The sequence below is a fragment of the Paenibacillus radicis (ex Xue et al. 2023) genome (assembly GCF_024722015.1).
Taxonomy (GTDB): Bacteria; Bacillota; Bacilli; order Paenibacillales; family NBRC-103111; genus Paenibacillus_S.
In genome coordinates this window covers 115,343-230,685 of sequence record NZ_JANQBD010000005.1, presented here as the reverse complement: position 1 = coordinate 230,685, position 115,343 = coordinate 115,343, and the positions used below count along the sequence as shown (strand labels likewise).

81 protein-coding genes (2 of these 81 running past the window's edge) are annotated in these 115,343 nt (G+C 46.2%); 13 read left to right on the top strand and 68 right to left on the bottom strand.

Translation table 11 applies throughout. From position 1 onward, the window contains the following. The 6 genes in view from NV381_RS08975 to NV381_RS08950 are tightly spaced (at most 31 nt apart) and all read right to left on the bottom strand, a layout consistent with a single transcriptional unit that may run on beyond the window. Positions 1 to 294: the 5' portion of a YhcH/YjgK/YiaL family protein gene (locus tag NV381_RS08975; RefSeq protein WP_258212935.1), read on the bottom strand. 174 nt of this gene lie to the left of the window's left edge; 294 of the gene's 468 nt are visible here — the first part of the coding sequence; it begins with the start codon at positions 292 to 294; the stop codon falls past the left edge of the window. A 25-nt stretch (positions 295 to 319) separates the two neighbouring features. Continuing rightward, positions 320 to 1,084, bottom strand: a complete 765-nt coding sequence (locus NV381_RS08970) for a sulfite exporter TauE/SafE family protein (protein WP_258212934.1) — start codon at positions 1,082 to 1,084, stop codon at positions 320 to 322. A gap of 20 nt (positions 1,085 to 1,104) precedes the next feature. Beyond that, the gene (locus tag NV381_RS08965; protein ID WP_258212933.1) at positions 1,105 to 2,007 is read right to left on the bottom strand and encodes a nitrilase-related carbon-nitrogen hydrolase; all 903 of its coding nucleotides are present in this window, start codon (positions 2,005 to 2,007) and stop codon (positions 1,105 to 1,107) included. A 1-nt stretch (position 2,008) separates the two neighbouring features. Continuing rightward, a complete protein-coding gene (locus NV381_RS08960) occupies positions 2,009 to 2,788 on the bottom strand; it encodes an amino acid ABC transporter ATP-binding protein (protein WP_258212932.1) in 780 nt (259 codons plus the stop codon). Between the two features lie 10 nt (positions 2,789 to 2,798). Next, the gene (locus NV381_RS08955; RefSeq protein ID WP_258212931.1) at positions 2,799 to 3,449 is read right to left on the bottom strand and encodes an amino acid ABC transporter permease; all 651 of its coding nucleotides are present in this window, start codon (positions 3,447 to 3,449) and stop codon (positions 2,799 to 2,801) included. Positions 3,450 to 3,480: 31 nt separating this feature from the next. Continuing rightward, entirely contained in the window at positions 3,481 to 4,359 is an 879-nt protein-coding gene (locus tag NV381_RS08950; protein ID WP_258212930.1) for a substrate-binding periplasmic protein, read from the bottom strand. A gap of 272 nt (positions 4,360 to 4,631) precedes the next feature. Here NV381_RS08950 and NV381_RS08945 point away from each other — a divergent pair, with 272 nt between their 5' ends. Beyond that, positions 4,632 to 6,221, top strand: coding sequence for a PucR family transcriptional regulator (locus tag NV381_RS08945; RefSeq protein ID WP_258212929.1), 1,590 nt, complete (start codon positions 4,632 to 4,634; stop codon positions 6,219 to 6,221). On the opposite strand, the gene NV381_RS08940 is transcribed toward NV381_RS08945, so the two are convergent. Further along, positions 6,216 to 6,830, bottom strand: a complete 615-nt coding sequence (locus NV381_RS08940; RefSeq protein WP_258212928.1) for a fumarylacetoacetate hydrolase family protein — start codon at positions 6,828 to 6,830, stop codon at positions 6,216 to 6,218. The genes NV381_RS08945 and NV381_RS08940 overlap by 6 nt on opposite strands. A 214-nt stretch (positions 6,831 to 7,044) precedes the next feature. On the opposite strand from NV381_RS08940, the gene NV381_RS08935 reads away from it, so the two are divergent. After that, positions 7,045 to 7,653, top strand: a complete 609-nt coding sequence (locus NV381_RS08935; protein WP_258212927.1) for a copper amine oxidase N-terminal domain-containing protein — start codon at positions 7,045 to 7,047, stop codon at positions 7,651 to 7,653. A 128-nt stretch (positions 7,654 to 7,781) separates the two neighbouring features. Beyond that, on the top strand, positions 7,782 to 8,438 hold the full coding sequence (gene sleB, locus NV381_RS08930; RefSeq protein WP_258212926.1) for a spore cortex-lytic enzyme: 657 nt from the start codon (positions 7,782 to 7,784) through the stop codon (positions 8,436 to 8,438). A gap of 128 nt (positions 8,439 to 8,566) precedes the next feature. Here sleB and NV381_RS08925 read toward each other — a convergent pair whose 3' ends face one another. The 9 genes from NV381_RS08925 to NV381_RS08885 form a co-directional block, all read right to left on the bottom strand. Further along, the gene (locus NV381_RS08925; RefSeq protein ID WP_258212925.1) at positions 8,567 to 10,477 is read right to left on the bottom strand and encodes a histidine kinase; all 1,911 of its coding nucleotides are present in this window, start codon (positions 10,475 to 10,477) and stop codon (positions 8,567 to 8,569) included. A 49-nt stretch (positions 10,478 to 10,526) separates the two neighbouring features. Continuing rightward, complete coding sequence (locus tag NV381_RS08920) at positions 10,527 to 11,189, bottom strand: response regulator (RefSeq protein WP_258212924.1); 663 nt, start codon at positions 11,187 to 11,189, stop codon at positions 10,527 to 10,529. A 409-nt stretch (positions 11,190 to 11,598) separates the two neighbouring features. Then, positions 11,599 to 15,474 carry a glycoside hydrolase family 44 protein gene (locus NV381_RS08915; protein WP_258212923.1) on the bottom strand — a complete coding sequence of 1,292 codons (3,876 nt, stop codon included), beginning with the start codon at positions 15,472 to 15,474 and terminating at the stop codon, positions 11,599 to 11,601. 139 nt (positions 15,475 to 15,613) lie between these two features. Further along, positions 15,614 to 16,372 (bottom strand): SDR family oxidoreductase, encoded by a 759-nt coding sequence (locus NV381_RS08910; protein WP_258212922.1) that lies wholly within the window; start codon positions 16,370 to 16,372, stop codon positions 15,614 to 15,616. A gap of 295 nt (positions 16,373 to 16,667) precedes the next feature. Then, complete coding sequence (locus NV381_RS08905; RefSeq protein ID WP_258212921.1) at positions 16,668 to 16,817, bottom strand: hypothetical protein; 150 nt, start codon at positions 16,815 to 16,817, stop codon at positions 16,668 to 16,670. Positions 16,818 to 16,822: 5 nt separating this feature from the next. Further along, a complete protein-coding gene (locus NV381_RS08900) occupies positions 16,823 to 17,119 on the bottom strand; it encodes a ferredoxin family protein (RefSeq protein ID WP_258212920.1) in 297 nt (98 codons plus the stop codon). Next, positions 17,119 to 18,414: an FAD-dependent oxidoreductase gene (locus tag NV381_RS08895; RefSeq protein WP_258212919.1), complete on the bottom strand. Its 1,296-nt coding sequence runs from the start codon at positions 18,412 to 18,414 to the stop codon at positions 17,119 to 17,121. Before NV381_RS08895 ends, NV381_RS08900 begins: the two co-directional genes overlap by 1 nt. After that, complete coding sequence (locus tag NV381_RS08890) at positions 18,407 to 19,432, bottom strand: electron transfer flavoprotein subunit alpha/FixB family protein (RefSeq protein WP_258212918.1); 1,026 nt, start codon at positions 19,430 to 19,432, stop codon at positions 18,407 to 18,409. The genes NV381_RS08895 and NV381_RS08890 overlap by 8 nt, the downstream gene beginning before the upstream one ends. Then, complete coding sequence (locus tag NV381_RS08885; RefSeq protein WP_258212917.1) at positions 19,429 to 20,259, bottom strand: electron transfer flavoprotein subunit beta/FixA family protein; 831 nt, start codon at positions 20,257 to 20,259, stop codon at positions 19,429 to 19,431. Before NV381_RS08885 ends, NV381_RS08890 begins: the two co-directional genes overlap by 4 nt. A gap of 235 nt (positions 20,260 to 20,494) precedes the next feature. On the opposite strand from NV381_RS08885, the gene NV381_RS08880 reads away from it, so the two are divergent. Further along, a complete protein-coding gene (locus NV381_RS08880) occupies positions 20,495 to 21,538 on the top strand; it encodes a Leu/Phe/Val dehydrogenase (RefSeq protein ID WP_258212916.1) in 1,044 nt (347 codons plus the stop codon). 174 nt (positions 21,539 to 21,712) lie between these two features. Here NV381_RS08880 and bcp read toward each other — a convergent pair whose 3' ends face one another. Both bcp and NV381_RS08870 read right to left on the bottom strand, forming a co-directional pair. Next, entirely contained in the window at positions 21,713 to 22,189 is a 477-nt protein-coding gene (gene bcp / locus NV381_RS08875; protein WP_258212915.1) for a thioredoxin-dependent thiol peroxidase, read from the bottom strand. 151 nt (positions 22,190 to 22,340) lie between these two features. Next, the gene (locus NV381_RS08870) at positions 22,341 to 23,381 is read right to left on the bottom strand and encodes a phosphotransferase enzyme family protein (RefSeq protein WP_258212914.1); all 1,041 of its coding nucleotides are present in this window, start codon (positions 23,379 to 23,381) and stop codon (positions 22,341 to 22,343) included. 560 nt (positions 23,382 to 23,941) lie between these two features. Between NV381_RS08870 and NV381_RS08865 the strand changes: the two genes are divergently transcribed. Next, positions 23,942 to 26,530 carry a LuxR C-terminal-related transcriptional regulator gene (locus NV381_RS08865; protein ID WP_258212913.1) on the top strand — a complete coding sequence of 863 codons (2,589 nt, stop codon included), beginning with the start codon at positions 23,942 to 23,944 and terminating at the stop codon, positions 26,528 to 26,530. A gap of 40 nt (positions 26,531 to 26,570) precedes the next feature. Here NV381_RS08865 and NV381_RS08860 read toward each other — a convergent pair whose 3' ends face one another. From NV381_RS08860 to garR, 12 genes are all read right to left on the bottom strand, one after another. Further along, positions 26,571 to 27,332, bottom strand: a complete 762-nt coding sequence (locus NV381_RS08860) for a class I SAM-dependent methyltransferase (RefSeq protein ID WP_258212912.1) — start codon at positions 27,330 to 27,332, stop codon at positions 26,571 to 26,573. After that, positions 27,319 to 27,801 (bottom strand): NUDIX hydrolase, encoded by a 483-nt coding sequence (locus tag NV381_RS08855; protein ID WP_258212911.1) that lies wholly within the window; start codon positions 27,799 to 27,801, stop codon positions 27,319 to 27,321. The genes NV381_RS08860 and NV381_RS08855 overlap by 14 nt, the downstream gene beginning before the upstream one ends. Before the next feature lie 45 nt (positions 27,802 to 27,846). After that, a complete protein-coding gene (locus NV381_RS08850) occupies positions 27,847 to 29,667 on the bottom strand; it encodes an ABC transporter ATP-binding protein (RefSeq protein ID WP_258213011.1) in 1,821 nt (606 codons plus the stop codon). 46 nt (positions 29,668 to 29,713) lie between these two features. Beyond that, complete coding sequence (locus NV381_RS08845) at positions 29,714 to 31,447, bottom strand: ABC transporter ATP-binding protein (protein WP_258212910.1); 1,734 nt, start codon at positions 31,445 to 31,447, stop codon at positions 29,714 to 29,716. Positions 31,448 to 31,694: 247 nt separating this feature from the next. Next, positions 31,695 to 33,284, bottom strand: a complete 1,590-nt coding sequence (locus tag NV381_RS08840) for a copper amine oxidase N-terminal domain-containing protein (protein WP_258212909.1) — start codon at positions 33,282 to 33,284, stop codon at positions 31,695 to 31,697. Between the two features lie 56 nt (positions 33,285 to 33,340). Further along, a complete protein-coding gene (locus NV381_RS08835) occupies positions 33,341 to 33,928 on the bottom strand; it encodes a YdeI/OmpD-associated family protein (protein WP_258212908.1) in 588 nt (195 codons plus the stop codon). A 28-nt stretch (positions 33,929 to 33,956) separates the two neighbouring features. Beyond that, a complete protein-coding gene (locus NV381_RS08830; RefSeq protein WP_258212907.1) occupies positions 33,957 to 35,879 on the bottom strand; it encodes a hypothetical protein in 1,923 nt (640 codons plus the stop codon). 768 nt (positions 35,880 to 36,647) lie between these two features. Next, the gene (locus NV381_RS08825) at positions 36,648 to 38,687 is read right to left on the bottom strand and encodes an alpha-amylase family protein (RefSeq protein ID WP_258212906.1); all 2,040 of its coding nucleotides are present in this window, start codon (positions 38,685 to 38,687) and stop codon (positions 36,648 to 36,650) included. Between the two features lie 268 nt (positions 38,688 to 38,955). Beyond that, complete coding sequence (locus NV381_RS08820) at positions 38,956 to 40,026, bottom strand: Gfo/Idh/MocA family protein (RefSeq protein WP_258212905.1); 1,071 nt, start codon at positions 40,024 to 40,026, stop codon at positions 38,956 to 38,958. Between the two features lie 44 nt (positions 40,027 to 40,070). Beyond that, on the bottom strand, positions 40,071 to 41,087 hold the full coding sequence (locus NV381_RS08815; RefSeq protein ID WP_258212904.1) for an aldo/keto reductase: 1,017 nt from the start codon (positions 41,085 to 41,087) through the stop codon (positions 40,071 to 40,073). 151 nt (positions 41,088 to 41,238) lie between these two features. Then, positions 41,239 to 42,675, bottom strand: coding sequence for a four-carbon acid sugar kinase family protein (locus tag NV381_RS08810; RefSeq protein ID WP_258212903.1), 1,437 nt, complete (start codon positions 42,673 to 42,675; stop codon positions 41,239 to 41,241). Between the two features lie 3 nt (positions 42,676 to 42,678). Continuing rightward, the gene (gene garR / locus NV381_RS08805; protein ID WP_258212902.1) at positions 42,679 to 43,578 is read right to left on the bottom strand and encodes a 2-hydroxy-3-oxopropionate reductase; all 900 of its coding nucleotides are present in this window, start codon (positions 43,576 to 43,578) and stop codon (positions 42,679 to 42,681) included. 208 nt (positions 43,579 to 43,786) lie between these two features. Here garR and NV381_RS08800 point away from each other — a divergent pair, with 208 nt between their 5' ends. After that, the gene (locus NV381_RS08800; RefSeq protein WP_258212901.1) at positions 43,787 to 44,431 is read left to right on the top strand and encodes a GntR family transcriptional regulator; all 645 of its coding nucleotides are present in this window, start codon (positions 43,787 to 43,789) and stop codon (positions 44,429 to 44,431) included. Positions 44,432 to 44,503: 72 nt separating this feature from the next. Here the strand turns inward: NV381_RS08800 and lspA are convergent, their stop codons facing one another. Both lspA and infC read right to left on the bottom strand, forming a co-directional pair. Further along, the gene (lspA, locus tag NV381_RS08795) at positions 44,504 to 44,962 is read right to left on the bottom strand and encodes a signal peptidase II (protein WP_258212900.1); all 459 of its coding nucleotides are present in this window, start codon (positions 44,960 to 44,962) and stop codon (positions 44,504 to 44,506) included. 312 nt (positions 44,963 to 45,274) lie between these two features. Next, positions 45,275 to 45,748, bottom strand: coding sequence for a translation initiation factor IF-3 (gene infC / locus NV381_RS08790; protein WP_258212899.1), 474 nt, complete (start codon positions 45,746 to 45,748; stop codon positions 45,275 to 45,277). A 77-nt stretch (positions 45,749 to 45,825) separates the two neighbouring features. On the opposite strand from infC, the gene NV381_RS08785 reads away from it, so the two are divergent. The 7 genes from NV381_RS08785 (at position 45,826) to NV381_RS08755 (ending at position 51,890) form a co-directional block, all read left to right on the top strand. Continuing rightward, the gene (locus tag NV381_RS08785) at positions 45,826 to 46,134 is read left to right on the top strand and encodes a hypothetical protein (protein ID WP_258212898.1); all 309 of its coding nucleotides are present in this window, start codon (positions 45,826 to 45,828) and stop codon (positions 46,132 to 46,134) included. Between the two features lie 50 nt (positions 46,135 to 46,184). Further along, positions 46,185 to 46,688 (top strand): GNAT family N-acetyltransferase, encoded by a 504-nt coding sequence (locus tag NV381_RS08780; RefSeq protein WP_258212897.1) that lies wholly within the window; start codon positions 46,185 to 46,187, stop codon positions 46,686 to 46,688. Positions 46,689 to 46,766: 78 nt separating this feature from the next. Continuing rightward, the gene (locus NV381_RS08775; protein ID WP_258212896.1) at positions 46,767 to 48,023 is read left to right on the top strand and encodes a PASTA domain-containing protein; all 1,257 of its coding nucleotides are present in this window, start codon (positions 46,767 to 46,769) and stop codon (positions 48,021 to 48,023) included. A gap of 200 nt (positions 48,024 to 48,223) precedes the next feature. Continuing rightward, positions 48,224 to 49,171, top strand: coding sequence for a metal ABC transporter solute-binding protein, Zn/Mn family (locus NV381_RS08770; protein WP_258212895.1), 948 nt, complete (start codon positions 48,224 to 48,226; stop codon positions 49,169 to 49,171). Positions 49,172 to 49,261: 90 nt separating this feature from the next. Then, positions 49,262 to 50,032, top strand: a complete 771-nt coding sequence (locus NV381_RS08765; protein ID WP_258212894.1) for a metal ABC transporter ATP-binding protein — start codon at positions 49,262 to 49,264, stop codon at positions 50,030 to 50,032. 5 nt (positions 50,033 to 50,037) lie between these two features. Continuing rightward, positions 50,038 to 51,009, top strand: a complete 972-nt coding sequence (locus NV381_RS08760; RefSeq protein ID WP_258212893.1) for a metal ABC transporter permease — start codon at positions 50,038 to 50,040, stop codon at positions 51,007 to 51,009. Next, entirely contained in the window at positions 51,006 to 51,890 is an 885-nt protein-coding gene (locus tag NV381_RS08755; protein ID WP_258212892.1) for a metal ABC transporter permease, read from the top strand. Before NV381_RS08760 ends, NV381_RS08755 begins: the two co-directional genes overlap by 4 nt. 100 nt (positions 51,891 to 51,990) lie before the next feature. Here NV381_RS08755 and NV381_RS08750 read toward each other — a convergent pair whose 3' ends face one another. The 36 genes from NV381_RS08750 to NV381_RS08575 form a co-directional block, all read right to left on the bottom strand. Continuing rightward, positions 51,991 to 53,844 (bottom strand): S-layer homology domain-containing protein, encoded by a 1,854-nt coding sequence (locus NV381_RS08750; protein WP_258212891.1) that lies wholly within the window; start codon positions 53,842 to 53,844, stop codon positions 51,991 to 51,993. An 82-nt stretch (positions 53,845 to 53,926) separates the two neighbouring features. Beyond that, positions 53,927 to 58,903, bottom strand: a complete 4,977-nt coding sequence (locus NV381_RS08745) for a pectinesterase family protein (protein WP_258212890.1) — start codon at positions 58,901 to 58,903, stop codon at positions 53,927 to 53,929. A 23-nt stretch (positions 58,904 to 58,926) separates the two neighbouring features. Further along, positions 58,927 to 61,368: a hypothetical protein gene (locus NV381_RS08740; protein WP_258212889.1), complete on the bottom strand. Its 2,442-nt coding sequence runs from the start codon at positions 61,366 to 61,368 to the stop codon at positions 58,927 to 58,929. Positions 61,369 to 61,922: 554 nt separating this feature from the next. Further along, positions 61,923 to 63,032 carry a Gfo/Idh/MocA family protein gene (locus NV381_RS08735; protein ID WP_258212888.1) on the bottom strand — a complete coding sequence of 370 codons (1,110 nt, stop codon included), beginning with the start codon at positions 63,030 to 63,032 and terminating at the stop codon, positions 61,923 to 61,925. A 30-nt stretch (positions 63,033 to 63,062) separates the two neighbouring features. Continuing rightward, positions 63,063 to 64,328, bottom strand: a complete 1,266-nt coding sequence (locus tag NV381_RS08730) for an extracellular solute-binding protein (protein WP_258212887.1) — start codon at positions 64,326 to 64,328, stop codon at positions 63,063 to 63,065. Positions 64,329 to 64,353: 25 nt separating this feature from the next. Then, the gene (locus NV381_RS08725) at positions 64,354 to 64,803 is read right to left on the bottom strand and encodes a MaoC/PaaZ C-terminal domain-containing protein (protein WP_258212886.1); all 450 of its coding nucleotides are present in this window, start codon (positions 64,801 to 64,803) and stop codon (positions 64,354 to 64,356) included. Next, positions 64,800 to 65,960: a CaiB/BaiF CoA transferase family protein gene (locus NV381_RS08720; protein WP_258212885.1), complete on the bottom strand. Its 1,161-nt coding sequence runs from the start codon at positions 65,958 to 65,960 to the stop codon at positions 64,800 to 64,802. The genes NV381_RS08725 and NV381_RS08720 overlap by 4 nt, the downstream gene beginning before the upstream one ends. Before the next feature lie 33 nt (positions 65,961 to 65,993). Next, on the bottom strand, positions 65,994 to 67,142 hold the full coding sequence (locus NV381_RS08715) for an ABC transporter substrate-binding protein (protein WP_258212884.1): 1,149 nt from the start codon (positions 67,140 to 67,142) through the stop codon (positions 65,994 to 65,996). A gap of 372 nt (positions 67,143 to 67,514) precedes the next feature. Next, entirely contained in the window at positions 67,515 to 71,402 is a 3,888-nt protein-coding gene (locus NV381_RS08710) for a hypothetical protein (protein WP_258212883.1), read from the bottom strand. A gap of 67 nt (positions 71,403 to 71,469) precedes the next feature. Then, positions 71,470 to 72,825, bottom strand: a complete 1,356-nt coding sequence (locus tag NV381_RS08705; protein ID WP_258212882.1) for a four-carbon acid sugar kinase family protein — start codon at positions 72,823 to 72,825, stop codon at positions 71,470 to 71,472. Between the two features lie 57 nt (positions 72,826 to 72,882). Then, a complete protein-coding gene (locus NV381_RS08700) occupies positions 72,883 to 74,136 on the bottom strand; it encodes a ribulose-bisphosphate carboxylase large subunit family protein (protein ID WP_258212881.1) in 1,254 nt (417 codons plus the stop codon). Positions 74,137 to 74,179: 43 nt separating this feature from the next. Then, positions 74,180 to 74,845, bottom strand: a complete 666-nt coding sequence (locus NV381_RS08695; protein WP_258212880.1) for an aspartate/glutamate racemase family protein — start codon at positions 74,843 to 74,845, stop codon at positions 74,180 to 74,182. A gap of 201 nt (positions 74,846 to 75,046) precedes the next feature. After that, complete coding sequence (locus tag NV381_RS08690; protein ID WP_258212879.1) at positions 75,047 to 77,047, bottom strand: alpha/beta hydrolase family protein; 2,001 nt, start codon at positions 77,045 to 77,047, stop codon at positions 75,047 to 75,049. A gap of 22 nt (positions 77,048 to 77,069) precedes the next feature. Beyond that, positions 77,070 to 78,371 carry a Gfo/Idh/MocA family oxidoreductase gene (locus NV381_RS08685; protein ID WP_258212878.1) on the bottom strand — a complete coding sequence of 434 codons (1,302 nt, stop codon included), beginning with the start codon at positions 78,369 to 78,371 and terminating at the stop codon, positions 77,070 to 77,072. A 234-nt stretch (positions 78,372 to 78,605) separates the two neighbouring features. Continuing rightward, positions 78,606 to 81,935, bottom strand: coding sequence for a hypothetical protein (locus tag NV381_RS08680; RefSeq protein ID WP_258212877.1), 3,330 nt, complete (start codon positions 81,933 to 81,935; stop codon positions 78,606 to 78,608). Between the two features lie 274 nt (positions 81,936 to 82,209). After that, positions 82,210 to 83,943: a glycoside hydrolase family 127 protein gene (locus NV381_RS08675; RefSeq protein ID WP_258212876.1), complete on the bottom strand. Its 1,734-nt coding sequence runs from the start codon at positions 83,941 to 83,943 to the stop codon at positions 82,210 to 82,212. A gap of 16 nt (positions 83,944 to 83,959) precedes the next feature. Next, a complete protein-coding gene (locus NV381_RS08670; RefSeq protein WP_258212875.1) occupies positions 83,960 to 84,853 on the bottom strand; it encodes an ABC transporter ATP-binding protein in 894 nt (297 codons plus the stop codon). A gap of 1 nt (position 84,854) precedes the next feature. Continuing rightward, entirely contained in the window at positions 84,855 to 87,758 is a 2,904-nt protein-coding gene (locus NV381_RS08665) for an ABC transporter permease (protein WP_258212874.1), read from the bottom strand. Between the two features lie 12 nt (positions 87,759 to 87,770). Beyond that, complete coding sequence (locus NV381_RS08660; RefSeq protein ID WP_258212873.1) at positions 87,771 to 88,814, bottom strand: efflux RND transporter periplasmic adaptor subunit; 1,044 nt, start codon at positions 88,812 to 88,814, stop codon at positions 87,771 to 87,773. Continuing rightward, complete coding sequence (locus tag NV381_RS08655) at positions 88,795 to 89,496, bottom strand: ABC transporter ATP-binding protein (protein WP_258212872.1); 702 nt, start codon at positions 89,494 to 89,496, stop codon at positions 88,795 to 88,797. Before NV381_RS08655 ends, NV381_RS08660 begins: the two co-directional genes overlap by 20 nt. A gap of 289 nt (positions 89,497 to 89,785) precedes the next feature. Further along, a complete protein-coding gene (locus tag NV381_RS08650; RefSeq protein WP_258212871.1) occupies positions 89,786 to 91,276 on the bottom strand; it encodes an S-layer homology domain-containing protein in 1,491 nt (496 codons plus the stop codon). Positions 91,277 to 91,321: 45 nt separating this feature from the next. Further along, positions 91,322 to 92,668: an ABC transporter substrate-binding protein gene (locus tag NV381_RS08645; RefSeq protein WP_258212870.1), complete on the bottom strand. Its 1,347-nt coding sequence runs from the start codon at positions 92,666 to 92,668 to the stop codon at positions 91,322 to 91,324. A gap of 30 nt (positions 92,669 to 92,698) precedes the next feature. Further along, positions 92,699 to 93,730, bottom strand: coding sequence for a hypothetical protein (locus NV381_RS08640; RefSeq protein WP_258212869.1), 1,032 nt, complete (start codon positions 93,728 to 93,730; stop codon positions 92,699 to 92,701). A 115-nt stretch (positions 93,731 to 93,845) separates the two neighbouring features. Then, on the bottom strand, positions 93,846 to 95,162 hold the full coding sequence (locus NV381_RS08635) for an ABC transporter substrate-binding protein (protein WP_258212868.1): 1,317 nt from the start codon (positions 95,160 to 95,162) through the stop codon (positions 93,846 to 93,848). 262 nt (positions 95,163 to 95,424) lie between these two features. Then, a complete protein-coding gene (locus NV381_RS08630; protein WP_258212867.1) occupies positions 95,425 to 96,114 on the bottom strand; it encodes a hypothetical protein in 690 nt (229 codons plus the stop codon). A gap of 27 nt (positions 96,115 to 96,141) precedes the next feature. Next, positions 96,142 to 96,882 carry a hypothetical protein gene (locus NV381_RS08625; RefSeq protein WP_258212866.1) on the bottom strand — a complete coding sequence of 247 codons (741 nt, stop codon included), beginning with the start codon at positions 96,880 to 96,882 and terminating at the stop codon, positions 96,142 to 96,144. Positions 96,883 to 96,920: 38 nt separating this feature from the next. Next, positions 96,921 to 97,646 (bottom strand): hypothetical protein, encoded by a 726-nt coding sequence (locus tag NV381_RS08620; RefSeq protein ID WP_258212865.1) that lies wholly within the window; start codon positions 97,644 to 97,646, stop codon positions 96,921 to 96,923. Between the two features lie 92 nt (positions 97,647 to 97,738). Beyond that, complete coding sequence (locus NV381_RS08615) at positions 97,739 to 98,695, bottom strand: carbohydrate ABC transporter permease (RefSeq protein WP_258212864.1); 957 nt, start codon at positions 98,693 to 98,695, stop codon at positions 97,739 to 97,741. A gap of 62 nt (positions 98,696 to 98,757) precedes the next feature. Further along, a complete protein-coding gene (locus tag NV381_RS08610; RefSeq protein ID WP_258213010.1) occupies positions 98,758 to 99,624 on the bottom strand; it encodes a carbohydrate ABC transporter permease in 867 nt (288 codons plus the stop codon). After that, the gene (locus tag NV381_RS08605) at positions 99,624 to 101,891 is read right to left on the bottom strand and encodes a DUF5696 domain-containing protein (RefSeq protein ID WP_258212863.1); all 2,268 of its coding nucleotides are present in this window, start codon (positions 101,889 to 101,891) and stop codon (positions 99,624 to 99,626) included. The genes NV381_RS08610 and NV381_RS08605 overlap by 1 nt, the downstream gene beginning before the upstream one ends. Then, positions 101,888 to 104,020 (bottom strand): YIP1 family protein, encoded by a 2,133-nt coding sequence (locus tag NV381_RS08600; protein WP_258212862.1) that lies wholly within the window; start codon positions 104,018 to 104,020, stop codon positions 101,888 to 101,890. Before NV381_RS08600 ends, NV381_RS08605 begins: the two co-directional genes overlap by 4 nt. Beyond that, positions 104,017 to 107,166: a glycosyl hydrolase gene (locus tag NV381_RS08595; protein WP_258212861.1), complete on the bottom strand. Its 3,150-nt coding sequence runs from the start codon at positions 107,164 to 107,166 to the stop codon at positions 104,017 to 104,019. The genes NV381_RS08600 and NV381_RS08595 overlap by 4 nt, the downstream gene beginning before the upstream one ends. 56 nt (positions 107,167 to 107,222) lie before the next feature. Beyond that, positions 107,223 to 109,268, bottom strand: coding sequence for a beta-galactosidase (locus tag NV381_RS08590; protein ID WP_258212860.1), 2,046 nt, complete (start codon positions 109,266 to 109,268; stop codon positions 107,223 to 107,225). Next, entirely contained in the window at positions 109,265 to 112,441 is a 3,177-nt protein-coding gene (locus NV381_RS08585; protein ID WP_258212859.1) for a glycoside hydrolase family 2 TIM barrel-domain containing protein, read from the bottom strand. Before NV381_RS08585 ends, NV381_RS08590 begins: the two co-directional genes overlap by 4 nt. Positions 112,442 to 112,466: 25 nt before the next feature. Further along, on the bottom strand, positions 112,467 to 114,590 hold the full coding sequence (locus tag NV381_RS08580) for a hypothetical protein (RefSeq protein WP_258212858.1): 2,124 nt from the start codon (positions 114,588 to 114,590) through the stop codon (positions 112,467 to 112,469). Continuing rightward, positions 114,539 to 115,343, bottom strand: partial view of a glycoside hydrolase family 2 protein gene (locus NV381_RS08575; protein WP_258212857.1) — the 3' portion only. It continues 2,279 nt past the right edge of the window; only the last 805 of its 3,084 coding nucleotides appear in the window; the start codon falls outside the window, past its right edge; its stop codon occupies positions 114,539 to 114,541. The genes NV381_RS08580 and NV381_RS08575 overlap by 52 nt, the downstream gene beginning before the upstream one ends.

The following is a 115,343-nucleotide window of genomic DNA, read 5'->3' as shown; positions in this document are numbered from 1 at the left end:
CACTACTTCCACTGGCCTATTGCTCTCGTTAGCCCTGGCGAAGCCTATTTTCTCCGTACCGGAAATCATATAGTGAATATCGATATATCGCTCATGATGCTCAGGTCGCATTTCCTCAAAAGGGAAGGTTTCCGCTGTCTTTACAATAAGATATATACCATCCTCACCAACCGGATATACACCATCATCCACTTGCTCAAAGGAAAGGGAACGGAGGTAGTCCAACACTTCAACGAGCTTCGTAGACAACAAGTATTGATCCGACTCCCATCTCTTGAAATCACCGATAAGCATAGGCGTTACTACTCCCCCAAGCCCCTTATATTTTAATAAGCATAAGCAGAGCCCCTACCATTGGAGTTACAATCATCGCACTCCGCAGTAGCAGCTGCGGCGCACGCTTGGTAAACTTCGCGCCAATATAGGAGCCGATCATTGTGCCTGCTACTACTTGAGCTAGTAAGACAAAATCCAAGTAACCCGCCTGAAAAAAACCGATGGAGCCAAACAGTGCTATAGGCAATATGACCACCATGGTAGTTCCGACCGCTTGGCGTAGGGGAAAGCCAAACCAAATGAGCAAGGCCAATTGAATAAAAGGCGTTGACCCGATTCCGAAAATTCCGGAGAGTGAGCCGGTAATCAGACCGGTCAAGCAAGCTTTTATCCAGAAGGAGGAATCGCCTGACACTTCCCCTCCCCCTACCGCAGCTTCACGGTTTGCAGGAAAGAGCCTGCTTGTGCGAAACCAAATGAGCAGTCCTGACAAAAACAGCATGCCGCTGGTTAACCATACAAGCTGCTCAGCGGCAATCATTTGGGCAACGAAGGTTCCCACATAAGCGCCGCCCGCTCCGAAAGCTCCGATAATGAGTCCGGAGCGCAGCTGCGCATTCCCTTCTTTAAAGTGACTGATGGTGCCTGACAACGTCGTGAACACCATAGCTGCTATAGAGGTACCCAATGCGGTATGCACCGGTATATGGAACACTGCCACTAAAATTCCGATTATAAATCCTGATCCTCCGGTTCCAGCAAAGCCCAGGATCATCCCCATGAGCAGCATCGTTGATAGAATGGCCACTTTCTCCAGCTTCTTTCTTGTTAGGTCGTTTGATATGCGTACTGCTGATAGAAGGACGTTCTCATATCGGTACGGTTGCGGTTATGCCCATTTTCACGGATGAATTTCAAATAATCAAGGTCAATGTCTCCGATCACAACCATTTCCACATTCGCTTCACCTTGGCTCACAATAGCATTGGCTGTACCAATCATTGGCTGTATGGGTGAATAAATCCCGCTTTTCCCTGTAAAAGTAAATCCATAAGGAATATGGTTCGGGAAAGGGATTGAGCCTACCAAATGGCTGTTGATCACATACACCTGGTTCTCGGATGCACGCGCTTGAGCAAATAAAATGTTACGGCTTTGCCCCCATTCATCCAAGCACGCAGTTGGAGCAAGAATGACATCCGCGCCCATCTGGCTTAAAATACGAGCAACTTCGGGAAATGAATTGTCATAACAAATCGCTATTCCGTATTTAACTCCGTTGATCTCAAAAATATCGAGTTTTTTCCCCGGTGTCGTCAATTCCTTGTTATACACCATTTCATAGGATGGGTGAATCTTGTTTTGCTCAAAGACAGCTCCGTCCGGTGCATACAGGAATGCCGTATTATAGTAGCAGCTATCCTCCACATGATACGAAAAGTGCGTCCCGGCCGCCAGCACAATTTGATACTCTTTGGCTAAGCTTCCGCATAATTGCTTTAGGTAGTTTGTATATTCTTTGCCAAACCATTCGAAAATTTTCGTAATATCTGCAGTATTTCTAATTTCAAAGTCATGCAGGGTTATAAGCTCGATGGCAAAAAATTCCGGAAGCAGCAGCACTTCCGCTCCTTGCTCTTTGGCAGATTGCACATGCCATCTTACATGAGCCTCGAAATCCTGGATAGACTTCAGTTTTCTGGCACGGTACTGGCTGCTTGCGACTTTCATCTTAGTTGACTCCTCTCAGTTCGACCGTATGATTAATATTACGAAGAAATTGATTCATTCTTGGATTGGTTGTACAAAACACTTCTTCAGGTTTCCCGCTTTTTGTAATTTTGCCATCCTCCATAAAAAGCACACGATCCGATACATTGCGGGCAAAATTCATCTCGTGAGTAACAACCACCATCGTCATACCCTCACCGGCAAGCTTAACCATAATATCCAGCACCTCATGGACAAGCTCAGGGTCCAGCGCCGATGTAGGCTCATCGAATAAGATTACCTTAGGTTCCATGGCTAACGCTCGGGCTATGGCAACGCGCTGCTGCTGGCCGCCGGACAGGTTAGTCGGATATTCATTAATTTTCTCCAGCAGACCGACTTTTGCCAGCAGCTTCTTAGCTTTGGCCTCTGCTTCCTGACGAGGCACTTTCTTAACGGTACACGGGCCTTCCGTCACATTTTGCAGCACCGTTTTGTTAGGCCATAAATTGAATTGCTGGAAAACCATACTCACCTCGGACCGGAGCCAGGTCAGCTTCATTTGTGATAAAAAGGTCAACCTTCCACGGGAGTTAGTTTTGTATCGAACTTGCTTCGCATTGACTGTAATTTCACCTGAGGAGGGTACCTCCAGCATGTTAAGGCAGCGGAGCAATGTGCTTTTTCCCGCTCCACTAGGTCCAATGATGGACACAACCTCCCCTTCACGTATATCGAGATTGATTTGGTCCAACACCGTTTTGTTATGGAACACTTTGCTCAGCTGACGGATTTTTATCATAGTAGCCCTCCTACTTTTTCACCATTCTTAGCTTTTTTTCAATGAAGTACTGAAACAGCATGATGCCGCTTGTCATGGTTAAATAAATCGCGCCGGCCACTCCGAGCGTTTCCGCCACACTATACGTACTATTGTAAGCTCTTTGGGCTGCCAGCATCAGATCCGGTACTGTAATAATCGATACTTGAGCCGATTCCTTCAGCATAATGACACAGTTGTTAATGTAAGGGGGCGTAACCAAACGGACGGATTGAGGAATCGTGACTCGAAACATCTTTTGCAAAGGATTCATCCCTACCGAATCAGCAGCTTCCAGCTGCCCTTTGTCTACCGACATCAGACCCGCCCGGATAATCTCCGACTTGAAGGAGGCTGAATTAATGGTCATTGCAGCTAACCCTGCCGTGAAAGCCGTCAATGTAAGTCCGAATGGCGTAGCATAATAAAGCCAGAACAAGGTTAACATAAGCGGCGTCCCCCGCAGCACCCATACATAGACGAATGCAACACCACGAACTGCACTAACACTAGAGAGTCTCATCAAAGCGATAAAGTACCCAAGCACAGTCGAACACAGGATAGCAAGTATGGATATTCGAAAAGTCGTCAGCGCCCCCTCCAGATAGAGGGTGAAATAATTGGATACAATACCCCAGTCCATATGGATCACTCATTTTCTGCAAAATTTTTCATTACTTCGGAAGCGGAGCTCCGACCCATTTTGTTGCCAATTTATCAATTGTTCCATCCTTCAGCTTTTCTTCAATAAGCGTATCAATAATGCCTTTCAATTCATCCTCGCCTTTTCTAATACCTACACCCATTGGTTTAATCGCTGTTACAGCACCCACAAGCTTCAATGCTTTATCACTCTTATCGTTCTTGATATAATCTTTCGCGGCGATATTACCCACTGCATAGGTATCGATTCTACCGGCTTTTAAATCCGTAAAGGCTTCCGCATTACCCGGATATTCCTTCAATTCTTTATAGCCGCCGATTTCCTTGATGACGGAATGGGTTCCAGATCCACCGATAACTCCAACTACAAGCCCGCCAAGCTTCGTGGCGTCTTCAACCTTGCTATTGTCCTGCAAAGTAGCAGCAATGGTGCCGTCTTTACCGTAAGGAACTGAGAAATCAATGATTTTCTTTCTTTCATCTGTAGCGGTAAGGCCCGACATGACCAAATCAAACTTTCCAGCAATAAGTCCCGGTATCAATCCAGCAATGTTACCCGGAACAAACTCCGCTTTAACTCCAAGCTTCTCCGCGATCATGTTGCCGATATCAATATCCAATCCCGCTATTTGACTTTGTTCATTCATAAACGTGATGGGACGAAAGTTACCGCTTGTCGCGATGATCAGTTTACCTTTTTTCTTGATATCTTCTACTGTAGCCGACTTTGCTGTACTAGCGGTCGCTGCAGGCGCAGCTGCCGAGGTTGCCGCGGGCTTCTCAGACGGCTTACCCGAAGTTTCCGTTGCGGCTGGCTTGGACCCGCATGCCGTTACAAACCATAGTGCTGCAATCACCATCAGGATACTTGTTATTCTTAACTTCTTCATACTCCCCAGCTCCTCGTTATCTTAAATTCCTTTATACGTTAGATTATATATCACATACTTGCCACTTGCATTGGCTTTTGTCTACAAAATTCATCTGTCCATTTGGTGACTGTTCACAAGCCATATATGCCTGTGTGAGCTATATTATAGATGAAATCCCCATTTCCCGCTGTAGTCAGCGATTTTGGACTCGTATTTTTTTCTAAATAGCTCTTTAATAAGCTTGAATTTTATGTTAGTTTTAGTAACATAAACATACGGGAGGAATCTATATGAGCGGCATTAGTGTACAGCAGCTACTTGATAACAAGCCTTATTTATTTGGTCCCGATCCTGTTATTAGTGGAGCTGAAGGACTTCACCGCCGAATTACTAACGTAAATGTGATGGAGGTACCTGATGTATTCAATTGGGTTCGACAAGGAGATTTACTGCTCACAACCGCTTATTCAATTAAAGATAACCCGGAAGCTCAGAATGAATTAATCCCTAAGCTTTCTGAAACCGGGATAGCCGCTATTGGCATTAAAACCAAAAGATACCTCGACAAGGTCCCCAAAGACATGATCGCTTTATCCAATCAATACCGGCTACCTATTCTTGAGCTTGCTTATCAGATCGGATATTCTCAGACGTTGACGGATGTGCTGGAGGAAGTGCTGAGTCAGAAGTCGAGGTGGCTTATAGAACAGCATCAAAAAATACAACTGCTGACAAACACTTTAATAATGGGGGAAAACAGCCGGACCTTTATCGAAACCTTCGCTAAATGTACAGGGCTGCAGGCTGCATTGCTGACCTATCAATCTGAGTTTTTTGCTACCGACGCATCCATGACCAATGATTGGCCGGAGTCGAATGATCTTCGAAAAGCCCAATTGAATCCTCAAGGCGGGGAATTCCCCTGCTATTGGCTAGGCGAGCATTCAAGCAAGCTGTATATGCCAATTGAGAAGAACAACGAGACGATGGCTTATTTTATTTGCTGGGGGAGGGAGGATGGGGATTGGGAACCGCTGCAGCTGCTGCTGCAGCATACGGTCAACCTGCTAACCTTACATTTAAGTAAGCAGCATTCGCTTAGCAGCCTGGAGGATAACCGAAAGGACCTTTTTCTTAAAACATGGATACTCGGTGAGATCTCGGATCCGCAAACGATAGCGTTGCAGGCTGCTTCCGCCGGACTTCAGCTGCAATCGGAATACAGCGTGTGCCTTACCTCCATCTTAAGTCCTTACTCGCCAAGAGAGCTTATGAAGGTGAAGACGTATTGCATTTTGCAAGGGATTATACTGCTCCATACAGGTAATGAATGGACTTTGCTTATTCCACAGCAGCTTGCAAGCCAAATCGATTTCTATAGCAAGCTCCAAGCCGAGCTTAGAAAATCTCTGAAAATGCCCACAATCCGGTTAGGCATCAGCGGCATCAAACAGCTCCCGAACGTTCACGAAGGCTACAATCAGGCAATGAGCGCACTTGAGCTATGGGAGGTCATCCAACCAGGAGAAACATTTTGCTATTATGACAGGCTTGGTCTGTATCCGATCTACCACCTGCTCTCGGATCAGGAATCGATAAAAAAGCAGCTGTTTCAATACATCGAGCCACTTCATCAATACGACTTCAAAAATCAATCCAAGCTGATTGAAACGTTGATAGCCTATTTAAATTGCGGAGGCAATATTAAAGAGACGGCAAAAGCTCTATTCTGCCATTACAACTCAATTGTCTATCGACTGGAACGTATTCAAGCTTTATTGAATGTCGATTTGAAAGATCCCGATATACGGTTCCAGCTTCAAATGGCTGTCAAAGTATTCGCTTTTTCCATCAAAAAAGGGGCTATGACCAAGTCATAGTCCCCGATGTATCGTATGCTTCCTATTTCCCAGCTGCGGGCTTCTCAGCTCCACCACATCACCGATCCGGCAATTTAAAGGATTAGCCGGCGTACCGGTCAAAATAATATCCCCTTTGCATAATGTGGCCATGCGAGAGATATGAGCAACTATCCAATGGGCTGAGAACAGCATGTTTTGAGTATTATCCTTCTGGATCTTCTCTCCGTTCACCCACATTTCCAGATCAACGTTAGCAGGATTTTCCACATTCGCTAGCTCCCCTATAGGAGTGAGCTGGTCGAACATCTTAAATCTTCCCGTGTCAAAATGAGCGCTTGCTGTCATATCATTCACAATAGCATAGCCTGCAACAATGGATGGAACCTCGTGCTCAGATATATTTTTGGCTTCTTTGCCTATTACGACTGCCATCTCAACCTCACAAATAAACTCGGTCAGCAATGGGGAAAGATAAATATTCTCTTCTGTCGTCAGGCTCTCGGGGGACTTGAAAAATAAGAAAGGATCCTCTGTATGAGTGATTCCTTTTTCCGCTCGAAAAGCTTTGAAATTAGGGCCCACTCCAATAATTTTACGAGTATGCTGTATGTAATGCCTTATATCCATATTCATAATATCTCCTTTAATTGGCGGATTACTCACGGAAACGATAGTAGCATAGAAGGATATTTAAGTAAATAAAATCCAGCATCACTCATCAGAGCTGCGGATTTTTTTATTTGCAACATTTTTCAAGAACGCTCCGTCTATGTTGATGTCGACAAAATTTCCTGGGGAATGAACAACTAGATAATAGACATAGAGGAGATATATTACTAATATGAAAAAGTCTTTGATCGCCGCAACTGTTATTCTTAGCTTGACTCTATCCACGACAGCTGCTTTTGCAGAAACGAAACCGGAAGAAGTAAACTATACACCCATTCAAATAAAGGACGCTGACGGTAATGTCATTGCTCAAACAACCAGCTTTCAATTGGACACTGAAAAACTACCGGTTCAAGACGTTCATGACGCTAACGGAAATGTAATTGGTCAAACACGTCAAACCAATCCGCAAGACTCCTTCGGCGGCATGCACTATGTGCTTGTAGCAGGAGGTAAATCGCTTGGAGTTGGCAGCAAGGCAGCCTACATCAAAGGCGATCAGCTGATGCTTCCACTTCGGGCAGTTAGTGAAGCGCTCGGTTATACAATAACATGGAATGCCGATACGCAAAGCGTAGACTTAACTAAAGGTGCTGTTTGGAGCGGCATCTACATTGGTAAAGACAACTTCTCTTTCGGAAAGATGGCAACCGTCCAATTAGGAGCTGCACCCGAGCTTAAAGACGAGGTTACTTTCGTACCCTTTACCTTCTTCAGCGATATATTGAAGTTAAAGGCGCAGATCGATGAAACAGGTGTAATTCGTATAGACGAAGCATAAAAAAGCTTGATAATTAACGCTGAGGTTGCAGTGGATTCCGTCCATTAGCGGCCTCTTTCCAATATGTGCGGGTTGAACCCTTCTGCTGCTCCCCCTATAATTCAATAGACAAAGGGGGAATTACAGTTATGAGGAAGTATTGGAGAATAACAACCTTCGTTATTGTATTTAGCCTTTTGGGCATAGGCAGCATAGGTATAGCTAATGAGCCGGCACGAGCAGCCGCGTTATTAAAACCGGGAAGCTCGAACGGCGATGTTTGGGATTTGCAATTTCGACTTAAGCTGTTAGGCTACTATCCGCAGTCAATGGACGGCAATTTCGGCTACAATACATTGACAGCAGTCAGCAAGTTCCAGAAAAATTACGGATTGACTGTTGACGGTTATGCCGGAGATAAAACTTGGGCTGCATTGAAGAAATACACATTAAACCGTGCTGAATTGGATATAATGGCAAAAACAATATATAGCGAGGCACGCGGCGAGTCCTACGAAGGACAAGTAGCCGTTGGAGCTGTTATTATGAATCGTATTCAGTCGGGGATATTCCCAAATAACATTGAAGATGTTGTATTTCAGCCCGGAGCATTCACAGCAGTAGCAGATGGACAATATTGGTTGACCCCAAATGCATCAGCTTATTTAGCTGCTGAGGATGCTGTACGCGGATGGGATCCTACCTACGGTTCACTTTATTACTTCAATCCGGATACCGCTACAAGTAAATGGATTTGGTCGCGTCCGCAAACCGTACAAATCGGCAACCATATTTTTGCCAAATAATGAAAATAAATGCCTATGAGAAAAAGCCTCCAACCGCTATCAGCGGTTCTGGAGGCTTTTTCTTGGTCGTATAAGTTAATCCGGCTTGTGGAAAACTTAAGATGACTCTGAATATTCCTATCTTCTAGCTATGCCCGTTTGGCGATTTCGATGAAAGGCTGATGCAACGGAATGTACAGACGGAGCTCCGTCCATCCATCCTGAGCTGTGAGTATAGTAACCTCGCCACCCAGCAGCCCGATCCGGTCGCGCATAGCAGCAAGACCCATACCAGGCAGTGTCGGCCTATAGGGCTCTCCGTCGTTGCGAAGCAGGAAGTTCAGCCCGATGTCTTGCACTTCCAGCTGAAAATCGAATCGATGGCATAGCCCGTGCTTGATGCCATTGGTCAATCCTTCCTGCAGCGCACGGTACAGCATACGCTTCTGCAGCGCATCAAGCGGCGGCAGCTCCCCGATCCTGCTTTCAACCTGCACTTCCATCATGCTTGATGTTTGTACCAGCAGGTCGTTCAGCACCACACGCAAATCCACCTCAACAAGAGAGTCATTCATTGCATGAATAACGGTGCGAACCTCATCCAATCCTTGTCGTACTGCTCTCTGAGCGAGATTCAGCTTATCCAAGACTAGATCAGGCTTCTTGCTCAACAACCGTTTGGCCGCCTCCAGCTGGGTGATTGTGCCAACTAGGTGATGCCCTAATGTATCGTGAATTTCCTGTGCGATCCGGTTGCGTTCCTCCAACAGTGCAATCTGGTCCAACGCCTCAAGAGCTTCACGCATCGTAATCTCAAGCTGCTTGGTTCGTTCCGATACACGATCCTCCAAGGACCGAGTCAAGCTCGACAGCTCCAGCGCATACGCATGAACCTGACGGTAGGTCATCATAACCCGTACAACCAAAATATAACCCAAGCATAAATCAAACAAAAAAATGCTAACGAAAATCTGATCATAGCTCCAATAGTTGAAAAGCAGCGGAATATACTCCCGCAGCATATCGCCAGCTGAATTCGGATAATTAACCAATATATGTAGTCCAACAACAATCAGCAAATTTACACAGATAAAACGGAGCACCCCTGCTTCTCTCCGCTGAAGCGGAGAAATGGAAGCCATTCCCTGCTGTATCGACATGAAGCTGGCTATAAAGGTTAAAGCGAGCACACAGGGAACCAACGTAATCAACAGAAAATCATACAAAGCTCGACTCGTCACAGCAGCGAGCACACACAGGACGATTACGTATCCTGCCGCATGACGCATCCACCGGATATAACGGTACTGCAGAGAGTCCTTCCTAACCATAGTCCCGATAAAGCCTACCCAAGCGAAGATACCGACAGGTAGCGATAAATCATGAATGCCATCCAACCACCATAAGTCTGCAGCCAGATGGGATAGATTGCTTCGTACCCATGTCGCATAACCCAATGTACAGGAGAGCAGACTGAAGTATCCATAGGCATGCTCCTGGCGATTGGCCGCGTATAAACCTAAAGCCATCAAACAAAATGCCGTGAACAACACCGTCAACGTCAGCTTCAACGCATCCCGCTTCAATAACTCTGACTGCAAAGCATCCATCGTGCCAAGCTGGTAAGTACCAATCTGCGGTTGGCCATGTTTATGCTCCAGTTCCACCTCAAGTGTCTGACCGTACACATCCGGGCTGAGCTTGATGAAAGAGCCGATGAAAGCTTCGCGGGCTCCATTCTGAGGATCATAATGGTAAGCGTACAGCTGCATTCCGCCTACGTATAATGTATAATCACGCTTCTCCTTCACTTGCAGAACCAAGTCAGTTCCAGTCACCGATGGCAAAATAGTTCTGATCCGATATCGGTCGGCAGATGTCTTACCTGAGGACGCCTCGGTTTCTGCCTCCCTCACCTCCAGCGCCCAATGCTCCGATCCTGAAATATTGATTACTGAGGGGCTGTCCCAGAACAAAACCAATGGTGCCAGCGCACATAAGAGCACCCCCAGCACATAGAGCAGGATGATGCCCAACTGCTTTCCTGATAATTTCCGCATAAACGGCTTCCACTTCCCTTGAAAAAAAAGTAACAGCCTTGCGCTTTTTTTAATTCTTCAGCAGGTCGCGAAGAGCTGCGATAGCAAGTGTCCTGTCGTTCGTGCCGATTTTGCTGTAAATGGAGCTGACATAATTTTTCACGGTACCTTCGCTCATAAACATCAATCCGGCTATTTCACGGTTCGTTCGGCCTTCCAGAAGCAAGCGGGCGACTCCCCGCTCTCTCTCGGACAGAAGTGCGCTTTCCGCCTTTTTGCGAATAGCGTTAATGCCCGGCAGATGACTGGAATCCAGCGCACTGATGCGCTCGGCAAGCTTCCTGGCAACGACAGACGGCAGCATGAAGTTGCCATGAACTGCTTCGCGGATCGATTGGATCAGCTGATCTCCAGGCATATCCTTCATAAGAAAGCCCGCCGCCCCGCTGCTCAATCCGTCAACAATATAATCGATGTCAGAGAAGGTTGTCAGAATTAGTACAACCGCTTTTACTCCCTTCTCCCTCATTGCACGGATAGCGGCAATTCCGCCCATGCCCGGCATCTGAATATCCATCAGCACAATATCCGGCTCCAGCAGCAGCGCCTGTTCCAAAGCATCCTCCCCTGAGCGGGCCGTTCCGACTACTTGGAAATCCTCCTCAAGCCCAAGAATGGTTTGCAGCCCATCGCGCATCAAGGCCATATCATCCACAATTAAAACGCGTATCAAAGATCATCATCCTTCTCTCTTTAAGTCCGCTCTGGTATTTCCCCTCATTATAACCCCGATTCCCAGGCAGCAACAATACAATTTGTCTTGCTTTTAATACAAGCTCAAACGCCTTCATCCATGAAAAAAAAGCAGTAATGTGCCCAACCATCCATTTAAAATATTGCCAGACAGCCAGATATACTTCCGCTGTTTGCCTGCTCACTTTGCCCGTTGCCTCTATCTTCTCATTATGGTAATCGGGTGAAGGGTTAGAAAAGAGGATATCTCCCTACTTTACGAAATGACTTGGTCATAATATAAGATGACCAGTCATTATCTTGCCTGCAAAAAAAAGAACCTCCATTCCCACTTTTAATAGTGGGTCTGAAGGTTCTTTTCACAGCTATTTGGAGATGGCCTCACTTTATTAAGGCATAACGATCAGCGTTGCCGACTTCGCAGGCAATGTCAGCGAGATGCCTTGGTCAGTCCCTTGTACAGTACCCGCTGGAGCAAGGCGTTTCTGCGCTTCGAAGCGATATACGGATGCAGCTGCATTCAGCGGCAAATCCGATTGTATCTTGGCTTCGCGAGGCGCTGTATCCTTATTGAACAGCAGAACGTATTTCTTGCCCTGCGCCGATACAATTGTATAAGCACCTACCGCGTCCAGATTGGAGCTTGACGCACTGACAACGTCACCTTCAATGCGGCTTCCTTTTCCGTCATAGTTCAAGAACAGCTTGAACGCATCCTCGAGCGGCGTATCACCGAGCAGCCCGCCCCAACGCATTGCATAGTCCACGCCTTCACGGGCGAACAATGCAAGAGCCTCGGCTTGTGCCAATCCGCTCCCAATTCCAGTGCCGTCTCCGAAGTTATACTCGGAGATGGACAGCTTCATGCCCGGCGAGTTGCGGGCGATAATATCATGCATACGTGGTATCAGCTTCACCGGCTCCTGAATCCATGAGGACGGATCCGTATAGTTCGGATCGTACAGTGATTTCAAAGAATTGAAGCGACGCTTCGTCATCGCGGTTGACTCATCGCTTGAGAAAGCAACGTTATTTTCGGCAGGATAATAGTGAATATCCAGGGTGTCAACCAAACGCTTGCCGGTTTGCTGACGGTAATTCTCCACTTTGCCCAGGAACCATTCCAAATATGGCTTGTTGTCATGTGTCTCCATATCCTTGCCTGGGGAGCAGCCATCCTTCGCGGAATAGAAATATTCGCACCAGCCCCAAGGTACCGGACCAAAGATATTTGCTTGCGGATCAGCTTTCTTGATCGCCTCCGCATAGCCTACCGTATAATTCCAAACCTCATCGTAGGTCGTCATTTGCGGGTGAACATCCCAATGTGAATGCGGCCATAACATCGGCTCATTATCGAGTGCATAGTTGTGGACATAAGAACCGAAGCGCTGCTTAATGTGCTCAACCCATCTGCTCACGAAGTCGTAGCTGACTTTCTTGGAAGTGTCCTCCGGGTTGTTCCCGGTCATGTAGGTACCATCCTTGAGCTTGCCGTTTCCAGCATCCTTGCGGCACCAGGCTTCTTTCCAATCGCATTCGTTGCCTTGCTGCTTCCCATATTTCTCAATGGAAAAGCTCCAGCTCGTTTTGCGATCTTTCGGCGTCCAGCCGATTGTCGGCACCTGAAGCAGAACCTCTGTGCCCGTGTTTTTGGAATTTTGAATGAATTGGTCCGACAAAGAGCCGTTAGGCAGCTTCGACGGGTCCGAGTTATCATTTGCAATATTCAGGAAATACCAGTCCCCACCGCGGTTGGTTGTATCGATTTCCCAATTGTAGCGGGTCATCGCATTGCCGCCCCAGCGTTTAATCGGAACATTCATAGTGGAATGTCCTTCAGACGGATTATCCTCGAAGTTAACGCCGAAGATGCCTGGGCTTAACGCTCTGCGACCTTTAGTCGAATCGATCGTTACTTGAACTGTTGGAAGCTCAGGAGCCGGCAATTTAACAACCGATGTCGTCTTCAACAGATTGATGTCGTCAAAGTAAACGGTGCCCTGATCCTTCTCGCCCCAGGCCGATATAACAATTCCATCAAACGTCAAAGCGCTCACACCAAGGTCAGCAAATTTCAGCTTAACCTCCACCCATTGATTCGCCGGAATACCGTTTGGAAGTACCAGCTCCGGATCAAGCTCTCCGACAAACGCTCTGTTGTCCATCAGATTCACGCGGAGCTTTTGCCCCCCGGTTGTACCGCCGTGAATTTTTAAAGACAAGCCATATACATGTTCCAGATCCATCCTCGTATTACGATGCATCCATATTCCTTCATAACCCTTGGCGACAAAGGAAATCGACTTCGTGCCCGAAGCTGTAGGCTTCGCGTTGTCGAAATTCTGAGTTCCCCAGCTCCAGTTGTCGTAGCCCGCTGCCAATCCATCGGTATAGACAGCTTCCGGAGTGTAAGAAACGACCTGCACGTACATCGAAGCAGTAGCTGTGCCATAGACGGCCGTAATTTTCGCCAAGCCGTTTCCAATAGCCTTCAATTCGCCTTTATTCACAGTGATAATGCCTGGATCGCTTGTGGTCCACACTGTTTTGGCGCTAACATCGGCGCTTGTGCTGTTGGAGTAGCGTGCCTCGAAGGTCAGCTTGGCGTTGTCGCCAGGGGCAAGCACCATCCCATATTGAGACAGTACGCCTTCGACCAAAGTAGGAGGCGCCACATATTTCTCCAGCAGTCGGATATCATCGAGATATACGGTACCCTGTGCCCCGTCTGTCATACCGCGGAAGAGCAAACCGTCGAAAATATTATCTTTGATTTTCAGCTCCGGAAGCTGAAGAAGTACCTTCGTCCAGCCATTGGCCGGAATTTTTCCGCCCTCTAACAGACTGCCAATATTCACACTTCCCCCAGCCTGGCCACCAGCGTTAAACACCAGCTCCAGCTGCTGGCCGCCTAATTCTCCGCCATTAATCCAGAACTCAAGCCGATCGTAATCCTTCACCTGAACCACTCCGCTATCCTTGTACAGATAGAAGCCGCCATTACCGCTTGGATTGAAGGAAACAGCCTTCGTTCCGGTGTGTACGACAGAAGTATCGCCCAGATTATGCGGTGCCCAGCTGTTATCCTTGAACACAGTGCTGAGCGCATCCTCATATATGTTCAGACCTGCCTGGCCGTCATCGACCGGAGGAGGCGCAGCCTCAGTAACAAATACTTTCGCTTCGGCATGCGCCGTCCCATACACTGCAGACAGCACCGAGGACCCTACTTTTAGCCCGTTAACCGTACCATTAACCACCGATGCTACTGCAGGGTCGGACGAGCTCCAGACAACGCCTTGCGTAAGTGGAGCGGAAGTCCCATTGGAATAGGCTGCGGTAGCTGTCACTGTACCCGTTTTACCCACTAGCAAATCAAGACGTGACGGCACTACAGAAATGCCGGTGAGCACCACTGCATCCTCAGTCACCGAGACGGAAGCTGTTGCCGAGAAGCCACCGCTTTGGGCTGTGACCACAGCACTTCCTGCCTTCCCGGCGCTGACTTGACCCGCTGCCGACACTTGGGCGACCGCCGGATCACTTGTGGTCCATGCAACGCCTTGCATCAATGGCGAGGTTGAACCGTCGGAATAAGCGCCTACCGCCGTTATCGCGCTATTCTGTCCCGTCTTCAGCTGCAGCGCAGTCGGGGACAGCGAGATCCCGGTCAGCTTCTTCTCCGCCGTTATCCCTCCGTTAGTCAATACAATATCATCGAGGTACACGTCCGGCTGCTGGCCGGATGTCGTACCACGAATCAGAATACCGTCAAATAACCCTCCAGGAATGTTCAGCTTGCTTAGGTCGATACTTGCCTTCTGCCACGTTTCAGTCCCAAACAACGAACCGTTTATGGGACTCGAGGCGACAGGCTGTCCACCTGCCTGCAGGACAACCTCTAGCTTCTGGGCGCTCCCCTTACCGCCGTTCAGCCATAGCTCCAACGTTGGGTAGTCGGACACCTTGACAATGCGGTCCTTGTATAAATACAGCCCGTCGTCGTTATTAGGCTTCATGCGGATCGATTTGCTTCCCGTGTGAACAGTTTTTGCCTCCGATAAAGTATGATTAGCCCAACTGTAATCAGAGAACGAGCTATTAAGCTTATCATCATAGACCGTCAATTTCGCTGGCGAACCGGCAGCTTCTGCTGCTGGCAGCCGTCCTAAGTCCACAGCCAAGCCTGAACCGACCAAAGCGAACGCCATAGCCAATTTCAAGCTCACTGCAGCCCTTTTGAATATTGTTTGTTTCACCATAAGAACCTCCTTAAATAACTTCATCACTGCTCCCGGCTTTTTACGGAAAAAACGGCTGCATCCTCTCAGGCCGCCTTGTCCATATGCGTCAAAGCCTGGTCATTTCCCTAAACAACGGATCATACCAACTGCACATGGCTTACCATGGTATGACGCCATTCTCATCAAAAAAGCCTCCTGTTGGTCCATCGTCAGGCAGCGTAGCCAAGCGGACAACAACAACCGCTGCCTGTTGAACCGTGCGATCCCCTTGATGATCATTCATATCGGTGGCCGTATAGCCGGGATCGGCAGCATTGATTTTGATCGCTGTGTCCTTCAGCTCATAGGCAAATTGAATCGTGAGCGCATTAACAGCCGTTTTCGATGAATTGTAGCCAATGATTTTGAACTTGGCGAATTCATATTCGGGGTCGCAATTTTGCGTTAGCGAGCCCAAACCGCTGGACATGTTAACGATCCGCCCGGCTTCGGATTTACGAAGCAACGGCAGCATCCCCTGCGTTACGGCAAACATTCCAAAAAAGTTCGTTTCGAATGTTTGCCGCAGCAGTGAGCTGTCCAACTGGCTGGGCGGCGCATTGTCCAGAAATACGCCCGCGTTGTTCACCAATACATCCAGCTTGGTGAACTGCTCCTCGATCTGCCTGACAGCTCGGGCAATTGTACCCGAGTGGGTTACGTCCAACTGGGTGGAATACGCCTCTATTCCCTCCTTTCTAAGCGCCGATGCCGCTTCTTCTCCCTTCGTCCGATTTCTGGCACCGAGCACAACGGCGAAGCCCCTGGCGCCCAGCTGCCGGGCTGTTTCCAAACCGATTCCCTTATTGCCGCCAGTGATAAGAGCAATTTTTGCTGCACCTTCGGCAAGATGCGTGCTTGCAGCTGATTGGCTCATGCTCGTTCTTCCTCCTCTGCTTATTTCAATGAGAATCCCTCAGTCCCCTATCATTATCGGCAATAGCCGAAGGCAGCGAATAGAGGCTTAGCTCCTGCATTTGGACTGACCGGGTAACGAACATCTATGACATGTCACTCGCTGCTTGTACATATTTCACTTAATCTGAGCGCTAACGAAGGATTTTTAGAACAGAGCTTCAAATCGTATGTGAACGTCCGGACACGCTAAAAACGCCGGTACAATAAAGCTCAACGTACGCGGCGTTATAGTATAAAATAACCTGAGCTGGTGACTACTCCGACGATTTCTCCAGCAGCTCGCCCTTTTCCCAGCTTACAAAATGATCCTCCCATACGATATGGTAAACGCTATCAGCAATTTCCAGAATAATGCCTCTCGTCCCGTCCGGCGAAAAGATAACACAATCCCCGACTTTCAACATGCGGATCACCCCAATCTAAAGACGATTCCATGACCACCTTTTGGGTATTCCCATTTAATATTTTGATGAGGACAGCCTATGCGGCAGCTTCCACATTCATGGCAGCCCTCATAGCCAACATGCATGCGGATGTTCTCCCATTTGTACACTTCCGCCGGACAAAAAATCGTACATATTTTATCAGGACATTTGGTCGCGCATATATCCGCATCCAACACCGTCAGATGGGACTTGGTGTCCGCATTAAAACGCAGTAAATATTGCTTCTCCTCAATCGACTGGCCTTTCGTCTCGTCGCTCATTACTTCATCACCTTCCAAGCCCGGTACATGTCACGGGCTATTCTCAGCTTCTCCTTAAACGATCCGATATCTCGCCATATTTTCTTCTGCTTCTCTCTCTTCGACGTGCCGTCAACGGTAAACATCTGGCTCGCCGCACGATTCATCATCGGGATATATTGATCGAAGTACTGTGGAAATTTATCAAAATGATGGGTCGAATCCTTATACTTTTTCAAATCCTGACCGACGAAGCTTTCCATCAACCGCTTCCGGTAATGGTCCAGCATAGGCTCGGAATAATCTCCTGCTTGCTTGGCCATCACAATCGTTTCGGCAGCAATACGACCGGATGTCATAGCCATGTTAGATCCTTCGCGGTGAATTGCATTCACAAGCTGTGCAGCATCGCCAACCACAAGCACGCCGGGAGCCGCAACCTTAGGCATCGAATAATAGCCACCCTCCGGAATCAAATGGGCCAAATATTCCTGAGACTCGCTCCCTTGAAGGTAAGGACGAACCATCGGATGCTTTTTGACATATTCCAGCAGCTCGTATGGTTTTAGCTTATGCTTGATAAGGCCCGAAAGTAAGGTACCAACGCCTATACTTAACGTATCTTTATTTGTGTACAGAAACCCCGTGCCCAGAATCCCCTTGGTCGCGTCTCCGAACAGTTCAATCGTACAGCCCTGATTTTCCTCCAGGCCAAAGCGGTCTTCAATGACTTTCCTGTCCAGCTTTAAAATCTCCATTGTGGCCAATGCAACCTCATCCGGCTTAAACTCTTTATGGAAACCAAGCGATTTGGCAAGCAGCGAATTGACTCCATCTGCCAGCACAACAACATTCGCATACAGATCCCCATCCGGTCGATCCGTCCGCACCCCAACAACCCGACCGTTTTCCTGAATACACTCCAGCACGACCGTTTCGTTTACCAGTAATGCGCCCTGTTCCACAGCCTTTTGTGCAAACCACTGATCAAACTTAGCTCTAAGCACAGTAAAATTGTTATAAGGCTCTTGTCCCCATTCCAATCCTTTATAGCCGAAGGTTAACGCCGATTCCTTATCCAGCATCATGAACCGCTGCTCCACAATAGGCCGCTCCAGAGGGGCCTCCTTGTAAAAATCGGGGATAATCTCCTCCATCATTTGCCGATAAAGCACGCCGCCCATCACGTTCTTGGAGCCCGGATACTCCCCTCGTTCCAGCAGCAGCACCTTTACTCCTGCTTTGGCGAGCTCATACGCGCAGGCAATGCCTGCGGGCCCTGCCCCAACGACAATACATTCAAACTGATCAGGCATGCCCATCTTCCTTTCCATTCCATGCGTATTTAAATTGCTCAATCAACATAGGTACAATCTCGAATGCATCCCCGACAATACCGTAATGACAAGCCTGGAATATAGCTGCATCCGGGTCTTTATTAATGGCAATAATAAGTCCGGAATTTTGCATGCCGACAATATGCTGAATCGCTCCTGAAATGCCAATCGCAAAATATATTTTGGGGGTTACCGTAACCCCTGTCTGACCGACCTGATGATGATGCTCGATCCATCCTGCTTCGACAACATCCCGGCTACCGCCTACAGCAGCACCTAATACATCAGCCAGCTGATGGATGAGCTGAAACCCGCTTGGACTTCCAAGCCCCTTTCCTCCGGCTACAATAATATCCGCTTCATCGATACGTACCTGCTTGACTGTATCCCGCACAATTTCCAGTACTTTGGTGCGAACCTCCTCCTCTTTCAATGGAATCGATTCTTCAATCAGCTTTCCTCTTCGTCCCGGTTCAGGAGACAATGCCTTCATCACCTTGGGGCGGACCGTTGCCATTTGGGGACGGTACTTTTTACAAAGAATCGTCGCCATAATATTGCCCCCGAAGGCAGGTCGGCTAGCCAGCAGCAATCCGGTGTCCTCTTCCACATCCAATATAGTCGTGTCTGCCGTTAAGCCGGTGGGAAGATCGGTTGCCACAGCGCTTGCCAAATCCTTCCCTGTTGAAGTGGCCCCGTAAAGGATGATCTCCGGCTTGTATTTCTCCGTACAGGCTAGCAGTGCTTTCATGAACGTCTCGGTACGGTAATGTTTAAAAATAGGGCTGTCATAGGTATAAACGGTATCCGCTCCGTACTCAAACACAGTATCCGCTAGAGCCGTAATTTGATCACCGATTAAAATCCCCGCCAGTTCGTCCCCTCTCTTGTCAGCAAGCCGCCGCCCCGCCCCAAGCAATTCCAGGGAAACCGGTGCAATACGCCCTTCCTTTTCCTCAATAAATACCCAGACTCCGCGGTAATCCTCGAAGTTCATTGAATATCACCCCTAGCCTGAAACAATTCTTTCTTTTCCATTAAAATGCCAAGCAGTTGTGCAACCTGTTCATTCGCAGCGCCTTCCAGCTTGCTCCCCCCCTGTGGCTTCTGCGGCGCCCACACTGATGATACAATCGTAGGCGATCCTTTTAGCCCAAGCTGAGTCCTGTCCACATCTTCCAAATCATTGACCGACCAAATATGAGGTTGATAGTAAGCTGCTTTGATCATGTTGGGCATCGAGGAATAGGGCACTTCATTAATTTCCTTTTCAACCGAAAACAAGCAGGGCAATGTGGATTGAATGATTTCATAGCCGTCTTCCAGCTTGCGGTGAACAATAACGTACCCAAGCTCCTTATTAATCTCGGCGACCTTCTTGACCGATGTTAGCGGAGGAATATCCAGTCTTCGGGCTATACCAGGACCTACTTGGCCGGTATCTCCGTCAATGGTCATTTTTCCGCAAATGATAAGGTCAACCGGCAGGATGGTAGCAATTTTGTCAATGGCTTTGGTCAATGCATAGCTGGTTGCAAGCGTATCCGCTCCGGCAAAAGCCCGGTCAGAGATCATATAGCCCTCATCTGCGCCGATTTCAATGCATTTTTTGATCGCTTTTACCGCTGGCGGCGGCCCCATGGTGAGTACAGATACGGTGCCGCCATACCTGTTTTTGAGTCGAACCGCTTCCTCAACCGCATGAGCGTCATAAGGATTCAAAATCGCTGGTGCACTAGAACGATCCATCGTATTGGTCTTCGGGTTCATCTTGATGATCTTCGTATCCGGTACCTGCTTAATACAGGCAACTATATGAAGCATCTCCCAGCACCCCCTTCCTTTTAATCCGTTACTTTTTGAATAATATAGTATATTTGAGAATCTTCTATTCGATGCCCATTCCACGAAGATACATTTGTCTTTTTTCAAATTGGACCGCTGTAACAGACAAGGAGTAACTTGAATATTAGTATAAGTGAGAGTTTAAAGGTGAAGACAAGATTCGATATCGAGTAAGCTTCCCAGATTCTTTGTAATCAAAAGGGGGAGATTTCAAATGTCTATATTAGACGAAATGGAAAAATTTCAATGCGAACAGCTGGTATTCTGTCAGGACCCCAGCAGTGGGCTCAGGGCAATCATCGCGATCCATAATACAAAGCTCGGACCCGCTCTGGGCGGATGCCGGATGTGGAAATATGCAACGGAAGAAGAGGCTGTAACCGACGCTCTCAGGCTGGCTAAAGGAATGACTTACAAAGCTGCTGTATCCGGACTTCAATTCGGCGGTGGAAAAGCCGTCATTATCGGGAATCCGAACAAGGATAAATCTATGGCTAAATTTCGCTCCTTGGGCCAGTTCATTCAAAAGCTGCAAGGCCGTTATATTACAGGAATTGATTTGGGAACAACCGTTCAAGATATGGATTGGGTAAATATAGAGTCCGAGTATGTGACAGATGTAACAGGTTCTCTGGGTGCATTCGGCGAGTTCACTGCTGAAATGACGGCATACGGAGTTTTTCTTGGGATTAAAGCTTCTGTTGGGAAGGTCTATGGCTCGGAGCTGCTGAAGGATAAAACCGTTGCTGTGCAAGGACTTGGAAAAGTAGGCTACTTTCTGTGCCGATATTTGCATGAAGTTGGTGTTCAATTAGTCGTTACCGATATTAATCCAGACCGCGTGAAAAAAGCTGTGAGTGCTTTTGCAGCCCGATCTGTTCCGGTTGATGATATATTCAGTGAAGCTTGCGATGTATTCGCCCCTTGTGCACTTGGTGGCATTCTTAACGATCAGACGCTGCCCCGGCTAAAGTGTAAAATCGTCGCAGGAGGAGCCAATAACCAGCTCGCTGAAGACAGACATGGAGAAGCTCTGCATAGCGCAGGCATTCTCTATGCACCCGATTATGTTATCAATGCCGGAGGCTTGATCACAACGGCAGTAGATTTGGGAGGCTTTGATGCCCCCTATGCCAAGAGGCGGGTAGAGCGCATATATAGTACAATCATGAGCGTATTCCATATGTCCGAAACTGGGGGAATATGCACTTCTTTGGCTGCCGACCGTATGGCGGAGCAAGTGCTCGCCAAGGCTTGAAGTTATGGCTGAATGTCGGAGCATAGAGCAAATATGCAAGGCGGATACAATGCCAGCAGTGTCTTGTGAGGTTAAAGTATGGCACAAAAACAGCGTCCTCCTTAACACAGGAAGACGCTGAAGCAGTTTTTTGAATTATTTAATTGAATGATTAAAGGCTGCCGTTACAGCCGTCTACTGCATGGATTCCTGTTTAACAGCTTCCAGTACTTCTGCAACATGGCCATCCACCTGAACTATGCGCCATTCTCTCACTAATACACCCTGTTCATCAATAAGAAATGTAGACCGTTCCACACCGTAAAACTGCTGTCCATCTCTTTCCCTCAGTTTCCAAACTCCGAATTCATTGCATACCTTCTGGTCAACGTCGGAAAGCAGCAGGAACGGAAGCTGGTATTCCGCTATAAAGTTATCGTGTGAGGCAATATCGTCTGGACTGATGCCAATTACTTCTGTATTCAGACTTGCAAATTGGCCGTTGTAATCTCTGAATTCGCATGATTCTTTCGTACAACCCGGAGTCATGTCTCTGGGATAAAAATAAATGACGACCTTTTTACCCCGAAAATCACTTAGCGATACATCCTTTCCGTTCGAAGCCGGCAGGGTGAAATCAGGGACCGTTTGTTGAATTTGGACAGTGGACATGTTGTTCCTCCTCAGAGATTTTCTAGTACGAAACCGACAGATAGACACGCGCAAACTAGTCAGGCTACAGCTTGACTATAACCCTTTTTTATCCTCAAGAGAAGCTCTTTCTTCGGTAATTGGCTATTATTTGCTTGTTATGACCATGCCTCTATATTAAGCAATCCAGCTCAACTATAGGGACATTTTGCTTCAGACGGCCTTTAATTTCATCCATCCAGCTTCTCATCCTGCTGTCCATCGTATGCGGTTCTACCTTTTTATGAATAACCAAATAAAGAGTAATATCCCGAAGCCTTAGAAAATAAGGCAGCTCTTGCAGCCATGCGGCATCCAAACTATACTCCTCTTGGTAGCCATTCCAGAACGCCTTGAAAAATTCAGCTGCAAATGCATTCCTGCCTCCTTCATAAGCAGCTGGAACAGCCCAACTTACAGAATAATATAAGGGGATCGCAATGTCATGAATGAACCAATTATAGGCGCAATCATCGAAGTCAAACACGCTAATACGCCCATCCGCCACAAAGAAATTACCCTGGTGCATATCCGTGTGGATCAAGCCATAACTACGATTATCCTGCGGAAGCTTTTGCAAATGCTTCAGTACTTCCTCCAGGCTCTGCAGTACATATTCTTCACCTTCGCCCACAGACCGCCGGGCTTCCAGCAGCAGATCGTCTTCATACCACTCCGGCCGCTTGGATACACCATCAAGATCTGTGACCTGATAACCGATTGTCGCACGATGCATTTGACCGATTAGTCGTCCCCACTCCCCAAACAACTGCTGATTCCACTCTGCTGGATTATGAAAGTCGGCTCGCTTGCCTTCTGCTTTCTGAAAAACAGCAGCTGTAAAATAGGAATCTTCAACTATTATCTTTTCTGTTCTCTTACCAAGCAACGACTCATAGCAGCGGGGAATGCTCAGACCTTTACTTATTAGAAAGTAAATCCAGTCCAGCTCTGCGGCAATCATTGATTCCGATCGGTGGCTGCTGTGGGTCAGCCTCATGATGACAGCCTCTCCCTGCTGGTTATGCATTTCATAGACATAGTTTTCAAAATCGCCCAGTTTCTTGGCATGTTCCCGACTCAACCCGAATTTCTCCGCCGCTTCCCACAATACAAATTCTCCAAAAAGCCTATCTACCTGCTGTTCCATAACCTTATCAACTCCATATGGCATTTATTTCCCCATTGTATCATGGATTTAATAGGCTTGATCCGGAATGAATCGTTGAAAATAAAATTCGTCCTTTAGGTGATTTTCGATTCGAAGCTACTGTCTTCCCCCTTACCTCCGCCAAAAACCTGTATTCTATACATCCTTTTGACCCTCTTATCGGCAGTCTTTTGGAATTCATGCAAATGTGCATCTTTTTTCTCATTCTTGGTTTAGACCTAACGACATTGCATTAAAATTGATGTACTTTTGCAGTTTCATTCCTCATATAGCCAATTTCGTTAGAAAATAACTGCATATTCGCAGGATTTTATGCGGGGGTGATGGTGAGGAGAGAGTCAAGCAATGATCTGGAGGATTACTAAAAGCTAATTTACAACATCTTCCTGTCGAAAATACAGTATAATTAACATAGAATCATAGAATAAAAAGGAAAAATGATAGGCTAGACAAGCTTTCTTTACGAAATATTCGTCCATACATGCGATACACGCTTTGCTTCAGCAAATTCTGTCCATACATGTGATACACGCTTTGCTGCGGCAAAACTCCAAGGAGGACCAATGGCTTCATTTTCCAATCAAATATTACTACAAACAAAAATAAGCCTTCCCGCGCTCAGGGAAAACCTGCTGGTTCGAAAACGTTTAATCCGTACAATTACACAAGGCTTGCAGGGCCGCCTAACTACAGTTTGCGCACCGGCAGGATTCGGCAAATCGACCCTTGTAAGCCAATGGATTCATCAATGCGAGCACTCAACCGCTTGGGTTTCTTTGGATGAAACTGATAATGATCTGATCCGTTTTTGGCGTTATATTATGGAAGCTTTAACCGCTATTAATGCTTCGGAGCTAGGAGTACGCCTATCATATCTTACTCCGCTGCTTCCAAGCTTATCGGTGAAAACCTTCATTGATGCTTTGATTAATGAGCTGTGCACCTTTTCCAGTCCGATAGTGCTGGTTCTCGATGATTACCACGAAATTTCCCAGCAGCCCATTCATGACAGCCTCTCCTATTTTATCGATTACTTGCCGCAGCATCTCCATGTCATAATAGCCAGCCGCAGCGAGATTCCTTTTTCTGCATCCAAATGGCTTGCTCGTGGAGAGCTTAATCATATCGATATTCTCCAGCTTCAGTTTACGGTGGAGGAGACTAAATCCTTCTATCAGGAAGTTGTTCCCCTGCCGCTGACTTCCGAGCACATACAAAAGCTGTTTCAACAGACAGAAGGCTGGATAACCGGGCTTCAATTGGCCTCAATATCCCTTCGCTCCAATACTAATTACGATCAATATATCGGCAGCTTTAATGGATATCACCGAAATGTTGCTGATTATTTATTTCAAGAGGTTCTAACCAAGCTTCCTTCTCCTATCCATGCTTTCCTGCTGCAAACCTGTGTGCTCGAACGAATGGATGCGGAAGCATGCGAAGCTGTTACTGACCAAGCGGGAAGCAGGGAAATGCTCGAAAGGCTGCTAGCCCTAAACCTGTTCGTAATCCCGCTCGATGAGCATAATACATGGTTTCGTTATCACCATTTGTTCTCGGATTTTTTGCGGAATCTATTGAAACGCAGCGATACAGGCCGGTGGCTGAAGAGCAACCAATCGGCCAGCCGTCATTTCGCGGCACGTGGATTACTGGATAGAGCTATTGAGCATGCCATCCTCGGAGAGCATTATATATCTGCTGCCCGTTTGTTGAACTCCTATGCAGCTGAAGTTCTGAAACGCGGAGAGCTTTCCACCTTATTACACTGGATAGAAGCTATTTCCCCACATTCGGAGCTTTCTGCTGATATGTCGCTGCTTCATACCTTTTTGCTTGTGATGACGGGACAGGGCGACCGAGCGGCGGTTCTTCTCGATAAGATCGAGCAGCAATTAGCAGCTGTGGACATGGATCAACGCAAACAAATCTTAAGCGGCTTGCTGTTCGTCAAATCAAACCTTGTTTTTTACAGCGGTAATTATGAACAATGGTATGAGTTTGCTGCGGAAAAATTAGATGGGGAGTTACCGGAAAACCCCTTATTCTATAATTTTAATTACAATATGACCGAACCTTTAGTAAGGCGTACAGCTTTTGGGCTAAAAGGGAGCCTTTCCTCTGATACAGAAGCAATTGCATTGAGATTTACAGCGGTTCTGGAATCTCATGGCTGGAGCAATTCGCTTATTAACTTATATGTAGTTCAATCGCTCTGCGAAGGCTATTATGAATGGAATCGCCTGGATGAATGCCTAAAGCTTGTGCGTCAAGTGGAACGATCGGTCCGTTTCGAACAAATACCCGGCCTATTCGTTCCTAACCGCATAACACTTGCCCGCATTCAAGCCTCAAAAGGGAATTACCGCCTCGCTCACGAAACTATAGACGAAGCGATTCACACTATGGGTCGGATCTCTGAATATTACTGGCTTCACCCTTTACGCGCCTTCCGGGTACGCCTTTATTTGCAGGAAACGCAAATGGCCCCTGCTAAAAGGGAAATGGCAGGACTCCATCTGGCAGCTAGCGACAGGCCCGCTTCCAACCGGATGTTTGAATATGTTACACTCGCCCGTTTTCTGAGCGCACAAGCTAAAGAAGCTGAGGCAACAAGATTGCTGGAGCAACTGATGCTGCAGGCTTCAAAAGAGCAATGCCAGCTTAGTATGGCGGAAATTAGCTGCCTGCAAGCACTCGTCGAGCTCCAAAGAGGCCAGCGACTCGCTGCGCTGCGTTATTTGCATGAGGCGCTCGTTATTGGAGAGGCGAATGGTTACATCCGCACCTTCCTGGACGAAGGCAAGTCTATGGCGAAGCTGCTGCAGACCTATGTATATCAACGAGAAACGGATGTTCAAAACGGTGACTGGCAAGGAGTCACAGTTGAATACGTGCAAAGGCTGCTCGCGTTATTTCCACAAGTTCAAGATCGGAAAGACACCGCCCTGATAGAACCACTCAGCCAGCAAGAGCTATTCATTCTTAAACTTCTCAGACAAGGAGCCTCGAATCGGCAAATTTCCGAAGCATTGGCATTAACGGAAGGCACCGTAAAGGTGTACCTTTCCCGTATTTATAGCAAGCTCGGCGTCTCTTCCCGTACGCAAGCTTTAGTTGCAGCGCAAGAGCTGCTGCTGTTTGAAGCTTGAACGTATCCCCGAACACAAGAAGACGTCCGTCTGGAATTACTTATTCCGGACGAACGTCTTTTTTACCCTCACAGCTAATCCACGCTAAGCACCTTAAATTAAGCACCATTATCCAGCAGTCGCTTTTGAGAATTACACTGCTTCCATTCCGCTCTATGTTGAATTGCAAAGGCTTTACCGTCGTGTATAAAACCTTCCATCCTTTATAAGCGCAGGCCAGCAGCTCCTCCGCTTTTCCTGTTGTCATATTCAGCTCCATAAGCGGTTCTAATTGGATTCCTGAATCCATCTCAATTTCTTCGATATTAGTACTCATAATGATGCAGTTAATTCCATTCGCCTTTGTTCCGTGTACCATTCTTCCCAGCACTTGAACCAGCTGCTGCTCGGATGCGACATGCTCCAAAGCCGATACAGCCACAATATAGTCGTATTGGTTAGCAGCAATTTCATAGTTACCAATGTCGGATAAAGCCGTTTCTATATAATCGCTAACCCCATGCTCACTGCTATAGCTCTTCAGCTTGCTTAACGCAGATTCAAGTAGGTCCACGCAGACCATTACACCGCTTCGCGATTTGATGCTTTCAGCTAACGGTATGCTGTTTCTACCTACGCCGCAGCCAAGGTCCAGCACGGTTAATTCACCATATTCCTCAAATTGCTTAAGTGTCTCCATAACAGTCTTAACCGGCTTATGCAGCCAGGAGCCTGCTTCGAACAACTTGTAATTGTCATAACAGGCTTCATGATATTTTCGCTCACCGTCTCTGATGGTTTCGATTCGATTATTGGCTTGCACGAATGACCTCCTTAACAAAGGGAGTGACTTGGAAGCTGCCACAACCCGTTGGATCAACTGTTGAATCATCGGACTCTCCGCACACAGCAGCTTCAACCGTTTCTATATCCACCCATCTTGCGCCCAAGGAGTCTTGATCATCGCCATCTGTTTTCAGAACGAAATTATCATCTATTAATTCAACGTCATAAATAATTCCGATATGGTGCAGCTCCTCCAGCTCATCTTGCTTGTACGGATAAATAAGAGTATACGAAACTGCCGTTCTAATAGTACCTCTCAATTCAGAAATACCTGTTTCTTCAAGAAATTCTCTTTGCAATGTCCGGTAAGGCTCCTCCCCGAATTCAACCGAGCCACCTGGCAAATCCCATTTCCCCGTATGCGGACCCCTGGCCTTCTTGATCAGCAGCAGCCTGTTATCCTTCACCAGTACACCATAGACACCTAAGTGGGTATGCTTATTCATAGTCACCTCGACAGTATTTGTTTATATCTCATTTGAAAACAGGTCTTAATCCAGCGCACCTTCGATATTTTTAAACTGGTTAAAAAACATCCGGTAATACGTTCCTTGCTCCCTGATTAACGGATCATGTGCCCCCTTCTCAACAATAGCACCACGGTCAATGACCATGATCGTATCGGCATCGCGTATTGTGTTGAGCCTGTGTGCGATGATAAAGCTCGTGCGCCCATTCATAATGTTCAGCAGGGCGTCCTGGATGTGCAGCTCTGTCCGAGTATCGATGCTGCTCGTTGCTTCATCAAGTATGAGGATGGACGGCTTGGCCAGTATGACCCTTGCGATAGCAAGCAGCTGCCGCTGTCCTTGACTGAGATTCCCGCCGTTCTCCGATAGCATCGTATCATACTGATTAGGCAGCCTTTTTATAAAAGCATCCGCATTAGCCATTGCCGCCGCTGCTTCGATCTCCTCATCCGTGGCATCGGATTTGCCGTACTTGATATTCTCCTTGATCGTTCCAGAGAATAAATACGTATCCTGAAGCACGATACCGAAAGCTTTTCTTAAGCTATCTCGCGTATATTGCTTTATATCAATGCCGTCGATGAGAATTCTCCCGCCCGTAACATCATAGAATCGTGTAACCAAATTTACGATAGTCGTCTTGCCTGCTCCTGTAGGCCCGACCAACGCTGTACTGCTGCCTTCATCGGACACAAAGCTCACATTTTTCAATATAAGAACATCGGGTCTGTAGCCGAAGCTGACATTTTCGAACACTACCTGCCCTTTGGGATTGTCCAGCACAATAGCTTCCGGTGAATCCTCAGGCTCCTCCTGTTCATCAAGCACCTCAAACACCCGCTCTGCACCGGCCACGCCGGATTGCAAAATGTTGAAAATATTAGCAATCTCATTCAAGGGCCTGACGAATTGTCTGGAATAGCTCAGGAAGCTGGCTATAATGCCGACAGTAATGAGGCTTTTTACGGCCAAAACACCGCCTACCACTGCAACCGCTGTAAATCCAATATTGTTGATGACTGCGAGCAGCGGCATAAGAAAGCCTGACCATATTTGCGCCTTCACCCCGACTTCGCACAGTCTGGCGTTGACCTCATCAAACTCCTTAATCGCTTTATCCTCGTGGTTAAATGCTTTAACAACATGAATACCTGAGATCGTTTCCTCAACATGTCCATTAAGCTTGCCGAGCTGTACCTGCTGTTCCTTAAACAACACACTCGTTCTTTTAGTTATCGTTCGGGCAAGCAAGTAAACCAACGGCACTGTGATCAAGCTTGCCAATGTAAGCGTGGGGCTGAGCACGAGCATCATGATCAATGAACCAACAATAGCTATCGATCCCGACATCAGCTGGGCAATTGACTGGGACAGTGTGTTGCTTACATTATCGATATCATTGGATAAGCGACTCATAATCTCGCCGTGCCTGCGAGAATCGAAATAGGACAAGGGCAGCTTTTGCAGCTTTTCAAACAGCGCCCGCCGCAGATGCATAACAATCCGCTGAGATACACCAGCCATCAGCCAGCCCTGCAGGAAGGTAAGCAGGCCATCCGCAATGTAGGCAACCACAAGCGCAATAATCATGATCTCAAGCAGCTTGAAATTGACTCCGCTGGACTCAGCCATCGCATCAACGGAAACACCAATAAGATAAGGCGCTGACAGAGTAATCGCCGAGTTGATTAATATAAACAGAAAGACAATGGACAGCCATTTTCTTTCCTTCCCCATGTAAAACCATAATCGTTTTAATGTACCCTTAAAGTTTTTGGGCTTAACGACCACTCCTCTGGCTCGATTGCCAAAGCCTGCGCCTGGCCTTCCCGGACCCATCATCGGAATATCGGGCTGATCTTTGCGTTCCTTCGATTGCTCATGCGGCTCAGCCATTTTTCTGCATCTCCTTACCTACCTGTGATTGGAAAATTTCCTGATAAACATCGCAATCCCTTATAAGCTCATCATGCTTGCCAATGCCAACAATTTGCCCATGATCCAGCACGATGATTTTATCCGCATCCATAACGGAAGTTATTCGTTGAGCAATAATGAGGCAGGTGAGGCCCTTCGCGTATTTTTTTAGCGCTTCCTTAATATTAGCCTCTGTTGTCACATCAACTGCGCTCGTGCAATCGTCCAAAATAAGAATTTCCGGCTTTCGCACCAACGCCCTTGCTATCGACACTCTCTGCTTCTGACCACCGGAGAAATTGACTCCTTGCTGCCCAAGTACCGTATTGTAGCCCTCAGGAAAGGAGGAAACGAACCCATGGGCATCGGCCATCCGCGCCGCTTGCTCCACTTCTTCCAGCGTGGCATCTTCCTTGCCAATCCGAATGTTCTCCAGAACGGTCCCTGTAAACAGCACGGTTTTCTGAGGAACGACGGCGATTTTATCTCTCAACTTTGTGGGATCCATTTCTCTGACATCAATCCCATTTACTTTTACAGCACCCGAATTAGGATCATAGAAACGTGGAATCAGACTGACCAGACTGCTCTTCCCCGAACCGGTTGAACCTATAATTCCGACGGTCTCACCCGGCAAGCAGCTAAAGGTTACATTTTTGATCACAGGCTCCATCGTGCCTTCGTACAGAAAACTTACCTGTTCAAAATCAACTCTTCCTTTTATAGGCAAAGGATGTACAGGAACTTCATTCCATACCATGCTGTTCTCCTGCGCAAACACTTCACCGATCCGTCCTGTTGACGCCTTAGCCCTTACGAACATATTGAAGACCATTGAAATAGTCATAAGTGCGAATAAAATTTGTGTCATATAGTTAACAAAAGCAATCGTAGTGCCGACCTGCATCTGCCCGTTATCGACCCGAAGCCCCCCCAGCCAAAGGACCGCAATAATCCCCAAGTTCACTGTCAAGGTTATCCCGGGGCTAAAAATAGCCATAGCACGCATCGCCGTTCTCGATCTGGTTTGGTACTCCTGGTTGGCGTCATTAAACTTATTAACTTCGTAATCGAATCGGTTAAACGCCCTGACTACCCGAACTCCGGACAAGTATTCGCGCATTACGCTGTTTACCCGGTCGAGAGCCTTTTGCACCTTCATAAAAAAAGGAAAGCCTACCTTCATATTCAAAGCAATCAGCACGCCAACAATCGGAACAACAATGACGAGTATCATAGCCAGATGCGAATCCAGCCGCGCAGCCATAATCAAAGCCCCGATACATAGCAGTGGTGCTTTAACGAAAATACGCATAAGGCCGTTCACAAAATTTTGCACCTGAGTTACATCATTCGTTAGTCGGGTTACAAGCGAAGCACGATCGAATTGATCGATATTTTGAAAAGAAAGCGTTTGTATTTTTCTGAACAGGTCTGATCTGAGTTCGGCACCAAACCTTTGCGATACTTGAGTGGCAACCACATTGCGTGCTGAAGCGGCCAATGCTCCCATTGCTGTAATAAACAGCATCAAGCCTCCCATTTGCCATACATAGTCCATCTTCTGGTTGGCAACTCCGATATCTATAATTTTGGCCATAATGGCCGGTTGCAGCAGATCGCATAGTGCTTCAGCCGTCAAACACAGGAAAGCTAAACAAAATAATTTCCAATACTTACTAACGTATTTATTCATAAACAGCATGCCGATTTCCCCCTGCTTGCCCGCAACGTTGATGCTCTGATTGGGCTACCGTGTGATTTAGGATTCAAGGTAATCTTACTAGAATCTTCTGGAATTAAAAAGACTAATTTTTCCTCATCATGATCGCTGCCAAGAAATCTTAATTACATGAACAGCAAAAAAACCATTAATCCTCCCCCGCAGAGGTTAATGGTTCCTTAGCTAATCCGGCTTCAATCGATTGACTGCTTGAATTGCAGCAATGTCATTATGGCGTTGTTGAGTTCATGATATAGAAGTATCCTGCCTCTATATTCACGAGTCCCGCTCTGGGACGCAGCTCGGATACATACAACTTCACTTTATACAATCCGTCCCCTTCTGCCAGATCAAGCGTTACCCGGAAATGTCCATTTTCTTCCGGGGTCACGGTTTGCTTCGCAGGGAATTCAACGAAGCCGTTCTTGCCATCCTGCTTGGCAAGAACAACATGGAACGGAGAAACCGCCGTTCCGCTAAGTTCAAAGCGGGATGAATCGCTGTGAATGTAACCATTGGTTACATTATCCAGCTTCAAGCCCGGATTATAGAGCACTAGCGGCTGCGCGCTAAACGATGTGGTCACCTCGTAGGCAGTCCGGTATAGGATTCGTTCTCCCGATCGCAATGTCTCCGTGATCTGATTGCTGCCAAGCGTCAGAGCGATTGGCGCCTCTAATAAGGAGAGGCCCGGCTCCTCTCCGCTGCCCCATGCCGAAGCCATGTTGCCGTAAATACCGCTGTTATCGAGGCTGAGCCTCATTTTATCAGGTGTAAGATAACGCCCGAAAGTAATTGATCTTACAGTACCCTTCACGGAGAGGGAATCCCCGCCAACCTCCCTAGGCAGCCCATAATCTTCTACGTCAAATTTAGCATAGGAGATGTCCAGAACTCTGTCATTCTGATTCCATTTGGCCGTATAGCCGAACAGCTGCTCATGATCATAGGAAGCCATATAAGGCTTGCCTCCTTGCAGCAGCAGCGGCTTTAACAAACTGTATTCATTGACCTTGGCTCCGCCCCAATAAAGAATAGCCTTCGTTCCGCCTTGCTCAATCCTGATGCTATATAGTCCATTGTCCATGAAATAGCCGCCGTCAGCTTTAGATAAGCTATATCCGAACGCTTCCGCAAAATACGACAGTGAGAAATAAGCCACCCCCTCCTGGCCAATTCCGACTTCCTTATCGCCAACATATTGCTTATCTTCAGCAAATTCCACCATCATTTCAACATCGGAGGTTTGAGTAAGCCGCAATGTCTCCCCTTGCTTACGAGGGTTCTCCAGCTTCCCGTCAGTACCTTTATAGCCTTGCATATCATACTTGATGCTTCGTTTCTCCGCATCCCACTGCACCGAGCCGAAAGGCTCCAGATCATTGATCAGAACAGCGGTTGTACCGCCGATGTTATAGGAGCGAAGGTAGCTTCCATGCTCCTGATTTCCGTAATAAGCTTTGATGTCTGTGTATACAACATCCTTGAGCTTGGTACCGATGATCGTGTGAGAATCATCCCCTAGAACTGTCAACGTCTGCTTCAGCTTAGCTGCGTTCTCGTATAGGCTTAGCTTGCGTGTTTCAGGAGACCAGGCAACATCGAAGCCGTAGCCTCGCAGGTCTTCAACCGCAACAGCTGTATACCCTCCGATATTCATCGAAGGAATAGGCAGACCATTTACATAAGCTGTAATGTCTGTTGAGAGCACTTCGCCAATTACAGCGCCTACTTTCATTTCCTCCGCCTTCAGGCTACCTGCTGCTGAAAAAAGCAATAATCCGCTCAATGCAGCAACTGCAAACCGACGTATCCTCACAGCCTTCACCATCCTCATCATTTTCTCTGGACAATAGCACGCTAAAGCTTTAGGGATTATTCCTTCTTTTTCTGCCAGGTCAGCGACGGTATAGCCTGCCCTTGCTCTGAATATTGGATGAGCTCAACAAGCCGTCTGAGTTTCGTCTCTTCCTTCTTTGCGCTAATAATTTTCCATATCGCCGTCTTGCGGTACGAAGGTGCCTGAGACTGAAAGAAATCCCATGCCTGCTTGTTGGCACGAAACTGCTGTTCATAAGCATCTCCCAGCTCGGCATCCACCTTTTGCTCATAGGAATATATAACAGACTTATCCTGCTTTCGCGCTTCGAATGCACGAAGCCCCTCCGGGCGCATAAGCCCAAGACTGGAGAGCTCCTTCACCCGCTCAAGGTTTACAGCACTCCAAATACTGCTTTTCTTCCGCGGTGTAAACCTAATCATATAGCTGATGTCGTCTATCCCTTTACGCAGACCGTCAATCCAGCCATAACATAGCGCTTCATCAACCGACTCCGGCCAAGTTAGACTTGGCTTGCCTGTTCCTTTCTTGTAATAGCCAACCCATAGTTCCTGGGTTTGATCATGATTAGCTTCAAGCCATGCGCGGAACTGTGATGGTGTTGCAAAGAAAACGGGATTCATCGGTAATGCCCCTTCCTTATCTCTTTAGTTACTCGTTTGATTGTATCGAAGGCTCATACTTCCATACAATTCGTTCTCCTACTTTGAGAATGACTGTAAGATCATTCATTCCCGATTGCAGCTTAGGGGATACGGAAAGCTCAAATAACTTCATTTGGTCGAGCTTAATTACCGTTTCGGCTAGCGATGATGGTTGATATTGACGGGGATCACCAGGACCTCCCTGCCCATAAACGTATAGCATTGGCATAGGAGCATCGCTTTTCTCCGGCTGATCATACAAATAAGCTTTGACCTGGAATGGGGCCGTCTTTGTTGCAGTCGGCCATTCCGGCGCTTCCACCGTATATTCCTTTTCAGCCAAATAATACACAGGTATGCCTTCGCTTTGAATCACATAGGCTCCGAATAACGTTTGAGCATCGGCAACCTGCAAATATAGCTCGCCGTTAACAAGCTGAGGAGCAGCCTTCAATGATACTGTGCTTTCCTTGCGGCCATTCCACAGGGTTATCGCGTTAGTATCGCCTTCTTTGATTTTGAAGGCATACCTCGTCTCGGGAGTTAAAGTGATATACCCATCCGTGCTGGGGCCGCTCTGTTTATAGTTGAACGATTTCGCTATCTGCGAGACAGCTAGATATGAAATGCCATCTTTGACAAATCCAACGTCAGCTTCATTAAAGTCGTGGAGCCTATTTTCGGATTGAACATACGGCAGCATACGCGGAAAGTTGAATGTGATCTGCAGCCGGGAATTCCCATCGGGCTCAAGAAATTTATCGAGACGCGGATCTGTCCGTATCCACGCCTTGCCGGCATAAGAATCGATTCGGAACCATGTCTGGCCGTACTCGTCATTCCAATAAGCTTTCGCGTGTACCGTCTGTGCTGAGAGTGGATCATAACGCCTAACCATCTGGCCATTCGGATATTGGTATAAAGCGATCTGAGTGTGAAGCCAAATATCCATATTAATCGGTACTTCATTCTCAGGCGCACTTAACGAGCGATTGACCCAGCCTTCCCCTTGCGCTGTACGGACATGATACCAAACCTTCCGGCCTTCAGGATCGGCCATAATTTTCTCAAAAGCAGTTACCGTCTGAGGCTGTAAAATGGCAAGCTGCCCTCCGGTGTCCAAAAACGTAGAGAACAACGGTGTCTCTGTTCTTAGTTCTACCTCCTCGTTCGCAGCCGTTATTTCCGTGCCTTGGGTGTTTACCCACTTGTCTCCAATGTCAGTTTGGATGCGATAGGCTTTTCCGAACGCAGTAACGAACTCCCCATTGACGTGAACGTAACGGTTACGCACTTCTCCAACCTGCTTAGCCTGCAAGTAATGGATCGGTGGATTATCATATACATCAGCGCTCATCAGATATTCCTTGCGGTCAACCTGCCGCGTGTAACCGACAGAACCAATCGGGATGTGTATCCACTGGTCCCCGAGCCATGTCGTACTAATTTTGAGCCATACACGACCGTTGTCATCCTTGGCTTTTGTTTGGAACCATAGCTTATCTGCTCCGACGACTCGAACATTTTGCGGGGAAAGGACCGCATTCGGTTCCCCCTTTTCGCTTTTTGACCCATAAATTGATGTTTCCTCAAGCAGTGTGATGGTATCTGGAGGCGGTACGTCGAACGTTCCCGGCTCCGTCACTATCCATTTTTCCCCGGATAACGTCTTGATTTTCCATCGGTTGCGTTCATTGATCCATCCATTCTGCCCTTCAAGCACTTGAACATCTTGCGGCGCAAGGATTCCTGCCGGATGCTCGGGATAATCCTTCTCTATATTATCGTAATAAGGTGTATCCTCCAGCAGCAGTATGACCGGAGGGATTCGAAGGGGCTCCGGCTTCTGAACGATTGCATTAACCTGCCCGGCTGGCAACCACCACAGCATTTGAAGCGAGATAACTGCTGTTATCCAAAGTTTTCTCAAGCCGTTCACTCCTTGTTCTTAGTTCAATTCTTTTGTTGAACATATAGACGCATGAAATAGGCAATTGTTTCCTTTATTCCAAAAAAGCCGGATGCTGATGCAGCCCCGGTTTGTGGAATTTGAGCCTGGAGAAGCTCTCTGCTCCTACTAAAATAAGTCTGGGTAAATTTTTTCAGTATTTTCCGAAAATGACTGACCAGGGGTTAACCGAATGAGGGGCAATGGATAATGGGGAAAAAGGTTATCTTCGAAAAGCTTCAGTATCGACCAACTGTCAAGAGAGTGGAGGAAGAGGAACTAGGATTCGCTATTTCTCCTTGCACACGTGAACATTCATGTGAGACGGAAGTACGATCCCTTATTTGCTGGAAATGGGGGCATTTCGGCAGTTTCAAGAGGAAATAACGCATCGTAGTTCCGTGTGCCTCATGAATTTTGGAGGGCTAGACTAATTAGAGCATCCTAGTTCCGCAAGAGCGAGAGGGTCGGGGCGCGGAGTGTGTGAGTGCCCTCCCTTTATTGATCCCCCGGGTGAAACCCCGGGGGGATGCGGCCAGTATGTCCTAACCGCCGAATTTTACCAAACAGCTATTCGCCCCGCGCGCAGCTCCCAGCGCGCGGGGCGAAGTTGCATTACGGCGGCAAACACATGCGTGCCCCATGCCGCAAATTCGTTCCCCCTTTCCCGCATACAAAGGTAGGCGGGGCGAACACAAAAGAGGACCGTCCGATGATCCGGACGGCCCTTCTTAATACGATCAATTCCTTTTAGTATTGAATCGAGATCATTTGATGCCCGTTCAGCTTCGGAAGCACAAATTCCGTATATCCGTCTGCAAATGTAAAGGACAGGGGCTGCTGTTCCGGCACGCAAGTTACCGCTTTCACCTTATCGGCTGTTCGAACACTGACCCGCACATCATAAACCGGGATGACATCTTCGATGATATCGATGTCGGCGCTTCTGCGCTCCGGAATATAATGAAGCAAGTGAACAACCCAACGGTCTTGGGCCGATTGCTCATTCACGGTTGCCAGAATGGTGCTTGGCCCATTATGCTTGAGAACCGGTTCAGGCAGCAGCATGTTCAAGGTGTTCAAGAACAATTGCTTGCACCAACGCGGTGCATTTTGCTGGTACTGGTTAAATATCGGATGCGCAAAGTAAATCACATTGCCATTTTTTACAATACCTGCGTATTCCACTTCACCCGATGAAGGCGACTGGCGATGGGAGCAGAAATGCTTGTAGGAACGGTTGAAATACGATTGGATAACCGGAGACAACAGTTCGCTTCCCTGCAACGCTTCCACTTCAACGCCCTTAAGATACATCGCATGCTCAGTTTGCGGCAGTCCTGCTCCGACATCACCCTGCGGCAAAATATAATCGACATAATCATTTTTGGCGTAGCGCTTGCCACGAACTAAATTCCCGTCCTCATCACGGGTCTGCTGCTCTTTCAGCTTCACTCCAAGCTTACTCCAGCCGATTTCACTTCCCTGCACATTTAACCCGGACTCAAAAGAAGCAATCACTGCTCCCCCACCAATGACATAATCATCAAGCTTGCTCCCAAATTGTGCGGAAACCGGGATATTATCAGGCATAATTAATACCTTGTAACGGGAGAAATCGCTGCCGCTATCAATAATATCAAACTGATGCCCGCTTTCCTGCAGCATGCGGGTAACCCCCATTGCCGCCGGAGGCATTCTAAGCTCCTTAACACTAAACTCCTCAGGCGTTAATACAGCTATATCGGTAACCGCTGTGGCATATTCGCACCAAGGCTCCTTCCGCTCAACCTGGCTGTACACAGCACCGATCAGCTCATATACCGGAGCCGAGATTCTGCCATTCGGATCAAGCTGGTCGCCAATGCTGCATTTGGCATTCAAGGAAAGCATGTTGAAGCATTCAAACTCCAATGCCGCCTGATTTTTGAAGGAATGAAAGTCGCCCCATGATGTGTGGAATTTTCCGGTCATCCCCAGATTATCGAGCCCCAAAGTACGCGCATAGCGCACCGCCAAAGGAAAATGCATATACCCCCAGCCGCCGCTCGGCAAAGATTCCAGCTCAAAATGACTGAAGGCGCCAGCCGTCGCTTTATCGGCAATACCTATATGGCCTTTATTGTAGAAGATCGTGCAATTTTTATTTCTTTCTCTTATTAAAGCACTCATCTCGCGTTTGAAGTCATCCATCATTTCTGTTGCAAAGCTAAGCCGGTCCGCGGCTTGCGTCGGGTCATATCCCGCTTTCTCCATACCATCCCGACAATATTTACAAGAGCAATCAACTGTTTTTACAATGTCATAAAAAAGTCCATCAACCTCATCACCAAACATTTCGAGGATTTCTATCGTATGCTGCTTCAGAAATTCCCGATATGGAGTGTTTACGCAAAGATGACGGTAAAAACCAGCTTCATAAACAGGCGTGCCGATGGTGTGGCCCTTCTCGTCTAAGCCAACCCATTCCGGATACTGCTCAGCTGTAAAATGATCCCACTGTACCGTTATGTAAATAGGCACACGAATGTTGCGCTTATGGCAAGCTTCAATCTGTTCCTTTAGTAAGTTCTTATTGCTGAGATCGGGATGAATTCGCTCCGGATTCACCTGGGAGTCATAATAAAGCATGCCATGATGGCATCGAGCAAAACACGTAATCGAGTCCACTCTGGCTTGTTCCAGTGATGCTGCAAACTCTTCTGCATGGAAATCCGCACCAATTGCCGGAATATCCGGGCTGGTATGAAAATCCAAATGTACTTGTCTAAACCGCAATTGAGTTGTCATTTACTGTTATTACCTCCTTATTCGCTCTACAGCCTATTATCCGGAACAAACGGTACGATGAAAATATACGATTCAAATATACATTTGGACAAAAATAAGGAGTTATCCGCGCAATCACTATTAAAGCGCTTTCATAAATGATTTTGATCAATCTGCCTACACAAAAGCATACCATCTCCACCAAATCGTCACGCATATATCATCACCATAGAAGGGGTTCACACGGAACCCCCTATGTAACAAACTCAATCGGATAGGAGCTGGGGTTTTACTGCGCCCAGGATTGCTTGGTTGTCTGGACCGTTTCACCCGAATCCACTGCTTCTTTGATCTTGATGCCGAGGTAGTGATCCTGCGCCGCTTCAGCCAAGCTGTAGAAGCTAGGTCCGCCCTCGACGTATTCACCCATTTTTTGAAGGCAAGTAGCTATGGCGATTTCTTCATCCGTTAGCCGCCCCGGCATAAACGGGTTGCGATATACCCACTGATCACCAGCCAAAATTCCCTTGTGGTAATAGCCTTCCAGATTGCCGTTCTCCCCAGCGTTCAACCGTTTTAAATTCATTTCGACAGGTGTTTGATAATCCTTTAAATATTTCAGCTGATCATTCATCAATTCACCTCTGTCACCGCGTACAAGCAATCGTGAGGAACGAATCCATGAAAAATATTGATCTCCTGTAAAATCAAAAATGCCCAATTTATTATCGAATTCCAGAATCGCATACACTTGATTGGACATGGCCATCTTCTCTTCAATGGGGTCACCCTCACGGTTCGGACCGCTTACAATCTGTGAGGCAAAATTATAGCCGCGAATTTTCGCATCCGCAAAACCAAGATCCAGCAAGCTGCGCATAATACTCATTCCATGATAGCCATGTGCGGCTGAAACTTGCGCCTGGGTAACCGTCCCCAGCACACCTGATTTCACAACCGCAATTCGAGCTGCATGCTGCGGTTGAAAGGCAAACTGCTCCGCTACTTGCACTCTGGCATCCTTACTTATTTCATGATACAGCTTGTTCAGATGATCCACATCGGGTGCGGGTGGTGTTTCCGATAATACGGGGATGCCTCTATCCGCCATTTCTTTGATTAAATCAGGTGTCATCGCCCATGGTACGGAAAGAACGACAAACGATGGAGCAGTCTGGCTTAACATCTCCTCAAGAGTTCGGAAGGTTGGGACTCCCCAGCGCTGTTCAAATGCTCTTCCTTTCTCAACGCCTCGCACTACCACGCCGCTTACACGAAATTTTTCAGGCAATGCCTCCATAATTCGCATATAAAAGTCAGTTCTCCAGCCGCTCCCGATAATCCCAAAGGTGGTTGCCATCCAATCACTCCTCCCAGTGTGTATAGGTTTGTGACCAAGAATAACTATTCTCTTCCCGCCCTCTGCTGTCTGTTCGCACCGCTATCATACGGATAAGTCACATGAAGCTCCGTAGCTTCATTTAAACGATTCATCTGGTCAACACTTAAGGACCAGCCGGAAGCGCTCAGGTTGCTTTCCAATTGCTCGATGGTCCTTGCTCCAATAATCGGTGAGGTCACGCCTTCGCGCTGCAATAACCAGTTGATCGCCGTTTGTGCGGGTGTTTTGCCAGCCTCCTCAGCCACTGCAAAGAGAGCATCGAGCACCTTCCATGTATATTCATTGTTATAGTTTTTCCATGATTCGCTCCAGCCCTTGGCATCCGCTTGTGCCACTCGGGAATCCTCAGGAGGCATATCCATACCCCTGTGGAACTTGCCGCTTAACCATCCTCCTCTGAGCGGGCTCCAAGGAATGACGCCGATACCTTCGCTCACGCAGACCGGGAGAATCTCATATTCGGTCGCACGGCATAACAGATTGTATTGAGGCTGTAGGCATGCAAACGGCTCCCAGCCATGCTGTCTGCTGAGATCAACGGCTTTTTGCAGCTGCCAGCCGCGAAAATTACTTGCCCCGATATAACGAACCCAGCCGCGTTTTACTAATTCGTTTAATGTGCTTAATGTTTCCTCCAGCGGAGTTTTCGGATCCCATGCATGGACTTGATAAAGGTCGATGTAGTCGGTACCAAGTCGACGAAGGCTGGCCTCTACACCTGCCATAATATGCTTGCGGCTCAATCCCACATCATTAGGGCCGCTGCCCATGCCAAAGCGTACTTTGGTAGCAATAACTAGATCGTCCCGTTTTCTTTGTTTTAGCCAGCGGCCGACTATTTCTTCAGATAATCCAAGACTGTAAACATCAGCTGTATCGATAAAATTTCCGCCTGCCTGGACGAAATGATCCATAATGTTAAAGCTTTCCTGCTCGGTTGCTTCACGTCCAAATGTCATTGCGCCCAAGCAAAGCTCGCTAACCCGAAGCCCCGTTTTCCCCATATAACGATAATCCATGTTATTACCTCCTAGAATTCTTTTACAAGCCTAGCGCTGCATTCATATCATACAGAAAAAGAAAGAATAGTTTAAGGACTGATTTTAATGATATTTAGTAACTTCAGGGTAAGCTATGAGCCTTTAACCTGTAGATTAAGCTCACTCAAATTTAACTTTCAATTTTCAGAACCGTATCCAATAAGGTATCATCCGTACCGACATTACCAGGAAAAACGATATAAGGGATTCCTGAGAATTTGGCTTCGTCTCCGGTCAGCCATACAGGTACACCTGCTGATACTTGTCCCAGCACCCTTGCTTTGCGAATATTCAATCCTTTAGTAGCAATATCACTAGAGGTAATTCCACCTTTGGCGATTATAAATTTAGGAACGGCTTTCAAAGATTGAACAATTTGTACCAGGGCAGTCGAAACCGTGCGGCTAATTTGCAAATTCTCTGCTTTGTTATCCACGGCTACAAGCCTGCGGCTGCTATAGACCACAACATTTTCCCCTTGTGCAAGCCGTTCGTTAACTTCGTCAATAATCCGCTTCAATTCGTTCAGTCGTTCCGTCGGGTCCAGAATCTTTTCAACAATTAATTGTAAAGGCACAATGTCCGAATTATTCAGCAAATGCTCCAATTGGCGTGTTGTTTTCTGTACATAGGAGCCAACAACGATAAGCCCTCCATGTGCCTCTTGTCCTTTGGCTATCAACTTCTCCTTAGGTAAATAATCCAGATCAGGTATCCCTCCATAGGACTTAACAAAAGAGGCTGCTGTACGAAAAATAAATGACTTACCCTTGGACTCAGCTCGCAATAACGCAAGTGACAGCACATCCAGATCCGAATAAGACAGCGCATTAATAATAACAGGTCTATTTCCTTGGACCTTCATTAAGGCCTCTTCGACAGCATCCGGTCCACTGCGTAGCTGATCTAAGGTGATGACAAAACAGTCCTCCGGCTGGAACCGGCCCTCCGTTTTTTCTGCAACCCATTTGGTCAGATCGCCTTGCTTATAGCCAAATACCTTATCCTTCGCAAATTCCGACTCATGTGCCGGAAGCATAGTGTCACCATCGAGGATATAATGGGTATTCTCGTAGGTTATGCGGCCGCCTTCAAAAAAAGCAGGAATGATCAAATGACCGTCATACTCTTTTCCCGTTAAGCGGTTCATCGTTTCTGATAAAGTGTCTGTCTCGAGTGGGTAGTACCCCCGTAATGTAGAATCACTGCGGCTGACGAAAACAAACTTCGTGCCCGTTTCACTGGCCACTGCTTGTACATTCTCTGCAATTTCACGATTTATGCGTTCCGCTGCGGCAGCATCAAGTCCTCGCGTATTTGTCAAAATATAAAACACGTTCTCCTGCTTTTCGAACGTTTCCCGCAGAAGCTCCTTATCCCATTGAGTCAGGACATCGATGTCATGTACGGTTTGTACGCCAGTCGGATCATCATCCAGCACAATAATTTTCTTGTGGGGCGCTTCATTCATCTGCTTAATTAAGGGTCGCAAATTCACTTCCTTCCATTCCGCAGGCAAATGAGGTTGGATTGAAGTAAAGGACAGCTTTCCGCTATGGGTTGACACTTTCTACACCTCAGCTCTTTTAACTTCCGTATTCGCAAGCTTCTCATAGTATTGGACAATGCCGCCATGATCTTGACTTGCTTTGCCATCTACCTTCAAGGCATGCATTATCTCAAGAAGCTGACTGGATAGCGGCAGCGGTACACCGATTTCATGGGCCGTTTCCATAACATTCGTAATATCCTTGAGGTTAATATCGATTCTTCCGCCAGCCACAAAATTTCTTTCAAGTATTAAAGGAACTTTGGCGTCAAGCACAGCGCTTCCTGCAAGTCCACCTCTTATCGCTTGGTACATCTTATCTATGTCAATACCAGCTTTGGCTGCTAAAACAAGCGCTTCCGACATGGCGGCGATATTTAAATTTACAATGATCTGATTAGCTAATTTGGCCGTTGTCCCGCAACCGTTACCGCCTACCAAGGTTACATCTTTTCCCATACAGTAAAGAATAGGTTTGACGCTTTCAAAAATTTCTTCCTTACCGCCTACCATGATTGCTAAAGTACCGTCTATCGCTTTAGGCTCTCCTCCGCTTACAGGAGCATCCAGCATTTCAATACCGCTTTTCGCAGCTTCACTTGCAATTGCCTTGGATGCCACTGGTGTAATCGAGCTCATATCAACAATGATTGCGCCTGACTTGGCTCCTTTAACAATCCCATTCTCGCCTAACACAACGTCCTTAACATGCTCGGAATTAGGTACCATTGTAAAAATAATCTCGCTATTTGCTCCCACTTCCTTCGGTGAGGCCGCTGCTGCTGCACCAGAAAGGGCCAATTCATTTATGACTTCCTGATTTATATCGTATACCGTTAACTTATAACCAGCTTTAATCAAATTTAATGTCATAGGTTTGCCCATAATTCCCAAGCCGATAAACCCGATATTTCTTTTCATTTTCCATCCCTCCACGTTTCCAGAATCAATGAATACACAGATACAATAACTAAAGTTTTGTATACAGTCAATATTAATTTTGTATACAATTTAATTAAAATCGGATACAATTAGGGCGAAATACTTGTTGTCTATACTTTTGTTAAACATAAGTTTATAATTATCCTTTGAATTGCGATAAGATTTTGGATCAAAGAGGTGCACCCTTTTGTCACAAAGCTATGAAAAATCCCGTCCAGCTTACCGTCAATCTTATGAAATTATTCGTGAAATGATAATAAGCGGAGCCCTTCCTCGCGGAACCAAAATTGTCGAAGAAAAACTAGCCTCCGAATTAGGGGTTAGCCGTACTCCTATTCGTGAATCTATTCGAAAATTAGAGCAGGAAGGCCTCATTGCTAATAAAAAAGTTGTGAATCCTTCAGAGAAGGACCTCCGGAATACTTTCCAGGTTCGCATCCTGTTGGAAGGCTATTCAGCACGCTGCGCGGCCACTTACTTACATGAAAATGAGCTTGCTTTACTTAAGGAATGTGTAAGGGTTGGAAGGACTGGAACTATTGATGAAATTATGCGAGCCAATGAGAGCTTTCATGAAATTATCGTGCAGGCCAGCAATAATGCGGTGATGATAGAAATGATTGATCGTATGCAATCCATCATTTATTTATTTCGGCGTACTGTCGTTTACTATAACCGGCCGTTCTTGATCGATGAGCACGAAAGAATTTATGACGCCATTCATGCAAGGGATGGACAAACCGCTGAGCTGCTCATGCAGCAGCATCTGCAGGCGGATCTGGAATTCTGCTTGCACCTGTTGAGTGATAAAAAGAGCACTTCTCACCACTAATTTCAGTGATACGAAGTGCTCTTTTTTACGTATATTTCAACCTTATTCAACCCCGATGCTCCCGAACAAGCTTCAGACACTAGCCCTTCGCCTGCTCCTAACCACACTTATCAATGCATCGAGCAGCAGCGCGACCACGCCAATATTGATGGCATTATCAGCAATGTTCAGAATTCCATGACCCATGTGAAAATCAATGAAATCCGTTACCTTTCCGAACAATAATCTATCTATTGCATTTCCTAACGCTCCGCCTACAAAAAACGCAGTCCCCACTTCAACAAGCCCACCCTTGAGGTTTCCCTTCCGGCGGGAATACAGGATATATCCAATGAAGATAACCGCAGGAATTACAAAATAACGGCCATAGCCCTGAAAGGTGCTGCCTGCAGCTCCGCTGTTCTGGTAATGGGTAAAGTTCAGAATATGATTCCATATAACGATGGACTCACCTACATCCATATTCATTCGGACCCATAATTTAAAGCCTTGATCAATGATAGCAACCAGCACTACGATAAAATAAAACATTCCCCATTACTCCTTCCTGCATGAACCAAACCCTATAATCAGCAACCTGAGGAAAAAATAACGTTACGATCCGTTTCACCTATTATAACAATCTTGTCTTGCGTGTGCATATCCAACAGAAATTGTAATATAACTGAAATACAATATTCATCTTCCTTTAATGAAACTGGGCTATACTAATATTCGACCCCCTTTTTTGATATATATATTTGAAAGACCCACAGCCCGTTGCTTGTGGGTCTCTTTTTTTCCTATAATTAAGCAAAGAGAAAGGACCCGCACCTCATACGAGCCCTTCAATAAAACCGTCCCTTACACCGGGTCTATTTGAACCATCGCTTGCTTGCCACTTAGCTGAATACCTGTTTTCTTGCATCCCACCTCGTTTAAATCTTTTAACAGTGCTTCCAGCAGCTCCTTGGCCCTGTCTCCCTCTTTGCCGCGAATGCTTACTACGAGCAAGACAGCATCACCAGACTTTAGAATCCGTTCCGCTTGCTGCTTTTTCGTCTCATAATCATGATCCTCAATTTGCGGCGTCAGTCGAATTTCTTTCAGCTTGGGCTTATGCTCCTTCTTGCGTTCCGCTAAAGCCTCCTGCTTGGCTGCCCCCGCTCCGATGAGCTTGCATGGCGGAGGACTGCTCATCAGAGACGTACATACCAAGTCCACCTTGAGCTTTCGGGCCATCAACAGTGCCTCAGAGGTCGCAACAATGCCTAGATCCTCGCCGTTTATACCGGTCAGCAGAACTTCTGATGATTTAATCTTTTCATTCATTATCATTGTGAACACACCTGTTCTTTCGATATAATGTTATTACAGCCTATGTTTGATATTACCGTCTAAAAGGGGATTTTTCAATGAATCAAAAAGAGTACGAAGAAGAGGTTATCCGTAACTATCAACGAGATGAAGAAATGATGATTCTCGTGTTTGCCCAGTGGTGCGTTAACCATGACATAGATCCGTCAGAGCTGTATTTGCGGGCTTATCCAGAACAAACGATAGGGGAAGCGCTGCAGCGCGCCATAGATTTAACCGTTCCTAAGGATGAGTCGGGAGAAGTACCGGATGAAACATTGCTCGGCGTGTTGTCGTTATTCGGCAATGAAGAGCTGGCTTTTGTCGTCACCGAAGAAATCAGCAAGCGTAAAATCAGCAAGCCTTAACTTTTCATGGAAGTATCTCTTAATCGATATTAATAACTAGGGAGAGTTTTATGGAAATTCAAAAAGTAAGCATAGAAGACTATTCGGCCATACTCACCCTTTTCAAGGAGGTTAAGGCTGAATTAAACAAGCAGCGCAACGATCAATGGAAGTGGCTCTATCCCAATCGTTCTACTCATAAGACAGACATCAAGAATGGAACTATGTACGGAATCAAAGAGAACAATAGTTATGTAGCAGCGATTACTCTCGATGATTTGCAAAGTGAAAAGTATAAAACCTTAAACTGGAAAGACAATGAAGGAAAAGCTTGCTGCATTCATAGACTTGCCGTTCATCCCAAACAACAAGGCCGAGGCCTTGGTAAGAAATTGCTGCACTATGCTGAACATCTGGCTCACAATCAAGGATATACAAGTGTACGGATTGATGTCTACCAAACTAATGCAGCAGCCGTCGCCCTTTATGAAAAAAATGGATATGAAAAAGTTGGAGAAGTCAGGTATCCTCTTAGAAAACATTCCTATATTTCAATGGAAAAGCAGTTTACATGAAAAAATTCGCCCCCATCATCCCAAAATTGATACTCCTTACGAATAATATGGTTAAGTAAGTATTAAGGAGTGATTCGTATGAAGCCTGTCTCCAACCGGTATACGCGGGAGGAACTCATTATTCCTCTGGACAACGGCCTTTTATATAGAGGTAAAGATTTATCGCTGCAAAGGATTGTTTTCATTTATGCCGTCCCCCATCAAGGTCAACCTGATGCCCAAGCCTACATTCATCAGATAGGAAACTCTGTTCAAATCACGAATAGCGCACCCTACATGCATGTATTTGATGTGGAAATGGATCAGAGCCATATCTATATTATTATGAAATATATAAAAGGAAACCCGCTGCAGCAGGTCATGCTTAATCATACCTTCTCCTTTGAGGAGGCGGCAGCCTTCGTTACTGGCATGGGTCAAACCTTGATGGAAATCGCGGAGGACCGTCCGTTGAATTTTTCTATAAGCCCTAACAACCTGTGGGTAAGCGATGAATTACAAATTTCATTAATCAATACTTGGGACCAATCCCATCACAAACATCGCTTGTCTAAGGAGCTCAGTGGTGTGCTTTACTGTCTTGTAACTCAAACCGACAAACTGCCTGCCGATACGGAAGCTCTGAGACACGGCCTGCAAAACTCACAGCTGCTGGAGGAACTGTCTCTATTACAGAAAAAAGCAGTGGTCACAGCCATTATCCACGCATATGAGGAGCGAATCTCTGCCCTTTCCTTTATTCAAAATCTCAAAGAACTGTTTCATGCGCCCAATGAACAGGAAAGTATCGAAGATCCTGATGATTATGACCTGGCTCCAAGCCAATCCCAATCCCATAAAGTCATGGTTCTTGGTACTTTGTTTACGACGCTCAAGCATGTTCTTTTTGGCAAGCTGGTGTGGAAACGCATTTCTTTAACCCTTTCTTTGGCTCTGCTTAGTGCAGTAGTTTTTATTGGCGTGTTCGCTTATTTGATCGAAACTACCGGACATAAGGAATCTAACTCTAAATCCACCTTAGCCAGTTCCACGGGCAATCAACAGCAGACACCCCCTTCCGTTGTTAATAAGCCCCAACCAGTAGAAATTAAAAACACCAAAGAACCCGTACTTCCAGAAAACGGGAGCAATGTCGTCGTACCCGTCCTTACCGGCTTAACCAGAGAAGATGCGGAAAAGCAGGCTTTGGCCTACGGACTCCGCTATACATTTTATATAGAGACGAACCCTTTAGCCGCAGGGACTGTGTTCAAACAAGAGCCTATGCCCCATGAAGAGGCAGCCAAAGGAAGCCGAGTTACTTTCTGGATAAGTAAAGGCTCCGCTGCCCCTTAATTTTTTTTACGAAAAATGTTGCACAAAGGAAACAAATTTGTATATAATTAAAATAAAGGTGCGAGGGAAATTTTTATTGCTTATCACAAATATTTAGGCATGAGACAACTTTCGTAAGGCATATTTTCAAATACTATGGATAGATGTTCTAAAAGAGAGGCTTCATTACTAATGACAATGACTAAGGGGTGTATAATTTCATGAATTACAAGGTCAAGCCTGCTTTTACAAGATTGTTTATCACACTTGCGTTTTTGTCCCTGCTGCTGCTGACTACTGCATGCTCCACACAAACAAGCGGTGAAATGGATGGCAAATTAAAGGTAACTACCACGATAGGCATGATAGCAGATGTTGTGAAGCAGGTGGGCGGCGATCATGTGGCAGTAACCGGTCTAATGAAATCGGGGGTGGATCCCCATTTATACAAAGCATCCCAAGGGGATGTGAAGAAGCTGGAGCAAGCTCAAATTATTTTCTACAACGGCCTGCATCTGGAAGGTAAAATGGTCGAAATCTTTGAGAAAATGGGCAGCGAAAAACCAACCGTAGCTGTATCGCGTAACCTTCCGGAGAAACAACTTCGCGGCTGGGAGGGTGGCGAGGCCTCTCATGACCCGCATATTTGGTTTAATGTGAAGCATTGGATTTCCGCAACGGAGGTCATACGTGATGAATTAAGCAAAGTGGACCCAGCCAATGCGGCCAGCTACAAGAACAATGCGGCAGCGTATATGAAACAGCTGGAGGAGCTGGACCAATATGCGGCGAAGCAGATTGCCTCCATTCCTGAGAACCAGCGCGTGCTTGTAACAGCTCACGATGCTTTCGGATATTTCGGTGATGCTTACGGAATTAAAGTAATGGGGCTTCAAGGGATAAGCACAGCATCAGAATACGGCTCGAAGGATGTAACGGATCTGCGGGAATTTCTCGTAAGCAATAAGATCAAAGCTGTGTTCGTTGAGTCCAGTGTGCCTAAGAAATCGATCGAGGCCGTTATACAAGGAGCCAAGAAGCAGGGCCATGAAATCAAGATTGGCGGAGAGCTGTTCTCCGATGCTATGGGTAAAGATGGCACAACCGAAGGGACTTACATCGGAATGGTCCGGCATAATGTTGACACCATTGTGGGTGCTTTGAAATAAGATAACTTACCGAGAGCCCAGAAAAACATCAGGAATGATGTTAACAGCCCCCCATGCAACCACATATCAATTACAAAGGAGATGTGCCTCATGAAGTCTGCGAAGCAAGCACCATTGACCATAGATAATTTGACCGTAGCTTATCAAAATAAACCAGTACTAAGGGATATCGGCTTTGAAATTCCCGAAGGCAAGCTGATTGGCATTGTCGGTCCTAACGGAGCAGGCAAATCAACGCTCATCAAGGCAGCTCTTGGCCTTATTCCCCGGGTAACCGGCAGCGTGTCCATTTACGGCAAGCCGTACACGGGGCAGCGCAAGCTGGTCGGCTACGTGCCGCAACGCGAATCTGTGGATTGGGACTTTCCCATCAGCGCGTTGGATGTTGTCATGATGGGGCGGTACGGCCACTTGGGCTGGTTTAAACGGCCTGGAGCGAAGGAACGGAACATCGCCATGGAATCTCTGGAGAAAGTCGGCATGACGGACTTCGCCGGCAGGCAAATCAGCCAGCTGTCAGGCGGCCAGCAGCAGCGGATTTTTCTTGCCAGAGCGCTTGCCCAAGACGCTATGCTCTATTTCATGGATGAACCGTTCGTTGGCGTTGATGCCGCAACAGAGAAAGCAATCATAACTCTGCTGAATGAGTTGAAAAAGCAAGGCAAGACCGTCTTGGTCGTGCATCACGATCTGGCAACCGTGAGGGAATATTTCGACTGGGTTATGCTGCTGAATGTACAATTAATGGGGATCGGACCCACTTCCCAAATTTTCACCAAAGAAAATTTACAACAAACCTATGGTGGACGCTTGACCCTTCTATCCCGAGACGATGATGCTATCATCGTCAGCACGAGGTGAGCCCCATGTTCGATATCAATTGGTTAGAGCTGTTTCTCGATCCCAATACTCAATGGATTCTGCTTGGCAGTGTGCTGCTCGGCTTGAGCAGCGGCGTCCTCGGCAGCTTCGCTTATTTGCGCAAGCAAAGCTTAATGGGCGATGCGCTGGCTCATGCTGCGCTTCCCGGTATATGTATTGCTTTTATGCTTACCGGCTCCAAATCAATTTTCTTCTTTCTGATCGGAGCTGCTGTAGCCGGTTTGATTGCAACCTTCGGAGTCGGGTTCGTAACAAGAAATTCACGGATTAAACAAGATTCCGCTCTCGGCATTGTGCTGTCCGTCTTCTTCGGTTTGGGTATTGTCCTGCTTACCCAAATCCAACATAGCGATAGCGGCAACCAGAGCGGATTGGATAAATTCCTATTCGGGCAGGCGGCCTCCATGGTTCAATCCGATGTCATTGTTATGACAATTGTGGCGCTCGTTCTAGTGCTGGCTTGCACCCTCCTGTTTAAAGAATTCAAGCTGCTCAGCTTCGATTCCGGCTTTGCCAAAGGACTGGGCTATCCGGTTGCTTTTCTTGATCAGCTGCTCATGTTTCTGATCGTTGTTGCTGTCGTAGTTGGCATTCAAGCGGTTGGTGTCGTGTTGATGTCCGCTCTGCTAATCACGCCTGCTGTTTCAGCCCGCTATTGGACGGAGCGGCTCGGTGTAATGGTCGTTCTAGCCGGCTTCTTCGGAGCCGTCAGCGGCTTTGTCGGTACATTGATCAGTACGACTGCCAATAATTTACCTACAGGCCCGCTGAGTGTGCTTGCAGCGACCTCTTTATTTCTGATCTCGGTTATATTCGCACCGCGCCGTGGAGTATTATCCAAAGTGCTAGTAAGGCTAACGGTTAAGAAAGCGGTGCTGCAGGAACAACGGGATGCTGTCATGGTTGTAACGACTTCAGCAGTAACTTCAACTTCGAGCAAGGAGGCACAGTCATGAATGACTTTTGGATATTGCTGACAGCGGCGCTGGTCGCCTGCTCCTGCAGCCTGCTCGGTTGTTTTCTCATCCTGCGCAAGATGGCCATGATCGGCGATGCGATAAGCCATTCTGTGCTGCCGGGTATTGTCATTGCCTTCTTGCTGAGCGGGTCGCGGGATTCCTTCTGGATGCTGCTTGGAGCATCCGTGCTGGGACTTATTACAGTCTTTCTGATCCAATTGTTTCAACAGGGCGGTGTTCAGGCCGATGCCTCTATTGGGGTAGTGTTTACTGCATTATTCTCCATCGGGGTGGTGTTGGTTAGCTTATATACACGCCAGGTCGATCTGGACCTTGATTGTGTGCTGTACGGCGAAATCATACGCGTACCGTGGGACACCCTCACATTTGCCGGAATGGATATCGGCCCCAAAGCTGTATGGGCACTCGGATTGGTGCTGCTGCTAAGTGCCGCGGTAATCGGCTTATTTTATAAGCAATTCAAGATTTGCTCATTCGATCCAGCCATGGCTGCAGCCGTTGGCATTCCGGTTGTACTGTTTCACTACGTTTTGATGGGACTCGTTTCTGTTACAACTGTGGCATCGTTTGAAAGCGTGGGTGCAATCCTCGTAGTTGGTATGCTGGTCGTCCCAGCTGCAACCGCCTACTTGTTAACGGAGCGCCTCGGCGTTATGATCGCCTACAGCATGATCATCGGCGTGATCAGTTCTACTGCCGGCTATTATATGTCCGTGCTTCTGGATGCATCCATTGCAGGCTGTATGATCACCGTGGCTGGCGTGCTGTTCATCATCGCGCTGCTGTTTTCTCCAAGCCATGGAGTGGTGTGGCGCAAGCTGAAGCAGCGCCGTGGGATGGCGGAAGAGGCGGTTTAGTGCAGTACAGCAAGCTTGTGGCATAAGTAAAAACGCCTTCCTCGTTCAATTCCGAACGAAAAAGGCGTTTTTGTTATTCAGCTATTAAAGCCCTACTCTATCAGTATTTATTGTAAATCCTGTACAGTAGAACCGCTGCTTCCGCTCTAGTAGCATTTCCTGTTGGGTTCAGCAGGTTTCCACTGCCTTCTACCACACCCGCGCTTACCATAGCTGCAATATCATTGGCTGCATAAGCGGCAACCTTCGACTTATCTGTGAATGAAGCCAGATCGTCCGCTGTACCTGATGAGCTCCATTTACCTGCCTGCTTCAAAGCTCTGGATATAAGAACAATCATATCCTGCCTCGAAATTTGCTCTCGGGGGTTAAATTGATTATCCCCTTGCCCCTCAGCTAAACCTAATTGCTTGGCAACACCTACAGCCTTGTAATAATAGTCGTTAGGTGCTACATCGTTAAAGTTTGAACTAATTGATGCCTCCAACCCCAGCGATTTGGTCAACAAAATCATGAAATCAGCCCGGGTAATATTAGCTCCGGGATTAAAGGATGTATCTGAAACTCCTGAAATAATCCCTTTGGAAGCCATAACCTCAATTGATTTCTTTGCCCATGAAACAGAGCTTAGATCCTGGAAGCTTTTCAGATCATAGACAATAGCGTAACTGCTGAAATGGGACGTCTTGAATGTCACCATCCCGCTTGCAGAATCATACCTTCCGGTTGGAACAGCCTGAGCGCTGCCCTGCTCGTCAATGTACCATACAACAATGTGCTCCGGATTTTGCATTTCTTCAGCTGTCGGCTGGTAAGGAACAGATACCGTAACCGAAGTGTTGGGATTATTGAACGGTATGACCTTGCCGTCAACGCTGATAGTTAAGTCGATGACTGGTCGATTGCCGATCTGGCTTTTAAGTGCAGTTGGTAAATCATTTTTGTCTTTTAGTCCGATAGTCAATGTAATCTCTTTAGCTGCTGACAGATCTATATTTTTCAATATATTGGGTTGTATAACAACAGTTCCAATGTCAGTAGCTATTGTTAAGTTTACATTTGATGAAGTGGATGAAAAGAAGTCTGCCGTCGCTTTTAAAGCGTACTGCTTCGCTCCTTCGACATCAGGAATAGTTACTGTGATGTTTTTCAGACCTTCCGCCTGAGCCTGCTGCAATGCACTTGCATACTGGGCAGCATCCAGAGCTGCAGTGGCAACGCCGGTCGATGGATCCAGCTTTGCAGTTAGCTCAATCTGTGTTCCTACTTGACTAATTGGTACAGTTGGGGAAGGTGCGCCTCCACCTGAGCCTGAAGTAGGTGATGTGGAACTACTCGAATCACTCTGGATACTAAATGTTGTAATTTTAACAGCATCACCTTCAATGCCCCAAACTTTCACAGTGTAAACTCCGCTCCACCTTTGACTCATTGTATAGCTGAACTGATATGCTCCGTTTGCTCCGCTTTTCCCTTTATCCGTGTAGATGGCCTCATTCAAAGGGTTTCGAACCTCGACGTTGACTGTGTTTCCTTCTGTGCTGCCCATGTTGCCGGAAATGTTGATTGTTGTACCGCTGACGGATGCGTTGACAGTAACATTTTGAGTAGAAGCCACTTGAAAAGTCGTAGCTGCCACCGCAGCCTCTTCCCCTCCGACGCTTACAATATAGGTTCCATTTACTTTATTAATTAGCGAAAAGCTGAATTGATAAGCTCCATTGGCACCGCTTATTCCTTGATCTAACTGTTGCATTTGATTATTGGGGTTCCTAACTTGCAGCGTCACGATTTTTCCAGGTGTAGAACCAAAATTCCCTGAAACCACCACTTTCCCAGTGATACTGTCGTAAGTTGCGTTTACTGTTGTCGGTGCTGTGGCAGCAGTTGCCACAGGAAGCATCGATCCGAAGCAAAGCAAGAACGATAGTAGGATTACAGTCCATCTTCTCAAGCGTATTCCTCCCTAGGGTATGTACACGAGAGGAACAGCAATAATGCCGCCCCTCGTGTCCCTTTCAATTGAACAGCTAAAATTACTGTACAGTGACTACATTCGAGATCACTGTCTTATTTGTTATGTTGTTCCATACAAAAGCTTTAATGGTGTAGCCCATTATATAATCTGGTGATTTTAAAATGGCTTTTATTTGTTTATTCGTACCTGCAGAGATGGATTGATCTAATAAAGAATACCGAACCATTTGGTCCTGCTGATTAAACATTGCTACAACTAGAACACCACTCTGATTGACTAAAGAATTATTCTGGACGGTCACATCCGTAACTAAAGTTGTTGAATTACTTAGTCCAGTAAGTACGTTACCACTGAGATCTTTTAGAGAAATATTTTTAACTGTAAAAACTGCAGCACCCCAATTTTTATTGTAGGTAATTTGATAAGTCTTCGAACCTGTATTTCCATAAACATCAATTCCTGATATTACGATCTCATTTATTCCCTCCTGTAAAGTTAACGGTACATTAAATAGAGTATCTGCCGATATGTTGAGATTATTACTCACTGTTACTCCATTCAATTTGATAGTGACCGCAGCAGTTCTACTGATCTTACCTGCTAAATTAAAAGCCGACACATTAACAGAAGTAGGTATTGGTAATGCGGGCGTAAAGAGAACTGCTGATTTATTATAGGTAACCTGCAAAGTTTTAGAATTAACTACATTTCCATAAAGCTCACTATTCTTTGCAGAAATGTTGATCGTGTTCATCCCTTCATTCAAATTAAGCTTATACGAAAATGCTGCTCCTGCTTCTGCATATATAGAATCCACAACGGTAACTCCATTGTTAGTTACAGTTAATTGTGTCCTGTCTACTACACTTCCTTTTATTGAGTAATCGGGGATATCCACCGCCTCACTTAGGGGATTACTTATAGAGAAGAGTGCGGAACGAGTGAATTTCACATCGCTAAAGGAAGCCGCAGTTAAATAGTCCGCGTTGCTTGTCAATTTAGGAGCATCCACTGCCATACCTGCATATACCGTATCCCCCATATCGATTTTTTTGGACCCAACCAGAGTCCAATTGACACTATTATTTGATAAATAACCGTAAACTGTATTTTGATCTCTTACTATCTTCAACCAGAAAGGGGCCTTAAGTGAGGAACTTCTTACTAAATCCTCACTATAGTCTCCTCCCTTAACATCTCGATGCAATAAAGAAATCTTTCTGCCGCTTGTATCTACGGCCTTGTCACTAGTACCATCAGGGGTTAGAAAAAGTGCTGTTGTCTTAGCATCGGGATCAAGGCTGTCTCGAATCATTAGCCCTGCTTTAGTCCTCTCATCAATTTCAGAAGCGAAGCCAACATTTGCGATCATTTCAAAATTACCTTGAACCGGTTGATATACATATTGAAAAGAATCCGACTTATTTCGAATTTCTCCAGATCCTTTAACCATATATCTCGTCCCATTTAGACTTCCTGTTCCCGGGATACTCACTTGACCGATATCTTTGGAAATCCAAGGAGCAACATTATTAGGACCATTTACATAAATAATAGACACTGAAGACAATGTCATTACACCGTTATTGTCCACCGCCTTGGCATATACATAGTGCTCTCCTTCTGGAGCATTAGTCCATGTAAACTCATAAGGCGCCGCCGCCTTTTCCCCAATTTTTTGATCACCGTCATAAAATACTACCTTGGCAATGCTTCCATTTGTAGCATCTGAGGATGCATTTGTGGTAATCTTTATCGAATCATTCACTGTAAAAGCTTGATGCATCGATGGGCTGACAATGGCTATATTAGGATTTAGCGGTACTGCAACAACCAATGAATTGATATAATTTTCAAGATTCGTATAACCGTTACTGCTAATTAAAGCACCATCTGTCTTTAAGTTCGGATTTAAACCGTGAGCTATTTCCCAAGAGTCTGGAATGCCATCCCCATCGCTATCGTTAGGAGCTACTGCAGAATTTAACTCAGGTAACCCACCATCACTTGCAATAGTGTTAATAAGTCTGCCCTTACCTAATTTAACATCATTCATAATCTTCTGATCCAGAGAATCACGTTTCGGAAGAGATGCCCCCGCACTTTGAAGCACTTTTTCATAAGCAACCGTTGCCGAATCCGTATTAACTGGTCCACCGATAGGATCTAATGCATCTGGTATAATCATAGGCTTAAGCTTACGGATAAATGTGCCATCTGGAGAAATCGCTTTAAAGCCCCCGCTGGAATTTTTAACCCAGTTGTCAGCTGTTACATCGGCAGCACCTTCCATGAAGTTACCGTCGATATAAAACGCCCCTCCTCCTCCTCCTATATCTGAGGGATTAATAATTCGGCTTTTTACCCCGTCAAAGGTACTAGGTCCTGGCTTATAATAGTTGTTGATCATATTGATTCCAACTGCCTGTTCCCCACCGTATGCAGAGTTTCCTCCCCAGTTATAAATGACGTTATTGCGATAATCGATTTTAGTAGGAAAATTGTCAAAATCTGTTTGTCGATCGAAACGCGGATTTCGGCTATTATGATTCACAATGAGATTATGGTGATAGGTGGCGTTCGTACCTCCCCATATTCCTCCATAGCCATGAGCCCCTTTATCATGGATAGACTGATTCAAGCTATCACTAATAATGCTCCACTGAACTGTAAAATTTTTGCGATTCTTTACTGAGAAAGTCTCATCCGTACTCCAACTAAAGGAGCAGTGATCAATAATTACATTATTTCCCGAAATATCAGCTGTATCGCTTAATACTTCAATTCCGTTTCTAAACCGGATATATCTGACAATAATATCTTTACCAGTGTCATTATTCCCAAACTTAACCATATAACCGCTGATAGCAATACCATCACCAGGTGCGGTTTGACCAGCAATAGTTAAATTAGAATTTGTAATGTCCAATCCTCTCTTGAGATTGATAGTACCGGAGGTATTAAATATAATTGTTCTATTTCCTTGACTGATAGCATCCCGAATGGTTCCTGGTATAACTGCTTCACCTTTTGTAGTATCATAATCATTCAAATTATCTACCACATAAACTTCAGCTCCCCGCCCACCCTTCGTGTACATGCCTGCACCTTCTGCACCAGGAAATGCAGGTACTCTAGGCTGCTCATTTGGGTCAATTTTAATGGAGATTGCTTGAGCGGTTGTTGCAATTTCTGAACTGTTGATATAACGGTATTGTATGGTGCTGGTGCCCGGTTGACTTACTTGTAACTCTGCAACATATGTAGTCCATGGACCGTTGTTGATCCTATACTGAACTCGATTCTCTTCTGGTAGTTCCCCGTTAACTTCCATGTAAATCATAACAGGCTTGGTATAAGAACCTAATTGTCCGTCTGGAAGGGCTGGAGCCACCTTAGCGGTTACTTCTGGAAAAATCTTTGGAATAACAATTTTCCTTGATGGGTCCCATCCTTCAAAGATTCGTGGAATGGTCAAATCACTGGCTTCCTGCGCTGACATCTGTGAAGACATCTTACGAGTTGTTGGACTTGCACCAGGCCCCGAGCTGTTATATTCAGACAAGTAATAAGTACTCAGTCCTTCTGTCATCGGAGTCCATCCATCTACATGAATATGATCATCCATCCAAGTATTGATATATCGCACAGTTGGTTGATCCTGCCATGGGCGGCCCAAGTAATGCTTGCCTTTTGTAGAGATATCTTTCATAAGTCGAGAATTAATAAAAACTAGTCCAGGAACGTCCCCGTTCGGATTTTTTGTAGCAGCTGCAGTAACATACCCCCCCATGTCAGAGGAATCAGATGAATTGACGCTAATGGCATCAACATGGTCAAATATAGCGGCAGTTGCTGGACCATAAATATAATCAGTACGGCCCTTGATTTCACTGTTATGATAGTACTGTCTGCTTTCTTTTGTATCGTAAGAAACTCCTGCGTAAAGCGTATCTTGGTAACCCACAATTCTTACATTATCAAAAACTACTTGATCTGATGCAACTAATACAGCAAGTGCTCGACCATTCTCAGCTTTGGAGTTGTTTTCAATTGTCAGGTTTTCTGCACTAAATTGATTTGCCGTGCTGCTCTTTGTATCACCAATGGATAGAGTCGCAGTCTCAAGTGGTTGTAATAGAGTACTTCTATTGTTTGGATTTACCGTTTTTTCTGAATCATTATAAATAATTTTTGTTTTATCCCTACCAGCCCCCACTAAGCTTACAAAAGGAGCTCTAATAGTTATTTTTTCCTGATAGGTACCTGGTTTAATGTAAATAACCTTACGGCTCGCATTAGTTGAGGGAATTGTTGCAAGCGCATCGGTAATATTAGAATAATCTCCACTACCGTCCTTAGACACAGTAATCACTGTGGCAGGTACAACAATAATTTCTTCTGAATTTTGGCTGATACCGCTTAAATTCAAAGATGATACTACATAGTAATAATGCTTCCCGTTGGTGACTGATGCATCTTTATATACAGTAGAAGTCAGATTGCTTCCGACTGGGGAGTATGGACCACCGCTTGCTTCACTTCTAAATACTGTGTACGATGTTGCATTCAATGCCGCTGACCATGATAGTTCTACACTCCCGTCATAAGCAACCGCTGAGAAATCTGCTGGAGCCATGGGAGCCGCTGCGGTCGATAAATATGGAGTTGCCTTAACTTGATTCGAAATGATACTCTCTGTTGCTAAGCCAACAGCTGTGACCACATAGTAGTACATGGTGCCATTAACAACAGAATTATCCGTATAACTCGTGCTCACAATATTACTAATGTTAATAGTGCTATAAGGTCCGCCGTTAACAGTGCTACGTTTCACATTGTATGATGCGGCACCTATTACTGGACTCCAAGATAAATCAACGGTAGCATTACCAGAAACAGCTTTTAATTCTGATGGACTCGCTAATATAGAGGATGTTTGGGCAGTTGTAGCTGCTCCAACACTTTGTAAATCAAATAAAAAGATATTTAGACCAAGTAGTAAGCACATCCCTATATGCAGGGCTTTTTTCATTTCATAACCTCCTTAACCGTATATTATTGCAGTTGGACTTCATCCGATAATGGCTTCATTCCATTCAGGCTGTCCCAAATAAACGCCTTCATATGGTAGCCGGTTACATTAGTCGGTAGAGTAAATCCTGTTATTAGTGTCTTTGTTTCTCCTGGTTCAAAATCAGCAATAACACTGGAATAGTTAAGCATGGAATTGTTTCCATCATACAAAACAAACCACAGAGTAATTTGTTTGGCTGATGCTGATGAATTAGTCACTTTTCTTTGTGCCAGAATATCCTTCGATGGTGATAATGCACTAGAAAGATTTCCATTTAGATCATATGTTGCCGCTTGCCCTGCCCAAAACATATAGCTGATTAAATAATTAACCGTTCTTACATTTCCAGCAAGATCTACAGATGAGATTTCAACTTGGTTAGATCCTTCCGCTAAGTTTAGCGGATATGAGAATGGCTCATACGCGGCTTTTACAACAGAATCTGCTACTTTTATACCATTGTGTTTTACAGTCAATTTAGCTGACTTGCTTACAGAACCTTGAATAGTATAGACAGCATCTTTAACCGTAGCTGGAGGTGTAGAAATGCGAATATCCGGTGAAATTACATCATAATTAATGACTGCCGTTGACTTCTCTGACAGTGTAGAATTATCTCGAGCAGCGTACACTTCGATAAGATTGGCTCCTGGCAGCAAGCTCAAATTTACCTTAAATTTATTATTTGGCAGAAAATCCTTGTACAACGAGACAACACTTTGGTTTTGATAAACAGACAATGTAACATTTTTAGAGTACACATTATCACTTATTGAACCTGTTAAAGAATAAGAAGGAGAATTAACCCATTCTTTTATAGGATCCAAAGTCAAACCAATCGCGGTACGCTTAACCATTACGAAATATCCTGCGTTTTTACCTGCTTTAAAGTCCATATAGTTGTTATACCCCATCGTCACTTTCTTACCTGAAGCAAAATCTTTTTTGTAAATTTTAAATAAGTACGCAGTCGCAGCATCGCTCATTTGTATAGTGTCCCCTGTGTCAGTCCAGTCTGACAAAAACAGAGGAAGCGTTGTTTCAAGTATATCTACTGCCACATACACTGTAGCATCGTCTTTAACAGTGAAGTCTGCGATATCTGGGAAAGCAGTACCGTCAGCTGCATTAGGGTATGTCATTGTATCGGCTTGTGTAGTTCTAATCCAATCCATACTCGTATATTTAGCTGGAATAGATGTAAACCTGATAGTTTTATCTGCAAATGTCAAATCGCCGATATTCATCCCTGAATTAATAGACCATTGGTTTGCATTGTAGTTACTATATGCTGTGACAGTTCCAATCACACTACTATCTGGTGTTGAGAGCGGTGTGCTTGCATAAGGAGTACCTTCAAATTCGAATATCTCACCTTCGTAGTCTATTTTATTTAACTCATCCCTAGTTACTACTGAGAAACCTATGACATAAGTCTTACCATTTGTTAAGGGAACTGATTTTTTCTGTATGGGGTCATAATAACTGGAAGCACTTGGCCCCGGAATAATGTTGCTAGAAAATGCGTTCTCTGTGTAATTTGCTGTTGCAGAAAAATTTAACCAATCCGCTTGTCCCTTTTCCTTTATCCTCCAGCGATATTTTGAAGCCCAAGTATAGGACTCAGAGAAAAACGCGATCTTTGTGTTTCTCCCTACAACACTGGTGACAAGAGGAGCTTTAGGGTATGGATTAAATGGAATACGTGTAACCTTTATTCCACGAACATACAAATCTCCGGTTGCAGCTGGTGTAGCGATTGATATTTTTTTTAGATCATTGACGTTATTAGTATTTTGCCTAGCCTTAATTAATTTCCCGTCCACCCATATACTGAATTTTTTAGTTACTGTGTTCAGCTCTATTCTCATGGTATACCATTGATTCAGGTTATACGGGGTAGCCAGATCTGTCGGAGCTGTATCAGGAAAATACACAATACCTTTCGATGCATCCAATCCCGCATTAATCAGATTCGTTGCTCCACCACCAGGAGGACTGAACAAAAGTATTCGGTCTTTCATCTTAGTAGTACCTTTTTGCATGAAAGTGATCTCTGTTGAAATTGTACCTGTCAAAGTCTCACTGAAGGTCTTACTAATTTGGAATTCAACACCGCTTCCAGCTCCTTTAACGCTAAGATGAAGTGCTTTTTCATTTGTAACTGGATCAACTTCCACATTAGCGGATCCTTCACCTGCCGAAAGTGTTGAATAATCGAATCCAAGTTGCGAGGCCGATTGTCCTTCAAAGGCTTGAGTAAAATCTTTGTTAAAAACCGTTACAGGATCATAAACACTATCTGCAACTGATGATAAAGATCCAATATCTGCAGCCGATGCAGGTGTCACCCACATCCCGCCCCCAAAAAGAGCATTCAACAAAAGCATAAAACATAAAACACGTGCAATTTGATTACGCAAAATAAAAGGCACCTCCAAAGAAAAAATAGGTTGCATGAAATAAATTTCTGGTGCTTGATCCTAATGAAGCAAAAATGCTTGACCTATGTATCAGCAAAGCGATCGATTGGACCTGATGTTAGATGAATTATCACTTTAGATTAAATTTTCACAACCTTTCCATCTTCCCCGATGCTGAACCTTAATCTTCTATCACCCCTTTCAATAGAGAACGTTAGTGTGTTATTCTTACACAACATGTAATCGCTCTCATTTAATCTGTATTTCAGTACACTTCCTAGGACTAAGTATTAATTAGCACTTACAACGTGCAACCGCTTCCAAATTTTAGGATGCTTATACTTAACTAAATAAAATTCCCGATCTTATGTTGACTATATTACAAAAAAATCCCCGCATCATAGGTTGATCCCTTCTAATTTATAGGTTATTTAATCCATATCCACGTAAAAAACCACTCAGGCAGAATCAGAATCTCAACAAGACGCGCTCGTTCATACTTTGTAATTAATGACACACAAAAACGACCGGTATCCCTACCAGCCGCATTCCCATTAAATATCCACTTCCTCCAAATAAACCGGACGATTCTCCGTCATCGAGCGATACGCAGCAAAAACAGTCTGTAAAGTAGTCAAATTATCCAAAATGCTGTTCTCAGGCTCACGATTCTCTTCAATAGCCCGCATCAACTCACCCATGGTCCCCATGAAAGCATGAGGGAACCACCTACCTTCCAATGAAGGCGAGTAGAGTCGCCCCGCTTCCAAGCTATTGCTGTAAAAGCTTATCGTATCCTCTTGCCCAGTCGGATAATTATAGAGCGCTCCGTTAGTCCCGCTGATGTTGCCTTCGGTCCCTTCGAAGCGGAACGTAGCATACCAGTCATCCTGCGGCATATGATTGTTATGATTATCATGGATAAGACCGCGGGCTTCACCGGGAAATTTCATATGGATCATCGTACGGGTTTCGCCTTTATAAGGCTGACCGGGAAACTTGGATCCATCCGCGTATACATACTCCGGGCTCAGCCCCAGCACGTAGCGGACTGAATCTATATAATGGATGCTGTGATACATTACTTCAAGCGTAGGGATCTGTACAAGCCATGGCCAATTTTCCCATTGTGTATGAACATTGACTTGGATCGAGGCTTGCAGCGATGCTCCAAGCCAGCCATTCTTAACTATAGAGCGGCTTGCTTGAATGCCGGGAGACCAGCGCATCTGCTGATTGACGGCAGCCTTAATGCCATAAGCAGCACAGGCTTCCACCAAAGTCTTCGCTTCACCATAAGTTTCCGCTAACGGCTTCTGGCATAAGATATGCTTGCCTTGTGCCGCTGCTTGCTTAGCTACTTCTGACTGATATTTAGCCGGAACCGCAATATCAACGATTTCAACCTCAGGATGCTGCAGCAGAGCTTGCAATGAAGCAAATACCACCATGGAAGGATACTCCTGAGCGGCCGCTTCTGCTTTGATTCTGTCCAGATCGTAAATACCAATGACACGAAATCCAGCCATCCGATATGCAGGCAAATGTGCGTGAACAACTATCTCTCCAGCGCCAACGATTGCAATCCCTTTTGATTTATCATGAGGCATTTGTGGTTTATAGTCCAGGTTGATAAGTCTATCACCATCATGAACTAGGCTCATTCGTATCTCCTCCATTCAACAAGTCATTCGTCAGCAGTAGCCGCCTTTTTTCAAAATATTATGCACTTGTCCAGCAGCCTTCGCCAGAGCCTCAGATACGCTGCATCGAAGATTCAAAGCATCATCTACCATCTGTGACAGCACTTCGTTTATCGCAGGATATTCGGGAATCGGCAGCGGACTGTTGACATTTTGATGCACAATCTCTATGTTTCTGTAATATGGAAATTGCTTGCGCACTTCATCGTCTCTCCATGTGGATAAACGTGTCCCGTTACCTCCGCACATCGAAGTCGCTTTATCCATCGCAGCAGATGCCGTTTCTTTAATGAATTGGTAAGCCATAGCTTGATTCGTGCTGCCTACCGGGATACCAAGTATCCAATAAATATTGAGCGACATGTGGCGTCCATCCGGCCCATCACCTTTTGGAATTAAGCCCGTGCCTACTTTCCCAGCAATTATAGACATGCTCGGCATTTCTGCAACGGCAGCGAAGCCTGCCCAGTTCCACATCATAGCTACGCTTCCTTGAGCAAAATAATTGCCACTCTTAACACTATCCATTTCCAAAGCTTCCTTAGGCACAACTCCATGTTTATGAATCAAATCAACCAAAAATTGCAAAGCTTCCTGACCGATACTCTGATGAAAAACCGGCTGCCAATCACTCGAAACCAACTCACCGCCACGGCTCCAGAGCTGGATTAGAAAGTCGTACACATTATTATGGCCATCGGGATAGGACGCTGTTAATGCACCATGCATTCCCTCTTCCGGTCTGGTGAAAAATCTCGCTGTATCTACGAACTGACTCCAAGTCTCAGGCACTTCCAACGGATATCCATATTCTTTATAAAAAGCTTCCTTTTCCACCTGATCGTTAAATAAATCACTGCGGTAAATAAACATCTCCGGACCATCATGGTACGCAATACCATAAACGCTACCGTCCTTGTCCGTTTGCAGCCCTCGCATACTGGAAGACCAGGCCAGGGGCCAGCCTTCAGGCGGATCTGCGTGAAGAAACTCATTCAGCGGAACCAACAATCCTTGCTGTATCGCTTCCGGCAGCCAATCTGTGACGCACAGAAATAAATCATGCGAATCGGAAAGTGCTTCCTTCCCTGCAATCATGCGATCATACAATCGGTGAATTTCCTCAAACTCCCGTTCAATATCCCATCCGGTTAGTTTTTTGAAGTAGCTTGCCTGAACCCCGAAAGAAGCTTCAAACCCAGCAAACTCCCGTGAAATCAGCTTCAGCTTGTGACTATTCGCATCTATTGTCTCCATTCATTCCGCCCCCGGCTCGCTAACTTTAGGTCTGCTGTTGTTTTCTTACCATTAGTAAATGGTCGCACACCAATACGGTTTCACCACGTTGATTAAATGCTTCACATCGCTCGCTTACGATACCGAATTCCTGACGTTTAGGATGATCCTTCTTTTCATGAATAGTCGCACGGACTTTAATTGTATCCCCGATAAAGACAGGCTTTACAAATCTCAATCGGTCATAACCGTACGAAAATGCCTCGGGATTCACCTCTGCCGCCGTCATCCCAACAGCCACGCTAAAAATCAACGTGCCATGTGCAATTCGCTGGCCAAAGTCCTGTTCCTTGCACCACTCTGCGTCCATATGATGCGGATAAAAGTCACCCGTCTGCCCCGCATGCATCACGATGTCTGTTTCTGTTATGGTTCGGCCAAAAGACTCCCGAGCTGACTCAAGCTCATATTGCTCAAAAAACTGCGATCGAATCATGCGTTTAATACCTCCGCCTTGATTTTATCATTGTGCTCCCCGATTTTTGGCGCTCCTACAGCAGAAGTAAGCAAGCCGCCATCAATGCGTATAGGACAACGTGTCGTTGTAAGCGCGGCCCCACTGCCGTTCACCGTTTGCTGAGTCATGTTCAAAGCCCGGAATGCCTCATGTTCCAATAGCTGCTTCCAATCCAGCACTTCGGCACACCAATAATCAGCAGGTTCCAGCCGGGCTATCCAATAGGCTGTCGACTGGCTTTTTAGATGATCTCTTAGAATCCCCTTAATCTCATCTCTGCGCGAGAACCATGTGGAAGGCTCATGAAAAGAACCCAGTGCGGCGCATTCCAGCAATTGTCCTAATTTGATGACAGATCCCATTGCCAAAGCAAGATAACCGTCAGCAGTTTGATAAATACCATACGGTGCCCCTAAGTAGGCGTTGGCATTGTTTACCGTGCTTCGCTCAGGCAGCTTGCCACCATCGTTCATGTGAGTGGTAAGCACCTCGAATTGAAAATCGAGAATCGATTCCAACAGGCTTACCTCTACATGCCCACCGATTCCCTTCAACCCACGCCTTACTAGGCAAGCAAGAATGCCCTGCACCAAATGAGCGCCTGCAAACATATCCGCAATAGATAGCCCAAAAGGAACAGGCGGCTGATTCGCATCTCCATTAAGCCAAGTTAATCCCGAGAGCGATTGGACCAATAAATCCTGTCCCGGCTTGCCGTTCCATGGACCTGTTTTTCCATAACCCGTAATTTCCCCATAGACAAGACGCGGATTCCATTCACGAACGGCTTCATAATGCAGCCCCATCCTTTCGATCACGCCTGGACGGAAATTTTGGATCATCACGTCGGCTTTTTCTATCAAAGCGCGGATCAGCTTAAGATCCTCAGGATTTTTCAAATTGGCTGAAACACTCTCTTTATTCCGATTGATGGAATGAAACAAGGTGCTATCCCCATCCAGCTCCATGTTGGAAATATACAAGCTCCGGCATAGGTCACCGCCATCTGGTCGTTCTACCTTAATAACTCTTGCTCCGAGATCCGCCAGCCTTAATGCCGCGGAAGGGCCTGATAAAAATTGGGCAAAATCAAGCACAAGCAAGCCCTCTAAAGGTCTGAAGCCCGCTGCTGTCATAGGTGTCGCTCCTTTGTGATTTCTCATTTGATTCTATTTGGTATTTAAGGACTCGCGATACAAGCGGTTCATCTGCTCCAGAATAAGCTTGTGATCGCCACCGTGCATCATATAGTCGCGAACGTAATCTCCGGCATGATCCTGAAAATGCAAATAGCCGTTATACCTCGGTCTTACATAAGCTTGGTCCAGAGTCGATAGTGTATTCGCAAAATACTGCCCGGACTGGCGATTATTGTCTTCATCCGTCCATGCTTTTCTATGCCCCGGTTGGCCTCCGCTTGCTGTATACAATGTTTTCTGAATCTCAGGGGATGCAGCAAACTCGGCATAGCCCAGTGCCTCCGATTTGTACTTACTGGATGCTGATACGGCAAGGCCAGTACCTCCAAGCGTTGAACGCAGAGGGCCATTATCCTTATATGCAACCAACCCGCCAAAGGACAGTCTATGCTTGCCATAACCCGCACGTCCATAGTTGGAATATCCATAGGCAAAAGGACAATAGGCTACATGTTCCTGCTGCGCCATGGCTTCATATACGGCAATTGGATTCCATCTGAAAATATCCGCACTGCAAAGTGACGCCAGCTCCCGCAGCGCTTCCAATGCAGCATGTCCGATTTCGCTCGAAACTACCTCTTCTCTGCTTATGAATGGTTCTTCCCCATTGGCTAAGCAGAACATATAGAAATTCATAAGGCTATCAATCGGAATAGCCGGGAAAGCAACGACTCCCTTACCAGCCAGTTGAAGCAATTGATCCCAATTCGCAGGAAGCTCCAGCCCTTGCTGCTGCAAAAGATCGTCCCGCCATGAAGCAACCGGCGTTGCAGCGTCAATGGCCAGCGCAGTTTGACTGCCGTCGAATTGATAGCTCGCATGAGATCCTCCGACGGAATTTGCAGCCTGATCGCGCATGTAATCCTCAGGCAAGTACTCATTTAACGGTAGAAGCACACGGGAATCTGCTGCATAGCCCGCCCAAGGATGATCAATGACAAGTAAATCATATTGATCAATTAGTGCTTGAATCGGTAAATCTGCGAATTCCTGCAAGGATCGTTTGTCCCACTGAATCGTCACGTTCGGGAACAGCTCCGAGTACCGCTGCGATGTGGCTACCATGGGAAGATATCCCCTTGTGTGATTCCATGTGATGCCGCGAAGTAAAATGCTCATTTCAAGCCTCCTACAGATTAGGATAAAAGTGATCTGGCACATGCAGCCATTAACGCATGTGCAAGGATCACATATGATGGCACATGGATTGGAACTAACTGGAAAAACTCCCGCTAATCTGATTAGTTTTACCCACCTGTCACATCTAGCTGGATTTTCAGGAGCTAATTTGGCAGCTTTCACCACTTAGAGGTGTTTTCACACAAATTAGAGGTAGTTTTTCCAGTAAGATGCTCCTAAATGGTACTGAAGACAAAAATTAGCGGGATGTTTTCCAGTTCGTGCTGCCATCTGCTGCCATATAATTGGGATCAGCTTTTAAGCAGAAGGCTGGCACTAAAAACTACCAACTGATTCCAGAATACAGCTGATTTAATCCTGACTACCAGCCACAATACGAACAGGCCCGTATAAACCTCCGCTTGGGAACCATTGCTCCCAGTCTTGTTCCTCCTCATGTCGCCCTTGGTTCCAGTAGGTCACATCCGTATTGCCGCCAACAAGACTAGTGGGTCTGCCGACTTCATAGTATGTGCCTAATGTATTAGTCACGCGAATTCGAAGACTGTGCTTCCCTTCCGGCAAGTCAGGGAGTGCGAAACGATAAGGTCTCCACAGCCTCACGCCTAACGGCTTAGCATCGACCCATGCTTCTGCGGTCCCACGCACATGACCCAATTCAAGCTCGGCGCCAGACCTGGTCGATGCCGATACCTCGAAATCCGTCTCATATTCGACGGCTCCACCATGATGTGGCAAACATAGAGCTGTCCGCCAATCGCCTAATGCCCCTTCTGCCGGAACCGCCTCGAAGCGGATCGGCGCGAGCAGAACTGCCGCTTCCGAATAGGGCCCGTTCGGCACTATTCTTACAGCCGCTATGGCTCCAGCCGGTTGTGGAGCAAATTCGGCACTGCCCCCTTTGGCTGCTGCTTCAGAGCCATTGATCCAGACACGCATCTCACCTGCGCATTGAATATGCAGCCTCGTAGAACCAACAGGCATCGGAAAACGGAGCCAGACTGGTCTGCCGAGAGAAGCAGGTTCAGCCGAAAATGACAGCGGCAATGGATCAGGCACAGAATCCGGCATCAACCAACCTACCTGCGGAAGAGGATGTGGTCTGGCAGAAATCCATAACGATTCGGTCTCAGCAAATTGAAGGATGGAAAAATGATGAATTCCAGGAATACCTCCCTGCTCATCCGACCAGTCACTTCCGGTGCAGAAGGAAATGGACTGCCCATTAAGCAGCTCAATCAGTCCGTCTGCAAACACCTCCCCCTTGCCCTCCGGCAGCGCAAATCTGATTTCGTTAACGCCATACCGCCACATAGCCGTAATGTCCACTTCTTCCTGCCCCTGCCGGATATACGGGTTGAAATCACCGTGCTCCGTTACCTTGATTCCGTTCACGTACAGGATAGCCCGACCACGGGCGGCAAACACAATTCGAACCCTCTTGTATGGTTGCTCGGAAGGACAATTGATAGTCTTGCTCAAGCTTGATTGCGGATTCGGCTGCCGGGTAAAGAGCCATTTGGGAAGCTGTGGATGTGCCAAGCTATTCACTTCAACGCCTGCTCGCATTAAGCCATTGCCAATAGCCTCAAACCTTAACAGCAGCTCATTGCTCCCTTCCCACAATTCAATCCAAGCTGTACGCTCCTCCGGTCCTCCAATCCATTCAATCTCCTGACCGTTTATCGATCCGGTAACATTGGCGTTGCTTTCAGTCCGGATCCAATAGCTCCCTCCCTTGGGGGCAGATACGTAAGTTTTTGCCCACACAAGCTCCCTCTTTTTAAAGCTGCCCAGATTGAGAAACCTGCGTGGAACGCGTCCCATTCGTCCTGCCCAGGAACGCATAGTAAGATCCCCGAATACGTTGCTGTACACTTTGGGATTGGAACGGGATTCTTCGTATTGTTCTCCTTCACAAATTAGCCAATAGGTCGATTCGCTCCATAATCTTGTTAGCCATTCAGATTCGTCAATTTCCGGCTTATGCCAGCCTTCCTTCTCTCCGTCGGTAAGCTCACTTTCAACACGGACACTCATACTGCGGCGTTCTATCGGCATAAACTGACTTGTATCTCCATGTAAATCAAAGTCCCCATACCGATTGTCCAATGTTGATTCTGCACGGATTTGCCAGCCTTTTTCGGGAAGTACTATCGTTTGCTCAGAGTCGTCCTCCGTACCGGATTGACGGACTACTGCCGGAAACAAGCGAGCAGGCTGGTCTTCGAGCTTGGCTATTACTTTCTCTGCTCCTCCAAGGTCATCTTCATCCACACAGACGATCAAAGCACCAGGCCACGATGCAAAAGGTACCTCAACCTCTATCCACTCACCTTCACGCTTATATGCGATAGGCTCCGTGTTTCCATGTACCGGATCCCAATATTGGGGGGTGCGAGTTGTTCTTAAACGATATACAGCTGAGGCTGGTAAAATGGTTTGAGGAGTCGCTGGTTGATGCATAGATAATAAAGTGCCCTTCGCAGGAAGCAGCAGGAAAACATCGGTATCCTCCGTTTTTCGGCACAGTGACTCACCCGGTCCATCCACTCTTTTGGGGATCCGAGCTTCTATCCATGCAGCCGCCTCCTCTGCGGTATCCACGTAAATGGCGTGGGCTAAGTCCCGCTCCTCTTCCGGCACATTAACGGCAATAACAGAACCACCCTGGTTTAGCCAAGCTTCAATACGCGTTCGAGCCTCTTCATCCATGACCGTCGTTCCACATAAGAGCAGCACGGAAAAGCGCTCATCTGCGATTTTTAGCTTAGAACCTTCCAGTTCCGATTTATGCAAAGCGCTGTCATCTGTTATATCAAAATCAATCTGGGCCTGCCGAAGCACACCAAGCTGTTTTTGCGAGCGCCGATTCGAGCTGCCGGTAATGTTACGGTAAACGCTTTGAATATGCGTTACTCGCTCATGTGATTCCCGATTCGCTACACCCATTGGATGCTCGTTAACTTTGCCATCGGACAAAGACAAATACCCGCATACTGCATACGACGGGTAATGGACGGCTACATCGCATACATGAGATCCCTCGCTCAGCAAAAAGCAGGCGCGGCTAATCGTATCCGCAAAAACCGGGTAATGCTCAAAATAAGGCTGACGCCATCCCGTATCCGGCGGTGCCCATTCCCACCAGCCGCCTCTTGTGCTGTAATAGACAGCGTGCGGACTGTATACCGTAGCACCCGCTTGGAACCAGGGAAGCAGCCAATGCATCGTTTCTTCCAATGTCCCGCCCCAACCGCTGGAATGGAATGATTCCAAAAACACCCGCGAGCCCCCGTGCAAATGAACCATCGAAGAGTGGGGCTTGATCTCCCCATCCATATCGGTTCCCGGAGCATTATACCAGCGATGAGTCCTGAAATAGTCCAAATAGATCCGCTGCGCCCCATTAGGATCGGCTCTTCTCGCCGGTCCAGCCTGATCGCAGCAAATAAGCATTCCCCGCTCGCGATGCCATTCGCCAAGCGGTATAAAAAAAGATTGCTCGGCTAGCTCAGCCGCGAGTCGGTATACCCGGCGCCGCACCTGCTCCGAGCCGGGCAATGGATCGAACAATGCTGGCAGATGTGGAGCCAGCTCCTCCTGAAAGCGCTCCCTATATTGAGCGGACAATTCAGGGGTCCATAATGGAAGCGGTGGAAGCTCATCTTGAAAGCTTCCTGCTATTGTTTTGCCTAGATCGTGAGGAAAGCGCCGCTCTATTTCGCCATGAACCCGGTCAAGCAGTTGCCCTGTGGCACGGGGATCCAGCCAATTGAAGCCCTGCCGGACAGAAGCGTATGTATGCTCGTTTGTTGCAAAGAGGACCACTGACGACTCGGGAAGCTCTTCCTCAGGCAAAAATCTGCGAAGCTGGTAACCTGCCATATCCGGTGACTCCGTGACGATACGAGCCGGCATATTCGATCCGGAGAACCCAATTTGGTCATAAAACCAAAGATACATGCCGAGCCGCTCTGCTTCACGCAAAGCAACCTCGAACATGCACCACCAATCCTCACTGGCATACACAGGACGGTCACTTACAGAACCGTACTGGGGACCCGTAGGTGCCAAGTTGATAATACCAATATTGCGTAAGCCGCCATCACGGAACTTTTGCATTTGCCAACGAATCCGTTCTTCCGTCACTTCCTCGGCACTCCACCACCAGAAGGGGACCGGCCCAAAACGCGGATTCGCTTGAGCGAAGCTTTTTTTCAATTGGTATATGTTCATTTACATTATCGCCTTTCCCTTCCAAATCAATCGAAGACTGCACCCATCATCTTGTATCCTTGAAATCTCAAGCTCTCCCTGTCCGCACCTGCTCAAAAAAATGTGACGGTCCAACCTGACCGCCTTTTAACACAATCTCCAAGCCATCCAACCGTTCATCCTTCGAAAACATCCTGCAAAGAGGCCCTCCAGGAACAATCGGAGCGATCATCTCTAAGGCGTAGCTATCCAGCTTGCTTATTGCAAAGCCAGACGTATCTCCCCCTGCGAAAACAACACGCTTTAGACCTGTCTTCAAAATCAACTGCTTGGTCATCTCACCTAATCGCTCGCCAATCATTAGTCCACTTGCAGCTGTTTCACGCTCTTCATCCTTCAATCTCTGCTGTACATGTCCAATCGACATATCATTTGGCCCTAAGGCTGTATATAGAATTACATTTTTTCCAACACGAAGCAGCTTTTCCGCTTGCTCCAGCAAAGCTGAAATCCCCTTAATCTCCTCATCAAACAAGAACTCCTCGGATACCCGAATTCCCGCATAGCCATGAGCCAGCGACCATTCGATCTGAGCTTGCGTTACTGGAGAACAGCTGCCGGACACTACGAGAATACGATCAACCGCCTCTGCCTTCATATTGGGCAGCTCTGTTGGAAGCAATCCATTTTGCTGCCAATAAGAGACAAGTGCATATTCCACACCTGAAGACCCTACTACAAACAATGGGCTGGCATCGCTTTCTTGCATCAGCAAGCTTCCGATTTGAGTGAGGTGGTTTGGGGTCAATACATCGAATAGCAAAATATCCGGTTTACTCTCGATTAGCTGCTTATAGCGCTGCTGCAATAATAAGGGATTTAAATCCAAATCCAGCACATTTACTAGCCCAATAGACTTGTTGGTTTGTTTCGCAAGATGAACCCTTAGATCTGCTTCATTCATAGGAGTAATAGGATGCTTGCTCATATTAGGATGCCGATCCAATCGAACGGTACCGCCATCCCCACCCATTGCCGTAAAATGATTCCCAAACACCGTATAACGCTTCAGTAAAGGACATCCTGCCACAACAGGAGTGTACCGCTGCTCTTGAAACAGCTCCGAGCCTATATCGATCACTTTACCGATGCTGCCCGTTATTGGGGATGAATCGAAGGTGGAGCATACTTTATAATGGGTAATGTCGGCCTTGAATTCACGAAGTGCCTGAAGCTGTGGCCGCAGCTTACGGTCCATTTCCTCTGGTCCCAGAGTTCGGCTCACGCCTGCAACACCAAAGCCGTCATAATGGGCAAACTTCTTATGCCACATCGCCGGATCAGGGACCTCCATAAATAAAATAATACGAAGACCACCAGTCGTCAGCGCCTCAAGAACATCCGTTGAGCCTGTAAAATCATCTCCATAATAACAGATACGCATTCGTGTTTTCCTCCGTAAGCTGCTGGTCTCTTCCCTGCTTGCAGCTTATATTTATACTTAACTGAACGTATCCAAAGCCTGCTTCAATTCAACGCGCGAAAGAGCGTACTCATCCAATGGAATTCCAGCCATCGCAGCCTCCCAGCCTTGTACAAGACTTCGAAAGCCAGCCCCCGGTCCACCTGGATGTCCGTGAATGCCACCGCCTGCAATATTCATCAAGTCCATGGTTTGCAGCGTTCGATATGTATCCGGAGCAGCCCCAGCCCATTGCTTGGAGGATAACACAGGAACAACGGTATCCGCTTCTTTAAAGATGGGAGTCAAGCATTCCCGTACCCCTGAAATAACTGAAGCGTTGCTCTCGTGAAACTTATTATTTAGACCGTTGACATGCATATGATCCACACCGCTTAAGCGGCACAGCTTCTGATATGCAGTGAATGACATGCCCAGGTACGGATAGCGGGACATCATTCCCCATTGGTTGCGATGCCCATGGATACATACCGGAGCTTGCTTCCTTAAATGAGCCAATCCGGCAAAGCCTATGCTGTTTATGCTAACCATTACGCAATTCCCGCCATGCTTGATGACCGTTTCAAGATGACGCAGCATCGGATCGATATCATCTGTAATGTTGAAGGCGTACATCGTTTTTTTACCTGTACGATCTGCAGCCCTTTCGATTTCCTCCATAGCTGCCTTGATTCGCTCAGCTATAGGAGCATAGGGAGCATTGCCATTAACCTCATCATCCTTGATAAAATCAATACCTGACGTAGCCAGTTCCCTTACTATCAATCTTAATTCATCGGTGCTCAAGCCAATATTCGGTTTAATAATGGTGCCTATTATTGGACGGTTATACACTCCTGTTAGCTCACGTGTGCCGGAAATTCCGAACCTGGGCCCCTCATAACGTTCTTGAAATTGAGGGGGGAGCTCCAAATCCAACAGCCGGAGTCCTGATAGCTCCTCCAGCTCGAATAAATTACCCGCCACCGTTGCCAGCAAATTTGGAATGGATGGACCTATATTTTCATATGGAAAAGCTATTTTAACGATGCCGCGCTTGTATTCGCCTTTATTTCCTGCTGGAACCTTGGCTCCTGGAAGCGCCGGAAAGGGGGATATCTCCCGGGGCTCGATGGATACAATTTTTGCCCGATGCCTCTGCTTCAAGCTTTCCGTCTCATTTGGCAGTGGCATAAATGTTCCTGTAGATTGCTCGCTTACAATGATTTCACTAGCTTTTTCCAACGAGAATGCCGTTTCGAGCCAATAGGTTGCAACTACTTGATCCTTCATCCAGTACTCATCTCCATTACTTAGGCCTAAGTTGTGAACACACTTACTTCCCTAGCTGCTCCAATGCCGCTTTCACAGCAAGCACTCCGAGACGAGGGCTGGAGTACACAGGAAGTCCTGTAGCCTGCTTTAATGCTTCCTCCATCCTGACCATCGATCCTTGCGCCAGTACAAGCACATCAGCCCGGACCGCAATGGACTTGGCCGCTTCCAGAATAAGGCGGTCATGCTCCTCAGGATGACCGGCTACCAGAGCTTGATAAGCCCCAACTGCTAAAGCATCCAAAACCTCTACCTTGCGCTCCTGCTGCTCAGCTTCTTTTTGCAGCAAACGCCGAGTTGGCTCCAAAGTAGTTGGAAGTGTCGCCAGCACACCGATCCTGTCAAACCTCTTGGTTGCGAGCTGCGCCATCGCTTCATCGATTTTAATAATCGGCGTTCTGAACATAGGCATGGCCCAATCCGCAACTTCGCCTACCGAGGAGCAAGTATTAAGAATAACATCCGCTCCTATTTCTTCAGCATGTCGGTAGTATTGAACAAGGCGACGCGTTACGTCGGGTGTGACCTTGCCCGCTCCAATTACATCAGCTATCAGGCTGTCATCAATAATGGTTACCAGTCGGCAGCCCGGAAGCTCCTCACGAAATATCGGTTGAATCCGCTCCGAGAGCCCTTGCCCCGTATAAATAGCTACAATAGTAGTCATCTTTTGTATCCTCCTTAAAGTTTTCTGTAGGAAAACTTGCACGGCGTAAGCATCTGAGCTTAGCTTTAGCGAAACTTACACATTGTCAGCATTAACTATAGAGCTTTCCTTATAAAAGCTAGCTTTGTGGGCGTTTTCTGATTCTTGCTTCAGTAAAACACTGGCATCGTATACAAGATCTCCGCTTCATTTCAACATTTTTTACCCTGCATAATCACTTTTCATCGCAACTGTCTCTTGCATCTTGCCTTCTTCGACAAGCCACTTGTCTGCATCTGTCAGATCAAAATAGCGGAGCATTCCCGGAATGATAAAGCTTAAAGAGTCCGTTTCATCATAAAATGGCTCCTTGATCCACTCGGCGATGCTGCCCATACGATTATCCATACGAATATTTTGTATCCGGTTATCGAGCAGAGCCGCTAATCCCGCGTATACCGCATATTTACCGCTTCCGTACAGCTTGATATCGGATGCATCGATAGTTTTCATATTCGACGCGAGCTCAATGGCACGCAATACATCATACGTTCTTACCGCAGCCATACTGTCACCCAGCCACATCAATTCATCCGAATGCCTATCCATCATCCCGAATCGTTTGAACGGTTTATCCGTAGGAGCATTTAAATGCGGCAAAAGCGGACCAATTCCTGTAGGATTCAGGACCATGGCAATTCGGCCGGCAGCGCATGTTTCCTCAATCCATTTTGCGTGAATGTCAAGCTGACTGGAGCCCCCATCCCACACGGCTATCGTTACCGGCAGCTTTTGACCCCAAAGCTTGGAATCGACAAACTGCAGGCAATGATTTAAAAGTCCCGGCTGGCTCCACCAAATGTTGCGGATAATCCATAAATTATTAATTTCTCCACCGCCGGAAGGGCGAGGATTTAAGTCACATACTTGTCTGCCAGCAACCACTTGTTTACGCAGCCAATCTATGGACTTACGCTTCCGTTCGTTGTCCGGCAAAGCTTGACGCAGCTTCTCAAACTCGGCCAACCGCTCGACATTTTCCATATGCGTATTTTTGGCATGAGGTAATTCTCCTATAACTTGCCCGCTTGCTGTACACTTTAGCTGCTCGGCAGGAATCAGCTTAATATCTGTATCCGAGACCGCAGGTGCTTGGGTGCAGCCGAGCAAATGCTTTGCAAAAAATTCAGCGGCAGCCCGAGCTAGTGGCACTGAGAAGCGATGTACATTTTCATCCTCGAAAATGTCCAAATCCACTCCTCTGCCGTACATCTCCCAAAACCGGCGATTTATAGAAACCGTATGTCTGGGAGCTTCGATAGGAACGGAATCATAGGTGGTTGCGAGAATCCTTACCGGACGCGGAGCCATGGCCATTACAATATCTTCGTGGTCAAAGCCAAGCTCCGAGAAACCCGGCCATTTCTGCTCGGCATCCTGCGCTTTTCCTGTAAGAAGAAAGTAAGGCCGATTCATAATGAATCCGCCTGGTGCTGCGGCTGCAATCCGTTGATCGTACATCATAACAAGCGACGTCTGAGTGCCTCCGCCGGAATGTCCGCAAACTCCGATTTTCTCTGGATCAACCTCAGGACGGGTGCATAAATAATCAATCGCCCGCACCGCATCATGAAGCATATAACGTGCCAAGCTATCCCCCAATGGCATACATTGGCGGCCAACATTTTCATGCTCAGTAACGCTAGTCATAGGGGCTTCTTTCGTTGCCGGATCATAGAACCCAAAACGCTCGCCTTGGCCTACCGGATCTAAAGACATGACTATCAGCCCGCTGTGTACCATATAATGACATACGGTCTGATATTCATCACAATGCTTCGCCTGTTCCCGGTGCCCACACAACAACAGAACAGCCCCTCGTGGATTGCTTATGACTCCATCAGGAATATAAAGATTGGCTGTAGCATAAACCTGCGGTCTCGGCTCAAAAACAATTTTCTCTACGCGAAAGCCGTTGCCTGTTACCTTTCCTGTTATACCCGGATTCATAGGTGTACTCGAAGACGGTATACCACCAATACACGTCTCAATTCCTTCGCGGATTTCCCGCTGCCTTTGCTTGAGGCCCTCGATATTCATAATAGCCGAGCGTGCCTGCTCACCTTTCTCAGCTGCACGCATAGCCGATTCATAAACCCACCTTGGCAGTTGGCTTTTTACGTCAAAGTGGGCAATACCTACATTTTCAAATTTATCGTACACTCTATTAATTTCCTCCTTTGATTCATTGAGCCATATTCGCGTTCGCTGAAACTAACAGGTCATGGATACGAATAGGTTGGTTGCTCTGCACAGACTTCCAGATTGCTTCTCCTGTCAACACAGAGCATGCGCCGGCTTCAGCCCCTGCCAGAATGCTGTATGCTCGTCTAGGGTCCGCCCCGAGGAATAAATCCTCAAGCAGAAGAGGATCTCCTCCCCCATGCCCACCAGGTCGCGGTACTACATGGATCGTTTCTTTACCGCCGAATAAAGGAAAATAATCTATCGTCTGCTCGGTAACTTGCTGAGAAACTCGCTTGGATAATACTTCCTTAGTTTCAATTCGCCCTTTGGTACCGTTAATCGCCAGCCTATAGCCTTCATAAGGTAACGAAAAATTAACCGAGTAACTCATCATCGCACCTTTGTCATATTTCACTACCGCCGAGTAGGTATCCTCAATATCAATCTCCGAATCGAAGATACAGGCATCCGCTCTATATCCGGTGTATGCGCTTGGCCTGACCTCTATTCCCGTCAAATGATCGTCATCAGGCATGGTTTCTTTGCTTCTTGTAGACCATCTCATAAAATAGCTGCAATCCTGCTTGACGCGACAGGTGCCGCAATATCTGCCATCTTCCTTGAGCGGGTTGAGCTCACCCTCAGGGCCAAAATAATTGAGTGCCCCATATGCGAAAGCTTCAACGGGTTTTTGATCAATCCACCAATTAACTAGATCGATATGATGTGTACTTTTATGGACGGACAAGCCTCCGGATTGGCTTCTTTTTCGATTCCATCGCTTGAAATAACTTGCGCCGTGGTAAGTATCGAGATACCAGTTCAAATCAACAGAAGTTACCCTTCCGATCCGGCCTTCAAGAATCAATTCTTTAATCCTCGTATGTACAGGCGCATAGCGGTAATTAAATGCAACATATAACGTACCTTTGCTGTTGTTCTGAGCATCCAGCACTCTTTTGCAATCAGCCCCGGTCGTTACCATCGGCTTTTCCGATATAACGTCAAGGTTGTGCTCCAGTGCTTTTACAATGTAGTCAGCATGAGTATGATCCGCCCCAGCTACAATAACGGCATCCGGCATCGTTTCCCGAATCATCTGTTCGAATTGATCCGGCATATATACAGGCAACCCGTTTAATACGGGAAACTTTTTAAAACAATTGGCAAAACGGCTCGGGTCCGCATCCAGTAGTCCTACAACCTCGCAGTGAGCTTGAAACGTTTCCAGCATTGGCTTGATGAACATGCCATTGACCCGCGTGCTGACTCCACATATAACGTATTTTTTTCTAGCCAAAATGCAGCCCTCCAATCTTATATTAAGTATACAAAGAGGTTGGATGCAGGGAATTAGTTAATACGATCTGATTATAGGTTGATTCTGCCGATTCGTGATGTGATGTCTTATAATACAGAAAAAAGGTACAGCTTCCTCAACTTTTCTTGAGGAACTGTACCTTTTTAGTATCAAGGGACCTTTTCAGTGCCCTCCCAAGTGACAGGGGTACACTCTAGCAACAGTGTGGAGAGACTATTTATTTATAGTGAACGTGCTAACAGCGGTTTTGTTCCCTGCCGTCACTGTAATCGTAAAGCTTGATATATTAACTTTACTCAGATTTGCATCACTACCGCTTTTGGGTTTGAAGACAAGCTTGTAGCTATCATCCATATATAAGGTATCCCTATTCGCCTCTAATGTCCCCGCTTTATAAGTAATATTGGTAATTTGAAACTGTGTTATTAATTGGCCCATGAATGGTGTTAAGTTTTCACTATTTTTAAATGTACCATCACTGACACTCCCTGTTGCCTTGTTAACGAAAGCATTTCCAAGGTCATCATTAACCGAAATGCTTTGAAGAAGCTTACTATCCCAAATGTATTTACCATTAATGTCGCTTGCTGCAATATTCGTGTTCTTCTTGTCTGTCGGCACCTTTAGCTCTCCGCCAAAAGATAAATCAGACGTCCATACAGTAAAGCTTGTTTTTAAAGCCTTCGCCCCCTTTGGGGTACTAAAAGTAATGATACCCGTGGTGGTTCCCGGATTTAATCCTACTAGTTTAGTTGTCGAAGTTTTACTTAGTGCTACAATATTCGGGTCAGCTATCTGCATACTTAGAATCGACACCCCTGACACGGAAGTTTCTACGCCATCTTTGTTGTAAACCTTAATACCCATAGTCTTAGTGAGTGCATCTCTATTTGCAAAGATGTCTGCCGCATCTTCTTGATCTGCCATCTTACTATTTGGAGCAGTTTTCTTGTTCACCTTTAGACCCTGTTTAACTAAATATGCACCTACGGCAAATAAGCTTGTATCCCCATCAATAGCGTATGTCAAATCCTCATCAAGATCTGCCATCGTGTAGGACTTAAATCTATGCGTAATAGAATTCATTTCACTTTCAATTGACCATTTCGAATAATCTGCTTGAGTAGAATCCGGCACTACTTTCAACAGTGTAGTTGTCAACTGATAACTTCCCAGCTTTTTATCAGTTGCAGTTATCTTTATCCCCTTGCTGAAAGCGTCTGAAATTTTAACACGTTTTGAAGGAGTAGCGTCAGTTAAGTTAACTAGCGACGCGGTTTGAGAATGTACTCCTGTAAATGCCCCTAAATCGCCGTCAGTTCTCTTGAGTTCATATCTCACCTGATATTTGGGACTATCTGCGATGACATATTCTTCGTCGTATTGATCTTTTATCATGAATGTGGGTGTCACATTATTCTTTTGAACGAGTGTATATATAAATGCAGGATCGTTAGATAATTTGTCTAGCTTTTGTGGTATCCGTTCTTCCTTAAGCTCATAATCAGCTCTAGTAGTTTTGTTTACATCCGCAATAGTAACCTCAACAGACGCCTTCCCTGTTCCTGTTACCTCCAATATTCCAATGTTGCCTTTGGAAGGCCCGCTTTCCAGGTATTCCCCCAACTCGCCCGAAACCGATGACCCCAGCTTTAGGGCTCCGTGGCTGCGCGCTTTTAGCAATCCCGCTTTAAATAACTCCAGCTTGCGATCATCAGATAAGAGAATTCCATCTGAATCTCTGACTTCCAATTCGATGACTTTATTCTTATCACTCCGCGCTAGTGTATTCGAATATTCTTTAATGGTAACACTCGCAGGTTGTTTAGGTGTAAAAACGGTAATCGGTTTCGTAGCTGACTCTCCAGAGCCTATCGCCATTATTTTAAATATAGAAGCCGTATCTTTCTTTATATCGGGGTAAGCCTTCAATTCCAGATCGATAAAACCATCGTCATCATAATCGACGAACACATAATTTTTATTCTTTTCGAACAACTGCTCTCCATCGTACAGGAATACCATTCCTCTGTTCAATTCATCAATATCATCTATGCGATTGCCATATTGATCGTATGCTGCGAATGCCAGATAGCCTACATCTCCAGGCATAAAGTATTTATTTTCATTTTTAAACTTCAAATCGCCCATCTCAATCTTAGAAACAACTACAGGATCTCCAACTGTAAATGTCTTGTTTACCGTCAAATTATTCGTTCTATCAAAGATGGAAATGTTGACCGGCATGTCTCTTTTTTCTTTACTCAAATCCAATTTGAATGCTTGCTTGCCAGGAACATTTTGCGGGGTAGTTCTAGAGCCGCTCGAAACCTGGAAGTTATGGCTAGTTAGATCTGTTTCTTCTCCGTACTGATTCAACTGTTTAAAGTAAACGGTTACCTTGGATTGTGGAAGCACGTTTGTGCTATTGACAAACTCTATTGTTTTGAACTGCTCATCCTCTGCTGCAAACTCTGCTGTCTTCTTTTCGAAGCTATCGTCATCCAACCCTGATAACTCAATGGTGTAGTTCCCTTTTTTCAACTTTAGTTGAGTTGTAATCGTGGCTGTTTTATTATCCGCCGACCATTCTGTAACTCCATCGATAGCACCGCCATCTCTCTTCAATACTAGTTTAATCTGGTTGGACTTTACCGAATCAATCATTTTATTGATAGTAACGCTAGCTTTTCTAGCGCCAGCAGCTTTGGCCTCTACAATGGAAATTTTACTATTATTCTTAATTTCTGCATTAATTTTCTTAGCTTCGTATGCGGACTCGACTAGCATCCTGCGAGTAGCAAGACTATCTCCATGGTAATATCCATCTTCGGCAATTTTTTTGACCAACTTCAACTGCAATGCAAGCGTAACGAATCTAGATGCTCCCTTTTGTACATTGTCCAAATTCATGTAGCTTTGGTCCGTGATAGGGGTAACCTTTCTTGCATCATTCGCCTTGCCTAGTCCATAAATCATAAATTTGGCAAGATCCTGCCTCGACACTGTATTAGTCGAGTCGATAGCCATACCATCTGTATTGGTAAGTCCCAATGACTCGAACGCCTCTATATATGCCGGAACTGTAAGCGCTTCACCTGATGCTTGTGATAAAGCAGCCTTGGCGACTTGAACGAATTCATCACGCGTGGTTGGGCTATTCGCACCAAACCAGCCATCCTTTTCTGGTCTAAGCGCCCCTGCTTTTATAAAGAAATTAAATTTTTCCTGTAAATCTGGAGGAAGGGCTTTTAGATCATCATAAGCTTCTGATGTCTTAACCACTTTAGCTTCAGGGCTTGGGGTTTCAGACTTCTTATCAGCTGTTCCATCAGAACTGCTTGTTTCAGATTTCTTATCTGTAGAATTATTTGCTTCATCTGTGCTCGTGCTTGGCGCAGCCTCCTGCTTCTTCTCCGCAGCCGCTTCCGTGCTTGGAGCTTCCAACTGCTTGTCCGCATTAACTTCTTCGGCATGAGCAAATGGAACCATTACAGCTGATAGCAGAACGAATGATAGAAACATGGACATACATTTTTTCATTAGAGACACCTTCTTTGGATTAGAGTAATAAAACGCTTACTTTTTACTTTGCTTACTTACTGACCCGCTTCCGCTTTATTTATGGTTGAGCCCTACATCCCCCTCTGCCTCAGAGCTTCCCTCTATATATCTAAAATATTACGAAATGATGAACATAATATAGGGGATTTATTGCAGATTTATAGGCACAAATCCCCTTTCGTGTACCTTAATTACAACTTAGTAAGGAAAAGCTGCCGTCCCATAATGCTTAAACGACAGCCCTCCCTATTATTTACCAATAAAACTCTTTATTCAGCCTGCGATATTGTCCATCCCTCAATGGAGCTTTATCAAAAATTTGTCGGTTATTGTAAAAAGGATGATGAATTCCCTCGGGACTTAAATGAATAACATCGTCTCCACGCCACTTCGTGATAAATTCTTCTCCCATAGCTTTTTCGACCGTTTGACGGTGGCTAAGCGGGAAGGTCACCGTGATTTTCTCACCCTCACGAGCTTCTCCCAATACGAGAAAACGCTGCTTCACCCAAATACTTGGGTCGCTTCCAGCTTGAGTAACTACAGTACCCCCCAGCTCACGACGAACCAACACTTTGGCATACCCAGCCCAGTCAGGAATGCGGATCAACAGTTTTGGAAGGTTCTGATGTATGTCCAGCTCCACTCGTCCCTCATGAGGAAGGTGACTGCTAACATCCAGCCAACGAGAGCCACGATTTAATAAAAAATTAACACTAATTGTACCATGTTCTTCCGTAATCGTGTTGCTCCAGCCCATAAATAGTCCACGCGTACCCGATCCAATGCAGCAGGTTTGCAAATCGCTGGTATGTCCTCTGCCCCCGTTGACATCGCAGCAAAAGTCGTTAGGCGCTGAATACCCCGCAAATGCCCCCCGAGTCCTTTGAGCCACCTTGAAGAAGGATTTCAGGCCGACATCATCCATGTCCTTGTTGTCTGAATCAACAACCCAGTCCAGATTAAGCAATTGAGACTCGGTTAAGTGGTTGCGCAAAAATCTCTCAACGACACTCCAGTATTCGGTGTATCCACTTTGTGCCAATGTGATTCCTGTAGATATAAGATCGACTAAGGAGCACGTCTCATGCTCGAACGCTTGGTCATGGATGTCACCAGGAGTCCAGCCAAAAGAAGTGCACCAAGTCAGTGCCCAGTCATAGCTCTTCTTAACAAAATGAGTGATGGAAGCATCCTTAGTGAACACCGCATAGCGAGCCAGAGCATCAAGCGTCCCTATTCGTGTGTGGAAATGTCCGCTTCGATAAGCAAGAGCATCATTAAAGCTTCCATCCGGGTTAAACACCCCGCTGCGGTGAACAATCATGGATGTGAAATATTGACATAATTCAAAGGCATCCGAATTTCCGGTCAATTCATAATATTTCAATAGCGGCATAATCAAACGTCCGCTGAATGCAGCGGGGTCTGGAGCAAGCCTCAGTTGAACGGCGTTAGCAGAAGGCCAGCCGTTTACCGTATATTCAGAGGCGGGATAGTACCATACATCCCGCTCTTTGATCGCGATCCTTTTTAAAGCAGCAACGTGTTTGTCCGCAACATGTTTGATTTTCCTATCTCCAGTAGACATGTACCAGGAGGTCAAAGCAAGAATAACTGCTCGCTGGTCAATTAAGTTTGCTGTGGGCTCCCAGGGTGCTTTCGGGTTTTTCAAACGATAGCTAAGTCCATCCTCCTTAAAGAAACCTAGGAAATTCTCCCGATATTTCGCCTCGATATCTCTGCCCTTTTCTTCCCCCGTCATATGTCTCGCCAATATCAAAGCATCGATTAAGCGGCCATGGCTGGAACCATAATCCCAATCCCCATGTGTAAGGTATGCAGGCTGCTCCATCAAATTGGCTCCGAAAAATGGAATATATCCATGATCCTCATCAGCCATTCCTATAATAGCATCGAGAACATGCCCTGCTCGTTCCTCTAAAAGTAATGTATCTGGAATTTGCTTTGTGTTAGTCTCATTCATTGTTTATAGTCTCCTTTTACTTAGTGTTCAGCTCGGGAGGAGGTAGCAGCACAATTCTGCCATCCTCCAGCGTAACTTGGATTTTGTTGGAATCCTTCATTCCAATCGTCTCTAAATAGTTGGCAGGTATTTGCAGCCTGCCCGCTTGGTCAATTACGGCATATTCTACATGAGAATCTTCTTCCTGCACTTCAACAAATGTGTTCATTTCAAGCAATTCTTGGTCATAAGATTTCCGCCGCAATATTTCTGACGAGGTCTTCCCATCCCTGATAGCGACCACACGATCTACCTTCTTAGCCAGCAGGGGATCATGCGTTACAATCACGATAGTTATCCCCAGGCTCTTAGTCAGCTGGCGAAACAGATCGAGTATTTGATTGGCCATTTTCGTATCAACAGAACCCGTCGGCTCATCCGCAAGCAGAAGCTTAGGGTGATTGGCCAGTGCTATAGCTATGGCCACACGCTGCTGCTCACCTCCTGACAGCTGGTTTAAACGATTCTTGAGGCGATGACTGAGGCCAACAGCCTCCAGCAGCTCCATCGCTCGTTCCCGCTTGCGCTGGCCTTTCAGTAAGATTGGCAATTCAACATTTTCTAAAGCCGTCAAATAAGGAATTAAATTTCGGCCGTTATTTTGCCAAACGAAGCCGACCGTTTCACGCTTGTATTTCACTAGTTCTTTTTCCGAAAGATTTAGTAAATCTTTGCCATCCACGGATAATTTCCCAGCCGATGGTCGATCCAGCCCGCCCAGCATATTAAGAAGGGTTGACTTCCCGCTGCCGCTGTTGCCTATAATAGCCATCAGTTCGCCTGACTCCACATGCAGGTCCAATCCTTGAAGAGCAACAACCTCTAAGTCTGCGATTTTATAAATCTTTACCAAATTGTCGCAATGGATCATCTTAATCCTCCCCGAGCTTGACAGCCTGATGAATACGGATACGCGATACAATATAGCCGAGAATTACCAAACCTACCGAAATCATCATAGTGACAATCCAGTAAAGCCGCTCTTGATCACGGGCATCGAAAGTCACTTTAAAAGGCGGCACCTGTGTTTTCGGGTCGAAGGACATTTCAAATAAGGGCACAAACAATTGGCTTGTAATACTGCCCGTTCCAATTCCGATAAATATCGCTGCACCGGAGATTAAAACCTGCTCGCCTATCAGCATAAGAAGAAGCTGGAAGAAGGAAATCCCCATTGCACGCAAGATACCGAACTGCAGTGTACGAGCGGAGAGCGATAAAATCCAATAGAGCAGAAATCCAAAAAAACATATAAAGACGGATATAAGGAAACCCAAAGTCATTACACCATTAATCGCCATCTGGAAGGGATCCTTTATCGCCTTGATCTGCTCTTGCTTGGCATCTCTTAAATCCTCTATATCATAGCCGTGTTCAGCGACAGCCTTATATACCAACTGACTGCTTGCATCCGGTTTAAGCTTCAGCCATACCTCATAAGGCTCTAACGCCATATTATTTTGGATATACGGCAGGTGGCCCACAATTAATTTTGGTTTATTAATTTTAGTTGTCGTTCCCTGCTTTGAAGTAACCGTCACTTTGTCGCCCGTACCCGGGTTAGGATTCCAAGACGGCCAGTAATCAATAATACCGAATACAGTAAAGCGGGTACCTTCAATACCTGACCAGCCTACAGTAATGGTATCTCCTGATTTCAAGCTATACTCATCGGCCAACGATCTGGATATTAGAACAGCTGACGGATTAGATGCGATCAAATTTAAGTAATCAAAAAAGTGATGTCCCATTAATCCAGGCCTCATCCATCCGGTCTGCCCGAATTCCTTAGTGTCGATTCCCATCAGCTCAACCTTATCTTCGGTCTTGCCTTTTTTAAAGGTAGCGTCTTTTTTTATAAAAACTTTGGCCGCATGCTCTACCCCGGGCAGCTGAGTAAAGGGGAGAAAAGACGGCTCTGTATATTGGGTTTTATGTTTGGCTTCTGTACTATCGGCTTGCTCCTCCTGAATTTCTAAACCGTCATCGCCAGTCAGTCCCGTTAAAATAGCGGGCGGAGCATCATTCTCCCAACGAATTTGCATCGTAATATCGGCCCCAGCCGAATAACGGATTTTATCACTTGTATTCTTGTTAATTGTACGCGTAGCACTAGCGCTGAATAATCCAGTGGCAATAGTAATAATTAAAAACACCATAATAAATTGGTATTGAATAGTAGAACGACTGACTTGAATTAATGTGAAATACAAGGCAGGGGACCACCACCGTCTGCCCGTTTTATAAACCAATCTCATGAACAAAGGATATAGACGAAGCACAAGCAGCCCCATGCCCAGAATAAAAAGAGCAGGTATCAAAAATAAAAGTGGGTCTACTCGTAAATCTCCAGATTTAAGACCTAACGATAGCAAATCTTTGATCCGTGTTTTATAGTTATACAGCCCGTACATAGCTATCCCGACCAAAATAACATCGATAAAATACTTATGCCAAAATGAGCTTTTGGACTGTCTGGCGGATTGCTGCTTATGCCCGATTATGGTTACCTTGGTCGCAAGAAATACAGGAATGAGTGTCATTACCAGAGAACTCGCAACTGCAATCAGCGCATACAGGAAAGCATCCTGATTCAGAGAAACATCCAGCTTAGCCCTCTGTACAAATTCAAGGAACCCACTGGAGGCTCCCAACACACTAGTCAACCGCATCCCTAAGTATGGCCCCACAAAAAAAGCGATGGCTCCAAGCACTAAACCCTCTGCCACATATCCTAAAATAATTTGCATTCGGCTGGCGCCTCTGCTTCGCAATACTGCGATCTCTGTCTTTTGACGTTCGGTAATGAGATTTGCTACCATATACAAATAAAAGCCGAGCATCAATACTACAGGTACATTCAACGACCAGAGCATGATCTTCAGATTGGCTTCTTTTACATAATAAGCGCCGAGCGTTTGCAAGGCAGGAGCATTATAATTGTGGTTTTCATAGCGTTCGTCCATATGCTCATTAACCATAAAGTGGGTAGAAATGAAAGAGTTTATGGTCATTAAAGTCATCTTGGAATAGTCCAGTGCCAGATACCAGTAGCTCGATTGAACATTTAATTTGGCATCGTTGATGAACTCTTTTTCAAACAACGCAAAATCTACAAGGAAGCTATTTTTATAGCTGCTTGGAATGTTATACCAATAAACATCTGTATAGTCATTGCGGTCGAATACACCTACCGGTTTAATTTGAATGGATTCCTTGTTAATCTCGTCTCGAATGACGAACACCGTATCAATGACCATACCCAGCTCAGTCAGGGCTTCAGGTACTACAAGCGCTTCATATACTCCATTAACAGGCTCCTTAGCCGGCATGCGGCCATCGATTAAACGGATGTGTTCCTCGAAGTCTTCCAAGGCTGTTATATCGGCAGAGCGTTGTCTGTTAGTGTCTACTTTATCAGGCTCTGCAGGACTAAGACCGTATCTTTGAGTCGATCTTTCCCTAACGTAATATTGCACCGGAACTCCAAATCGCTTGCCCGTCTTCTTCAAGAATTCATCGGTTTCGTTAATTTTAGTTTTTTTCTCTTTATCATCAGGATTTAAATTGACAGATAACCAATAAATACCTGGATATTGACTGCTGCTCGTTTGCAACGCTTGAAGCTCCTGCACCAGTAATCTCTGTAAAATAGCGTTTGTGTAAATAGGCATACTGCTCGTAAGTGCAACGGATAGGACCAGACCGAACAGAAGGCTAAGCTCCAGCCATTTATTATTGATCATCTTGCGCAGGATCATGATAAATAATGCCAATGTCTAGGCCTCCTAGTTGTTCATAATTATTTTCTGTCCGTCACTTATTCCCTTGCGTATTTCAACTTCAGTTGCTGCAACAATTCCTTTCTCCACATCGATCTCCTTGCGGCTTTCCCCATCAAGCACTTGCACGTAGTCACGTCCCATATAACTTCTCAAGCCTGCCCTTGGGATCACAACTACATTGTCCCGTTTTTCCGTAACTACAGTAATATCCGCCTGAGATCCAATGGTTGCATCAGAGGGCGCATCCTTAACATCTATGACTAATGACTTGTTGTTTTTATCTTGTATGGTTTTATTGTCGCTCGGAGCAGCGCTAATTGGGGTTTGAACTACCTTTCCGCTATACATCTTATCCTTTATTTTCACAGCGACATCCATATTCACTTCCACCCCAGCCAAATCATTCTGGCTTGAGGCCGTATAGACCAGCTTTATTTGGCTGGGATCGGATAGGGTTACAATTTGTTTATAAGCAGATACCTCTTCTCCAGACTTTAGAGGTTCTACGAACGTCACAATGCCATCAGATTGGGCAACGAGTCTGGAATTGGCTACTTGTGTTTGTAGCGCTTTCAATTGGAGCTGAGCACTTTCCATATCCAATACTTTCAAGCGTACAGCCGGATCTTCCGCACCCTTATCGGCTATTTCTTGCATAAAAGAAATTTTGACCTTTTCTATAGCAATTTCCTGCAGTCGAATTTTCGTTTCCAGCTCACTTGTTTCTGTTGATGCAACTACATCTCCAGCCTTAACCTTATCTCCCAATTTGACATCAATAGATATTAGCTTGCCAGCAGGCGTCTTATAGTACAGGTAGTTCGTTTTATCCGAAACAAATGTAGCCACACCTGTAATTTGCTTGGCTATTGTAGAACGTTTTGCTTCCACAACATTTAGTGTCTCCTTGACGGGCTGAACAAGTGGCGGCTGCAGATCTTCTTCTTCAACTGGCAGCAAGGAACAGCCGGATAAAGTACCCGTGACGATACCAACTGCAGCTAGCAACAACAGCTTGCGCGAAAGCTTATTCGACAATTTGACCATCCTCCAATGCGTATACCTGATCGACTACACTCATAATCGCAGGATCATGTGTTGTTAGCATAATGGTCATACCCTCACGATGAACAAGATCCTTGAACACTTTCATAACTTGCATCCCCATCTTGCTATCAAGCTCAGCCGTCGGCTCGTCCGCTAATATTAATGAAGGCTTGTGGGCAATTGCCCTTGCAATGGCAACCCGCTGCTGCTCGCCCCCTGACATTTCGAAGGGATGATGCTTCATCCTTGACTTCAAGCCCACCAAATCCAAGGCTCTTTCCGCATATTCCTTATGAAGCGTTGGTTGAACGCCAGCAATACGCAAACCAAATTCCACATTCTCGTATGCGGTCATCAGTGGGACTAGTGCAAAGGATTGAAAAATTAGACCCATATGTATACGCCTCAACTCATTGCGCTTCTTATCCGAATAATTGCTAATTTCCTCTCGATTGAAAAAAACTTTGCCTTCAGTAGGCTTATCCAGTGCACCCAGAATATTCAGCAGCGTTGTTTTTCCTGAGCCTGATCTTCCTTTTAAGGCCACAAGCCGGTTCGTTGAGATAGAGAGGTCGGCGCCTTTTAGCGCATGTACGGCAGCAGTGCCTCGTCCGAACACCCTTGTAATCCCTACTGCTTTTACTAAAGGCTCGTTAGGGGACGGCTGATTCAGAATCGTCAAAGGTTTCACACTCCTAAGGGTTTTCCAAAAGGGAAACTTGCTTCGTAAGCTCAAGATGAGCATTGCTTTTGCAAAACTAGTTTTGAAAGCATACTCAGAGTTCTCTATGCATTATATTAATAACTCTACTATGAAAACGCTGTTATCGTTTAGGGCTTTTATTTCAACTTTATAGGTTGTTTGCTTCATTATTAACTTGCTTAACAAAAAAACTGTGTAATTGTTCGATGCTCAGCATAAAAACGTCCATCCTGCTGATCAGGATGGACGTTTTATTGTTTATTCTCGATTAGCTGCCCGGCTTTTGAATAAGCCACATCGCTGTAGAATCCATCAATTTCCAAAACTCATCCGTACCGGAGTTTTTAATATCTCCAATAGTTCTCACACCATATAGTGCAGTACGAGCTGTTATGCTTTCACCTAAAACATTCTTAGTTCCTTTCTCATAAGTGATGATTACCCCTTTAGTTGGGTCACCCAACGCGGAAGCAACTATGACACCATCACTGCTCGGAATACCGAATGCAACATAAGATGGATCTAAAAAGACTTCAACATCTCCTTTAATTCCCGATGCAATCGGATGATCACTTTTTTGTATTGTTATCTTGGTTTGCTTAGGAATGGTAGTGTTTTCCGCTACTGTTGAAAAGTCGGCATCTCCAAATGAAATTGATTTGATGTATAGAACCGGTATATCGATTGTTTTCAGCTTCTTCTTAACATACTTAGAGTTGGTTGAAGCTCCGATAACAATGAGATCGTATCCAGCGGTTATGCTGGCATCGATTTTAGTACTAGAAATACGAGTAACTTCGAAACCCAATGCTTGCAAACGGGCCACTGCCGGTTTTTCATCATCGCTTAACTCAGGAGCGCTAGGTTTCTTTTGATCACTAGTAATAAGCACCTTCTTCCCTTTAGCAGATACTTGCCACTGGGAATCCGTTTTCGCCGGAGTCGTTGGTGCTGGTGTTGTCGTTCCTGGTGTCGTGCTTCCTGGCGTAGTTCCCGTCGCAGGAGTCGTCGTTCCTGGTGTCGACGGTGTTGTCGTCCCTGGCGTAGCCGGAGTCGTTGTTCCCGGAGTCGTAGGAGTTGCCGGATCTGTCTTGCCCGCCGAACCGAAAATTTTCTTCGCCTCATAGCTTGCATTAGCGAGCATTTTCCGCGTAGCCGACGCCGCACCGTCAAAGGTACCATCATCCTGCTTCATCAAAATTTTCTTCTCTAGTGAAAGCGACACATAACCCTTCGCCCAATCATCTACCGTAGCATCTGTCGCTGGAGCAGCTTTTTTCGCAGCATCATCCAACCCAAGTCCCCGAACAAGGAAGGCAGCAAGCTCTTGACGTGAAACCACTCCGGACGGGTTATACGTTTTTCCTTCGGAATCATATCCGTTGGTAAGTCCCGCTTTTTTAAGAGCTTCAACATAAACAAATGACCAATGATCAGGGTTAACATCTGTAAACGATGCTTTGGCCAGCGTATTATCCAGGGGCAAGGCAAAAATAATCGCAGCCACCTTCGCAAACTGGGCACGATCCATTTTGGCATCCAAACCAAATGTATCCTCCGACAATCCGCTAAACACACCACCACGAATCAATTCATCGAATTTGGCTTTCTCATCTTGCGGGAGATCCTTCAAATCTTTAAAATCAGCTGCACTTTTTACCGCTGGAGTTTCCGGTGTCGTTGTCGCTGCAAAAGCAAATGGAAGAACAGTCAAGGTTAACAGCAGAAAGCATAATAGGGACGATAGTATTTTTTTCATTCTATGCACCTTCCTTAATTTAATATTTTATAAGTGCTGGTATGTTTACTTTTTTGCAGCCTTATCGAGCTGAACTATCGAAGCTTTCTTTGTTTCTATTCCTTTGGTCGATTGCTCCTCAATCATACGCAGCGCTGTTGCAGAATCCTTAGATTCTTTGAATATAAGCGGTGCGAATACATTTTGCATAGGCACGTCATACCAGAGCAAGCCGTCGGCTCTCGCTGCAGGAGGCATAGCTGTTTTGCCATGGAAGATGGCTTTCGTATTTTTGCCTCTCATATGCGGAAGGTTCTGTCCGAATGCCTGCACGACCGCACCCGACTCCATCGGCACAATTACACCTTCTTTAGCCAGCTCAACCTGATGCTCCTCTGAAAGCAGCGCCGCCATTACCTGAAAAGCCATATCCTTCTTCTTGGATTGCTTCGTAATATACATCGAATATACATTAGGTTGATACCTTGTATCAGGCACATCACTGAAAGAAGGAACCGGCACAATGTCGAAGTTCAGGCTTTTATTCTGCTCCTGGAAAGATACAAGATGGTCAACCGTTGCCACAGCCATCGCGATATTGCCTTTCGAAGCGAAGGTTTCAACCGTATCGAATTGGTTGGCAGGAATATCATAAAAACGCCTTAAGTTGTCTACGGCTTTCCTCCATTCCGGGTTGTTCATGCTTGCTTTATCTTCTGTCTGGCTAAGCGGTGAGAGCGACAGTTGGTTATAGTTCATATAGTGACCAGGGTTTTGAGAGTATCCCTTGTACGTAATTTCACCTTCCACGCGAGTCAGCTTCTTAGCCTTCTCATAGGCCTCATCGTACGTCATGCCATCCTTCGGATACTCGACACCAAATTTATCAAAAATATCCTTATTATAAAAGAGCACGAAATCGTTATTATTAAAAGGAAGTCCATATATCTTCCCTTCCTTAGTCAGATTTCCCATCTGCGCCATCAAAGCCGGATTCAGCTTGCTTGTGTCAAAGTTGTACTTCTTGATCAAATCCCGAATGTCATACTGCAGATCATTATCGATGATCCACCTCTGTACATTCATACGAGTATTGTCGATGATAATATCGGGAATCGTACCTGCTGCGATTAAATCCTGATATTGTCTGCCCGGATTATCCCAGTGAACATGCTTGATGGTTGTATTCGGAAACTTTTTACGGATGAATTGACCGATCTGCTTATCAAAATATTCCTCTTTCGCGTAAAAAGGCGGGTTGACCGTATATATGAATATTTCATTTTCAGGCGATGGATCAACCGATTTCTTTTCGACCGAAGCAACAGGATTTGACACAAGCCCTTGCTCGCAGCCCGCCAGCAAAATGAGCGAAAAAGCAGCTAAAGCGTATCTTTTTAATTGTAAGCTCATTTCAAACCTCCACTTATTATCGTGTTGAAATTAGCCGTTTTGTAAAGTCCATAGAACCAGGTTATCTAACAGCTTCCAACCATCAGCCGTTGTATTTTCTTCCATTTGATTATTCAAATAGAAAAACGATATACGCGCCTTTACTGCATATCCATCATCCGCTTTCGTGCCTTTGTCGTAATAGTAGATGGTCGCTTTGCTTTTATCCCCTGGACCTGTTGCAATGATTTTGGCTTCCTTGCCAGGCAGCCCATAACCGATACCCATTTTAGGACCGGTTTCTTTGTAAATGTCGACAGTACCGGATAAACCGCCAGCCACCTTATGATTGCTGTCTACAATATCAATCGATTTGACATTAAAAATATTGGCGTTTTCTTCAATAGACGACAATCCGAGATAGTACATTCCGTGATTTTTCACATACACAGTCGGTATGGCTACATCCTTCATGACCCCATCCTTAACCATCTTGGAGTTCAACGTTTGGCTAATATAAATAAGATCATAACCATTCGTTTTATCAGCGGTGAAGTTCTTATCAGGCATAATGGTGACTGCGAAACCAAGCGCCTTCAAACGATTTGAGACAACTATATCCTCTCCAGCCTTCTCCCTGCCGACAAGAAGAACCTTTTTCCCTTTGGCGGAAATTTCCTCCTGCTTCGGTGCAGATGCAGGAGCTGGTGCCGGCGTCGGGGCTGCCGGTTCAGCGGCCTTCGGTGTTTCCGCCGGAGCTTTCACCTCCGCTGCTTTAGGCGCTTCGGCCGGAGCTTTTGACGCCTCCGCTGGCGCTTTCGTCTCCTCGGCCTTCGGTGCTTCGGCCGGCTTCGTCTCCCCAGCCTTCGGCGCTTCCGCCGGAGCCTTCGGATCCTCGGCCTTCGGTGCTTCCGCTGGTGCTTTCGGCTCCGCAGCCTTAGGTGCTTCAGCTTGCTTCGGAGGCGTTGTCACTTCAGGAGCCTTGGAAGCTGCATTCGGAGCAGGCTTATCTGTTGCTGCTGAGCAGCCAATGATGGATATTGCCATAAAAGCCGCGAAGAGCAGCATGAGCAAACGTTTCATCGAACTAATTCCCCCTGTCATCTAGCCATTTCATTCTAAAATCTGATAAAACAAACCTCCAGCACCACTTGTATGGCGCTTCTGGAGGTTTGTTTATTCAGTCTTACATAAAATCTTATTTCGATTTAGCGGCTTTTTCCGTTAAGATACCTTTGTTCGTTTGTTCCTCAATCATTCTTAGCGCCGTTGCCGAATCTTTGGATTCTCCGAAAATTAATGGAGCAAATACATTATGCAAAGGTACATCAACATGGGTCAGGCCATTAGCACGAGCTGCCGGTGGCATTGCATTTTTGCTGTAGAAAATCGATTCCGTATGCTTACCCTGCATTTGCGGCAAGTTTTTACCGAACGCCTCTTGCACCTTCTGGCTTTCTAAAGGTCCGATGATGCCTTCCTTGGAGAAGTTTATTTGCATCTCTTCCGATAGAAGATAAGCTATGACCTGAAACGCCTTATCCTTCTTGGTCGATTGCTGTGCAATGTACGCCGCGTACATGTTAGGCTGGGCTTTCGTCTTGGGAACATCGGCGAAGGATGGCATTGCGGCGATATCGAAATTCAAGTTTTTATTTTGCTCATACCATTGAATAATTTTTTCGGATACATGCACACTCATCGCCATTTTCCCCTTAGGGAAGTCATCAACGGAAGTAAACTGATTGGCCGGAATTTCATAGAAGCGTCTCAGGTTATCCACTTCTTTTTTCCAACCGTCCGTGCTTAATTGTGCTTTATCCTCCGTCAGGCTGAGTGGCGGCAATGAAAGCTGATTATACGTCATGTACAAACCCGGATGCTGCTGATAGCCTTTATATGTGTTCTCGCCTTCCACACGAGTCAACTTCTTGGCCAATTCATAGATCTCATCATAGGTCATGCCATCCTTCGGATAATCGACGCCAAATTTATCAAAGATGTCTTTGTTATAAAAAAGCACGAAGTCGCTTAATTGGAAAGGCAAGCCATAGATCTTACCTTCAGGCGTCATATTTTTCATCTGTGCCATCGCAGCAGGATTCAATTTACTCGTATCGAAATTAAACTTTTTAATTAGCTCAGTCATATCATATTGAAGATCATTTTTCAAAATATATCTTTCATAGTTCATCCGGGCATTATCGATAATAATGTCGGGAATCGTACCGGCTGCAATTAAATCCTTATATTCTCTTCCTTTATCCCAATGGACATGCTTAATAGTGAGATCCGGAAACTTCTTCTTTAAATACTGGCCGACTTGCTTATCCCAATTTTCTTCTTTAGCGTAAAAAGCAGGGTAAGAGGTGTAAATAAATATTTCATTATCCGGAGCTTTAGTCGTTTTACCGGGATCTGGATTTTTGTCCGTTGCAACAGGGTCGGCCGTACAGCCTACCATAACGGAGCATGCCAATGCGACCACCATTGATGTTTTGACCATTTTTTTCATATTCGGTTTGAAACCTCCCTTAATAGTTAACCAACCTATACGCAATACAAGCTTCTGCATCTCCCAAAAGCACTTTGTATGTAAGCGCTTGTAATTGATAACAAAAGTGAAATTTGATTGTCCAAGGTTAGTTATTCAAACTTACAAGATCATAGTTCTACTTTAATACGAACCTCGGTTATATTCATTGGGGGACTATTCCACTTTTATAGGTTGTTAATTGCATCTTTCCTTTATTGAAAACAGATTCCCTTAAAGGTTGCTATTTAGCTCCAGTCACCCATTGAACAGCAGAGCTGAACAGCTTCCAGCCATTGTCTGTCTGGTTAATCTCTTCGCCTCCAACTATATAAAAGTACACCTGACGGGCGGGAAGCGGCTCGTTATTCATAGTTTTGGCTCCCTTTTCGAAAGCACAAATCACCGCTCTTTGTTCATTATCCGGGGAAGAAGCAACAATGACCCCTTCGCTGCCAGGAACGATGAAGCCAATCTTGCCCTCCTGTTGGTAGACCTCCACGCTTCCCTGCAAACCGGATGCGATAGGGTGGTTGGCGGCTTTTATCGCTATCGTTTTTCCTGCAAAATCTCCATTATCCGTATCTGTTTCTTTGCCCGATAAGTTCAGGTCTCCCATGTTTTGCGATTCCGCATAAATAACAGGCACCGGGGATGCTTTTAATTTATTGCCCACTTTATTCGAGTTCACAGTCGAGCTTACGAATACGAAGGCGTGACCCACAGCTTTCTCAGCTGTCAGATCTTTGTCCGACGATACATCAACCTGGAATCCCAGTGCTTTTATATGCTTGATAACAATACCATCTCCACCGTTTTCCCTGCCGACAAAAAGTGCTTTTCTGCTCTCATTCGGTACATTATTTGTTGATGAACATGCGGTTAAGGAAATCAGCAGCAGAACTGCAAGCAGAAAACTTGCCATACGAACCATGTCGCTCACCTCTCCTTATTTCGAGGGTTAATTTTTCCCGGTGGTCCACTGAACAGCTGCATCAAACAGCTTCCAGCCATCATCGCTCTGATTGATTTCTTCCCCGTTGAACATATAGAAATACAGCTCACGTGCCGCAACCGGATCGCCTTTCACATTTTTAACGCCCTTCTCATAGGCAAAAATAGTCGCCTTCTGATCCTCTTTAGGTACCGTAGCTATGACGATAGCTTCTTTGCCTGGGATGGCAAAGCCCATCTTCCCGTTCTCCTTGTATACATCAACAGCGCCTGATAGCCCTGCTGCCAGCGGGTGTTTGCTGTCCTTGATCTGAATGGTCTTCACCGTATTAGCTCCAACAAAAGCCCCAAAGGAATCAACATCGGTCATTCCTGTATCACTGGTGGATTGAGGCTCCGCATAAATGACAGGTATTGGCGTTTTTACAAATTTATCGCCTATTTTACCGGAATTCACGGACTCGCTTACAAAAATTAACACATGACCGTTGGCACTCTCCGTTTTCAGCTCCTTATCGGCGATAACGGTAACCTCCATGCCATGCTTCTCCTTTAAACGCTTAATAACAAGCGCGTCTCCGCCACTGTCTTTTCCAACGAAAAGAACCTTTTTTCCATTGCTTTGGGTTTTGGAAGTATTCGAAGCCGGTTGATTCGCAAGCTTTTCTACATTCGCAGGCACTGTACTGCAAGCCATAAGGGTGAAAATCATCATTGCGGTCACTATCAAACTCAGCAATCGTTTCATTGATATAATCCCTCCTAAAATTAAATTAGTTTAACTCCTTACTTTTTGCCACTAAGCGAAGCCCATTCAATTGCAGCATCGAACAGCTTCCATCCATTATCGGTAAGCTTAATTTCTTCGCCGCTTGGCATGGAGAAAAATACTTGGCGTGCTGGCACGGCAGTGTTGGACATATTTTTGGCGCCTTTCTCATAGGCAAAAATAGCCGCCTTCTTATTGTCCCCACTTGCAGGAATTTGAGCGATGATCGAAGCATCCTTAGCCGGATGAAGCCCGTAACCTACTCGGCCATCTTCTTTATAGAGAGCAACCGTATCTTTTAACCCGGAGGCAATCGGATGCTTGCTATCTATAATCCGAACGGTTTTCACCCCATCATCCTGCCCGAATTTCTGAACACCCACCAACTCGGCATCACTTGCTGCTTGCGCTTTGGCATACACAACGGGTATCGTAGAGTTCTTCAATTTAGGATCTATTTTGGAGGAGTTGACGGACTCGCTCACATAAATCACCCCATAGCCTTTAGCTTTCTCAACGGTAAAGTCGCTGTCTACAATATCCATAACCTGGTAGCCGAGCTTCTTCAAATGGTTGATGATAAACGGATCTCCGCTGCCCTCTTTCTTTCTGATTAACATAACCTTCTTAGCGTTGGCCTCCGAATATCCATCCGAAGCAACGCTTCCACTTGTAGATGACGAACATCCCATGATGGATATTATCATCACCATTGCCGCCATAAGACCCAGTAATCGTCTCATTGTAAGGAGCCTCCATTCTTTTTGCTTCATTTCAAGGAATCTGACCGATGAAAGCAAATTCGTCATTCATCGGACAAACTCCACACACTCTCCTACTCCACCAAGCCCGTTCTTTCTACACCTTCAATGAACCAGCGCTGCGTGAACGTATACAACAGCATAGGCGGGATAATCATTAAAAATGTTGTCGCCATGCGAATCGCTTCGTCCGTGACAGACGGTCCGAACTGCTCAGCCTGCTGTCTCAGCGCCGTAGCGATTCGCGAGATCCCCATGGACAATGGAGCGGTTTCGATATCAGCCAAATACATGCTTGGCAAATAGAAATCATTCCAGGTCCAGACGAAGGAGAACAAGAACACCACGAGAATAGCTGGTTTAGCAAGCGGCATCATGACTTTATAAAAGATTTTGAACACATTGGCCCCATCAATTCGGGCTGCCTCCTCAAGCTCCTTGGGCTGTGTGGAGAAAAATTGCCGATAAATAATAACGAATAGAGCTCCCTTCAAGCCGAGACCAAAAAATGCCGGAACAATGATCGGGTAAATCGTATTTAACAGCCCTAGCTCCCGTGCGTAAATAATGTTCGGCAGAATCGTAACCTGCATCGGGACAATGAATGTCAGCAGCAGGAAAAAGAACAGCAGTCCTTTGAAAGGAATTTTCAGCCTGGCAAAAGCATAGCCGGTTACAGCGCAGGAAAGAGTCTGCAATGTAGCGACAGATAAGGCCATTATGAAGGTAAGGCTTAGCGCCTTCGGATATTTCAGCCATTCCCACGCCTCCTGAAGGTTGCCGAAGTAGACGACCCTCGGAAACCAGTTAACGGATGGATCGAGCAAATCGCTGGAATTTTTGACCATAGTAGTCACCATATGCAGCACTGGCTTCAAATAAATATAGGCGGTATCGAGCAAAATCAAGTAAATAAACAATTTGAACAGCAATCCTTTATCCGCTTCGCGACCTAAGATGAGGAATTTCGCCTTCTTGAGCCAGAGCAGGATCGAAAGCTCCTGCTTGTCTTTCAATTTCAAACCAATCATAGCTTCACCCCTACAAAAAGTTATGTCTTATTTCCAACCTGTCAAACATATGCTTCTGCCTATTAGCTGGTTTGTCTTTGCGATCTGGTAGCTCTATGGAAAACAATGAAGATGATGGCCAGGAAGAAGCTGATAATGAGAAAATAGATCCAGATTAGCGCACTGTACTGTCCATACTCGCTGTCTCTGACCCTTTGCAAAATAGGGTTTGTCGGAAAAGTGAATAGATCGACTACCGTATAAATTAAGTTCAGGAAAATAAACGGAGTCATGGCCGGAAGCGTAATTTTCCAAAAGGTTTCCCATGGTCCTGCACCATCGATCCGCGCCGCCTCATATGCAGAATTCGATATCGTCTGTCTTCCGCCGAGGAAGATCAGGATTTGTACCCCGGAATACCAAAGGATCAATACGAAGGAGTCGAGAATCCCAACCAACGGGCCCGACCAAGTCGCCGAGAGATTGGCCTTAATAAGTCCCGAAACGTTATATTTGGACATGAAACCAAGATCGCCTTCCCCCTGTGTCAAAAATTCCTTAACAACCTCACCGGTCGAAAGAATAACGGGAAGAAAGAATACGGCGCGAAAAAAGGTACGGCCAGCAAAATTTTGATTCAGTATAATCGCAATCATCAATGCAAAAAGCACGATAATCGGAATCATAAACAAAGCCTGCCTTAGAAATGGCAATAAATCATTGTACAAAATGCTCCCATTTTCAAACAGGATATATTGGTAATGAGTCCATCCCACATATTGAGTCGTCGTTCTTGTTGCCGTAATGGTTACCTTCTGAAAGCTCATAAACAAGGAATAGCCTATAGGGAAGGCCATGAATATGAGAAATCCAATAAACCATGGCGCTATGAAGATCATTCCTTCGAGGTACTCGGAGAAGGACGAACGAAGCCTTATATTTCTTTTCATCATTTAGCCCCTCCTCCCTGAATAACAATGAAGCTTTGTGCAGGCACATCTAGACCCTCGTCACGGTACGGCTCCAGATTATAATTGACTACAATGCGCTTTCCATTGGCATAGGTCGTTTCCTTTACATTATCCGCCAACGTTTTATGATTACTGATGAATTGGCTTTGCACATCGCCGAGCGCATCGTTATATTGCTTATACTGTTCTGCGGCGAATGATACCCAGTTCGGAAAGTAAGTATTATAATAGCGAATTCCATAGGCATTCACATAATCTTTGGTTTCGGCCCTGGTAAATATGAACGAAGGAACAGCGCCGTATTCGATATCGCGTAAAAAGTCCTTCACATCCTCCTGCCGATTGTTCGCATATTCAGAGGAATAAGTGATTAAGCCATGGGCTGCGATCTGGGCGAATGGCACTGCTTCATCCGTGAACAGATCATAGGAATGATCATAAATCATCGTTTGAATGTGATTAATATAAGGCAAAGCGTAGAAATTAGAGCTTTTCCCTTGTACACCGCCGAGCTCTTCCTTAATATTTTTCAATATTCGTTCCTGCGTATTTCTCGCTTCATTTCTGGGAGAGCCATAGCTCGTGTTATAGTCGCTGAACAATCGCTGTCCCGTACGATTAACGGCTAGTCCGTCAACACCCATTTCTTTATACAACTTTAAATCCTTCTTCACCGATGCTTCGTTAAATTTCTCGCTAACCATCGGTACCCTTGAATTGTTGTACAGCAAGCCAAGGGTTATATTGCGTCCTGCCAAATTGGTCATAGCATGGAACTTCCCGTCGAAGCCGCCGCCCCCTGTGTTGTTCGCTGCATACTCCGTGTCCAAATAAACGCGGAACTTTGAGCGATGCGCATGATCAATGAACGCTTTCATCCCGCTGTTTCCACCGATGCTTGAATCAACGGGCAATGTCTTACCAAAGGAGCTGTAGCCGCCATCCTGCCAACCCATATAAGTGAGCGACATATTTTTTACCCCTTTGTTCTCCAGGGAAGTAATCATTTGCGTGGCATCGCTTGTATTGGTTAAGTTCAAATAGCGGTCACTGACTACCCCCTTCTCCTGATCTCCGCCAATAATATCCACATGCATAGGCAGGTTCGGCTCAGCAGCAGGCAGCTGCTTCAACCCCTTCTCGCTCATTAAGTAATCCCGATAAGTTTGAGCCATTCCTACATAATCCGCTTTCTTATTGTCCAAAAGATAGTAGCGCACAACACGGTCGCTGCCGAACAGCTCATCCTTGTTATAGGCGGCAAATCCCCATTCATCCGGAGAATTCCGGCTTGTGAACTGAAGAAAGCTCGCGCGGAAATTCATTTGTGCGGTGACCCAGTTATAGTTGCTCAAGACTCCTGAAGGAGAGGCGACGATTTCAGCATACTCCTCACCTTTATCCAGTACGGCCACGAAAGCCTTGGAGTCCGCCTTCATACCGAATACCGGCATCATAATGCGGTTCCGGTTGTTGTTCATGCCTCCGAAGGCATTATCCTGTCCATACACGCTTTCATCGTACAGCTTGTTCACATTCAACTGGTTTTCCTTGAACCGTATCAATGCTCCGGCTCCATCCGGTATGAGCATATACCCATCCTGGCCAGCGGAATAATCGGCCCCGAGGAATGGAAACAGCCTCACCCATATAAGCCCCATGTTGGATTCTTTAATGCCCTCGCGTACGATTTTGGTCTCAACATAATTATTCTCTACTTTAACCTGTACGGGAATGGTAAATCCGGATGCAGGCAGCTCATAGATCAGAGAGAATCCTCCGGGAATCATTTGAACATCCTTCACGCGCCCACCTTCTGCGGCAAAGTTCGTTTCCTTCGCTTGCAGAATCGTTTTCGAAAAATCTACATACTGAACCATGAGCGGTGAGCTCAAATGCTTCTTCCAATTCTCCGAGATCGTTTCCTGGCTCCAATATTGCGGATTCGGGTACGAACGATACACGTTGCCATTCCTTTTATCTTCCACAATAAAATGTCCTGTTTTCTCATCCATATTTAATCGGAGAGCATCACTTTCCGCCACTTTTTTAAAATCGCTCTCTTGAGGCAATTGAGCCGGAACGCCTTTCGCAGCTCCTGAATCATTCTGTACCGGTGCGAAGGTACGCTCCTTTTGATCAGCCTTGAATTCGAACTTCGCTTGGGTGACGAAAAGCAGGACAACGGCCAAGAGTAAGACGGTAACATAGGTTACAGGTTTATTTAGCTTGTTTATCCATATCATCTTAAAATCAACTCCTGGCCCATTTCATAAAATAAGGATATCAAATCGTTAGTCAAGCCGGCCGTAACAAAGATTAGTACACCGATAACGAGCATCGTGCACAACGTAAGAAGAATGTTCAATGCGGTCTCGCCTACGCTGTAATTATGAATGCATTGAATTTTCCAGAACATAAGCAAGCCAATCCAAACCATCATTCCATTGGCTACAAAGCTGTACATGGATGACTCGTTCAACGTCATGAAGTTGGAAATAACAGCTAACGGAATGCCAACGACTATATAAGGAACCAATGCATAAGCGCTGCCGATAAAAATATCTCTAAACCGTCCCTCACCGCGATAGATCGAGCTCACCAGGTAGTTGGAAATGATCCAGGCAAGCCATACAATGAAAAACTGCGTGAAGATAGAGTAAATATCGATGGAGGTCGCTGCATTAAAGGAAAAACTCGTGACGATATCCTTAACCAATAAAGCCCCATACACGGCAAGCAAAATGAGCACGGCACTTAGGTAGCTTCCTTTACCCTCATAGCGTACCGCCACAAACCCATCCAGCGGATGCTTCAAAGTGTAAATAGCATGCCGGAAATTAGCTATAAACTGAGCTTTTGACTTCTGATTCCGATTGCGCAGGCGACTTCGAAACGCGCTCTTGCTAGTCAGCTTATCAAGCACAAACCATAAAATCCCTCCGAATAAAAGGATGCTCGCTATCCAGGAGAAATTCGTTTGGAACCATTGCATCCGGATTTGCCAATAGGCATTGGAATAGCCTTGCTGATCCCCCGCTTCTTTAAACAGCCTTCTGGCGTCCTCATACTGCTCTTTTTTGAAAGCTGATTTGGCTAAACCAAGAATAGCGGGCGTGAACTGCGCATTCATGCGAAGTACATCCTGCCAAGGCTTTTCCCCAGCCTCATAATAACCGGCAAGGGTTTGTTGATTCGCTTGATCCACCTTTTGCCCAAACTCCGATAAGCGGAATACTTGGACAATATTTTCCTGATCGTCAAGAACGAATAATTCATTCCTTGAGTTCACATCCAGGGCGACCGGGCTTTTCAGCAAGCCAACCTGCGAGGAGCCTACGGCTGAGGGACCTCCCCAGAAATATAAAAGATTGCCTGACGCATCATAATTGCTAATATATTTGAACTGCTGGTCCACCACGATCATATTACCGTTCTGGTCAACCGCTATATCGATCAGCTGAGGAATACTCGCACCGGTTTTACTAAGACCCGGCTGAGCATCGATAGCACGGTATTCGCCGAATGATTTCTGGGAGCTGCGTAGCAGATTATCCCCTTTAATATTCAACTTCTTTAATTGGTCAATTTTGGCCGTTCCGCCAGTGACCGTGTAAATATAACCATTTTTATCCGTGGCGACACTGTTTATCGTTTCCGGTCTTTTTGCTACTTCATTGGCATACATTTCCTTCGTGTATAATCCTCGTTTTAATGCATCCAGCGGAGAAAGCGCCGTTTTGTTGGCCCCGAAGAAGCCCTGAAACTTGCCGTTCGGATCAAGCAGCATCAGCCCTTCGTATCCGCCGCGGATCGCGATGTACAGGAAGTCGCGCTCATCCACCATCACTTTGCCTGGCTCGAAAACGAATGTATCGGCGATAAATCGAGATTCCGGCCGCTTAAATTCCTTCAGGAGCTTGCCGTTTTTGTCCAGCTGGAGCACCCGCTTGTTGCCTGTATCCGCAATATAAATATCTCCGTCCTTGGTCACAAAGACGCCTTCGGGCTTGGAAAGCGGGCTTTCCGGTAATGTAATGTACCTAAGCAGCTTGCCTTTTTCATTCATATGGACAATTCGGTTATTACCTGAATCGGCAATATAAATCTCATTGTTCTTATCCACGAATATATCCTTCGGATTTTTCATGGATGATTTCATTTTCACTTGGGGTTTAGCCGGATCCGGTACATATAAATCCTGACCAATAACACCGATCGGATAATAAGCCGGTTGAAGCCAAATCAGGTTGCCATAGCTGTCTTTAGTAAAAGTAGAATATTTAACTGCAGCGTCAACAGTTCCAGGCAGCAGCAGTGCAGTACACAAGATGAGTAAAGCAAGGGACTGCTTCCACCCGTATCTTATTTTCATGCTCGAACCTCCGTTTCTACATTCAATCGGTACAATTTGATTGGGTCGAACAATCCGTATGGAAGCAATCGATACTCAGGTGTGTAATCGCTGCCCGTTTTGCGGAACGATGCCCAGCTTGTTGTTGAAGGCTCCCCGGACCGATGATGGAACGGACCCAGCATATTACGAGGGCTTCCCATCACTTCGATATCTATCCGATTCTCTCCATCTTGAAGATGCTCTGTCAGATCAAGGAGATTAGCAGCCCTCCAAGGCACATGCCCTGCCAGATGTCCGTTAACCTTGACTTCCACCATAACCGCAGAATAGCCTTGAAGCTCCAGTAAAGTCCGAGCTTTCGTTACAGCTGGGTTCTGTCCCGGCAGGTTGAAATGGTAAATCATGCTGCCGCAATAATGGAAATAACCTTGCGTACACCAATCGCCTAATTCCAGCGTCTCTCGTTCCGCTACAATCTTCCTGTCGAGATCCACCCCGAAGTCACCAATGATATATATATCCTCTACTTCCATTCGATTATGGTAGCTGCAGGATAAAACCAGTTCATTACGTCCTTCCATTAATCCAGAGAGTGGAATTTTATCGAACGACCGGTCGAGGAACCATCCATCCGGTTGATTAAGCACAGCAGCACCATTCATTGTTATTTCATAGTATTCTGCAGATTCCACTACCAGATGAACCTGCTCCTGTGGTAATGCAGCAACATGGAAAGTAAATTTCAGCTGCACAGGAGCGCCATTCCCCGGATGCGGCTTGTTAATCCACTTGTATCGCTGCTCAAGACCATTGCCATACACCTGTCTCATACCCAGAGCATCTCGAATCTCTTTTTGTGCCAGCCACACATCAGCTTCTTCGGACCACTCCTGCTCATTAAGCCGATAATAGCAGGTGTCAAGAGTCAGCACATTGGGCATAGTGCGGGTAAACCCGCTGACCGTTTCCAGCTCCTGCATGGACTCACAGCATTCAACAGAATTTGAACCGGTTCCTTCAATAATCCCGATTGATCCGATCGTCGAATCATTCTCGCATATCGAAGCTTTATTCTTATCCAGTATGTATAATCTCGATTCTGCCGGTCCAAAATCTGCAGCGAAGTGTACATAGCCATCGTTTACGGCTGCTGCAACTGGCTGTGTACTGCCAGTCAGCGCTGCCCACTCTTCCAGGCATCCGCTGCCTTCCATCTTTATTTGAACCCGATGCGAGCCTTTACGATCATTGTTTACGACAAATAAAGTACGGCAATCATCCATCTCCCTAAGCATATATAGAAACTCGGGAGCCTCCTCCTTAGAGCCGGCATGGGTTACACTAACTCTCCGAGGGGATATATGAACCAAAGCCCCTATCGTTTCTTGAGCGTTTTGAGTTTGTGTAAGGTTAGGATGCTCATAGAGCCGAGATAGCAGATCTGTCGGCCTGCCTTCAAGCATGGATGCTCTCTCTCCAACCGCGATTATTTTCCCTCCTGCATCCAGGAAATCCAGCAGCAGCCGATAGGTGCTGTGCAGCATCGTCTTAATTGGCGGAATCACTACGACACTATATGCGGCGAGGTTTACAGCCAGCTTACTTCCCTGTATCGCTCCCGTTTCCGCCATGATCGTCTCATCGCCGAGATCAAAATCGTAATGCCCCTTAAGCAGCTTGCCGAGAAAAGAGTTGAATTCATGTCCGAATGTATTCGTAGCCGAGACATCCCTGTCCTTGCCCCTGGCCGGGAAGCCATAAGGTCCTGTACCGACCATACTCCACGCTGTGGAGGAGGGGTGCAGCACGAGAATATCCCGGACCGGGGTTCCCTCCGTCAAGATGGCCGATAGTCTGGCAAAATAATCTTCAACTACATGATTGTATTTCCACCAGCTTGTATTGTAGTTGAACACAGGAGGGTAATCCCGCTTCCGGCACCCTTTAATCGAGTAGAGCGCTAGATGCTGCGATCTCATATTAACTCCAAGGACATATTGGAAATCGCCAATCCATCTTTGCCCTTCGAACGTAAAGCCCCAGCCCGTACAGCCGTACGTTTCCGTAAGCACGAACTTTCTTCCGTATTGATTCGCTACGCTTGTGCATTGCTTCACAGTGATATATTCATTTGTTTGCTCATTCAGCATATCGATACCGGGAACCTGCTGAAAACGATAATTGGGCATAACAGCCCCACATACGCGGGTAGCTGTGCCCATATTGTTTTCCCATAGGTAATGGCCTGTAAAAGCGATTCCGTTGTCATCGCACCAATCGCCGAGCTGCTTGGAGTACGCTTCACTGAACCTTTCCGTGATCGTCCTCCAGTAATCATGGCGGGCTTGCGAGGAGTACTCCCCATTGAAGTACATGTAGGGGACGCTATCCAGAAGATCGTAGCCCCTTCGTTCTTGAAAAAACGACGGGAATGTCCATGTCCACGGAATCCATCCCCGTCCTTCTGTGAACCTGCAATGACGGTCATGAATGCTCGGTTCATCAGTGAACACACCACGGATCGTTGTGCCAAACTGCCCTCCAACCTCTTGCTTGTAGGCTTCATAGGTGGTATCGATAAACGTCCGCACCGTATCCGGATTCAAATTATCTGGCGGCGCTTCGTTGTTAAACCATTCGCTGTATTCCGACACCTCCACTCGAAAAACGAGCAGTACTTCATCTTCATCCAACGTAGGCGCTTCGTTAATTGGCAGACGTTCACAGCGAATCAAACTTCTCTCATCGATGATTGCCTTAAACAAAGCAGCAGCATCCGCTATATTCCACGAATCCCCTGGATGGCACACCTCCATCGTCAACCCTTTGGCTCTATTGGCATCCCCGCCACTAGCCTGCACGAGCCCCCCTGCAAAGCCGGACGGCCAGCGGTCCTCATCATACAGCCATGCCTGCATACCAAGCCGTTCAGCAGTTTGAACGGCTGTCCGAACGTAATCCATCCATTCGCGGCCCATGTAATCGGTTTCCAAACCGTCTCGGGAATGGATGAAAAAACCGCCCATTCCCTGCTCCTTCATCTGTTCGATTTGCCGCACTAGCTCTTCCTCTTGCAGGTCATCATTCCATGCCCAGAATGGAGCAGACCTATATTCAACCGATGGCTGTTCGAATTTACTGCGCAGCTGCTCGCTTCCACTCATGAGCAATCGCCTCCTTCTGAGAACCTGCCTGACAACATCTGCCGGTTCTCTTATATTTACTTCTTAAGAATCATGACCTGCTTCGGTTGGAGCTCTATATCGCCTTGTACGTTGACACCGCTTAGAAGCTCCAACTGCTCGTGCTCGCCAACAGGTAGCGTTTGAACCTGATCGCTGTGATTCAGCAGGAAGGTGAAGCGAACGCCATCTTTCTCACGTTGGGTAACCTCTACTCCAACTGGAGCCTTCATCAACGGATAGATGCCTGCGTGATGGCATAACGCCTTCAGCCAATGCCGTTTAAATTCAGCGCTGGGATCGGTGGCTGCATACCAAGCTTCCCCCTTACCGTACCTGTGGCGTGTCAAAGCAGGAGCCCCGCTGTAATAATCGCTGCCAAATACAGCTACGGCTTCTGCTCCCTCCAGATGAACAACCTCGCAGGCCAGCCTGCATTCATAGGATTCTTGTTCCTGTAATTGCCCTAACGGCTGCTGCATGATCATTTGGTTCGTCTGATTCGGAAACATGGCATCGATCTCTTCCACCCAGATCCCGAGAAGCCTGCGAAGCTCTCCTGGATAGCCGCCCGGAATAACCTTATCGTTCGTATCTACAATCCCGCTGTAGAAACCGGTCACGAACGTTCCGCCATTCTCCACATATCGTTCCAGCTTCTCAGCATATGCGGGCTTCGTCATATACAAGAAAGGCGCCAGCACCAAATCATAGGAGCTTAAGTCCGTATCCACATGGATCAGATCGACCTGGATCTGGTTGTCATACAAGGCGTCATAATAGCTTTGAACTTGATCCAAATATTTAAAATGAACCGAAGGCCCTCCACCGAGCTCGACTGCCCACCAATTATCCCAGTCAAACAAAATGCCAACCTTGCTTGCTACACGCGAATCCAGCATTTGATCGCCTAGCTGCTGCAGCTCCTTGCCGAGCTCTGCGCATTCCCTAAATACTCGCGTATGCTCGTGACCCGCATGATCGATAACGGCTCCATGGAATTTCTCATAAGCGCCGAGCGAGCGACGAAGCTGAAAGAACATAACCGATTCTGCACCGCGGGCTATCGCTTGATAGCTTCTAAGCCTCATCACGCCGGGGCGCTTCGTAGGGTTAACCGTTTTCCAGTTAATAACGCCTGGACTTTGCTCCATCAGCATGAAAGGAGCTCCGTTCTTCAAGCTGCGCATCAGATCGTACCTCATGGCCATATAGCTCTCCGGGGTATGATTCTCGATATAAATATCAAGCGCCGCAATGTCCAGGTAAGGCGCCCATTTGAAATAATCAAGCGGCTTGTAGGTCCCATTGCCTTGAAAATTGGTCGTTACGATTGCATCCGGTATGATCTGTTTGATCGCGTTGTATTCAATTAGATAGCTGTCCAGCCAGCTGTCGGAATTAAACCGGAAGAAATCAAGCGTAATTCCTTGAAAAGCGGTCTGATCGGAATTACCACCAGATAAGCCTTCAGTTAGCGCACTTGGCAGAACGATTTCTTCCCAGTCATAGAAGGTGTGACCCCAAAACTTGGTGTACCAAGCCTGATTCAGCTGTTCTATCGTGCCGTACCGCTTTCTTAGCCAATCCCGAAATGCTCTCTCGCAATTATCGCAAAAGCAGCGGTTTCCTATCTCATTGTTAACGTGCCAGAGCAGCAAAGCAGGATGATCCTTATAGCGTTCCGCCAGCTTTCTGGCCATTAATCCGCCATAGTGGCGGAAGGTAGGACTGTTCGGACAGGAGTTATGCCTCCGTCCGAATTTCCTCCTCTTCCCGTCCGAGGTCACGGTTAGTACATCCGGATATTTCCTTGCCATCCATGCCGGATGTGCTGCTGTGCTGGTGCCCATGCATACGCGTACACCATTCTCCTGAAGCTTGTTCATCACTTCATCGAGCCATTCGAAGTTATAAGTATCTTCATCCGGCTGATTCAAGGCCCAAGCGAACACATTAATAGTAGCTATGTCAATTCCACCCAGCTGAAACAGCCGCATGTCTTCATTCCAAATGTCCTTAGGAAACTGCTCCGGATTATAATCGCCGCCGAACATCATCTTTGGAAATTTACGGCTGATCATATCCCTACCTCCTGTTTCCTTATCGAAGTCTTCAGCATCGGCTCATTTACGTTTGAAGCCTCAGCAATTGTTTCCAGCTGCTGTCTGCTTAATTTCATAGGCGAATGATCCCTTGTAGAGAATGGCTTCAATCGCAGTGAAAACGTAGTATCTTGCGGTTTCAACAAATATTTATCAAGTGGTGGAGCTTCCCCGCAGCTATGATTTCCTATTGGAGATTGGGCGTAATCCATATTTATGAAGGTTTCAGCCTGCCGCTGCAAATCGTACGTATGCTTCGCTTTCGTTAAATTTTCAGTCGAATAATGGCTTACACTCACATCCAGCCGTGGCATACCGCCAATGAATAATCCTGTTCCGAGCTTATTAGTCACAGATGCCCAACGGGTATCCGTCTTATTGCCATTTTCCTGCGGCATAATATACGGAACGAATTGGTCCTGCACGGAACCGCTGTATACCCCGAGCCGCCCGCTCTCTTTCCGGTCGATGTAACATTCGTGAGGCCCTAACCCGAACCATGAGAATTGATCGAATCCACCAGGCATCGTCATCTGCAAGCCCAGCCGAGGCAGCGGAGGCAAGCCCTCTCTCGGTACAACACGAGTGGTGATAAGAACATCACCGGAGCCATAAACCGTATAGGTCATCCAGACTGTAAAGGCATTCCCCAAGGCAGTTGCTCCAATTGTTGACTTGATCAGCACTTGGACAGCAGAACGGTGATAAGGATGGACTGAAAACTGATGCATGCGATGATTCAGCCGGTCATAACCAAACGTCTTCCATTCCTTGGATTGGCGATTGTCATTATCGATCGTTGCCCTCCACAGCTGAACCTTAGGGCCGCCAGCCAAAAGCGGTACGCCGTTATAATCGAAGGAGGTCATAACCCCTCTCCTTTTATCAAAGCTAATAGAAAAATCATTTCCGTAAAGGTGAACCCCTGTATTCGTCTCAACCGTTTGGAGCCGGGGCATAGAATCCAGTCTTACGGTTCTCCCGGCAGTCTTCCGTTCCGCAGCAGCCAGCGGCAAGTCGACCCAAGCAATCTCAAAGCCTCGCGGAGCCCAGCTTACCGCTTCACGTAAGGTGAAACGGATATGCAGCCAGCATTCTCCTTGAAGTCGGGCTAATTCCTTCGTCCAAGGAATCGTAACAGCAGCATGTTCACCAGCCGGCACATCCAGCTCAGATAGTATCCCTTGCTCTACAATCTCCCCATCGCATATTAGCGACCAAGAAGCTTCCAAATGCTCCAAGGTTCTGAAATCATAGCGGTTACAAATGGTCACAGTTCCGGAGTGTATATCGCTAAGCTCTATTACGACCGGTTGAATGACCTTTTTCAACTCCATAATCGAAGCTTTAACTGTACGGTCCGGAAACAGCAATCCATCTATGCAGAAATGTCCGCTATTCGGATGATCGTTGAAATCACCCCCATAGGCATACCATTCCTCACCTGACTCCAGCTTCTGCACAATACCGTGATCCGTCCACTCCCAGATCAAACCGCCCAGCAGCCGCTTATATTTATAAATAGCATCCCAGTAGTCCTTCAGATTGCCTACGGAATTTCCCATAGCATGCCCGAATTCGCACATCAGGTATGGCCGGGGATCATCCTTCTCCCCTTCTTCGATCAACGCTTCCAGGGACGGATACATCGAACTGACGACATCAACGACCGGTGCGTCTTTAGCGCGTTCATAATGGATCGGACGAGTTGGGTCAGCCTTGCGCATCCATTCAGCCATCGCATCATGGTTAGGCCCATAGCCCGATTCATTTCCGAGTGACCAAATAATGACGGATGGGTGGTTCTTATCCCTTTCCACCATGCGAACCGCACGGTCAAGGAATGCCTGCCTCCACTCGGGCTGCTCGGCCAGATAGCTCTCATTTTCGATAAAATGGCAGCCGTGGGTTTCCAAATCCGCTTCATCAACAACATACAATCCATATCGATCGCATAAATCGAGCCAACGTGTATCATTCGGATAATGGGATAAGCGTACAGTATTCATATTGTGCTGCTTCATCAATCGAATATCCTCGATCATCGACTCGTAAGGTGTCGTAAACCCGAGTTCCGGGTGGAACTCATTGCGGTTAACCCCCTTCAAGATAACGGATTTTCCGTTGACAAAAAGCTGTCCATCCCGGATCGCGATATCCCGAAAGCCTACCGACACACTTCCAACCTCAAGCACATTCCCTTGCTCATCCTCAAGGCTCACAACGAGTGCATATAAATTAGGCTCCTCGGCCGACCATTGACGTGGATTCATAACGGGAATATCCATACTTAGCGTCTGTTCTTCATTGGAGTTAAGCTGAATGCCATTTCCGACTGCGCTTTCATAAACCGTTTGCCGCTCATCATCCAGCAACATCAGCTTCACTAGATGCGGCCCAGCTTGAGCAGAATCAGCATAATTTCGCACATGAAGTTTGACCCCAAGCTCGGCATCCTGACGATTTTCGCTAAACTGTGTTTGTACCGCAATATCCCGAATATGGACATCCGGCGTTGCTTTCACATAAACATCCTTAAATATGCCGCTTAACCGCCATTTATCCTGATCCTCCAGATAGGTTCCATCGCTCCATTGGTATACTTGAACAGCAATCGTATTCTCTCCAGGCTGCAGCAGCGAGGTCACTCTGAATTCAGAATGCAGATGACTGCCCTGTCCGTACCCTGCAAATTGCCCGTTAATCCAAACGTGAAAAGCCGAGTCGACCCCTTCAAATACAAGAAACACTTGGCGGTTATCCCAGGAATGAGGCAGGCCAAAGCTTCTACGGTAACAGCCTACCGGATTATCATTAGGTACATAAGGCGGATCAATGGGAAAAGGATAATAGCTGCTGGAATAATGAGGGCGGCCATATCCGTGCATCTGCCAATTGCCGGGAACCGGTATCGTATTCCAGTCGTTTACCGCATAAGAAGCTTCATAAAAATTCGCAGGAGCCTTATCAGGGCTATCCGCGTAATAAAATTTCCAATTGCCGTTCAACGACTGGAAAAAAGGCGATGCAGCCCTTTCATTGTCCAGAGCCGTCTCCATATCCTCATACGAAATAAATCCGGCATGCGGCGGCTCTGTATGCCGTCCTAATACCTCTATATTTTCCCAATCCGGAATTGTCCTGCTGTTCACGTGGTTTGTCCCCCCTCTTGATCCATCATTCTATTTCCTCCTGAAAGCGCAGGGCATTATGCAAAACAGTGGCTATAACCCAAGACGGATTCCACTTGTTGCTATGCCCTCGGTGATGCCACCGGGTTTGAAAGAAGCCTTCTCCCTGTTCGCCAATAACGGTGAAGCTCCAATCGCCCTGCTCCCTGCATATTCCCTGCCCCATAGCATCGAATGATAGTTGGCCTATACGCTCATATTGCCGCTTGCCCGTTAACCTGCCGAACTTCCATAACTCATAAGTCGGGAAGAACACATCCAAATGATGGTTCTGCACACTTACCGTGGGCCATCCTATAGCGTTAAAATCGACTTCCTCGAACTTTGAGCCCTTATCATAAGCAGGCTTCCACATATATACAAAGGTAAGCAGCCAGTCTGCCGATAGCTCAGCCCATTCCCCATACTGCTGTTTGCTAGTCAAAATAAACAGCTCATATGCCGCCAGGAAAAAGTACATCCCCGCTTCCTTATCCTCGCATTTGGCATCCAGCGTAGAACGGGCAAATGGCCGTTCGAACGTCTCGGCATGCAGCTCATAGTAGCGCTGCATCGCAGCTTCAGCCGCTGCCAAATACAATTCATCTCCCAGCACCCGGTAAGCTTTAACAAGAGCAATTAAGCACGGAACCCCCGCTGCAGTAATCATCTCGTCAGCCGGAGTGCCGTCCATTAGCCATGCTGCCGGAAAGATGCCCGAGGTCAAGACCCCTGACACATAGAAATCGGCGGACTCGCGAATTGCTTCGACCCAGGAGGCAGGAATATCCCTGCCCTGATCCTGGAATAAAAGTACAATTTCAGCTAAATCAGCTATCGTCTCTCCGCTAGCCCTGCTCGCAATGACAGGCTGCTTATTCAAGCTGAAGTCATCCCATTGTCCATCTTCGATACGGTAAGAGCTCCGTCGTATACCTGGAAGATCCGTACGGCTCGCCCTCAAATAGAAGTCAACAGCCTGCTTGCAGCGGGAAATTCGCACCTCTTCCCCTTGAGCAAACCCTTGACGGGCATCACACCAGGCCAGCTTCAAGCATTGTCCCGTCCATCCATACATATAATGGAGCGGACGCTTGGACACATTGCCGAATGAATTGGAATCGCTAAATTTTACATATCCGGCTGCTCCCTCTTCATTCGTCCTCCATCGGTCATCCATCGCGTTTGTTTTGAGCTTAATGATTTCTTCCAGGGAAAGCGGCTTGGAGCCCTCCAGTTGGAATATGTCCAATCCTTTGCGAACGATTTCGCGGAAGCCTCTGCCCGGAGTGGAAATCGTCCCCCAGTCCAGCGTGTATTCCTTTGCCAACGTGAACCCGGGCATAAAGTCTAAATACCCGCCGCTATACGGCTCTGATTTACTTTTTCCCATATAGCAAATATCCTTGTCGCCATTAAACATCAACACTCCGCTCATAGCTGCAAGTACCGATCCGTTCTCCTCCTGAATCGCTCCGAGAGAACCATAATGAACGGTTCCATCCAAACCTTCCACATAAGCAGGAATCGATAATAAAGATAAATATCGAGACTCGCCAGCCTCCTTCCACTCTATATTCACGCAAGGAATCGGGAGCCGATGCTCTTCGACGATAACCCCTTTATGTTCGCCTGTGCCAAGCCTTGGAACAAGACGCTGCGGGTCGGAGGAAGGATTGTTATTATAAATCACACCGGGAATCGTTATGATTTCCTTCTCCCGCTTAGGCAAGCTGAACTGTATTCCTGCAGCGACATCATGCAAAGTCTGATCCGTCGTGTTTGTCCAAGCAACATGCAATTTGAACGCATCCTGTTCATCGAATAACAGCGCCATTGAGAAGCTCAGCGCTCCAAGAGTTCCGCTGATTTGAATCATCCGGTTGCTCATATGATTCGTATCGTTATTAGTCCCTCCATCATCCCGGGAAGAAACCTGCACATTCTGAAGTCCCGCAAGATCGGAACGCCAAGGCTTTCCGGAGGAATAAACTAACATATCATTCAAAAACCCCGAATAATAAGGTGTTTCCTTGCCTTCACTGAGTAGCGCCAGTTCGGGTCCCGCTTCACTAACCTTTAACTCAGCGCGTTGTTGCTTGGTTCTGCTAGCAATGGCGTACAAGTGCATTCACTGTCGCCTCCTTTTTCCCCTAGTATCGAGATCAAGAAACGATCCAATGTAGGATTGAAGCCCAATCTGCCTGATAGAGGCAGGCAGGAGAAGAAAATCCGACCCTTTCCAAGCTTTTTCGAGCCTACCAAAGGCAGCTTGCGCTTCCCGTTCAGCTCACCATTCGCGTGATAGGCAAATGCAATCGGCTCAATTCCATTACCTTGCAAATGGCAGTTGGAAATGCCCTCTATTCGGTCATTGGGCAAGTGATATAAATAAGATAGATCATCCGGCTTCATCCAGCTTAGAAGCGGATTATCCGTATCCACAGCAAGCGTGTAAATCTCACGGAGCTTGGACGTCTGAACCGTTGTTTCCCCAATATCCCAAGGCTCCGAATCGAAACGATTTAGAATAAATAAAGCGGTAGCACCGTTGCGTATCTTTTCAAGAATAGAGGTTTGATGACGAATAAATAGCTCTCTGGATGAAACTACTAACGTCCCATCCTGCTTCATTGATTCCTCGTAAGGCTCTCTGTCCACTTCCAGAAGCGAACCAAGCAGCTCGGATTCCGCATCCATGTAGATAACTTTATCCGGTTTCTCGTTATTTGCCTTAACAAACGTTTCGAAAGTAAATCGTTCCGTGCTTATAACCTCTCCAGCTTCATTCAATAAGCAGGCATCCACATGCAGGCTCTGTCTATCCTGAACCATAGGCACGGAGAAACGGATCGTCCCCGCATATTGAGAGGTTGCCGCCGAA

What these genes read in the sequence shown, in the direction of transcription:
- NV381_RS08725 (WP_258212886.1), bottom strand. Translation starts at nt 64,803, where the DNA reads ATGATTCGATCGCAGTTTTTTGAGCAATATGAGCTTGAGTCAGCTCGG.
- NV381_RS08625 (WP_258212866.1), bottom strand. Translation starts at nt 96,882, where the DNA reads ATGAAACGATTGCTGAGTTTGATAGTGACCGCAATGATGATTTTCACC.
- NV381_RS08925 (WP_258212925.1), bottom strand. Translation starts at nt 10,477, where the DNA reads ATGCGGAAATTATCAGGAAAGCAGTTGGGCATCATCCTGCTCTATGTG.
- NV381_RS08825 (WP_258212906.1), bottom strand. Translation starts at nt 38,687, where the DNA reads ATGACAACTCAATTGCGGTTTAGACAAGTACATTTGGATTTTCATACC.
- NV381_RS08605 (WP_258212863.1), bottom strand. Translation starts at nt 101,891, where the DNA reads ATGATATGGATAAACAAGCTAAATAAACCTGTAACCTATGTTACCGTC.
- NV381_RS08580 (WP_258212858.1), bottom strand. Translation starts at nt 114,590, where the DNA reads ATGCACTTGTACGCCATTGCTAGCAGAACCAAGCAACAACGCGCTGAG.
- NV381_RS08765 (WP_258212894.1), top strand. Translation starts at nt 49,262, where the DNA reads ATGAAGTCTGCGAAGCAAGCACCATTGACCATAGATAATTTGACCGTA.
- infC (WP_258212899.1), bottom strand. Translation starts at nt 45,748, where the DNA reads ATGATAATGAATGAAAAGATTAAATCATCAGAAGTTCTGCTGACCGGT.
- NV381_RS08600 (WP_258212862.1), bottom strand. Translation starts at nt 104,020, where the DNA reads ATGAAAATAAGATACGGGTGGAAGCAGTCCCTTGCTTTACTCATCTTG.
- NV381_RS08635 (WP_258212868.1), bottom strand. Translation starts at nt 95,162, where the DNA reads ATGAAAAAAATGGTCAAAACATCAATGGTGGTCGCATTGGCATGCTCC.
- NV381_RS08955 (WP_258212931.1), bottom strand. Translation starts at nt 3,449, where the DNA reads ATGGACTGGGGTATTGTATCCAATTATTTCACCCTCTATCTGGAGGGG.
- NV381_RS08935 (WP_258212927.1), top strand. Translation starts at nt 7,045, where the DNA reads ATGAAAAAGTCTTTGATCGCCGCAACTGTTATTCTTAGCTTGACTCTA.
- NV381_RS08895 (WP_258212919.1), bottom strand. Translation starts at nt 18,414, where the DNA reads ATGCCTGATCAGTTTGAATGTATTGTCGTTGGGGCAGGGCCCGCAGGC.
- sleB (WP_258212926.1), top strand. Translation starts at nt 7,782, where the DNA reads ATGAGGAAGTATTGGAGAATAACAACCTTCGTTATTGTATTTAGCCTT.
- NV381_RS08645 (WP_258212870.1), bottom strand. Translation starts at nt 92,668, where the DNA reads ATGAGCTTACAATTAAAAAGATACGCTTTAGCTGCTTTTTCGCTCATT.
- NV381_RS08900 (WP_258212920.1), bottom strand. Translation starts at nt 17,119, where the DNA reads ATGAGCGACGAGACGAAAGGCCAGTCGATTGAGGAGAAGCAATATTTA.
- NV381_RS08865 (WP_258212913.1), top strand. Translation starts at nt 23,942, where the DNA reads ATGGCTTCATTTTCCAATCAAATATTACTACAAACAAAAATAAGCCTT.
- lspA (WP_258212900.1), bottom strand. Translation starts at nt 44,962, where the DNA reads ATGTTTTATTTTATCGTAGTGCTGGTTGCTATCATTGATCAAGGCTTT.
- NV381_RS08610 (WP_258213010.1), bottom strand. Translation starts at nt 99,624, where the DNA reads ATGAAAAGAAATATAAGGCTTCGTTCGTCCTTCTCCGAGTACCTCGAA.
- NV381_RS08760 (WP_258212893.1), top strand. Translation starts at nt 50,038, where the DNA reads ATGTTCGATATCAATTGGTTAGAGCTGTTTCTCGATCCCAATACTCAA.
- NV381_RS08885 (WP_258212917.1), bottom strand. Translation starts at nt 20,259, where the DNA reads ATGCTTCATATAGTTGCCTGTATTAAGCAGGTACCGGATACGAAGATC.
- NV381_RS08710 (WP_258212883.1), bottom strand. Translation starts at nt 71,402, where the DNA reads ATGAACATATACCAATTGAAAAAAAGCTTCGCTCAAGCGAATCCGCGT.
- NV381_RS08615 (WP_258212864.1), bottom strand. Translation starts at nt 98,695, where the DNA reads ATGATTGGTTTGAAATTGAAAGACAAGCAGGAGCTTTCGATCCTGCTC.
- NV381_RS08620 (WP_258212865.1), bottom strand. Translation starts at nt 97,646, where the DNA reads ATGAGACGATTACTGGGTCTTATGGCGGCAATGGTGATGATAATATCC.
- NV381_RS08880 (WP_258212916.1), top strand. Translation starts at nt 20,495, where the DNA reads ATGTCTATATTAGACGAAATGGAAAAATTTCAATGCGAACAGCTGGTA.
- NV381_RS08780 (WP_258212897.1), top strand. Translation starts at nt 46,185, where the DNA reads ATGGAAATTCAAAAAGTAAGCATAGAAGACTATTCGGCCATACTCACC.
- NV381_RS08650 (WP_258212871.1), bottom strand. Translation starts at nt 91,276, where the DNA reads ATGAAAAAAATACTATCGTCCCTATTATGCTTTCTGCTGTTAACCTTG.
- NV381_RS08890 (WP_258212918.1), bottom strand. Translation starts at nt 19,432, where the DNA reads ATGAACTTCGAGGATTACCGCGGAGTCTGGGTATTTATTGAGGAAAAG.
- garR (WP_258212902.1), bottom strand. Translation starts at nt 43,578, where the DNA reads ATGAAAAGAAATATCGGGTTTATCGGCTTGGGAATTATGGGCAAACCT.
- NV381_RS08705 (WP_258212882.1), bottom strand. Translation starts at nt 72,825, where the DNA reads ATGCGTATCTGTTATTATGGAGATGATTTTACAGGCTCAACGGATGTT.
- NV381_RS08735 (WP_258212888.1), bottom strand. Translation starts at nt 63,032, where the DNA reads ATGAGCCTAGTTCATGATGGTGATAGACTTATCAACCTGGACTATAAA.
- NV381_RS08960 (WP_258212932.1), bottom strand. Translation starts at nt 2,788, where the DNA reads ATGATAAAAATCCGTCAGCTGAGCAAAGTGTTCCATAACAAAACGGTG.
- NV381_RS08965 (WP_258212933.1), bottom strand. Translation starts at nt 2,007, where the DNA reads ATGAAAGTCGCAAGCAGCCAGTACCGTGCCAGAAAACTGAAGTCTATC.
- NV381_RS08730 (WP_258212887.1), bottom strand. Translation starts at nt 64,328, where the DNA reads ATGGAGACAATAGATGCGAATAGTCACAAGCTGAAGCTGATTTCACGG.
- NV381_RS08905 (WP_258212921.1), bottom strand. Translation starts at nt 16,817, where the DNA reads ATGTTGAAAGTCGGGGATTGTGTTATCTTTTCGCCGGACGGGACGAGA.
- NV381_RS08915 (WP_258212923.1), bottom strand. Translation starts at nt 15,474, where the DNA reads ATGGTGAAACAAACAATATTCAAAAGGGCTGCAGTGAGCTTGAAATTG.
- NV381_RS08675 (WP_258212876.1), bottom strand. Translation starts at nt 83,943, where the DNA reads ATGAATGAGACTAACACAAAGCAAATTCCAGATACATTACTTTTAGAG.
- NV381_RS08720 (WP_258212885.1), bottom strand. Translation starts at nt 65,960, where the DNA reads ATGACAGCAGCGGGCTTCAGACCTTTAGAGGGCTTGCTTGTGCTTGAT.
- NV381_RS08855 (WP_258212911.1), bottom strand. Translation starts at nt 27,801, where the DNA reads ATGAATAAGCATACCCACTTAGGTGTCTATGGTGTACTGGTGAAGGAT.
- NV381_RS08870 (WP_258212914.1), bottom strand. Translation starts at nt 23,381, where the DNA reads ATGCCATATGGAGTTGATAAGGTTATGGAACAGCAGGTAGATAGGCTT.
- NV381_RS08700 (WP_258212881.1), bottom strand. Translation starts at nt 74,136, where the DNA reads ATGAAGGATCAAGTAGTTGCAACCTATTGGCTCGAAACGGCATTCTCG.
- NV381_RS08775 (WP_258212896.1), top strand. Translation starts at nt 46,767, where the DNA reads ATGAAGCCTGTCTCCAACCGGTATACGCGGGAGGAACTCATTATTCCT.
- NV381_RS08820 (WP_258212905.1), bottom strand. Translation starts at nt 40,026, where the DNA reads ATGGCAACCACCTTTGGGATTATCGGGAGCGGCTGGAGAACTGACTTT.
- NV381_RS08695 (WP_258212880.1), bottom strand. Translation starts at nt 74,845, where the DNA reads ATGACTACTATTGTAGCTATTTATACGGGGCAAGGGCTCTCGGAGCGG.
- NV381_RS08950 (WP_258212930.1), bottom strand. Translation starts at nt 4,359, where the DNA reads ATGAAGAAGTTAAGAATAACAAGTATCCTGATGGTGATTGCAGCACTA.
- NV381_RS08590 (WP_258212860.1), bottom strand. Translation starts at nt 109,268, where the DNA reads ATGATCAGCCGTAAATTTCCAAAGATGATGTTCGGCGGCGATTATAAT.
- NV381_RS08835 (WP_258212908.1), bottom strand. Translation starts at nt 33,928, where the DNA reads ATGAATCCCGTTTTCTTTGCAACACCATCACAGTTCCGCGCATGGCTT.
- NV381_RS08770 (WP_258212895.1), top strand. Translation starts at nt 48,224, where the DNA reads ATGAATTACAAGGTCAAGCCTGCTTTTACAAGATTGTTTATCACACTT.
- NV381_RS08715 (WP_258212884.1), bottom strand. Translation starts at nt 67,142, where the DNA reads ATGAGCATTTTACTTCGCGGCATCACATGGAATCACACAAGGGGATAT.
- NV381_RS08595 (WP_258212861.1), bottom strand. Translation starts at nt 107,166, where the DNA reads ATGAGTGGAAGCGAGCAGCTGCGCAGTAAATTCGAACAGCCATCGGTT.
- NV381_RS08785 (WP_258212898.1), top strand. Translation starts at nt 45,826, where the DNA reads ATGAATCAAAAAGAGTACGAAGAAGAGGTTATCCGTAACTATCAACGA.
- NV381_RS08945 (WP_258212929.1), top strand. Translation starts at nt 4,632, where the DNA reads ATGAGCGGCATTAGTGTACAGCAGCTACTTGATAACAAGCCTTATTTA.
- NV381_RS08660 (WP_258212873.1), bottom strand. Translation starts at nt 88,814, where the DNA reads ATGGTCAAATTGTCGAATAAGCTTTCGCGCAAGCTGTTGTTGCTAGCT.
- NV381_RS08845 (WP_258212910.1), bottom strand. Translation starts at nt 31,447, where the DNA reads ATGCTGTTTATGAATAAATACGTTAGTAAGTATTGGAAATTATTTTGT.
- NV381_RS08850 (WP_258213011.1), bottom strand. Translation starts at nt 29,667, where the DNA reads ATGATGGGTCCGGGAAGGCCAGGCGCAGGCTTTGGCAATCGAGCCAGA.
- NV381_RS08680 (WP_258212877.1), bottom strand. Translation starts at nt 81,935, where the DNA reads ATGAAAAAATGTATGTCCATGTTTCTATCATTCGTTCTGCTATCAGCT.
- NV381_RS08815 (WP_258212904.1), bottom strand. Translation starts at nt 41,087, where the DNA reads ATGGATTATCGTTATATGGGGAAAACGGGGCTTCGGGTTAGCGAGCTT.
- NV381_RS08640 (WP_258212869.1), bottom strand. Translation starts at nt 93,730, where the DNA reads ATGAAACGTTTGCTCATGCTGCTCTTCGCGGCTTTTATGGCAATATCC.
- NV381_RS08745 (WP_258212890.1), bottom strand. Translation starts at nt 58,903, where the DNA reads ATGAAAAAAGCCCTGCATATAGGGATGTGCTTACTACTTGGTCTAAAT.
- NV381_RS08910 (WP_258212922.1), bottom strand. Translation starts at nt 16,372, where the DNA reads ATGAGCCAATCAGCTGCAAGCACGCATCTTGCCGAAGGTGCAGCAAAA.
- NV381_RS08630 (WP_258212867.1), bottom strand. Translation starts at nt 96,114, where the DNA reads ATGGTTCGTATGGCAAGTTTTCTGCTTGCAGTTCTGCTGCTGATTTCC.
- NV381_RS08670 (WP_258212875.1), bottom strand. Translation starts at nt 84,853, where the DNA reads ATGATCCATTGCGACAATTTGGTAAAGATTTATAAAATCGCAGACTTA.
- bcp (WP_258212915.1), bottom strand. Translation starts at nt 22,189, where the DNA reads ATGTCCACTGTCCAAATTCAACAAACGGTCCCTGATTTCACCCTGCCG.
- NV381_RS08755 (WP_258212892.1), top strand. Translation starts at nt 51,006, where the DNA reads ATGAATGACTTTTGGATATTGCTGACAGCGGCGCTGGTCGCCTGCTCC.
- NV381_RS08940 (WP_258212928.1), bottom strand. Translation starts at nt 6,830, where the DNA reads ATGGATATAAGGCATTACATACAGCATACTCGTAAAATTATTGGAGTG.